The 114,849-nt window shown below is 71.6% G+C and carries 95 protein-coding genes and 1 riboswitch (2 of these 96 running past the window's edge); of the genes, 20 read left to right on the forward strand and 75 right to left on the reverse strand.

Annotated elements, in window-relative coordinates:
• On the reverse strand, nt 1–42 hold the start of the coding sequence (locus tag ACFVGW_RS21625; protein ID WP_385853157.1) for a hypothetical protein. Its footprint begins 1,080 nt before the window's first position; 42 of the gene's 1,122 nt are visible here — the first part of the coding sequence; the start codon lies at nt 40–42; its stop codon lies beyond the left edge, outside the window.
• A gap of 202 nt (nt 43–244) precedes the next feature.
• On the opposite strand from ACFVGW_RS21625, the gene ACFVGW_RS21630 reads away from it, so the two are divergent.
• Entirely contained in the window at nt 245–520 is a 276-nt protein-coding gene (locus tag ACFVGW_RS21630; RefSeq protein WP_383225829.1) for a hypothetical protein, read from the forward strand.
• Here ACFVGW_RS21630 and ACFVGW_RS21635 read toward each other — a convergent pair.
• The 3 genes from ACFVGW_RS21635 to ACFVGW_RS21645 all read right to left on the reverse strand — a co-directional run bounded on the left by ACFVGW_RS21635 (nt 483) and on the right by ACFVGW_RS21645 (nt 10,073).
• The gene (locus ACFVGW_RS21635; protein ID WP_385853158.1) at nt 483–1,655 is read right to left on the reverse strand and encodes an acyl-CoA dehydrogenase family protein; all 1,173 of its coding nucleotides are present in this window, start codon (nt 1,653–1,655) and stop codon (nt 483–485) included. The two genes, ACFVGW_RS21630 and ACFVGW_RS21635, sit on opposite strands and share 38 nt — an antisense overlap.
• Before the next feature lie 200 nt (nt 1,656–1,855).
• Nucleotides 1,856–2,002 carry an SCO1431 family membrane protein gene (locus ACFVGW_RS21640; protein WP_383225825.1) on the reverse strand — a complete coding sequence of 49 codons (147 nt, stop codon included), beginning with the start codon at nt 2,000–2,002 and terminating at the stop codon, nt 1,856–1,858.
• Between the two features lie 109 nt (nt 2,003–2,111).
• On the reverse strand, nt 2,112–10,073 hold the full coding sequence (locus ACFVGW_RS21645; protein ID WP_385853159.1) for a SpvB/TcaC N-terminal domain-containing protein: 7,962 nt from the start codon (nt 10,071–10,073) through the stop codon (nt 2,112–2,114).
• Between the two features lie 179 nt (nt 10,074–10,252).
• Between ACFVGW_RS21645 and ACFVGW_RS21650 the strand changes: the two genes are divergently transcribed.
• Together ACFVGW_RS21650 and ACFVGW_RS21655 are read left to right on the forward strand one after the other, a co-directional pair.
• Nucleotides 10,253–18,169: a neuraminidase-like domain-containing protein gene (locus tag ACFVGW_RS21650; protein WP_385853160.1), complete on the forward strand. Its 7,917-nt coding sequence runs from the start codon at nt 10,253–10,255 to the stop codon at nt 18,167–18,169.
• Between the two features lie 16 nt (nt 18,170–18,185).
• Nucleotides 18,186–21,491: a hypothetical protein gene (locus ACFVGW_RS21655; RefSeq protein WP_385853161.1), complete on the forward strand. Its 3,306-nt coding sequence runs from the start codon at nt 18,186–18,188 to the stop codon at nt 21,489–21,491.
• Between the two features lie 12 nt (nt 21,492–21,503).
• Here the strand turns inward: ACFVGW_RS21655 and ACFVGW_RS21660 are convergent, their stop codons facing one another.
• On the reverse strand, nt 21,504–22,862 hold the full coding sequence (locus ACFVGW_RS21660; protein WP_385853162.1) for a peptidase C39 family protein: 1,359 nt from the start codon (nt 22,860–22,862) through the stop codon (nt 21,504–21,506).
• Nucleotides 22,863–23,073: 211 nt separating this feature from the next.
• Here ACFVGW_RS21660 and ACFVGW_RS21665 point away from each other — a divergent pair, with 211 nt between their 5' ends.
• Nucleotides 23,074–23,727, forward strand: coding sequence for a uridine kinase (locus ACFVGW_RS21665; RefSeq protein WP_385853163.1), 654 nt, complete (start codon nt 23,074–23,076; stop codon nt 23,725–23,727).
• Nucleotides 23,728–24,091: 364 nt separating this feature from the next.
• On the forward strand, nt 24,092–26,011 hold the full coding sequence (locus ACFVGW_RS21670; protein ID WP_383225814.1) for an AAA family ATPase: 1,920 nt from the start codon (nt 24,092–24,094) through the stop codon (nt 26,009–26,011).
• A 54-nt stretch (nt 26,012–26,065) separates the two neighbouring features.
• Here the strand turns inward: ACFVGW_RS21670 and ACFVGW_RS21675 are convergent, their stop codons facing one another.
• The 10 genes from ACFVGW_RS21675 to ribD all read right to left on the reverse strand — a co-directional run bounded on the left by ACFVGW_RS21675 (nt 26,066) and on the right by ribD (nt 34,532).
• A complete protein-coding gene (locus tag ACFVGW_RS21675) occupies nt 26,066–27,163 on the reverse strand; it encodes a hemolysin family protein (protein WP_352186598.1) in 1,098 nt (365 codons plus the stop codon).
• On the reverse strand, nt 27,160–28,500 hold the full coding sequence (locus tag ACFVGW_RS21680) for a hemolysin family protein (RefSeq protein ID WP_383225810.1): 1,341 nt from the start codon (nt 28,498–28,500) through the stop codon (nt 27,160–27,162). Before ACFVGW_RS21680 ends, ACFVGW_RS21675 begins: the two co-directional genes overlap by 4 nt.
• A 211-nt stretch (nt 28,501–28,711) precedes the next feature.
• The gene (locus ACFVGW_RS21685) at nt 28,712–29,164 is read right to left on the reverse strand and encodes a PH domain-containing protein (protein ID WP_385853164.1); all 453 of its coding nucleotides are present in this window, start codon (nt 29,162–29,164) and stop codon (nt 28,712–28,714) included.
• A 31-nt stretch (nt 29,165–29,195) separates the two neighbouring features.
• Nucleotides 29,196–30,044 (reverse strand): ATP phosphoribosyltransferase, encoded by an 849-nt coding sequence (gene hisG / locus ACFVGW_RS21690; RefSeq protein ID WP_352186595.1) that lies wholly within the window; start codon nt 30,042–30,044, stop codon nt 29,196–29,198.
• Between the two features lie 86 nt (nt 30,045–30,130).
• Nucleotides 30,131–30,403, reverse strand: coding sequence for a phosphoribosyl-ATP diphosphatase (locus tag ACFVGW_RS21695; RefSeq protein ID WP_260231097.1), 273 nt, complete (start codon nt 30,401–30,403; stop codon nt 30,131–30,133).
• 34 nt (nt 30,404–30,437) lie between these two features.
• Nucleotides 30,438–30,923 (reverse strand): 6,7-dimethyl-8-ribityllumazine synthase, encoded by a 486-nt coding sequence (gene ribH / locus ACFVGW_RS21700; RefSeq protein WP_352186594.1) that lies wholly within the window; start codon nt 30,921–30,923, stop codon nt 30,438–30,440.
• Between the two features lie 30 nt (nt 30,924–30,953).
• Complete coding sequence (locus tag ACFVGW_RS21705) at nt 30,954–32,231, reverse strand: bifunctional 3,4-dihydroxy-2-butanone-4-phosphate synthase/GTP cyclohydrolase II (protein ID WP_352186593.1); 1,278 nt, start codon at nt 32,229–32,231, stop codon at nt 30,954–30,956.
• Nucleotides 32,228–32,815, reverse strand: a complete 588-nt coding sequence (locus ACFVGW_RS21710; protein ID WP_385853279.1) for a nicotinamide riboside transporter PnuC — start codon at nt 32,813–32,815, stop codon at nt 32,228–32,230. Before ACFVGW_RS21710 ends, ACFVGW_RS21705 begins: the two co-directional genes overlap by 4 nt.
• 44 nt (nt 32,816–32,859) lie before the next feature.
• Complete coding sequence (locus ACFVGW_RS21715; RefSeq protein WP_383225808.1) at nt 32,860–33,468, reverse strand: riboflavin synthase; 609 nt, start codon at nt 33,466–33,468, stop codon at nt 32,860–32,862.
• 2 nt (nt 33,469–33,470) lie between these two features.
• Entirely contained in the window at nt 33,471–34,532 is a 1,062-nt protein-coding gene (ribD, locus tag ACFVGW_RS21720; RefSeq protein ID WP_385853280.1) for a bifunctional diaminohydroxyphosphoribosylaminopyrimidine deaminase/5-amino-6-(5-phosphoribosylamino)uracil reductase RibD, read from the reverse strand.
• Nucleotides 34,533–34,720: 188 nt separating this feature from the next.
• Nucleotides 34,721–34,850, reverse strand: a riboswitch (FMN riboswitch).
• A gap of 241 nt (nt 34,851–35,091) precedes the next feature.
• Between ribD and ACFVGW_RS21725 the strand changes: the two genes are divergently transcribed.
• Nucleotides 35,092–37,473 (forward strand): chitinase C-terminal domain-containing protein, encoded by a 2,382-nt coding sequence (locus tag ACFVGW_RS21725; RefSeq protein WP_385853165.1) that lies wholly within the window; start codon nt 35,092–35,094, stop codon nt 37,471–37,473.
• Between the two features lie 132 nt (nt 37,474–37,605).
• On the forward strand, nt 37,606–38,352 hold the full coding sequence (locus ACFVGW_RS21730) for an SDR family oxidoreductase (RefSeq protein WP_385853166.1): 747 nt from the start codon (nt 37,606–37,608) through the stop codon (nt 38,350–38,352).
• Nucleotides 38,353–38,494: 142 nt separating this feature from the next.
• Here ACFVGW_RS21730 and ACFVGW_RS21735 read toward each other — a convergent pair whose 3' ends face one another.
• Nucleotides 38,495–39,619 carry an ROK family transcriptional regulator gene (locus ACFVGW_RS21735; protein ID WP_385853167.1) on the reverse strand — a complete coding sequence of 375 codons (1,125 nt, stop codon included), beginning with the start codon at nt 39,617–39,619 and terminating at the stop codon, nt 38,495–38,497.
• 103 nt (nt 39,620–39,722) lie between these two features.
• On the opposite strand from ACFVGW_RS21735, the gene ACFVGW_RS21740 reads away from it, so the two are divergent.
• From ACFVGW_RS21740 to ACFVGW_RS21750, 3 genes are all read left to right on the forward strand, one after another.
• Nucleotides 39,723–40,946 carry an MFS transporter gene (locus ACFVGW_RS21740; RefSeq protein ID WP_385853168.1) on the forward strand — a complete coding sequence of 408 codons (1,224 nt, stop codon included), beginning with the start codon at nt 39,723–39,725 and terminating at the stop codon, nt 40,944–40,946.
• A gap of 186 nt (nt 40,947–41,132) precedes the next feature.
• The gene (locus tag ACFVGW_RS21745) at nt 41,133–42,533 is read left to right on the forward strand and encodes a uracil-xanthine permease family protein (RefSeq protein ID WP_385853169.1); all 1,401 of its coding nucleotides are present in this window, start codon (nt 41,133–41,135) and stop codon (nt 42,531–42,533) included.
• A gap of 74 nt (nt 42,534–42,607) precedes the next feature.
• Entirely contained in the window at nt 42,608–43,306 is a 699-nt protein-coding gene (locus ACFVGW_RS21750; RefSeq protein ID WP_385853170.1) for a DUF5995 family protein, read from the forward strand.
• 6 nt (nt 43,307–43,312) lie between these two features.
• Here ACFVGW_RS21750 and ACFVGW_RS21755 read toward each other — a convergent pair whose 3' ends face one another.
• On the reverse strand, nt 43,313–45,010 hold the full coding sequence (locus ACFVGW_RS21755; RefSeq protein WP_383225791.1) for a flavin monoamine oxidase family protein: 1,698 nt from the start codon (nt 45,008–45,010) through the stop codon (nt 43,313–43,315).
• A gap of 55 nt (nt 45,011–45,065) precedes the next feature.
• The gene (locus ACFVGW_RS21760) at nt 45,066–45,872 is read right to left on the reverse strand and encodes a carbon-nitrogen hydrolase family protein (RefSeq protein WP_385853171.1); all 807 of its coding nucleotides are present in this window, start codon (nt 45,870–45,872) and stop codon (nt 45,066–45,068) included.
• A gap of 278 nt (nt 45,873–46,150) precedes the next feature.
• On the opposite strand from ACFVGW_RS21760, the gene ACFVGW_RS21765 reads away from it, so the two are divergent.
• Complete coding sequence (locus ACFVGW_RS21765) at nt 46,151–46,696, forward strand: Repetin (protein ID WP_385853172.1); 546 nt, start codon at nt 46,151–46,153, stop codon at nt 46,694–46,696.
• Between the two features lie 60 nt (nt 46,697–46,756).
• Here the strand turns inward: ACFVGW_RS21765 and ACFVGW_RS21770 are convergent, their stop codons facing one another.
• Nucleotides 46,757–47,212 carry an Lrp/AsnC family transcriptional regulator gene (locus ACFVGW_RS21770; protein ID WP_015032260.1) on the reverse strand — a complete coding sequence of 152 codons (456 nt, stop codon included), beginning with the start codon at nt 47,210–47,212 and terminating at the stop codon, nt 46,757–46,759.
• 10 nt (nt 47,213–47,222) lie between these two features.
• On the reverse strand, nt 47,223–48,704 hold the full coding sequence (locus tag ACFVGW_RS21775; RefSeq protein ID WP_383225789.1) for an amino acid permease: 1,482 nt from the start codon (nt 48,702–48,704) through the stop codon (nt 47,223–47,225).
• 355 nt (nt 48,705–49,059) lie between these two features.
• Between ACFVGW_RS21775 and ACFVGW_RS21780 the strand changes: the two genes are divergently transcribed.
• Entirely contained in the window at nt 49,060–50,064 is a 1,005-nt protein-coding gene (locus tag ACFVGW_RS21780) for a GDSL-type esterase/lipase family protein (RefSeq protein WP_385853173.1), read from the forward strand.
• 98 nt (nt 50,065–50,162) lie between these two features.
• Here ACFVGW_RS21780 and ACFVGW_RS21785 read toward each other — a convergent pair whose 3' ends face one another.
• The 7 genes from ACFVGW_RS21785 to fmt all read right to left on the reverse strand — a co-directional run bounded on the left by ACFVGW_RS21785 (nt 50,163) and on the right by fmt (nt 57,067).
• A complete protein-coding gene (locus tag ACFVGW_RS21785) occupies nt 50,163–51,605 on the reverse strand; it encodes a GuaB1 family IMP dehydrogenase-related protein (protein ID WP_352186580.1) in 1,443 nt (480 codons plus the stop codon).
• A 105-nt stretch (nt 51,606–51,710) separates the two neighbouring features.
• Nucleotides 51,711–52,031, reverse strand: a complete 321-nt coding sequence (locus tag ACFVGW_RS21790; RefSeq protein ID WP_352186579.1) for a barstar family protein — start codon at nt 52,029–52,031, stop codon at nt 51,711–51,713.
• Nucleotides 52,018–52,419 (reverse strand): ribonuclease domain-containing protein, encoded by a 402-nt coding sequence (locus ACFVGW_RS21795; protein WP_385853174.1) that lies wholly within the window; start codon nt 52,417–52,419, stop codon nt 52,018–52,020. Before ACFVGW_RS21795 ends, ACFVGW_RS21790 begins: the two co-directional genes overlap by 14 nt.
• Nucleotides 52,420–52,544: 125 nt before the next feature.
• Nucleotides 52,545–53,561 carry a sugar-binding domain-containing protein gene (locus tag ACFVGW_RS21800; RefSeq protein WP_352186625.1) on the reverse strand — a complete coding sequence of 339 codons (1,017 nt, stop codon included), beginning with the start codon at nt 53,559–53,561 and terminating at the stop codon, nt 52,545–52,547.
• 175 nt (nt 53,562–53,736) lie between these two features.
• On the reverse strand, nt 53,737–54,420 hold the full coding sequence (rpe, locus tag ACFVGW_RS21805) for a ribulose-phosphate 3-epimerase (RefSeq protein ID WP_352186577.1): 684 nt from the start codon (nt 54,418–54,420) through the stop codon (nt 53,737–53,739).
• Between the two features lie 153 nt (nt 54,421–54,573).
• On the reverse strand, nt 54,574–55,995 hold the full coding sequence (locus ACFVGW_RS21810; protein ID WP_385853175.1) for an RsmB/NOP family class I SAM-dependent RNA methyltransferase: 1,422 nt from the start codon (nt 55,993–55,995) through the stop codon (nt 54,574–54,576).
• A 139-nt stretch (nt 55,996–56,134) separates the two neighbouring features.
• Complete coding sequence (gene fmt / locus ACFVGW_RS21815) at nt 56,135–57,067, reverse strand: methionyl-tRNA formyltransferase (RefSeq protein WP_383225778.1); 933 nt, start codon at nt 57,065–57,067, stop codon at nt 56,135–56,137.
• A gap of 260 nt (nt 57,068–57,327) precedes the next feature.
• Here fmt and ACFVGW_RS21820 point away from each other — a divergent pair, with 260 nt between their 5' ends.
• From ACFVGW_RS21820 to ACFVGW_RS21830, 3 genes are all read left to right on the forward strand, one after another.
• Nucleotides 57,328–57,849, forward strand: a complete 522-nt coding sequence (locus ACFVGW_RS21820) for a hypothetical protein (RefSeq protein ID WP_383225776.1) — start codon at nt 57,328–57,330, stop codon at nt 57,847–57,849.
• Between the two features lie 126 nt (nt 57,850–57,975).
• Nucleotides 57,976–58,632: a class I SAM-dependent methyltransferase gene (locus ACFVGW_RS21825; protein WP_385853176.1), complete on the forward strand. Its 657-nt coding sequence runs from the start codon at nt 57,976–57,978 to the stop codon at nt 58,630–58,632.
• A 190-nt stretch (nt 58,633–58,822) separates the two neighbouring features.
• A complete protein-coding gene (locus ACFVGW_RS21830) occupies nt 58,823–59,293 on the forward strand; it encodes a hemerythrin domain-containing protein (protein WP_385853177.1) in 471 nt (156 codons plus the stop codon).
• A gap of 120 nt (nt 59,294–59,413) precedes the next feature.
• Here the strand turns inward: ACFVGW_RS21830 and ACFVGW_RS21835 are convergent, their stop codons facing one another.
• The 14 genes from ACFVGW_RS21835 to pyrR all read right to left on the reverse strand — a co-directional run bounded on the left by ACFVGW_RS21835 (nt 59,414) and on the right by pyrR (nt 75,993).
• A complete protein-coding gene (locus ACFVGW_RS21835) occupies nt 59,414–61,558 on the reverse strand; it encodes a primosomal protein N' (protein WP_383291277.1) in 2,145 nt (714 codons plus the stop codon).
• A gap of 110 nt (nt 61,559–61,668) precedes the next feature.
• Nucleotides 61,669–62,877 (reverse strand): methionine adenosyltransferase, encoded by a 1,209-nt coding sequence (metK, locus tag ACFVGW_RS21840; RefSeq protein WP_352186569.1) that lies wholly within the window; start codon nt 62,875–62,877, stop codon nt 61,669–61,671.
• A 269-nt stretch (nt 62,878–63,146) separates the two neighbouring features.
• A complete protein-coding gene (coaBC, locus tag ACFVGW_RS21845) occupies nt 63,147–64,358 on the reverse strand; it encodes a bifunctional phosphopantothenoylcysteine decarboxylase/phosphopantothenate--cysteine ligase CoaBC (RefSeq protein ID WP_385853178.1) in 1,212 nt (403 codons plus the stop codon).
• A 132-nt stretch (nt 64,359–64,490) separates the two neighbouring features.
• On the reverse strand, nt 64,491–64,763 hold the full coding sequence (rpoZ, locus tag ACFVGW_RS21850) for a DNA-directed RNA polymerase subunit omega (RefSeq protein WP_005319902.1): 273 nt from the start codon (nt 64,761–64,763) through the stop codon (nt 64,491–64,493).
• A gap of 68 nt (nt 64,764–64,831) precedes the next feature.
• The gene (gmk, locus tag ACFVGW_RS21855; protein WP_352186567.1) at nt 64,832–65,395 is read right to left on the reverse strand and encodes a guanylate kinase; all 564 of its coding nucleotides are present in this window, start codon (nt 65,393–65,395) and stop codon (nt 64,832–64,834) included.
• A 49-nt stretch (nt 65,396–65,444) separates the two neighbouring features.
• Nucleotides 65,445–65,768, reverse strand: coding sequence for an integration host factor (locus tag ACFVGW_RS21860; protein WP_026246651.1), 324 nt, complete (start codon nt 65,766–65,768; stop codon nt 65,445–65,447).
• 274 nt (nt 65,769–66,042) lie between these two features.
• Entirely contained in the window at nt 66,043–66,879 is an 837-nt protein-coding gene (pyrF, locus tag ACFVGW_RS21865) for an orotidine-5'-phosphate decarboxylase (protein WP_352186566.1), read from the reverse strand.
• On the reverse strand, nt 66,876–67,988 hold the full coding sequence (locus ACFVGW_RS21870) for a quinone-dependent dihydroorotate dehydrogenase (protein ID WP_385853179.1): 1,113 nt from the start codon (nt 67,986–67,988) through the stop codon (nt 66,876–66,878). Before ACFVGW_RS21870 ends, pyrF begins: the two co-directional genes overlap by 4 nt.
• 55 nt (nt 67,989–68,043) lie before the next feature.
• On the reverse strand, nt 68,044–71,352 hold the full coding sequence (carB, locus tag ACFVGW_RS21875; RefSeq protein ID WP_383225762.1) for a carbamoyl-phosphate synthase large subunit: 3,309 nt from the start codon (nt 71,350–71,352) through the stop codon (nt 68,044–68,046).
• Nucleotides 71,345–72,487 carry a glutamine-hydrolyzing carbamoyl-phosphate synthase small subunit gene (gene carA / locus ACFVGW_RS21880; RefSeq protein WP_352186563.1) on the reverse strand — a complete coding sequence of 381 codons (1,143 nt, stop codon included), beginning with the start codon at nt 72,485–72,487 and terminating at the stop codon, nt 71,345–71,347. Before carA ends, carB begins: the two co-directional genes overlap by 8 nt.
• On the reverse strand, nt 72,484–73,050 hold the full coding sequence (locus ACFVGW_RS21885) for a hypothetical protein (RefSeq protein ID WP_383225758.1): 567 nt from the start codon (nt 73,048–73,050) through the stop codon (nt 72,484–72,486). The genes carA and ACFVGW_RS21885 overlap by 4 nt, the downstream gene beginning before the upstream one ends.
• Entirely contained in the window at nt 73,047–74,333 is a 1,287-nt protein-coding gene (locus tag ACFVGW_RS21890; RefSeq protein ID WP_383225756.1) for a dihydroorotase, read from the reverse strand. The genes ACFVGW_RS21885 and ACFVGW_RS21890 overlap by 4 nt, the downstream gene beginning before the upstream one ends.
• A gap of 2 nt (nt 74,334–74,335) precedes the next feature.
• Entirely contained in the window at nt 74,336–75,316 is a 981-nt protein-coding gene (locus ACFVGW_RS21895) for an aspartate carbamoyltransferase catalytic subunit (protein ID WP_352186560.1), read from the reverse strand.
• A 113-nt stretch (nt 75,317–75,429) separates the two neighbouring features.
• A complete protein-coding gene (gene pyrR / locus ACFVGW_RS21900) occupies nt 75,430–75,993 on the reverse strand; it encodes a bifunctional pyr operon transcriptional regulator/uracil phosphoribosyltransferase PyrR (protein WP_383225754.1) in 564 nt (187 codons plus the stop codon).
• A 254-nt stretch (nt 75,994–76,247) separates the two neighbouring features.
• On the opposite strand from pyrR, the gene bldD reads away from it, so the two are divergent.
• Nucleotides 76,248–76,748, forward strand: coding sequence for a transcriptional regulator BldD (gene bldD, locus ACFVGW_RS21905; RefSeq protein ID WP_015032294.1), 501 nt, complete (start codon nt 76,248–76,250; stop codon nt 76,746–76,748).
• Nucleotides 76,749–77,022: 274 nt separating this feature from the next.
• On the opposite strand, the gene nusB is transcribed toward bldD, so the two are convergent.
• From nusB to ACFVGW_RS21980, 15 genes are all read right to left on the reverse strand, one after another.
• The gene (gene nusB, locus ACFVGW_RS21910) at nt 77,023–77,454 is read right to left on the reverse strand and encodes a transcription antitermination factor NusB (RefSeq protein ID WP_352186558.1); all 432 of its coding nucleotides are present in this window, start codon (nt 77,452–77,454) and stop codon (nt 77,023–77,025) included.
• A 2-nt stretch (nt 77,455–77,456) separates the two neighbouring features.
• Nucleotides 77,457–78,023 carry an elongation factor P gene (gene efp / locus ACFVGW_RS21915; RefSeq protein WP_352186557.1) on the reverse strand — a complete coding sequence of 189 codons (567 nt, stop codon included), beginning with the start codon at nt 78,021–78,023 and terminating at the stop codon, nt 77,457–77,459.
• 48 nt (nt 78,024–78,071) lie between these two features.
• On the reverse strand, nt 78,072–79,178 hold the full coding sequence (locus tag ACFVGW_RS21920) for a M24 family metallopeptidase (RefSeq protein WP_383225752.1): 1,107 nt from the start codon (nt 79,176–79,178) through the stop codon (nt 78,072–78,074).
• Between the two features lie 112 nt (nt 79,179–79,290).
• Entirely contained in the window at nt 79,291–80,211 is a 921-nt protein-coding gene (locus ACFVGW_RS21925) for an AAA family ATPase (RefSeq protein ID WP_385853180.1), read from the reverse strand.
• 124 nt (nt 80,212–80,335) lie between these two features.
• Nucleotides 80,336–80,782, reverse strand: coding sequence for a type II 3-dehydroquinate dehydratase (aroQ, locus tag ACFVGW_RS21930; RefSeq protein WP_352186554.1), 447 nt, complete (start codon nt 80,780–80,782; stop codon nt 80,336–80,338).
• Nucleotides 80,779–81,870 (reverse strand): 3-dehydroquinate synthase, encoded by a 1,092-nt coding sequence (aroB, locus tag ACFVGW_RS21935; protein WP_352186553.1) that lies wholly within the window; start codon nt 81,868–81,870, stop codon nt 80,779–80,781. Before aroB ends, aroQ begins: the two co-directional genes overlap by 4 nt.
• Complete coding sequence (locus tag ACFVGW_RS21940) at nt 81,867–82,385, reverse strand: shikimate kinase (RefSeq protein WP_385853181.1); 519 nt, start codon at nt 82,383–82,385, stop codon at nt 81,867–81,869. Before ACFVGW_RS21940 ends, aroB begins: the two co-directional genes overlap by 4 nt.
• Nucleotides 82,382–83,566: a chorismate synthase gene (gene aroC, locus ACFVGW_RS21945; protein ID WP_385853182.1), complete on the reverse strand. Its 1,185-nt coding sequence runs from the start codon at nt 83,564–83,566 to the stop codon at nt 82,382–82,384. The genes ACFVGW_RS21940 and aroC overlap by 4 nt, the downstream gene beginning before the upstream one ends.
• A gap of 154 nt (nt 83,567–83,720) precedes the next feature.
• Nucleotides 83,721–83,897, reverse strand: a complete 177-nt coding sequence (locus tag ACFVGW_RS21950) for a hypothetical protein (protein ID WP_385853183.1) — start codon at nt 83,895–83,897, stop codon at nt 83,721–83,723.
• Nucleotides 83,894–84,721, reverse strand: coding sequence for a shikimate dehydrogenase (locus ACFVGW_RS21955; protein WP_385853184.1), 828 nt, complete (start codon nt 84,719–84,721; stop codon nt 83,894–83,896). Before ACFVGW_RS21955 ends, ACFVGW_RS21950 begins: the two co-directional genes overlap by 4 nt.
• Nucleotides 84,721–86,445, reverse strand: a complete 1,725-nt coding sequence (mltG, locus tag ACFVGW_RS21960) for an endolytic transglycosylase MltG (RefSeq protein WP_385853185.1) — start codon at nt 86,443–86,445, stop codon at nt 84,721–84,723. The genes ACFVGW_RS21955 and mltG overlap by 1 nt, the downstream gene beginning before the upstream one ends.
• 100 nt (nt 86,446–86,545) lie before the next feature.
• The gene (gene ruvX, locus ACFVGW_RS21965; protein WP_383175798.1) at nt 86,546–87,010 is read right to left on the reverse strand and encodes a Holliday junction resolvase RuvX; all 465 of its coding nucleotides are present in this window, start codon (nt 87,008–87,010) and stop codon (nt 86,546–86,548) included.
• Between the two features lie 2 nt (nt 87,011–87,012).
• Nucleotides 87,013–89,682 (reverse strand): alanine--tRNA ligase, encoded by a 2,670-nt coding sequence (gene alaS, locus ACFVGW_RS21970; RefSeq protein WP_385853186.1) that lies wholly within the window; start codon nt 89,680–89,682, stop codon nt 87,013–87,015.
• Nucleotides 89,682–90,035: a DUF6167 family protein gene (locus ACFVGW_RS21975; protein ID WP_383225736.1), complete on the reverse strand. Its 354-nt coding sequence runs from the start codon at nt 90,033–90,035 to the stop codon at nt 89,682–89,684. Before ACFVGW_RS21975 ends, alaS begins: the two co-directional genes overlap by 1 nt.
• A gap of 6 nt (nt 90,036–90,041) precedes the next feature.
• Nucleotides 90,042–90,464: a DUF948 domain-containing protein gene (locus tag ACFVGW_RS21980; RefSeq protein ID WP_385853187.1), complete on the reverse strand. Its 423-nt coding sequence runs from the start codon at nt 90,462–90,464 to the stop codon at nt 90,042–90,044.
• Between the two features lie 170 nt (nt 90,465–90,634).
• Between ACFVGW_RS21980 and ACFVGW_RS21985 the strand changes: the two genes are divergently transcribed.
• Complete coding sequence (locus ACFVGW_RS21985; RefSeq protein ID WP_385853188.1) at nt 90,635–92,755, forward strand: ATP-binding protein; 2,121 nt, start codon at nt 90,635–90,637, stop codon at nt 92,753–92,755.
• Between the two features lie 53 nt (nt 92,756–92,808).
• Here ACFVGW_RS21985 and rpsD read toward each other — a convergent pair whose 3' ends face one another.
• The 5 genes from rpsD to ACFVGW_RS22010 form a co-directional block, all read right to left on the reverse strand.
• Complete coding sequence (gene rpsD / locus ACFVGW_RS21990; protein WP_158985446.1) at nt 92,809–93,423, reverse strand: 30S ribosomal protein S4; 615 nt, start codon at nt 93,421–93,423, stop codon at nt 92,809–92,811.
• A 355-nt stretch (nt 93,424–93,778) separates the two neighbouring features.
• Entirely contained in the window at nt 93,779–95,131 is a 1,353-nt protein-coding gene (locus ACFVGW_RS21995; protein ID WP_383225733.1) for a replication-associated recombination protein A, read from the reverse strand.
• Between the two features lie 75 nt (nt 95,132–95,206).
• Complete coding sequence (locus ACFVGW_RS22000) at nt 95,207–95,818, reverse strand: vitamin K epoxide reductase family protein (protein ID WP_352186542.1); 612 nt, start codon at nt 95,816–95,818, stop codon at nt 95,207–95,209.
• Nucleotides 95,819–95,987: 169 nt separating this feature from the next.
• Complete coding sequence (gene hisS / locus ACFVGW_RS22005; protein WP_352186541.1) at nt 95,988–97,250, reverse strand: histidine--tRNA ligase; 1,263 nt, start codon at nt 97,248–97,250, stop codon at nt 95,988–95,990.
• A 10-nt stretch (nt 97,251–97,260) separates the two neighbouring features.
• Entirely contained in the window at nt 97,261–97,968 is a 708-nt protein-coding gene (locus ACFVGW_RS22010; RefSeq protein ID WP_352186540.1) for an MBL fold metallo-hydrolase, read from the reverse strand.
• A gap of 153 nt (nt 97,969–98,121) precedes the next feature.
• Between ACFVGW_RS22010 and ACFVGW_RS22015 the strand changes: the two genes are divergently transcribed.
• Both ACFVGW_RS22015 and ACFVGW_RS22020 read left to right on the forward strand, forming a co-directional pair.
• The gene (locus ACFVGW_RS22015; protein ID WP_385853189.1) at nt 98,122–98,919 is read left to right on the forward strand and encodes a peptidylprolyl isomerase; all 798 of its coding nucleotides are present in this window, start codon (nt 98,122–98,124) and stop codon (nt 98,917–98,919) included.
• A 188-nt stretch (nt 98,920–99,107) separates the two neighbouring features.
• On the forward strand, nt 99,108–100,337 hold the full coding sequence (locus tag ACFVGW_RS22020; RefSeq protein ID WP_383225729.1) for a DUF349 domain-containing protein: 1,230 nt from the start codon (nt 99,108–99,110) through the stop codon (nt 100,335–100,337).
• Nucleotides 100,338–100,404: 67 nt separating this feature from the next.
• Here the strand turns inward: ACFVGW_RS22020 and ACFVGW_RS22025 are convergent, their stop codons facing one another.
• The 8 genes from ACFVGW_RS22025 to ruvC all read right to left on the reverse strand — a co-directional run bounded on the left by ACFVGW_RS22025 (nt 100,405) and on the right by ruvC (nt 109,690).
• Nucleotides 100,405–102,879 carry a RelA/SpoT family protein gene (locus tag ACFVGW_RS22025; RefSeq protein WP_383225727.1) on the reverse strand — a complete coding sequence of 825 codons (2,475 nt, stop codon included), beginning with the start codon at nt 102,877–102,879 and terminating at the stop codon, nt 100,405–100,407.
• A gap of 228 nt (nt 102,880–103,107) precedes the next feature.
• Nucleotides 103,108–103,659 (reverse strand): adenine phosphoribosyltransferase, encoded by a 552-nt coding sequence (locus ACFVGW_RS22030; RefSeq protein WP_385853190.1) that lies wholly within the window; start codon nt 103,657–103,659, stop codon nt 103,108–103,110.
• Entirely contained in the window at nt 103,656–104,747 is a 1,092-nt protein-coding gene (gene secF / locus ACFVGW_RS22035) for a protein translocase subunit SecF (RefSeq protein ID WP_352186535.1), read from the reverse strand. Before secF ends, ACFVGW_RS22030 begins: the two co-directional genes overlap by 4 nt.
• A 1-nt stretch (nt 104,748) precedes the next feature.
• Nucleotides 104,749–106,539 (reverse strand): protein translocase subunit SecD, encoded by a 1,791-nt coding sequence (gene secD, locus ACFVGW_RS22040; protein ID WP_383295789.1) that lies wholly within the window; start codon nt 106,537–106,539, stop codon nt 104,749–104,751.
• Nucleotides 106,540–106,685: 146 nt separating this feature from the next.
• On the reverse strand, nt 106,686–107,153 hold the full coding sequence (gene yajC, locus ACFVGW_RS22045; RefSeq protein WP_383224934.1) for a preprotein translocase subunit YajC: 468 nt from the start codon (nt 107,151–107,153) through the stop codon (nt 106,686–106,688).
• Nucleotides 107,154–107,329: 176 nt separating this feature from the next.
• Nucleotides 107,330–108,409 carry a Holliday junction branch migration DNA helicase RuvB gene (gene ruvB / locus ACFVGW_RS22050; protein WP_352186532.1) on the reverse strand — a complete coding sequence of 360 codons (1,080 nt, stop codon included), beginning with the start codon at nt 108,407–108,409 and terminating at the stop codon, nt 107,330–107,332.
• A 112-nt stretch (nt 108,410–108,521) separates the two neighbouring features.
• Entirely contained in the window at nt 108,522–109,151 is a 630-nt protein-coding gene (gene ruvA / locus ACFVGW_RS22055) for a Holliday junction branch migration protein RuvA (protein ID WP_385853191.1), read from the reverse strand.
• Nucleotides 109,148–109,690, reverse strand: coding sequence for a crossover junction endodeoxyribonuclease RuvC (gene ruvC / locus ACFVGW_RS22060; RefSeq protein WP_383224930.1), 543 nt, complete (start codon nt 109,688–109,690; stop codon nt 109,148–109,150). Before ruvC ends, ruvA begins: the two co-directional genes overlap by 4 nt.
• A 243-nt stretch (nt 109,691–109,933) precedes the next feature.
• Here ruvC and ACFVGW_RS22065 point away from each other — a divergent pair, with 243 nt between their 5' ends.
• Nucleotides 109,934–110,227 carry a hypothetical protein gene (locus tag ACFVGW_RS22065; RefSeq protein WP_352186529.1) on the forward strand — a complete coding sequence of 98 codons (294 nt, stop codon included), beginning with the start codon at nt 109,934–109,936 and terminating at the stop codon, nt 110,225–110,227.
• 106 nt (nt 110,228–110,333) lie between these two features.
• Here the strand turns inward: ACFVGW_RS22065 and ACFVGW_RS22070 are convergent, their stop codons facing one another.
• The 6 genes from ACFVGW_RS22070 to ACFVGW_RS22095 all read right to left on the reverse strand — a co-directional run.
• Complete coding sequence (locus ACFVGW_RS22070) at nt 110,334–111,086, reverse strand: YebC/PmpR family DNA-binding transcriptional regulator (RefSeq protein ID WP_158985482.1); 753 nt, start codon at nt 111,084–111,086, stop codon at nt 110,334–110,336.
• Between the two features lie 62 nt (nt 111,087–111,148).
• Nucleotides 111,149–111,739 carry a pyridoxal 5'-phosphate synthase glutaminase subunit PdxT gene (gene pdxT, locus ACFVGW_RS22075; protein WP_352186528.1) on the reverse strand — a complete coding sequence of 197 codons (591 nt, stop codon included), beginning with the start codon at nt 111,737–111,739 and terminating at the stop codon, nt 111,149–111,151.
• A gap of 6 nt (nt 111,740–111,745) precedes the next feature.
• Nucleotides 111,746–112,594: a pyridoxal 5'-phosphate synthase lyase subunit PdxS gene (gene pdxS / locus ACFVGW_RS22080; RefSeq protein ID WP_229861018.1), complete on the reverse strand. Its 849-nt coding sequence runs from the start codon at nt 112,592–112,594 to the stop codon at nt 111,746–111,748.
• A gap of 188 nt (nt 112,595–112,782) precedes the next feature.
• Entirely contained in the window at nt 112,783–113,325 is a 543-nt protein-coding gene (locus ACFVGW_RS22085; RefSeq protein ID WP_383224926.1) for a hypothetical protein, read from the reverse strand.
• 11 nt (nt 113,326–113,336) lie between these two features.
• Nucleotides 113,337–113,978: an MBL fold metallo-hydrolase gene (locus tag ACFVGW_RS22090; protein WP_385853192.1), complete on the reverse strand. Its 642-nt coding sequence runs from the start codon at nt 113,976–113,978 to the stop codon at nt 113,337–113,339.
• An 89-nt stretch (nt 113,979–114,067) separates the two neighbouring features.
• A protein-coding gene (locus ACFVGW_RS22095) for a glycosyltransferase family 4 protein (protein WP_383224922.1) crosses the window boundary here: on the reverse strand, nt 114,068–114,849 show its 3' portion. The gene runs 382 nt beyond the window's last position; 782 of the gene's 1,164 nt are visible here — the last part of the coding sequence; its start codon lies off the right edge, out of view; the stop codon is at nt 114,068–114,070.

Consider the following 114,849-nt stretch of genomic DNA (forward strand, 5'->3'; position numbering starts at 1 on the left):
CACGGGGTACTCGTCGAGCGCGACGGGCCGGTCTTCTGACACGTGTGACCTCCTGGACGGCAGCGGGATCTGACGGTAAGTCAGAAGAGCTGTCGGGGGCCAGAGTCGTGCGGTGACGGATCGGACGGCGCGAGCGCCTGGACGGCCGCCCGCCCCGCCCGGCACCGACCCCGGGTAACCCCCGAACGCCTCCTCGAATCCCCCCGGCGGTGACCCCGTCCCGGCGAGTCGCGTTGGGACAGTCATGACATCGCTGTACACCGCCCCCATCGGCAGCGGCCGTCGGCGCCTCGCCGAGCCGCGCTTTGAAGAATCGGTTCCGCAACCGACGCCGCCCGCCGTCGCCGACCCGCCCATCTACAAGGCGCTGATCAGCCAGTGGGCCAGCCACGGCCGGACGCTGCCGGGCCGCACCGACCAGGAGTGGAACCGGCTGACCGCCGCCCCGGTCTGGGCGGACCGGACCGTCCGCGTGAGCGGCGTCAGCGGGACTCTGGTCCGACAAGCCGGCGCGCGATGACCATCCGCTGGATCTGATTCGTGCCCTCGACGATCTGCAGCACCTTCGCCTCGCGCATGTACCGCTCGGCGGGGAAGTCCGCCGTGTAGCCGTAGCCGCCCAGCACCTGCACCGCGTCCGTCGTGATCCGCATGGCCGCGTCCGTGCAGAAGAGCTTCGCCATGGCCGCCTGACGCCCGAAGGGCCGGCCCTCGTCGCGCAGGCGGGCCGCCTCCAGGTACAGCGCACGGCCCGCCTCGATGCCGGTCGCCATGTCCGCGAGCAGGAAGCGGAGCCCCTGGAAGTCCGCGATGGGCCGGCCGAACTGCCGCCGCTCCCTGGCGTACGCGACGGCGACGTCGAGCGCGGCCTGCGCCACGCCCACGGCACAGGCGGCGATTCCGAGGCGTCCGGAGTCCAGGGCGGAGAGCGCGATCGCGAACCCCTGCCCCTCCTCGCCGATCCGGCGCGCGTCGGGGATCCGCACCCCGTCGAGGTGGAGCTGGGCGGTGGGCGAGCCCTTCATGCCCATCTTCCGCTCGGGCGCGGCCGCGCTCAGGCCCTCCGCGTCGCCGGGCACCAGGAACGCGGTGATCCCCGCCGGGCCCTCCACGCCCGTGCGCGCCATGACCGTGCAGAAGTCGGCGATCCCGCCGTGGGTGATCCACGCCTTGGTGCCGGTCAGGACCCAGTGGTCACCGTCCCGGACGGCCCGCGTCCGCAGCGAGGCCGCGTCCGATCCGGAGGCCGGCTCGGAGAGGCAGTACGCGCCGAGGAGACCGCCGCCCAGCATCGACGGCAGATGGGCGGCCCGCTGCTCCCCGGTCCCGAAGTTCGCCAGGGCGTGGCAGGAGAGCGAGTGCACGCTGACGCCGAGCCCGACGGTGAGGCGGGCGGCGGCCAGCTCTTCGAGGACCTGCAGGTAGACCGCGTAGGGCTGGTCACCGCCGCCGTACTCGGAGTCGTACGGGAGTCCGAGCAGTCCGGAGGAGGAGAGCAGCGAGAAGACCTCGCGCGGGAAGTGGCCCTCGGCCTCCTCCTCGGCGGCGCGGGGTGCGATCTCCCGCTCGGCGATCTCACGGACCAGGGCGAGCAGCTCCCGGGCCTCCTCGGTGGGCAGCCGGCGTTCCACGGTCTGCGGGGCGTGGTCGGGCATGGCGGCGCATCCTCCCTCTCGGGCGCTGCGGCGGTGCGCGCGGGTGACGCGGCGCCGCCGTCGGTCACTGCTGCGCCGATGCTGCCCCCGGCGGTTCGCGCGCGGGGGCGCCCGGCGCCCGTGGCGCAGGGAGTATGCCCGTTCGGCGGCCCGCGATCACACGGGGCGACGCCTCGGGGGCCGGCCCGGGGCCCGGGCGATCACATCAGGCCGGCCTGGGTGACGAACATGGCGAGGACGACGACGAGGGTCCAGCCGAGGACGTGCTCGAGGATCTTCGGCCCGTCGTCCTTGGGGCCCCCGGTGCGGGCACGGGCGCGGGCGGCGGAGTGGGTGGTGGCGGTCATGGCGCCACAGTGCCAGTCGCGGACGGCCCCGGAGTAGGACGCCGGTCACGGTCCCGGGGCGGGCCGGGCGGAATCCTCCGGCCGGTGGCCCGTACCGGCGCGGGCACCGTCAGTAGTTGTACGGATGGAGGGCGGGGGAAAGGTTGAGCTTGCCGTACGGCATGGTCTGGAGCAGCCTCCTCGCCGCCGGCCCGATCGGCAGGTAGGCGTCCTTGAAGGCTTCGCTGCCCTCGAAGGGAACCCCGCGTCCGAGGTTCACCGCCTCCTCGTGCGTCGCGCCCCGGAACTCGAACCATTCGTGCTGGAGTGCGGCCTCGATGCGGGTCGCCAGGCGCGCGGTGTTCCACTGCGTCCAGTTCTTCACCTGCTTCACGATGCCCGTCTCCAGCCCGATGCCGCCCTCCGCCACCGAGCCCGTCTGGTTGCGGCCGATGTCCTTGCCGTGCGGGTCCAGGACCTTGCGCTTCGGATCGCCAAGAGTGGCCGAGTTCCGCTGCAGGCCCACCCCGCGCTGCTGCTCGGCGACACCCACCCGGTCCAGGAACTCCGTGGCCATGGAGTTGACCTTCGCCTGGAGTTCGCCGGTCAGGCCCGGCGCCCTCAGACGGCCCGCGTTCGCCTTGCCCGACATCGTGCCCTTGGACGGCGACGCCGCCTTGAACGCGCCGGCCTCCGCGAGCATCGGGATCACCGCCTGCCCGAACTCCTCCATGGCCCCCTGCCCCTCCGCCAGGTGCTTGCCCGCCCCTCGGCCGTCGCCCCGGTCGAGGGCGTCCGAGGCCGCGACGGGGGCGCCCACCAGCGCCACACCCAGGTGGTAGAGCGGGTTCATCTCGGCCGTGTCCTCGCCCAGCTTCGCGATGCCCGCCTCCGCCACCTTCCACGGGCTCGCCCCGCGCTTGTGCGCCGCCACCATGGCGCCGCTCGCGTGCCAGGAGGTCGAACCGCTGAGCGCACGCAGGGTGGCCGCGGTCTTGCCCTCCTTGCGCGCCACCTCACGGACCTCCTTGACCTCGGTGGCGACCTTCTCCACCACCATCTCCGTCACCTTCAGCGGCGCGGTCACGGGATTGAGCAGCGCGGCCTTGTCCGCCAGCGCCGCGACACGTGTCTCGGCGTAGCCCATGAGCACGGCTCCTGCGGTCTTCGCCGCGCCCTTGGGGTCGCTCAGGAACTTGTCGACCATCGCGGGCCATCTGCCGGTGTCGTCCTTCATCCCGATCGGATCGCCGTCCGCGTAGGCGTACAGATCGGGTCCGCCGGTCACTCCCGAGGGGTCGCCGCTGATCCAGCGGGCCAGCCACGGCGCGTAGTACCGCGAGCCCAGGAGGCTCAGGCCCGTCTCCTCGTCGCGCTCCCCGCCCAGGTACCGGTAGCGCTTCGCCGTCGACCGGATCGCGCTGTTCTCGGCCTCGTAGGCGACCGTTCCGTAGGGGTGCCACTCCTCGTACGAGACGGTCCGCGCGCGCTCGTCCAGTTCGAGCGCGGCGGAGCCGAGGTGGTTCTCGTACTGGTAGCGGTACAGGGCGCCCACCGGGAGCCGGGGGTTGTCCGAACGCAGGACGTCGTCGACGAGCAGCAGCCGGCGTGCGCCGTCGGCCACGTGGATCGACTCGATCTCCTCCACCACCCGGCCGCCCGCGAAGCGGCGGTGGATGTCGAGGCCGCCGAGCTGGATCCGGCTCCACTCCAGCCGGGTCCCCGCCCCGTCCTCCGCGGCCTTGCGGGTCCGCTGATCGCCCGAGTCGTACTGGTAGTAGATCCGGCCGCCGCCGCCCCGGTCGCACAGGCGCACCAGGTCCCTGCGGTCCCAGCGCAGATGGAAGTCCGCGGGCGTGTTCTGGAAGTTGAGGAGGTTGCCGTGCGCGTCGTGCCGGTGCAGGACGGGGCGCGCCGCGCCCCCCGGGACCGTGGTGGCCAGCCGGTTGCCGTCCGGCACGTAGGTGTGCGCGCGTGTCCAGCTCCCCAGGGGCCCGGCCGCGTGCCGCACGCGTTCGATGTTTCCCACCGCGTCGTAGCCGTACGTCTCGGTGTATCCGCGCAGCGCGTCCGCCTCGAGGACCGGGAAGCCGGTCCGCCGGCGCGGGGCGGTCCCGGGCGCGGGCGGGCCGGTGGCCCGTGCGTTCTCGCGGCCGGTGGCCGAGACGAGCCGGTACACGGCGTCGTACACGAACCGTTGGACCGGATCCACACGCTGGTTGGCGAAGAACTCGGGCTCGAAGGCGTCGTCCCGGATCTCGGTGACGTTCCCCACCGGGTCGTGGGTCGAGGTGAGGTGCTGGAGGACGCGCGCGCCATGGGTCGTGCGGATCGACGTCAGCCGCATGCTGTCCCGGTCGTACGCGTACGTGGTCGTGGTGCCGTTCCCGTACCCCGCCGACCGCCGTCGGCCCTGGGCGTCGTACACCACGGCGGACACGACGGCCGTGCGCCGGGTGTCCGCGCCCGCGACGTGGCCGCCCGCCGCCTTCACCGCGCCCACGACCAGCTCATGGCTCGCGAGCAGACCCCGCTCTCCGTACGTCAGTTCGTGCACCGCCACGCGACTGCCGGTCCCCCGGTGCCAGTTGTACAGCCGCCGCCGGTTGCCCAGCGCGTCGTACTCCGCGACCTGCTCGTAGCGCTCGGTCTCCAGCCGCGCGTCCGGGTCGGCGCCCTGCCAGTCGGTCGCGGCGGCACGATGGTCCGCGACGAGCCGGCGGCTCACCTGGAGCACCTGGCCGCCGAAGTCGGCGCGTTCGGTGACCGTCAGGCCCGCGGAGTCGTAGTGCCGGTGGAGCCGCCCGCAGAGGTTGCGCTCCTTGGCCGAGGCCACCGCCGTTCCGTCGCCGCTCCCGGCGTCGAGATAGCCGTACCGGGCGATCATCTCCGGCGGCCCGTCGTCCACGGTCAGCCACTGCTCCACCGGCCGGCGCAGGACGTCGTACACGGTGCGCAGTCGCCTCTCCTCGGGGATCAGCTCTCCGCCGGTCTCGTCCTGCCGGTCGCCGGGGTCCCAGGCCAGCAGCGTCTCGCCGGCGCCGTCCGCGAGACGCCAGCGGTCCCCCGTGTCCGTGCCGTGTGCCGAGAGCAGGTTCCCGGCCAGGTCGTAGCAGGGAGCGCTGCCGGCCGGGAAGCTCTCGGGGTGTGCCGGGTCGGGTTCGTCGGCCCGGCGCGCGGGCTTCGGCGGCCGGATGTGCTGCACGATCAGGTTCCCGCGGGCGTCCCTGGTCCACAGGGGTTTGCCCTCGGCGTCCAGCTTCGTGTACGTCGCGTACCGCTCCTCCCGCTCCTCGCCCGCCTCGTCGCGCCACCGGTTGTGGGCGACGGCGAGCACCTCCCGGCCCAGGCTGTCCAGCACGGTGAGTGCCGGGGTGCCCGCGTGCGCGGCGGCCAGTTCGGCCGCCCGGCGCTGTGCTTCGGGCGCACCGGGGGCCGTGCGCGCGGCGAACCAGGCGTTGCCGGGGTCGCCGACCGTGTCGTTCGGGTCGTGGGCCACGACGTGCCAGGGCGAGAACTCCACCCGGCTGACGGTGCCGTCGGGCTGCTCGACGCGCACCGTGCGGCCCAGCGCGTCGTAGTACGTGACCGAGGTGACGCCCTCCTTGCGGGGTTCCTCGAACCGGTGCCCCACCTCCGGGTCGCTGAAGTACGGCTCGTAGGCCAGCACCGGCATCGCCTTGTTGTTCACGACCGTACGACCGCTCGCGAGCCAGCGCGTGGGCCCTCCCGGATTCTCCGGCTCGGCGAGGGACTTGGTCGACAGGACGGCGCCGAGCCCGTCCGAGTACGCGAAGGAGACGCTGAGGGGGCTCCGCTCGTCCGGCGACAGCCGGCGTACGTGTTCCGCTCGGAGCAGGGAGCAGACGCACGGCGGCTGCCGCTCCCAGACGGTGGTGCCCTCCGGCGTCGTGCGACGGCCGGCGTCGTGGACGTAGCGGGCCGTCGCGTTCCCGAGCCATTCGCGGGCCGCCGCCTCGTCGAGTGCGGAGGCGTCGAAGAAGGCGTCCAGCTCGTCCTGCGGGGGATCGGCGAGGGCCGGGGTCAGCAGGCCGAGGTCGTCGGCCTCCTCGCCCTTGCCGCGGGCCGCCACGGCGACGGTCCGGCCGAGGATGTCGAACGCGGCCTCCGACACGTTGTCGTTCGGGTCCAGGACGGCGGTCGGGGCCAGGACCCGGAAGTCGAACCGCAGCACGCGCGTGCGGTTGCCCGCGGCGTCGGTGCTGGTCTCGACGAACAGGTCGCGGGTGTCGCGGGTGAGGACGGCGACGTTCCCGAAGGGGTCGGTGTGGTTCACGGGCAGGTAGAAGTGCCGGGCCGCGTCCGGTGCGAACCCAGACCTCCCGGACCTCAGCCAGTACTGTCCGGTGTGCTCCTCGCCGGGGAACAGTTCGGCGAGCGGCGCGCCGCCGGCGTACCCGGTTTCCCTCCCGTCGGCCAGGAGATCCCGTACGTCCTCGGTGAAGCGGTCGCCGAGGACGGCGGCGAGCAGGTCGTCGGTGAGGGCGAGCCGGTACTCCTCGTACGGAAGCGCCAGGCGCGGCAGTGTGCCCAGGGGGGCGGGCCGTTCGAGCGCCGGGTCGGTGTCGTCGGTGAACAGGGTGCGCCGGTGCTCGACGAGCCGCTTGCGGGCCCCGTCGGCGGGAGCGGGCAGCAGGTGGTAGGGCTGGTCGGGTACGGCGGTCAGGCGCGGGTCCGGCGGCTGGTGCACGGAGCTGAGCGCGAGGCCGAGCAGCTCGGCGGCACCGAAGTAGGGGCCGTCGCGCGGGCTCACGCCCGTCACGTCGTGGACGAGGGTCTCGCAGGGCACGGGGATCCGGTGGTGATCCACGTCGTCGCCCTCGTCCTCCGCGCCGTCCGCATCGGCAGCCTCGGCGGTGAACCGCGTCTCGGTGTAGGCGAGATGGAGCTCGCTCTGGACCTCGCGCACCAGGCCGACCGCGCCGTCGTCGAGCGTGTCGTCCTCGAAGCGGCCTGTCCGGGGGTGAACGGCGGTGACGGACTGCAGGACGTGCCCCTGGGCGTCGAAGCGCAGCGGCAGGGTGTGACTCACGCGCGGATCGAGGGAGAGAGGGGAGGCACGGAGATCGGCTTCGTAGGCGAGGGACACGGATTCGCCGGGCGGCACGAGGAAGACGGCGTGCCGGTTCGTCCCCCGGCGCTGAAGGCAGTGGACCCTCGTCCCGTGGGACTGCGCGCTCAGCAGCCTCACCGGACGGTGGGTGCCGGATTCCAGCGCCTCCGGATCGAGTTCGTACGTCTCCTGTCGGACCATCAGTCCTTTCCGGGCCCGGGCGGCCTGGCGGAGTTCCTCGGGGTCGAGGTTCCCCGGCTCGATCCGCGAGGCGGGCTCCGGCTCCCGGAAGGGTCCGGCACGCGCCCCGGCGAAGAATTCGGCCGCGTACCGCGAAAGCCCCGTCGCCGGACCGTCGGCACCGGTGTCGTACCAGGTCACGGTCTTGACCGGTGGCTGGTAGAGGGTCCGGTCGGTGGTGGTGAACGGGCCGTCCGGCTGGGACGAGGCGAACGTGCCGAACGATTCGGTGTCCACCCGCTCGACCCGGCCGAAGCCTCTGAACTCCCTCTCGACACCGTCGAAATGCCCGTGGTGGTAGGAGTGGGCGGTGGTGAAGACCGTGCCACGCCACCGGTCGCTCACCGTGATGCGTGAGACGCAGTGCACGGGGAAGGGCAGCCGTGTCAGCCACAGGGCGCCCGCTCGCCGGTCTTCGAGGTAGTAGTGCGTCGAGGGGGTGTACGCGATGTCGGTGCGCGCCCCGAGGTTGTTGCGGAAGCCGGTCAGCAGGTGGGGTTTGCGGCCGCCCATGAGGTCCACGTACCGCAGGGGCGCGTGGGCGTCCGCCGGGTGCGGTGAGGCCCACACCAGGCAGGCGGTGCCGGCGCCGAGCAGATCGAGGACCGCGACGGTGACGGAGCTGTCGTAGCGCGGCACGTCACGCATCCACCGGGGGCCGCTCCACGCGTTTCCGGACTGGTTGAAGTACAGGGAGACGCCGTCACCGGTCAGATAGAGCAGGTCGGTGGTGCCGGAGCCGTCCACGTCGGCGAACCGGATCCGCGCGGCGTCGAACAGGTCCGGCGCGTCGAGGACGGGGGCTCCGTCCATCGTGACCTTCCTGCCGAACCGCCCGTGTCCGAGGTTCGGCCAGTAGCAGACCTCACCGTTCCGCACCTGTACGAGATCGCTGAGACCGTCGCCGGACAGGTCCACGAGTGCCACGGCCCGGCGCGGGTCGGCGAAGAGCAGCCGGGGCCCCCGCTCCTCGTCGAAGGGCAACGACGTCTGGCGCGCCGGGCCGAAGCCGTTCTCGCCCAAGGACTCGTACCAGGTCAGCGCGGAATCCTCGGCGGTCAGCAGGTCCGTCAGGCCGTCACCGGTCATGTCGGCGAAGCGGAGCCGGGGATCCGACCAGTCGAGTACGGGGAGGGAGGCGAAGGGCCGGAAGGGTTCCCACTCCCCGGGGACGGTGCGTTCGTAGAACCCGGGGACGGGGCCGGCGAAGGCGGCGAGGTCCAACTGCCCGTCGCCCGCGAGGTCCAGCAGCTGCCGGGTGCCGGTGGCCAGCCCCGGCTGGACCGGCGTGCGCGCCTCGGCGGCACCACCGGTGAAGGTCGGCCCGGCCGGCACGGTCGACTCGGTGTCGCCGCCCGCCGGTACGTCGCCGACCGGTACGTCGCCGGACGGTTCGGACAAGCCGGTGTTGCGACGGTAGAACCATGCCCCGCCGACCTCGGTCAGCAGGCCGGTGAGCCCCTCGCCGTCCAGATCCGCCCACTGGGTGCGGCGGCCGTCGACCGGTCCCGAAGGCGCGGCGTCGGCGGAGGCCGGGACCGTGTGGACGGTCTCGTCGATCCGGGGCGTGCTGTATTCGAGGTCGAGCGGGGGCAGGGAGCTCGACCGGTACCCGGAACCCGAACGGACGTAGCCGCGCTGCGTGATCCTGGTGAGGAAGGAGTACACCGGTCCGGGTGCGTTCTCGGTGCTCTCCGGCAGCTCGTAGGTGAAGTCGGTGGAGCCCACCAGGCAGTCGCGGCCGACCCCAGGCTCCTCGGGGAAGTGATGGAACATCAGGATCCGTCGGCACAGCCGGTAGGTGCGGACCTCGAATCCCGCACGGTACGAGGAGAAGGGGTCGGGTCGCGGGTCCCACACCCCCTCGGGTTCCCGCGGCAGCGGATTCGTCGCGTCGTGCTCGCCGTAGTCGAGGACGACCTCGAACATCCAGTCCGCCGCGGCGCGCGAGGCCGCCGACAGGAACCGGGGCCGCCGGCCCCGGTCGTCGAGCAGCGGCTCACGGTTGCCGTAACGGATCCGCTTGAGGTGGCGGGCTGCGCACCGCAGCGGGCTGTCGCGGTCGCCCCGGTTGCGCTCGTGGGCCCGGGAGAGATCCACCTCCCGGCCGTCCTCGCGCCCGTAGTCGAACAGCAGGGCCTGTCCCCGGTCGTCGCGCCGCTCGCAGATCAGCCAGCTGAAGACCCGGCCCGGGTCCTCGGGGTCGCTGACGCGTGAGTCCTCGTCCCCGCCGTAGACGGTGAGCACGTTGTCCGCGGACAGCACCCGCCAGTGCGCCTCGTGCGTCTCCTCGTGCGTCCAGCGCTCGATGCGCGCGAAGGCTCCCTCGACGCGCGGGCGGTACCGCTGCACGGTGAAGCCGTCGACCGGTGCGCGGTGCGGGGCGCCGTCGGGGCGCAGCTCGGGCACCAGGTCCTCGGCGCCGGGCAGCAGGAACACGTCCTCCTCGGCACCGCCCTCCGCGTACCGGGGAATCCCCTTGTCGGTCTTGCGGGTGATGGCCGGGACCGACAGGGACCAGCCGATGCCGAAGATGCCGTTTCCCGCGCCGGAGTCGTACGACAGGCCGAGTTGGGGGCCGAAACCCATGCGGCCAGGGGAGGTGGGGACGGGGACGCCGAACGACCCGGTGCCGGTCACCGGGTCGGCCCCGAACTTCTCCCCCATGCCCCGGACCGCCCCGCCGCCCTTCGGCAAGCTGATGTGGGGCGCCTCGGGCCGGAAACCCGGGTCGGCCGGTGAGCCTGCGGCGCCGGCACCCTGGGGTTCAGGTGCCATGACGCCTCCCGCCGATCGGAGAGTTCCGTTGCTCCATCCGGGTGCACTGACTCGAACGTACCTCCGCGCCGGGCCCCCTGCATGCGGAGTCCGCGGGCGGTGGCGGCCGATCCGCGCGCTGCACGGCAGACGGCCGAACATCGCTCGCGGCGGCAGTGGCCGTTCCGGATAGTGGCTGCATGCGAGCACTCACGCCGATCGCCCCTGGCAGCACGGGCGCGCCCGTCGCGGACCTCCATGCGGCGCTCGACAGGCTCGATCGCGGCTCGGGGGTTCCTCCCGAGGAGCGCGCGGAACAACGGTACGGGCACGGGACGGCCGCAGCGGTACGGGAGTTCCAGGAGGACATCCGGCTCGGCTCGGGCGCCGACGGTGAGGTCGACGCCGGAACCGCGACCGCCCTCAACGAACTTCTCTTCGCCTCCGCCCAGTTCGGTCTGGTGGACGGTACTCTGCGCACGCCGACGGGTACCACGGTGGCCGGGGCGGTGGTGGAGGCGGCGGACGCGGAGTTCCTCGATCCGGGCGAGTCGGGGCTGGGGCAGACGGTCAGCGACGCGGAGGGTTCGTACCGGCTCTTCTACGACCCCGCGCACTACGCGCGGCTGGGGCCGGGCATCGACCGGGTGAAGGCACGAGTCGACCTCGTCGTGCGTGTGCGCGACAGGGACGGCACCGTGCTGGCCCAGTCCATGCCCCGGGACGACCTGCACCGCGTGGAACACGTCGACCTGACGCTGCCCCATGCACCGGCACACGCGGCGCCGTCCGGCCCGGAGGCCGAAGCGGCCGCCCCCGCGCCCCCGCCTGTACCGGACCCCGCGGCCCGGCCGGACCTCGCGCCTCCGGTGGAAGCGGACCCCGCACCCCCACCGGCGCCCGCCCCTGCACCTCCGGCCCCGGCGCCCGACCCTGCCCCTCGGGCCCCGGACCTGACGCCGGCCCCGGCTCCCGCTCCCGCTCCGGCCCGGGCCCCGGCTCCGGCCCCGACCCAGGACCCGGCTCCCGCTCCAGCTCCGGCTCCCGCGGCTCCGCCACCCCCGGCGAACCCGGCGAACCCGGCGAACCCCGGCCGCGCGGCCGCCGCGCCCAGCCCCGCAGACGGCGTCGTCCCTCCTCCGCCCACGCCGTCCCCCGCCGCCCCTCCCCGGCGGCCGGGGCCGGACGCTCCCCTGCTGCCGTTCGCCCCGGACCCTCCCCACGAGAACGGCGGGCCGGTGTTCGCGGCCGTCGCGGCCACGCGCGTCACCGGGGCCGAGGTGCGCGGCCGGGTGTTCACCGACGCGCGCGTGCCCGTTCCCGGCCTGAAGGTCACCGCGGCCGACGTGTTCCTCGCGGACGAACTCCCGCTCGGCGAGGCCGTCACCGACGCCAGGGGCGGCTACCGCATCGTCTGCGACCTGTCCGCCTCCCGCGCCCGCGGTGCGACCGCCCCCGACCTCCTCGTACGCGTCCTCGACGAACAGGGCGCCGTGCTGGCCGCCGGCCCCGTGGCCTTCTCGGCCGGGCCCGACACCCAGGTCGATCTGGCGGTCCCGTCCGCGGCGTTCCGGCGCCCCGTCGAGTACGAGCAGCTCACCGCCTCGCTGCCCGGCTCTCTGGAGGGCTCGGGACTGCGGATGGCGGAGCTGACCGAGACGCCGGAGCGTCCTCAGATCACGTATCTGGCGAACAAGACCGGGTGGGACGCCCGGATGATCGCGATGGCCTCGCTCGCCGACCGGTTCGCGGAGGGCAGCGAGATCCCCGCTCCGCTGTACTACGCGCTGTTCCGGGCCGGGGTGGCCGCCCGCCCCGGCGTCCTCGGCCGGCTGGACCGCCCGACGGTCGAGGAGATCTGGCGTGGCGCCGTCACCGAGGGGATCGTGCCCGCCGCATTGGGAGACCGCCTTCCCGAGCTGGTGGAACGATTCGCCGCCGAGGGTTCACACCAGCTCCTCGACCAGCCGCTCGTCCCGGACCGGAGCGGTTCCGCCACCCTCGGCGACCTCTTGGCGGCCGCCGGTCTCGACGACGGTCAGAAGGAGCGGTTCGCCGCCGTCTACCACGCGCGACGCCACGACCTGCCCGCCATGTGGGAGGAGGCCGCGACCGCGCTGGCCGCCGTTTCGGACGAGGCGCCGGACGAGGCCCTGCGTACGGCACGGCTCCTGACCGAGGACATCCGGCTGACCGGCAAACTCGCCCTGCTCACCGGCAACGTGCCGCCACTCGTCTCCCGCCTCCGTGGCCGGGTCGAGGACCGGGACCCGGTCTCGCTGGTGGCCCAGGGGCTGCACCGCCCCGAGAACTGGGATCCGCTCCTCGCGGGTCTGGACGTGCCCGAGGGCATGCCGGGCGAGGGCGAGCCGGAGCGACGCGCCTCGTACGCGAAGGTGCTGGCCGGGCAGCTCGCCCTCAGTTACCCCACGGCGACCGTCGCCGCGATGGTCGCCGAAGGCGACCTGGCCCGGGAGGCCGAGGAACCGGTCCGTGACGAGCTGCGAGGCTTCCTGACGGACCACCAGGGAAGCTTCGAGCTGGGCGTGCACCCGGTCGACGGCTTCGTGCGCGAGCACGGCATCAGCCTCGGATCGGACGCCCTCGCCGAACTCCGCACCCTGCAAAGGCTGTACCAGATCAGTCCCTCCGACTCGGCGATGGCCGCCCTGGCCGCGCGGGGAATCGACTCGGCCTACGCGGCGGTACGCCATGGCGAGCGCGCGTTCGTCGCCCTCGTCGCGGAGGACCTCGGCGGCGAGGAACAGGCGCGGCTCACCTACGCCAAGGCACACCAGGTGCACCACGCCGTCCTGAACCTGGCCGCCGGATACCTCACGGCCCGCGCCGCGCCCGCGCTCCGCGCCGTGCCCGACCCGTTCTCCGGTGCCGTCGGCGTCCCCGGCCTCGCCGACGGCATCACGCCCGGCGCGGACGGTGCCGCGACGCCCGTCGCCGCCCCACCCGACAGCGCTGACCTGGAGTCGCTCTTCGGCGGCCTGGACTTCGTGGCCTGCGCGCACTGCCGCTCCGTACTCTCCCCGGCCGCGTACCTGGTCGACCTGCTGCTCTTCCTCGACCGCGCGCCGAGCGACACCGACGGCGCGGCGAACCCGCTGGACGTCCTCCTCGAACGCCGGCCCGACCTGGCACATACGGAACTGACCTGCGAGAACACCAACACCACCCTCCCCTACGTGGACCTCGTCAACGAGGTCCTCGAACACTTCGCGGTGCACAACTTCTCCCTGTCGGGTTTCGAGGGCTTCGACGTCCCGGCCGGTGCCGACCCCGAGGCGGAGTCCGCACGTCTCGCCGCGGCTCCCGACCACACCCAGAACGCCGCCTACACGGCCCTGCGGGACGCCCGCCATCCGCTCACCCTCCCCTTCCACCGCGATCTGGAGGAGGTCCGGGCCCACCTCGGCCTCGCCCGTCTCACCCTCGACAGCGCACTCGAGGTGCTGGGCCCGGGCGACGGCGCGCTGGATCCGCCGCCCGGCTCGCCGGAGACGGCCTACGCCCTGCGCGACGTGCTGACCGAGCGCCTGCGGCTCTCGCGCCAGGAGCGGCGCCTGCTCACCGACGGATCGATGCCCTGGCACGAACTGCTCGGGGCGGATGTCGCCGACACCACGGAGGCCGAGGCGATCACCGAGCTGAGTTCCGCCAGGACCCTCGCACGACGCCTGGGCGTCACGCCGACCGAGCTGACCGACCTGCTGCGCTGCCGCTTCGTCAATCCGGCGGTGGCCCTGCTGCCCAGGCTCGAACGGCTCGGCGTCGGCTTCGCCGACCTGAGGCGGCTGCACAGCGGCGAGCTCACCCCGTCCGCCTTCACCGAGCAGTTCCTCGCCGGCCAGGACCCGGAGGCCTTCGGCGGCGACATCCCCGGCTGGATCCTGGCCCAGCACGACCTGATCATGAGTCTGATCACGCTCACCGATCCCGCGTCCGAGGGCGCCGGCGGAAGGGACGCGGACGACGGATCGGCCTTCGACCGGCTCGAACTGCGGCGCGCCCTGCCCGACCCGGCGGCGAACCGCCTCACCCCGCCGGACTTCCGGCGGCTCACCCGGTTCGTGCGGCTGCGACGGGCCCTGGGCTGGACCGTGGAGCTGACCGACGCGGCCCTCGTGGCCCTGTTCCCCGCCTCTCCTCGGCAGCCGGCCGACCCCGCGAAGGATCCCGCGGTCGTCGAGCGCGACCGCTTCGACCGGGACTTCGCGGAGGTACTCCTGCGGCTGGCCCACGTCAAGACGGCCATGGAACTCCTCGGCGTGGAACCCGGAGAACTTCCCGCGCTCCTCGCCTGCTGGGCCCCGCTCGACACGGCCGGTCCCCGCTCGCTCTACCACCGGCTGTTCCTGGGCCCCGGCTGCCTGCCCGCCCCGGCCTTCGAGGACGACGGATACGGCAACGTGCCCGGCGCCCGGGACGCCCGCCTCACCGACCAGGCGGCTCAGCTCCAGGCCGCCACCGCACTCGACGCCGCCGGGCTCGCGGACACCTTCACGGCGCTCGGCGTCGACGAGGAGACCCCGTTGACGCTGGAGAACGTCAGCGCCGTCTTCCGCCACGGCTGGCTCTCGCGCAGGCTCGGCCTCGCTCCCGCCGATCTCGTGCTGCTGACCGATCTCTCGGGCATCGACCCCTTCGCGCCCCTCACCGACACCGCGGCCGAGCCGCCGCGGGCCGGCTCCCCTCCCCTGGTGCGCCTGACGGAGCTGGCCCGTCGGCTCGACGCGGCCGGCCTCGCTCCGGCTCGGCTGCGCCTGCTGCTGCGGCACGAGGACCGCTCCGGCCACGCGCTGCCGCCCGTCGCGGACATCCGTGCCCTGGCCGAGGAGCTGCACCAGGACCTCGTACGGATCGACGCCGAGATCACGGTCGCGGTGGAGGACCCGACGGGCGAACTGGGCCGGGCCCGCCTCGCGCTGCTGTACGGGACGGAGGCCGCCGACACCTTCTTCGGCCTGCTGGACAGCACCGTCATCTTCTCCACGCCCTACGCCCAGCCCCAGCCCCAGACCCAGACCCGGGAGGCCTCGGCCTCGTACGCCCCGGCCGACGCCGGACTTCCCCCGCAGCCGGACCTGCCGCCCGGGCTGTCGTACGACGCCTTCGCCGGGACGCTCAGCCACCGGGGCGCCGTCCCGACTCCGGTCCTCGACGCGGTGCGCGACGCGCACGGACGTTCCTCCGCCCTGGCGTCCGCCGTGGAGAAGCTGCACGGGCTGTCCCGTGCCGACGCCGAGGAGTTCTTCACCCGCTACCCGGACCTGCGGTCGGCGCACACCGTCTACGTCGACGCGCCCGGGCCCAGGGAGGACCGGATGCGCGGACTGCTCGACGGGATCCTGCCCGGGGTCCGTGACCGGCTCCAGCGCCGCCAGGTCCATCAGCGGCTGGCCGACGAGTGCGGGGTGACGTCCGCGGAGATCGCTCCGCTGCTCGACGACGCTGCACTGCTCGGCTCGTCCGCCGCCCCGGGCCGCCCCGCGGTCGAGGACGCCCTGGCCCTGGCTCGTACCGGACTGACGCTGACGGTCGGCGGGGAGCCGGCGACGGCCGGGGGCACGGAGCACCGTGCCGGGGACAAGGGTGAGGCGGCCAAGGGCTCCTCGTCCGGGAGCTACCACCAGGAGACGGTCGGCCATGTGGCCGGCAGCGAGCGGCACGGCTACCTGAACGTCCCCGACACCAGCCAGTTCACGTTCACCGTCAGCGCGGCCGCCGCGGCCGAGTACACCCTCGCCGTCGACGGCACCGACATCCCCCTCACACCCGGGCCCGGCGAGCCCGGGACCTCCTGGACGAGCGGCCCCGTCGCGCTGTCCGCCGGCCCGCTGGCCGAACTGCGGCTGACCGCGAGCCGCGAGGCCTCCCCCGTGCTCGGCTGGGAGGCCCGCGGCCGCGCCCGGGAGGCCGTTCCCGAGGCCGCCCTCCGTCCTGCCGCGGAGTTCGCGGCGTTCACCGCCACCTGGATCCGGCTGACCAAGGTCCTCGACCTGGCGAGGACGCTGGGCTTGTCCGCGCCGGAGCTCGCGTACTTCGCCGCGCACCCCGACCACACGATCGACGGCGCGAGCTGGCTCCAGGCCGTGCCCGTCGTCCCGCCCCACGCCACCCGGGATCCGGAAGGGACACGCGAGCGCGCCCTGTTCTTCGCCGCCGACACGCTGGCGCGGTACGTGGCGCTCCGCCGCGATCTCGCAGTGTCCGGGGACACCCTGCTGGCGGTGCTGCGGGACCCGGACGTCACCGGCCCGGACGGGCGCCCGTTGCGCTCGACGCTGCCCGGCTGGGACGAGTCCGCGCTGGACGGCGTGCTCCTGCGCACCGGCCTGAGCCCGGCGGACCTCGCCTCCGTGACCGGTCTGGGGCGTGTCACCGCGGTCTTCGGTCTCGCCGCGACCACCCGTGTGAGCACGGGTGTGCTGCTGGACACGCTCACCAACGAGCCCGGTCCGGAGGCCGCCGTGACCGTACGTCAGGCCGTGCGCGCCCACTACGACGAGGCGGGCTGGCTGGAACTGCTCCGCCCGCTGAACGACGGGCTGCGCCGCCGCCGCCGGGACGCGCTGACCGCGTACGCCCTCCACGGCCTGGCCCGGAACCCCGCCACGCGCGCCGTCGACACCCCCGACAAGCTCTTCGAGCACACGCTGATCGATGTCCAGATGGACCCCTGCATGCAGACGTCCCGCATCAAACAGGCCATCTCGACGGTCCAGTTGTTCGTCCAGCGCGTCCTGCTCAACCTGGAGCCGAGGGTCTCACCGGCCGCGGTCAAGGCGGGCCAGTGGGAGTGGATGAAGCGGTACCGGACCTGGGAGGCCAATCGCACGGTCTTCCTGTATCCCGAGAACTGGCTGGAACCGGAGCTGCGTGACGACAAGTCGCCGCAGTTCCGCGAGCTGGAGAGCAAACTCCTGGCGGGGGACATCACCGACGACGCGGCGGCCACCGCCATCGGGCACTATCTGGAGGACCTGGCCGCGGTGGCCAAGCTGGAGATCCTCTGCGTGTTCGTCGACGAGCGCGACACCGGGCCCTCCACCGGCGCCGCCGACGACGTCGTCCATGTGGTCGCTCGTGGCGGCGGCGGCCGGCGCGAGCACTACTACCGCCGGCGCGCCCAGGGAACCTGGTCCCCCTGGGAGCGGATCGGGCCCGACGTCACCGGCGACCACCTGACGATGACGGTCTGGAACGGGCGGCTGCTGCTGTTCTGGCTCGTCCTCCGGGAGGAGCCCGTCGCCGCGCGGCTGCAGGCCGACCAGCCGCTCAACGAGATGCGCGGGCGCGATGTGCCCACGCCTCCGATGGTGCGGATGACGACCACGCTCAACTGGAGCGAGTACTCCAACGGCCGATGGCAGTCCGCGCGCACGTCCGACCCGAACCGGCCGCTGCAGATCAGCGGCCTGGAACACCCGGGCGGCTTCGACCGGCAGAACCTCGCGCTGTTCCCCGCGATCGACGCCGACGACCGGCTGTGGATCAACCTCGCGCACGTGGCCTGGCACGGCGGATACGCCTTCGTCCTGGACAATCTTCACTCCGCGCCCGCCGGGGTCAACGAGACCAGATTCTTCGTGAACCCGGAGGAGCGCCGCCGGTACGTCTCCGTGTCGGGCGGGGTCTCGCTCCACTACGACGGGCCGCTGCAGCTCGACCACACCGTGCTCCACAGGTCCGAGGGCCTCACCCAGGTCTTCGGGTGGCACGCCCTGGACAACCCGTACGAGGCTCCCTTCTTCCTGCAGAACCGGCGCCGTGTCTTCTTCGTACGGCCCCAGGTCTCCCAGACCCCCATCGGGCTCTTCGACAACCTCCCCGTCCCCTTCGACCCGGTGTCCGCCGGCGGGCCGCTCTTCCCCGGCGCCCACCGCCTGCCGGAGGAGGACCTGGTCCTGCCGGAACGCGACCTGCCCCGCCCGCACCCGGACCTCGTGGCCGGACTCGTCGCCCCGGCACCGGTGGAGACCCTCCTGGGCTCCGACGGGCGCATCCGTACCGTCCTGGACGGCGGCGACGCCGTCCTCTTCGACGGGCTGCCCATCGGTCCGGCCGGCTCCCTCGACGGCACGCCCACCGCCGAACGCCCCTGACGAAAGGCCGACCAGCATGGACAGCGCACCGGTTCGTCCCGGCTTCCACCATGCGGCGCTGCGGCGCGAGCTCCTCGCCCGGCTGGGCTCCACCCTGCTGCTCACCCGCCCGGTGGTGACCTACACCTTCGACAACCACTACCACCCCTATGCCGGGGAGCTGCTGGCGCTGCTCAACGGGAACTCGCTGGACGGACTGCTCGACCCGGCCCGGCACGCCGCCCTGCGGAACGATTTCTTCGATTCCCTCTTCGAGCCGGTCACCGACGACCCCAGCGTCGGCGCGGTCCAGTCCCGTCCCGAGGAGATCGACCTCGGCGAGTTGGGCCCCTACGCCGGCTACAACTGGGAACTGCTCTTCCACATCCCCTTCACGATCGCCGTCCACCTCAGCAAGAACCAGCGCTTCGCGGAGGCCCAACGGTGGTTCCACCGCGTCTTCGACCCCACGTCCGACGAGACGGACCAGCCCGAACCGCAGCGCTACTGGAAGTTCCTGCGCTTCCGGCAGAGCGGACGCCCGCAGGGGATCGACGACCTGCTGGCCCTGATGGCCAAGCCCGAGGACACGTGCACCCCGGAGGAGCTGGCCACGCGGGAGCTGATCCTCTACGGGTACGAGGCGGTGCGCGCCCGCCCGTTCCAGCCGCACGCCGTGGCACGTACGCGCGTCTCGGCCTACCAGTACGCCGTCGTGATGAAGTACCTCGACAACCTCGTCGCATGGGGCGACAGCCTCTTCCAGCAGGACACCATCGAGTCCCTCAACGAGGCCACCCAGCTGTACGTCCTGGCCGCCGACCTGCTGGGACCCCGGCCGCAGGAGGTGCCCCGCGCGGGCGAGGTACGCCCCAGGACCTTCGCGCAGCTGCGCGAGCGCGGACTCGACCCGCTCGGCAACGCACTCGTCGATCTGGAGGTGCGCTTCCCCTTCAACCTCTACCGTCCGGCGCGCGACGGCGTGGACACCGACGCGAGCGCGCCCGTGCTGGGCCTGGGCCGCACGCTGTACTTCTGTGTGCCGCCCAACGACAAGCTGCTCGGCTACTGGGACCTCGTCGAGGACCGCCTGTTCAAGATCCGTCACTGCATGACCCTGGGCGGCGTGGTGCGGCAGCTCCCCCTCTTCGAACCGAGGCTGGATCCCGGTCTGCTCGTCAGGGCGGCGGCGGCCGGCATCGACGTGTCCAGCGCGGTGGGCGGGCTCCAGCAGCCGCAGTCGCCCGTGCGCGCCGCGCTGCTCCTCACCAAGGCCCAGGAGATCTGCGCGTCGGTCCGCGAGCTGGGCGGCGGCCTGCTCTCGGCCCTGGAGAAGCAGGACAACGAGCAGCTCGCGCTGTTGCGCCAGCAGCACGAGATCGGCGCACAGAAACGGGTCCAGGACGTACGGTTCCTGCAGTGGAAGGACGCCGAGGAGGCCACGGAGAACCTGCTGCGCGCCCGGGAGACGCTCTTCGACCGCTACCGCCACTTCCAGTTGCTGCTCGGCAAGAAGGACGCCGACATCGCCCGCCACCGGTCCCTCGCCCTGGCACGCAAGTCCCTCACCGAGGAGAACTTCGACGAGGTGCACCGTGACCTCGTCACGCGGTACGCGACCCCGATCGCACCCGAGCGGGACGAACCCGGCTCGCTCGCGAACGCCTCCGCCCCGGGCGCCCAGGCGGGCCTGACCTCTCTGAGCGACCTGCGGCTCATCCCCGGCGAGGACCGGGAGCTCAACCAGCACATGCCGGCGGCCCAGGAACGGCAGCGCGAGGCCGTCGAGATCGACACGCTGTACAGCGTCCTCGGCATGCTGCCCAACTTCGGCATCGACATCGAGCCCTTCGGCCTCGGCGGCCACATGGAGCTGGGCGGTCCCACGCTCTCCGCGATCGGCCGCATCCTGTCCGGCCGCGAGCGCGGCGAGGCGGAACGCGCCGTGGCCGAGGGGGGTCGTGCCGGGCGCGCCGCCGGATACGAGCGGCGCATGGAGGACTGGACCCACCAGAGCAACTCGGCGGCGTACGAACTGATGGCCAACGGGCGGCAGCTCATCTCCTCGTTGATCCGTGAACAGATCGCCAGGCGCGAGTACGACAATCTCCAGAAGGAGCTCGAACAGTCCCTCGCGATGGAGCGGTCGCTGCGCGAGAAGTTCACCGGCGCGGAGCTGTACGGCTGGATGCAGGGCGAACTGTCCAAGCAGTTCTACGCCTGTTACCGCATGGCCTTCGACGTCGCCCGTCGGGCCGAGCAGACCGTCAAGCGCGAACTGATGCGACCCGAGCTCGACCAGAGCGAGTTCATCAAGTTCACCTACTGGGACGGCGGCCGGCGCGGCCTGCTGGCCGGCGAGGCCCTCCAGCTCGACCTCCGGCGGCTGGAGCTGGCGTACCACGAGCACAACCGCCACGAGTTCGAGCTCACCAAGAACGTCTCGCTCGCCCAGCTCGACCCGCTCGCCCTGATGCGGCTGCGGGAGACGGGCACCTGCGAGTTCGGTCTGCCGGAATGGCTCTACGACCTCGACTGCCCGGGCCACTATCTGCGGCGCATCAAGAGCGTCGGGCTCACACTGGCCGCTGTGACGGGCCCCTACACCGGGGTGCACGCGACCCTGACGCAGCTGCGTTCCTCGGTGCGGCTGACCCCGCTGGCCAAGGAGGGCGAGGGAGGGCCGTACGCCCGGAAGGAGAGCGACGACCGCTTCGCCGACTACACCGGGTCCGCGCCGTCCGTCGTGACGAGCACGGGCAACAGCGACTTCGGCATGTTCGAGACGAACCCGCGCGAGGACCGGTACCTTCCGGCCGAGGGCACCGGCGCGGTGAGCCATTGGCGGGTGGAACTCCCCGGCCGTTTCAGGGGCTTCGACTACCGGACGATCAGCGACCTCGTCCTGCACGTCCGTTACACGGCGCGGCCGGGGGGCGCGAAGCTGCGCGACGAGGCCGAGGCGTTCGTCGCGGCCCAGGTGCGGGAGGCCGACCGGGCGGGTCTGTCCCGGCTGTTCAGTCTCCGCCACGACTTCTCTTCCGCCTGGCACGCCTTCGTCACGGGCGAGGAGGACTTCACCGCCGCCCTCACGGCGGAGCACTTCCCCTTCTTCGCGCAGTCCGAGCCGATCCGGATCACCGGAGTCGAACTGCATCGCACCGGTCCCGACGCCGTCCCTCCCCTGCGCCTGGCGGGCGAGCGGGTGGACACTCTGTCCACGGCCATGGAGACCTCCCGTACGGCAGCCCTCACCCTCTCCCCGGACGACCGTGTCCTCACCCGCGACGCGACGGCGGACGTGTTCCTGCTGGTGCGCTACGCACTCGGTGCGGCGCCCTGACGGCCGACCGGCTCACAGCAGGCCGAGCGACCTCAGCACGCGGTGCCGGGCCGATGCCGGCCCGGTCGGCCAGAAGACGTAGCAGACCCCGCCCGTACCGCTCCTGACCTTGCCGTTCGCGTCGTAGCGCTTGGTGCGGAGCCAGATGTTCTCCCACTCGCGCCGCCGGTAGATCCGGCGCACGGCCTCGTTGTTCGGTGAGGCGGGGTCGTTGGCGATCACGTCGCCGTCCTCCGTGAAGCCGATCACGGTCATCAGATGGCCGGAGGTGCCGTAGCCGGCGCCGGTCAGCTCCTCCTTGCGGAACGACTGTGACGTTATGACCGGGATGCCCGCGCGGATCAGCGACTCCAGCTCCGTCAGCGAGCGCAGCCGGGTCACGACCGCGTTCATGGCGGGGTACGTGGCGGCGTAGGCGGCGTTGAAGGGCCAGTTCCCGCAGCCTTCGTACTGGTGGTCGAAGGTGAAGCGGGCCGCGTGGCAGACCTGGGGGTCCTCGAACGCCGGGTTCACCCAGGCGAGGTCCTCGGCGCTCGGCCTGCGGTCCCAGAACTCGACGATCATCTGCGAGGACGTCGGGCTGCACCAGGCCTCGCCCCCGTTGTCGTACTCCGGGTACTGGCCGACATGGGTGTTCTGCGAATAGCGCGGGACGGCCAGTTCGCGGGCGACGCAGGGTGCCGAGGCGGGCACGGTGAAGCGGTCGGGGATGTCGGAGGCCATCGCGCCGAGCCGCCACACGAGCGGGGTGACGTCGGTGCCGGGAGCGCGGTACAGGGTCAGCCGCAGCTGGTACGCGTCCAGGCGGAGCCCGGTCGCGGGGTCGTCGACGGCGAAGGTGTCCGTCCAGATCGAGCTCCTGCCGTCGCTCTGGTCGTCGACCGAGGTCCGCCGGATGTCGCCGTCGCCCGCCGCCCAGCGGCCCATCACGTACCAGGGAGTGGCGCCGCCGTCGTTGTAGGTGCCGCGCAGCTCGATCCCGATCCAGGTGCCCGGCGGGGTGGCGGCGTTCCAGGAGGCGATGACCTCGGTGGCCGGGACGGTGGAGCGGTGGACGGGGGAGGTCCAGCTCGCGTACTCCCAGGGGGAGGTCGTACCGGTGTGCGGGTCGGTGTAGTCGGTGACCCCCGCGGGTGTCCCGATCACCAGGCCGGGACGGTGTCCGGCGACGGCGCGGGTTCCGGCGCGGTCCCCGCCGCGCCAGTCGGCGAAGGAGTCCCAGAAGCGGTTGTCGACGAGCGCGGGTTCCGGCGCGTGGGCGCGGTCGCCCGTGGGGGCGGCCACGGCCGGAGCGGTGGAGGCCACGGAGGTGCCGGCGACGGCGGCGAGGGCCGCGGCGAGGACGGTTCTGCGCGGAGTGGAGTTGGCCATGAGCGATGACCCCCGGTCGAGAGCGGCGGACGACGGCGAGGAGCGGACGGATGGCGGAGCGTGGATGGGGAGCGGGGACCACTATCGCGGCTCGCGGAGCCGTTCTGCCAGCGATTCGGCACGCGTCGCCGGACCAATATTGGTCTGCGCCACTGGCGCCGCCGAGCCCCTGACCTGCGGCGCCTCGTGCCGGGATCGTTAGGCTTTCCCCATGACCGAAGGGACCGACCGGACCGACCGGACCGACCTCGACCGTGCCGCCGACGCGCTGCGCGGCCTTCCGCCGTCCTGCGGGCCGGTCCGGCTGATCGCCGTCGACGGCCACGCGGGCTCCGGCAAGTCGACCCTCGCCGCGCACCTCGCGGCCCGGCTGGGCGCCCCCGTCCTCCACCTCGACGACCTCGCCAGCCACGAGGAGCTGTTCGCGTGGACGGAGCGGATGGAGGACCAGGTGATCACGCCGCTCTCCCGGGGCGAGGTCGCGCGCTATCACCCGTACGACTGGAATCTGCGGACCTTCGGCACACCCCGCGCGCTGCCACCCGCCCCGGTCGTCCTGGTCGAGGGCGTCGGCGCGGGGCGGCGGGCGCTGCGCCCGCATCTCGCCGCCCTTCTGTGGATGGAACGCGGTCCCGAGGAGTCCTGGGCACGCGGCCGGCACCGGGACGGACCTGCGCAGTCGGAGTTCTGGGACGGCTGGACGGTGGCGGAGACTCGCCATTTCTCCGCGGACCCTTCGCGCCCCTTCGCCGACACCCTGATACGGGAGCGTCCCGAGGGGTACGAATGGCTTCCCGGGCCGGCTGTGACAGCGGGCCCGAACCAGATCATCACGGAGAGTAAAGGCGAATCACCTCGTAAATGAGTAGGCGGAACCCCACTTCCGCAAGTGCCTCAACTGCGCTTGACCCAAGGGGCGTACAGGTCTTACGTTCTCAATGTGCGGCTTTCCGAAGCCGTCGCGGACGCGAAGCCCCCGGTTGTTCCCCCGTGATCGGGGGCTTCGTTCTGCCCTGATCATCCCTTTCTCCGGCCCGTCACGGACCCCGATGCTCACCCAGGGTCACGGCCACCGGATCATGCACTTCTCCTTCGTCGCGCCCCCTCTGCGCAGGTACGATGCCCTTCGGTGGGGTCAATTCCCGTCCACGAGAAGGCGGTTCTGTACGGCTTCCGGCGGGCACCCGCCCGCCGGGACAGCAACGGGGGCACGTTTTGTGGGGGACCCGATGGACATCGGCACGCAGGGCGGAACGGCCCCGGCCGAGCTCGCCTGGCTGCGCGGAGTCGACGCCTACACGATGGGCGCCTATCCGCAGGCGGAGGAAGAGTTCCGAACGGCGGTACGGATCGATCCCGGCATGGCGGACGCCTGGCTCGGGCTGCACGCGCTCCGGGTGGACACCACCACCGCGCTGCTGAGGATGTACCGCAACCGCGACCGGTTCGGCGAACAGCGCGCACGCCACCGCCGGACCCTGAACTCCTGGTACTGGCTGGGCTGGTGGGTCCAGCCCGTGCTGGAGAGCCCGCGCGATCTGCTTCTCGCGCACGCCTCGCACTGGCTCGACGGCCGCCATGTGCCCGAGCTGGACCGGGCGTTGGCCGGGCTGCCGCCGGTCGACACCGATCCGCAGGTCCGCTTCCTGCACGCCTGCCGGTCCTACCTCGTCAAGGACTGGGACCAGTTGGTCCGCCACACCGAGTCCCTGGTCGACGATCCGCTGCTCGGGATCGAGGCGGGGCTCTTCGCCGGGATGGCCCGGGTCCGCCTCGAGATGTACGGGCAGGCGGAGCCGCTGCTCTCGGCGTCCCTCATGCGCTGCCGCAGCGAACAGCCGCAGCGCAAGGAGCTGCGCTACTGGCTGGCCAGGGCCCACGAGGGCACCGGGCGGAGCGCGGCCGCCTTACCGCTCTACCGGGCGGTGCACCGGATCGACCCGGCGTTCATGGACACGGCGGCCCGGCTGGCGGCGATCACCGAGTACGACGGTTTCGAGGGACCGGACGACACGGCGGGGCTCGCCACGGTCGCCCTGGGCGGCGTCGGGCAGGACGCCTCCGCCGACGCGAAGCAGACCGACCTCGACGGCCCCGCCTCCGACGGACTGCGCCTCGGGAGCGAGGCGGGACTCGGCAGCGAGCCGGGGGCCACAACGCCGCCCGTGGGGCCTCCCGAGCCGCCGGACGTACGCCAGAAGACGTCCGTCCCCGCGCAGCCCGCGCCTCCCCGCTTCCCCGCCAGCCCCACCGATCCGGCCCTGCTGGCCGCGGCGCTGGCCGAGCTGGAGCGCATGGTCGGGATGGAGCCGGTGAAGCGGCAGGTCAAGGCGTTGTCGGCGCAGCTGGAGATGGCGCGGCTGCGGGCCGGACAGGGCCTTCCCGTCCAGCCGCCGAAACGTCACTTTGTCTTCTCAGGCCCCTCCGGCACCGGGAAGACCACCGTAGCCCGCATCCTCGGCCGGGTCTTCTACGCACTCGGTCTGCTCGGCGGCGACCATCTGGTGGAGGCCCAACGGGCGGATCTGGTGGGCGAGTTCCTCGGGCAGACCGCCGTCAAGGCGAACGAGCTGATCGACTCGGCGATCGGCGGGGTCCTCTTCGTGGACGAGGCGTACTCACTCTCCAACACCGGCTACAGCAAGGGCGACGCCTACGGCGACGAGGCGCTCCAGGTTCTCCTGAAGCGGGCGGAGGACAACCGGGACCATCTGGTGGTGATCCTGGCCGGCTACCCGGAGGGCATGGACCGGCTCCTCGCCACCAACCCGGGGCTCTCCTCCCGTTTCACGACCCGGGTCGACTTCCCCTCGTACCGCCCGCTCGAACTCACCGCCATCGGCGAGGTGCTCGCGGCGGCGAACGGGGACCGCTGGGACGAGGAGGCACTGGACGAGCTGCGCTCGATCAGCGGCCATGTCGTGGACCAGGGGTGGATCGACGAGCTGGGCAACGGACGCTTCCTGCGCACGCTGTACGAGAAGTCCTGCGCGTACCGTGACCTCCGCCTGGCGGGCTACCCGGGCACCCCCACGCGAGACGACCTGGCCACGCTTCGCCTGGCCGACCTGATGCAGGCCTACGGCGAGGTCCTCTCCGGCCGCGGCCCGTCCCCCCGGAGCCCGCGCCAGGACCCCGGGGGCATGTGACGGCCACCCGGGGCCCGTGTGCCGGCCCCGGGTCCCGGCCGGCCCGCCAGGACGTCAGGCCGTCAGGGCTTCGTCCGTGCGTTCCCCGCGGGAGTCCGCCAAGAGGCGCGGCGGGGGTGACGGTACGGGCAGGCGGTGGGCCGGGTCCCTGACCTCGCCCACCAGCATCTCCAGGACGTCCTCCAGGGCCACCAGTCCGAGCACCCGGCCGGCGCCGTCGGAGACCTGGGCGAGATGGGTCGCCGCGCGGCGCATCACGGTGAGCGCGTCGTCGAGCGGCAGCTCGGCCCGGAGCGTCGCCATGGGGCGCCAGACGTGCTGCGGCACGGCCCGCTCCCGCTCCTCCAGGTCCAGGACGTCCTTGACGTGGACGAACCCCATGTACGTCCCGCGTCCCTCGGCGCACACCGGGAAGCGCGAGTAGCCGGTGCGCACGGTGAGCTCCTCGATCTCCCGGGGCGTCACCGACGGCGTGACCGTCACCAGCGCCGACGGGGTGATGAGCACGTCCGTCACCGGGCGGCTGCCCAGCTCCAGGGCGTCCTCCAGGCGCTCCTGTTCGACCGGGTCGAGCAGGCCGGCCTGGCCCGCGTCCTCCACGAGACGGCCGAGCTGGGTGCTGGTGAAGACCGCCTCCACCTCGTCCTTCGGTTCGACGCGGAACGCCCGCAGCACCAGCCGGGCGCAGGCGCCCAGCGCCCGCGTGACCGGCCGGCAGAGCCGGGCGAAGCCGACGAGGGCGGGGCTGAGCCAGAGCGCGGTCCGTTCGGGAGCGGCCATCGCGAGGTTCTTCGGGACCATCTCGCCGATCACGAGATGGAGGAAGACGACCGCGGCCAGGGCCACGACGTATCCGAGCGGATGGATGAGCCCGTCCGGCACGCCGACGGCGTGGAAGACCGGTTCGAGGAGATGGGCCACGGTCGGCTCGGCGACCGCGCCGAGGGTCAGGGAGCAGACGGTGATGCCGAACTGGGCCGCCGCCATCATCTGCGGCAGGTTCTCCAGGCCGTACAGGACCTGCCGTGCCCGCGCGCCGCCGAGCGGTTCGATCTGGCTGCGGCGTACGGAGACGAGCGCGAACTCGGCACCGACGAAGAAGCCGTTGGCCACCACGAGCAGGACGGCGAACAGCAGTTGGAGCAGGCTCATCGGACCGCCTCCGCCGCCGCGGGCACCTCGGCCGTCCGCACGATCCGCACCCGCTCGGCGCGGTAGCGGTCGACCTGCCGCACCAGGAGCCGCCAGCCGGGGAGTTCCGCCCGGTCGCCGGGGGCCGGGATGCGGCCGAGCAGGTCGGCGACGAGACCCGCAACCGTCTCGTACGGCCCGTCGGGCACGTCGAGTCCTATCCGGTGCAGGGTGTGCACCCGGCAGGAGCCGTCGGCCTCCCAGGCGGGGTTGCCGTCCTCCGCGGCCACGGCGGCCAGTTCGGGCCGCTCGTCGGCGGCCCGGTCGTGCTCGTCGCGGACCTCGCCGACGAGCTCCTCGACGATGTCCTCCAGGGTGACGACCCCGGCCGTACCGCCGTACTCGTCGACGACCACGGCGATCGGCTGCTCGCGCCGCAGCCGCTCCAGGAGCGCCTGCGCCGGCAGGGTCTCGGGGACGAGCAGCGGCGGCACGGCGATGGTCCCGACCGGTGTGCGCATCCGCTCGTGCGGGCGTACGGCTAGCGCGTCCTTGAGGTGGACCATGCCGACGATCTCGTCGATGCGCTCGCGGTAGACGGGGAACCGGGAGAGTCCCGTCGCCCGGGTGAGGTTGAGGACGTCGGCGGCCGTGGCGTCCGACTGCAGGGCGCTCATCCGTACCCGCGGCGTCATGGCCTGCTGGGCGGTGAGGCCGCCGAGCGTCAGGGTCCGTACGAAGAGGTCTGCGGTGTCCTGTTCCAGCGCGCCCGCCCGGGCCGAGTGCCGGGCGAGCGAGACCAGCTCGCCGGGGGTGCGGACGGAGTCGAGCTCCTCAGTGGGCTCGACGCCCAGGAGCCGGACGAGCCGGTTGGCGACCCGGTTGAGCAGGGTGATGACGGGGCGGAAGAGGGAGGCGAAGAGGTGCTGCGGGCCCGCGACGAACCGCGCCACCTGGAGCGGCCTGGAGACCGCCCAGTTCTTCGGGACGAGTTCGCCGACCACCATCTGGACGGCGGAGGCGAGCAGCATGCCGATCGCCACCGCGACCCCGGACACGGCGCCCTCGGGGAGTCCGGTGGCGGTGAGGGGGCCGTCGAGGAGCTGGGCGAGCGCGGGCTCGGCGAGCATGCCGACGACGAGGGAGGTGATCGTGATGCCGAGCTGGGTGCCGGAGAGCTGGAAGGACAGCTCGCCGAGCGCCTTGACGACGGTGCGGGCGCGCCGGTCGCCGGCGGCCGCGGCCCGTTCGGCCTCGGGGCGTTCCACGGTGACGAGACCGAATTCGGCCGCCACGAAGAAGCCGTTGGCGAGGATCAGGAGGAAGGCTGCGGCGAGCAGCAGAAGCGGGATGATCATGCCGCCGCCTCCGTGGAGGGGGCGGCGCAGGTACTACCGGACGATCCGTCCATTGCCGGAGGGAGTCACTCCTCGGGTCGCAGGGAGGCCCCGCGGGCCGCGGCAGAGCGGCCCTGCACACGCGAGGCGGTGGTGCCGCTCGGCACCACCGCCTCCAGAGTAGTCACGCACCCGGTGCGTGGGGCAGGGGGTCGGCCCCCGTATGGGGGACTCAGCCGCCGTCCGGGCCGGTGCCGCGGCTGTCGGCCAGGGCGCGCAGCGCGCGGGCGTCGCGGATGGCCTGCTCCTTGGCGATGCCGGGCTGGATGCCCAGCGCGGGCATGCTGGTGCCGTCGCTCAGGTCGAGGAAGACCCAGGGGTCGCCGGGCCGCAGGTTGACCCGCAGGATTTCGGCCCACGCCAGTCGGCGTGTCCGGGTGATGTTGACGACCGTGACGCCCTCGTCGTCGGCGACCACCTTGGGGCGGCTGAGCAGCGTGAGGATGCCGAGGAAGAGCGCGGCCGTGAAGACGAAGCTCGCCCGTTCACCGGGGCCGAGCTTCTCCAGCATCAGCGCGATGGCGGTGATGACGACGAACATCACCGCACCCACGGTGAGCAGCACCGCGCGGGTGCGGCCCGGCCGGAACGTGACCGGGAGGGCGGGCGTCGGGGCCTCGGACATCGGTGTTCCTCGGTGGTTCGGTGCCGGGCCGTCAGAGCCGGCAGGCGTGGATGGCCGTCGTCAGGATGGCGCGGGCACCCAGCTCGTACAGGTCGTCCATGATCCGCTGGGCCTCCTTGGCCGGGACCATGGCCCGGACCGCGACCCAGCCCTCGTTGTGCAGGGGCGAGATGGTCGGCGACTCCAGGCCCGGGGTGAGGGCGACGGCCTGCTCCAGGTGCTCGGCCCGGCAGTCGTAGTCCATCATCACGTAGCTGCGGGCCACCAGGACGCCCTGGAGGCGGCGCAGGAACGTCTGGACGCGGGCGTCCTCGGTGTCGGCGCCGGCCTGCCGGATCACCACGGCCTCGGAGGTGAGGATCGGCTCGCCGATGACCTCCAGGCCCGCGTTGCGCAGGCTGGTGCCGGTCTCGACGACGTCCGCGATGATCTGGGCGACGCCCAGCTTGACGGCCGTCTCGACGGCGCCGTCGAGGTGGACGACGGAGGCGTCGATGCCCTGGTCGGCGAGGTGCTTGGCGACGATGCCCTCGTACGAGGTGGCGATCGTCATGCCGTGGAAGTCCTCGGGGCCCTTCGCGGTGCCGGGCCGGGTGGCGTAGCGGAAGGTCGACCGGCCGAAGTTCAGCGGGAGGATCTCCGCCGCGTCGGCGCCGGAGTCGAGCAGCAGGTCACGGCCGGTGATGCCGATGTCCAGCTTCCCGGAGGCGACGTAGATCGCGATGTCCTTCGGGCGCAGGTAGAAGAACTCGACCTCGTTCTCGGGGTCGATGACCACGAGCTCCTTGGACTCCTTGCGCTGGCGGTAGCCGGCCTCATGGAGCATCGCCGACGCAGGTCCGGACAGTGAACCCTTGTTGGGGACGGCGATGCGCAGCATGGGATGAGCTTCCTTTGCCTGGGAGTTTTCGGGGGAGGGTGTTCGGTCCCGCTCAGAGGTGTCGCGTGGGGAGCCGGGCGTACCGGTCAGAGATGGGCGTAGACGTCGTCGAGCGAGATCCCGCGCGCGACCATCATCACCTGGACGTGGTACAGCAGCTGCGAGATCTCCTCGGCGGCGGCTTCCTTGCCCTCGTACTCCGCGGCCATCCAGACCTCGGCGGCCTCCTCGACGACCTTCTTGCCGATGGCATGGACGCCCTTCTCCACCAGTTCCGCGGTGCGGGAGGTGGCCGGGTCGCCGTTCTCGGCCTTGAGCTTGAGCTCGGCGAAGAGCTCTTCGAAGGTTTTGTTCGCCATGATGGTCCTAAGAGTACGGGGTGAGGATCTCCACTCAGCGCCAGGGTTCGCTGACCGTGCGCAGCGTGGTCGCGGTGGCGACGGCGGCGGTGACGGCCTCGTGGCCCTTGTCCTCGCTGGAGCCTTCGAGGCCCGCCCGGTCGAGGGCCTGCTCCTCGTTGTCCACGGTCAGGACGCCGAAGCCGACGGGTACGCCGGTGTCGATCGAGACCTGGGTGAGGCCGTGGGTGACGCCCTGGCACACGTACTCGAAGTGCGGCGTTCCGCCGCGGATGACGACGCCGAGCGCCACGATGGCATCGTAGCCCCGCCCGGCGAGGACCTTCGCCACGACCGGCAGCTCGAAGCTGCCCGGGACGCGCAGAACGGTCGGCTCGTCGATGCCGAGCTCGTGCAGGGCCCGCAGGGCACCGTCGACGAGTCCGTCCATGATCTTCTCGTGCCACTGGGCCGCGATCACGGCCACCCGCAGGTCGCCGCAGTTCTTCACGCTGAGGACGGGTGCGCCCTTGCCGCTCATGTCTCTCCTAGCTCCGTACTGATCGCTGACTTACTGGTTGCCGCAGGTGGACGCGGCTTCCGCGTCCAGCCAGGGCAGGTCGTGACCCATCCGGTCCCGCTTGGTGCGCAGGTAACGGAGGTTGTGCTCGCCCGCCTGGACCGGCATGGGCTCGCGGCCCTCGACCCTCAGGCCGTGCTCGGTGAGGGCGGAGATCTTGTCGGGGTTGTTGGTCATCAGCCGCATGCTGCGGACCCCGAGGTCGCCGAGGATCTGCGCGCCCGCCGCGTAGTCGCGGGCGTCGGCGGGCAGCCCGAGCTCCAGGTTGGCGTCGAGGGTGTCGCGGCCGCGCTCCTGGAGTTCGTACGCGCGCAGCTTGGACAGCAGACCGATGCCCCGGCCCTCGTGGCCGCGGAGGTAGACCACGACGCCGCGGCCGGCCTCGGTGATGCGGTCCATGGAGGCCTGCAGCTGCGGGCCGCAGTCACAGCGCAGCGAGTGGAAGATGTCGCCGGTCAGGCACTCGGAGTGGACCCGGACGAGGACGTCCTCGCCGTCACCGATCTCACCGTGGACGAGGGCGACGTGCTCGACGCCGTCGACGGTGGAGCGGTAGCCGTACGCGGTGAAGTCGCCGTGGGCCGTGGGCAGCTGGACCTCGGCCTCGCGCCGGACGGTCGGCTCGGAGGAGCGGCGGTACGCGACGAGGTCCTCGATCGAGATGATCGTGAGGCCGTGCTTGCGGGCGAAGGGGACGAGCTCGGGCAGGCGCAGCATGACGCCGTCCTCGCCCGCGATCTCGACGATCGCGCCGGCCGGGCGCAGCCCCGCGAGGCGGGCGAGGTCGACCGCGGCCTCGGTGTGGCCGTTGCGGACGAGGACGCCGCCGGGCTTGGCGCGGAGCGGGAAGATGTGGCCGGGCCGGACGAAGTCGCCGGGCTCGTGGCGGCCGCTCGCCAGCATCCGCAGGGTGGTGGCGCGGTCGGCGGCGGAGATGCCCGTGGTGACGCCGTGGGCCGGGGCCGCGTCGACGGAGACGGTGAAGGCCGTGCGCATCGACTCGGTGTTGTGCTCGACCATCTGCGGGAGTTCGAGGCGTTCCAGCTCCTCGCTCTCCATGGGTGCGCAGATCAGGCCGCGGCACTCGCTCATCATGAAGGCGACGACCTCGGGGGTGGCCTTCTCCGCGGCGATGACGAGGTCGCCCTCGTTCTCGCGGTCCTCGTCGTCGACGACGACGACGGGGCGGCCCGCGGCGATGTCGCGGATGGCCTGCTCGACGGGGTCGAGGGAGAGGTCGGTGACGTCCCAGATCGGCAGCGCGCTCATGCCGTAGCTCCTTCCAGAGCGGTGGTGCGCGTCCGGAGCCACCAGTCGCGCATGCCCCAGATGACGAGGGCGAAGTAGATGACGTAGACCAGGCCGGAGAACGCCAGGCCGCTGTTGAAGGCGAGGGGGACGCCGACCAGGTCGACCAGGAGCCAGGCGAACCAGAACTCGACCAGGCCGCGAGCCTGGGCGACCATCGCGACGAGGGTGCCGACGAAGATGTAAGCGTCGGCCCACGGGGACCAGGACAGCGACGGGTAGAGCGTGAACAGGCCGCCGACCGCGAGGGTGCCGAGGACGGCGCCGCCGAGGAGGAGACCGCGCTCCTTCCAGCTCGCGAAACGGACGGCGATCGAGCCGTCCTGCGCCTGCTGCCGGCCGCGGTTCCACTGCCACCAGCCCCAGGCGGCGACGCCGATGACCAGGAGCTGCTTGCCGACGCCGCCGCTGAGGTGGGCGGAGGCGTAGGCGCCGACGAGGATGACGCCGGAGAGCAGCTGTGCGGGCCAGGTGAGGATGGAGCGCCGCCAGCCGAGCGCGAGGGCGATCAGACCGATCGTGTTGCCGATCATGTCGGACCACATGATGTGCTGGTCGAGGACGGTGAAGGCCTCGGAGTTGAGCCAGTTCACTTGACGTTCTCCCCGGCGTTCGGGCCGAGCAGCCGCTCGACGTACTTGGCGATGACGTCCACTTCGAGGTTGACCGGGTCGCCGCTCTGCTTGAGGCCGAGGGTGGTCAGCGCGAGGGTGGTGGGGATGAGGCTGATGGTGAACCAGTCCTCGGCGGCCTCGACGACGGTCAGGCTGACGCCGTCGACGGTGATGGAGCCCTTCTCGACGACGTAGCGCGAGAGCTGTGCGGGGAGGGCGACCTTGACGATCTCCCAGTTCTCGGACGGGGTCCGGTCCAGGATCGCGCCCGTACCGTCCACGTGGCCCTGGACGATGTGTCCGCCGAGCCGGTCGCCGACCGCCATCGGGCGCTCCAGGTTGACCCGGGAGCCGACCTCGAGGGCGCCGAGGGAGGAGCGCAGAAGCGTCTCCTCCATCACGTCGGCCGTGAACTCCCCGTCGCCGAACTCGACGACCGTGAGACAGACACCGTTGACGGCGATGGAGTCGCCGTGCTTGGCGCCTTCCGTGACCAGGGGGCCGCGCAGGCGGAAGCGGGACGCGTCGGCCAGCTTCTCGACGGCGGTGACCTCACCCAGTTCTTCGACGATTCCGGTGAACACGCTCAACGCTCCTTGGGAGTGGCAGTGATACGAAGATCGGGGCCGATGCGCACGGTCTCGGTGACGTCGAGCCGCAACGCGTCGGTGATGGTGGAGATTCCGGCCTCGGCGAGGGCGTTGGGGCCCGCGCCGAGGAGGACGGGGGCGAGGTAGCCGACGACCTGGTCGACGGCGCCCGCGGCGACGAAGGCACCGGCCAGGGTCGGCCCGCCTTCGAGGAGGACGGAACGGACGCCCTGCCCGTGGAGTGCCGCGAGGAGTCCCGGGATGTCGAGGCCGCCGCCGGGCGCGCGGGGCAGCCGCCACGTCTCGGGGAAGTGGGCGGTGTTCTCCGGGGGGACGTCGTCGGCCACGGCGATCACGGTGCGTGCCGCGTCGTCGAGGACCCGGGCCCCGGGCTTCACGGCGCTCGCCTCGGTGTCGACGACGACCCGCAGCGGCTGAACGGCCCCTTCGACGCCGCGTACGGCCAGGTGGGGGTCGTCGGTACGGGCCGTGCCGGACCCGACGACGACGGCGTCCGCCTCGGCGCGCAGCCGGTGGACGTCGGCGCGGGAGTCCGCGGAGGTGATCCAGCGGGAGGTCCCGTCGGCGGCGGCGATCCGGCCGTCGAGGGTGGCGGCGTACTTCCAGCGGACGAAGGGACGGCCGAGGCGTACGGAGGTGAGCCAGGCGATGTTGCCCGCCTCCGCCTCCTGGGCGAGGAGGCCCTGACCGACCTCGACGCCGGCCGCGCGAAGGGTGTCCGCGCCACCCGTGGCCTGCGGGTTCGGGTCGCCGACCGCATAGACCACACGGCGTACGCCGGCCTCGATCAGCGCCTGGGCGCAGGGGCCGGTGCGGCCGGTGTGGTTGCAGGGTTCGAGGGTGACGTAGGCGGTGCCGCCGCGGGCGCGCTCGCCGGCCGCGCGCAGGGCGTGGATCTCGGCGTGCGGTCCGCCGGCGCGCTGGTGGTAGCCCTCGCCGGCCGGCTCTCCGGAGGCGTCGAGGATGACGCTGCCGACGACCGGGTTGGGGCTGGTGGAGCCGAGACCACGGGCGGCGAGCGCGATGGCGCGTCGCATGGCGGTGATGTCGGTCGGCTCTGCCACCGGGTCCTCCTGCCTCTTCGGGCACGGACTCCGGGGCCTGTCGATGACGACAGAGAGCGGGTACGACACTACGCACGGGAATGCCACAACCGGACACACCGGTCGCCGACGAGGGCGACCAGCGACGATACGGCCGGCACGCCCCTGGAAAGGGTCGCCCGCCGCGCACTGCCTCCCATCCGGACTTTCACCGTCGGTCCAGGAATCTCACCTGGTCAACCGGCCGCTGGCTGCGGACGGGTCGCGGACTATACCGCCGGTTCGGAATTACACCGACCCCGGAGTGCGCTGCTGCTGATACAGGGCCAGTGTGCCACGGCGCGCCGTCGGCCATGCGGGCGAGGTCCTGTGGGCTGGCTCACAGGACCCTTTGAAGCCCTTCTTTGGTCCAGACCTATTGACGCACTGGTCTAGTCCTCTTAATCTCCGTGTCACCTCCGAGGTACGGCCCGCGGTGTGCGCACTCCACGGGCCCAACACGACCCACCCCTTTGTTCGTTGTGTTCTTACACCTCCCCAGGAGGAACCGATCGTGTTGTCCCCCACGAAGACGAGGGTCTCGCTGCTCGCATCCGGCGCGGCCGTCGCCGGTCTGCTGATCAGCTCCCTCGCGGGCGGTGTCTCGTACGCCGCCGACAACGAGAGCTGTCGGCCGGACGGGCTGTACAAGACTCCCGGTGTCGACGTCCCGTACTGCTCGGTCTACGACACCGAAGGCCGCGAGAAGATGGGCGCGGACCACCAGCGCCGGGTCATCGGCTACTTCACCGGCTGGCGCACCGGCAAGAACGGCGAGCCCGCCTACCTCGCCAACAACATCCCGTGGGACAAGATCACCCACATCAACTACGCCTTCGGGCACATCGGTTCCGACAACAAGCTCTCCGTCGGCACGGACGGGCCGAACAACGCGGCCACCGGGATGACCTGGCCGGGTGTCGCGGGCGCCGAGATGGACCCGGGCTTCGCCTACAAGGGCCACTTCAACCTGCTGAACAAGTTCAAGAAGCAGCACCCGGACGTCAAGACGCTGATCTCGGTCGGCGGCTGGGCGGAGACCGGCGGCTACTTCGACGACAACGGCACCCGGGTGAACTCCGGCGGCTTCTACTCGATGGCCACCAACGCCGACGGTTCGGTCAACCAGGCCGGGATCGACACCTTCGCGGACTCGGCCGTCGCCTTCATCAAGAAGTACGGGTTCAACGGCGTCGACATCGACTACGAGTACCCGACCACGATGAAGGACGCGGGCAACCCGCTCGACTGGCAGCTCTCCAACGCCCGCCGCGCGGGTCTGGTCAAGGGCTACGACGCCCTGATGAAGAGCCTGCGCGAGAAGCTCGACCGGGCCGGGGCCGCCGACGGCAAGCACTACCTGCTGACCGTCGCCGCACCCTCCTCCGGCTACCTGCTGCGCGGCATGGAGACGTACCAGAGCCAGAAGTACCTGGACTACGTCAACATCATGTCGTACGACCTGCACGGCGCCTGGAACGAGTACGTCGGCCCCAACGCCTCGCTCTTCGACGACGGCAAGGACGCCGAGCTGGCCGCCGCCAACGTCTACGGCTCCTCGCAGTACGGCGGCATCGGCTACCTCAACACCGACTGGGCGTACCACTACTTCCGCGGCTCGATGCCGGCCGGCCGGATCAACATCGGCCTGCCGTACTACACCCGCGGTCACAAGAACGTGCAGGGCGGCACGGACGGTCTGTGGGGCAAGGCCTCCGCGACCACCTGCCCGGCCGGCGCGGGTCTGACCAAGTGCGGTGACGGCGCCGTCGGCATCGACAACCTGTGGCACGACAAGGACACCAACGGTGCCGAGTCCCCTGCGGGCTCCAACCCGATGTGGCACGCCAAGAACCTGGAGAAGGGGATCGTCGGCGACTACGTCACCCGGTACGGCTTCCCGGCGAACACCACCCTGACCGGCACCTACGCCCGCAAGTACGACTCGACGCTCGTCGCGCCGTGGCTGTGGAACGCGCAGAAGAAGGTCTTCCTCTCCACCGAGGACGAGCAGTCGGTGGCCGCCAAGGCCGACTACGTGGTCAGCAAGGGCATCGGCGGCACGATGGTCTGGGAGATGGCCGGCGACTACGCCTGGAACGCCGGCAAGGGCCAGTACGAGATGGGCTCCACGCTCACCTCGCTGATGTACGACAAGTTCAAGGCGGCCGCCCCGTACGGCGCGAAGAAGTCGAACGCCGCGCTGCCGACGAAGGCCGTGAACGTGGGCGTGGAGTTCACCGAGTTCAAGCTGGGCGACTCCAACTACCCGATCACCCCGAAGATCAAGATCACCAACAACACGGCCACCGCGCTGCCGGGCGGCACGGAGTTCCAGTTCGACTACGCGACGGCTGCTCCGGGCAACGCCTCCGACCAGTCCGGCTTCGGCACGAAGGTGATCAGCAGCGACCACACCGGCACCAACGTGGGCGGTCTGAAGGGCGACTTCCACCGGGTGTCGCTGAAGCTTCCGGCCTGGCAGTCGCTGGCCCCGGGCGCGTCCGTGGACCTGGCCTTCAACTACTACCTGCCGGTCTCCACGCCGTCGAACTGGACGGTGAACATCAGCGGCACGACGTACGCGCTCGCCGGTGACCTGGCGCGCGGTACGACCGTGGTGGAGCCGGGCACGACCACCCCGCCCACGACCCCGCCGACCACGCCGCCCACCACTCCGCCCACGACTCCCCCGACCACTCCTCCGACCACTCCTCCGACGACGCCGCCGGGCGGCACCTGCACCGCCCCGGCGTACGTGGCCGGCACGGTCTACAACGGGGGCACCGAGGTCTCCCACAAGGGCCACAAGTGGAAGGCCCAGTGGTGGACGCAGAACGAGGAGCCGGGCACGACCGGCGACTGGGGCGTCTGGAAGGACCTGGGGGCCTGCTGACCCCTCCGACCGGTTCCCACCTCCGATGAACGCCCGGCGGCGGTCTTCACGGCCCTTGCCGCCGCCGGGTCCTCCCCGCCTTCGCCGCGGTCCGCATGTGCGGGCCGCGGCGAAGGCGTTCACGCTGGAACCATGACCACCATCCTGGTGACCGGGGGCACGGGCACGCTCGGGCGCCCGGTCTGTGAGCGGCTGAGGGCGGCGGGCCACGAGGTCCGCGTCCTGAGCCGCCACTCCCCGCCGTTCGCCGTCGATCTGCGCAAGGGCGGGCCGCTGCTGGACCGGGCGGTGCGGAACGTCGACGCGATCGTCCACTGCACGAACATCACGCGGGGCGACGAGCAGGCCGCCGGGGTGCTGATCCAGGCCGCGCAGCGGGCCGGGGTCCCGCATCTGCTGTACATCTCGATCGTCGGCGTGGACCGGGTCCCGCTGGGCTACTACCGCAGGAAGTACGCGGTGGAGCGGATGATCCAGCAGTCGGGCATCGGCTGGACACTGCTGCGGACGACGCAGTTCCACGATCTGATCCTGATGCTCCTGCAGGGCCTGGCGAAGCCACCGGTGATGTGCGTCCCGAAGGCCGTACGGGACCAGCCCCTGGAGGTCACCGAGGCCGCCGCGCGCCTCGCGGAACTGGCGGCGAGCGGTCCGGCGGGCCGGGTCGCGGACATGGGCGGCCCCAGGATCGAGACGTTCGCCGAGCTCGCGGACGCGTATCTGCGGGCGAGCGGAAGGCGCCGCCGTGTCGTGGAGGTCCCGCTCCCGGGCAAGGCCTACCGGGGCCTGCGCCACGGCGGCCACCTCGCCCCCGAGCAGGCGGTGGGCCGGAAGACCTTCGAGGATTTCCTGGCCGGCCGGTTCGGCGCCGAGGCCTAGAGCGGCCTGCGGCCGGGCGGCGACCGGCGACCGGCGGCCAGGAGGAGGGACCGGGCGGCGACCGGCGGCCAGGAGGAGGGACCGGGCGGCGGCCGGCGGTCAGGAGGAGGGGCCGGTGTGCGGCTGCGGGACGGGCGGACGGCTAGGGGAAGAGCACGTCCTGGGCCGCGTCGCGGGCGGCCAGGAGCGCGCCGCGCAGGACCGCCGTGTCACCGAGGGCCGTGGCGCGCACCTCCGTACGGAGCGGGGAGAGTCCGGCGAGCTCGGCCTCGACGCGGGCCGCGAGTGCCGGGCCGCCCCGGTGTCCGGTCTCCCCTCCGAGGACCACGCAGCCCGGGTCGAGGACGGAGGCCACGGCGGCCGCGCCGACCGCGAGGCGCCGGGCCAGGACGTCGAGGAAGGGACCGTGACCGGAGCCGAGGGCGGTCTCCGGGTCGAGGCCGTGCTCCACGGCGAGGGCCTCCACCGCGGCCGCGCACGCCAGCTCGTGGAAGCCGCCGTCGCAGCCTGTCGCCGAGGGCAGCCCGGACGTTCCGGGCACCGGCAGGAAGCCGAGCTCGCCCGCCCCGCCCGAGGCCCCTCGGCGCAGTCTTCCGTCCAGGACGACGGCCGCGCCGACGCCCTGGCCCAGCCAGAGGAGCACGAACGTCTCGTGGTCGCGGGCGGCGCCGACCCGCTGCTCCGCGACGGCCGCGAGGTTGGTCTCGTTCTCGACGAGCACCGTCGCGGGCAGCCGTTCCTGGAGCGCGGCCATCAGGCGCCGGTGCCACTCGGGCAGCCCCGTCGAGTTCCGCAGCTCACCGGTGGCCGGGTCGATCAGTCCGGGGGCGCCGACGACGACGCTGTGGAGCGTCTCCACGCCGGCCTCCTTGGCGGTCCGCTCCAGAAGGGCGACGGCCTTCTCGACGGCGGGTCCGGTGCCGTCCTCGCCGCCGATCGGGGCCGAGGCCTCGGCGAGCGTCGTGCCCAGGAGGTCGGCGACGGTGAGCGAGACCGAGGTGGTGCGGACGTCGAGCGCGGCAAGATGGGCGCGGTCGGCGGCGATCCCGTAGAGCTTGGCGTTGGGCCCACGGCGCTCCGCGCCGGACTCCCCCACGATCCGGACGAGTCCGGAGCCCTGCAGCCGTTCGACGAGGTCGGCGACCGTGGGGCGGGAGAGTCCGGTCAGTGTCTTCAGCTGCGTCGCGGTCAACGGCCCCTCGTCCTGGAGCAGTCGCAGTGCGAGCCGGTCGTTGAGGGCCCGGGCGGTACTCGGGGAAGCGGCCATGCCGGGATCCTCTCAGACGCGTGGAGACGGTCTCCGCCCCCGTACTATTTATCAGGCAAGGTTCCTGATAGTTTACCGCCCACCACACCGAGGGAGGGCACACATGGCGGGCGAGACCGTCTTCAGCACCGAGCGACTGCGGCAGGCCCGGTTCGCCGTCGCCGCCGTCTTCTGCGTCCACGGCGCGGTCACCGGCAGCTTCGCGACCCGCATCCCGTGGATCCAGGACCACGCGGACGTCAGCGCGGGCCAGCTCGGACTCGCCCTCGCCTTCCCGGCCATCGGCGCCTCGCTGGCGATGCCGCTGGCCGGCGCGATCAGCCACCGCTTCGGCGCCCGCACCGCGCTGCGCGGACTGCTCGCCCTGTGGACGCTGGCCCTGATCCTCCCGTCCCTCGCCCCGAACATCTACGGGCTCGGCGCGGCGCTCTTCGTCTACGGCGCCACCGCCGGCATGTCCGACGTGGCGATGAACGCCCTCGGCGTCGAGGTCGAGAACCGCATGGGCAAGTCGATCATGTCCAGCCTGCACGGCATGTGGAGCGTGGGCGCGCTCCTCGGCTCCGCCGCCGGCACCGTCGCCGCCCATGTCGGCACCGACGCACGCCTCCACCACCTCGTCGCGGCGCTCGTGCTGACCGCGCTGGGGCTCTTCTTCTGCCAGGGCGTGCTCGATCTGCAGAGCGCACCCGACGACGAGGCACCGCCGCGCTTCTCTCTGCCGCCGAAGTCCGCGCTGATCATCGGCGCCATCGGCTTCTGCGGGGTGTTCGCCGAGGGCGCGAGCCTGGACTGGTCCGCGGTCTACCTGAAGGACGAGCTCGGCTCCTCGGCGGGGGTCGCGGCCGCCTCCACCACCGCCTTCGCGCTGACGATGGCGATCGCGCGGCTGGTCGGCGACCGGGTGGTGGACCGGTTCGGCGCCGTCCGGACGGTACGGGTCGGCGGCGTCGCCGCGACCCTCGGCGGCCTGCTCGTGGTCCTCGCCCCGCACGCCGCCGTGGCGATGGCCGGTTTCGGACTCATCGGCCTCGGGGTCGCGGTGGTCGTCCCGCTGGCCTTCGCGGCGGCCGGGCGCAGCGGCCCGAACCCCAGCCAGGCCATCGCGGGCGTCGCCACCATCACGTACACCTCGGGACTCATCGCCCCCTCGGCGATCGGCGGCATCGCCGACGCCACCTCCCTGATGTTCTCCTTCGGCCTCGTCACGCTGCTGGCCTTCGGGCTGGTGCTGGGCGCGAGTGTGCTCCGCCAGGGCGACCGGACCACGCCCGCCACCACGCCCACCGCCCCGAGCGCCAGGGCGAACTCGGGCCAGGTCTCGTAGAGACCTCACGCCGCGACCCCGGTGATCTGATGCGCGTCGCGGCGCCCCTGACGACCTGGGGCGCGGCCCCGATGACACCTGCGGCGACCCCGGTGACCTGCGGCGGACTACCATGTGGCTGAACTTTTCCGGCTGAGGTTTCGCGCGGCGAACCGGCCGTCGTCATCGGAGAACTGGAGCGACCACATGAACCTCGGCGTGCGCTGGACCCTGCACGGCGACGGACGAACACCCGCTCCAGGAGCCGTCGTCCGCCCGGACGAGCGGCTCTCCTGGCCCCGTACGGCCGGCCTGGGCGCCCAGCATGTGGTGGCGATGTTCGGCGCGTCCTTCGTGGCCCCCGTCCTCATGGGGCTCGACCCCAACCTCGCGATCATGATGTCCGGCGTCGCGACCGTGATCTTCCTGCTCGCGACGCGGGGGACGGTCCCCAGCTATCTGGGCTGCTCGCTCTCCTTCGTCGGTGTCGCCGCTGCCATCCGGGCCTCCGGCGGCACCAGCGCGACCGTCACGGGCGCGGTGTTCGTCGTCGGCGGCGTGCTGTTCCTGGCGGGTCTCGCGGTACGCAGGTTCGGGGCGCGGATCATCCACGCGACGATGCCCCCGATCGTCACCGGCGCCGTCGTGATGCTGATCGGCTTCAACCTCGCCCCGGTCACGGCCGCCACGTACTGGCCGCAGGACCAGTGGACCGCGCTCCTCGTCATGCTGTTCACCGGTCTCGCCGTGGTCTGTCTGCGCGGGTTCTGGTCGCGTATCGCGATCTTCCTCGGCCTGATCTTCGGGTACGCCGTCTCCTGGTTCTTCGACCTGGTCTTCGGCAAGATCCACTCCATGTCCCCGGGCGGCCAGGTCACCGACCACTGGCGGCTCGACCTCTCGGGCGTCTCCCAGGCCGACTGGATCGGCCTCCCCACCTTCCACGGCCCCAGCTTCGAGTGGTCGGCCGTTCTGGTGGCGCTGCCCGTGGTGATCGCTCTGATCGCGGAGAACGCCGGGCACGTGAAGGCCGTCGGCGAGATGACCGGCGACAACCTCGACTCCAAGCTCGGCACCGCGATCGCGGCCGACGGCGCCGCCTCGATGCTGTCGACCGCCGTGGGCGGCCCGCCCAACACCACGTACTCCGAGAACATCGGCGTCATGGCGGCCACCCGCGTCTACTCGACCGCCGCCTACTGGGCCGCGGCCGGCTTCGCGCTGCTCTTCGGCCTCTGCCCCAAGTTCGGTGCGGTCGTCGCGGCGATCCCCGGCGGTGTGCTCGGCGGCATCACGGTGATCCTCTACGGCATGATCGGCCTGCTCGGCGCCCAGATCTGGATCAACGCCAAGGTGGACCTCCGCAACCCGCTCAACCTGGTGCCGGCCGCGGCGGGCATCATCATCGGCGTGGGCGGCGTGAAGCTGACCTTCACCGACACCTTCGAACTCGGCGGTATCGCGCTCGGCACGATCGTCGTGATCACCGGCTACCACGTGCTGCGGGCGTTCGCCCCGGCGCACCTGAAGCGACAGGAGCCGCTGCTCGACGCGGGCACCAGCTCGTACGAGAGCACGGAGGACAGCGGCTCGGCCGCCAAGTCGTAGGCATATTCGCCCGTTCTGGGGAAGCCGGGCCGAGGGAGTTCCCTCCCGGGCCCGGCTGCTGGGACGCTGCCCCCATGGCGCAGACCACGCAGATCGGGCAGTTCACCGCGGTCGACCCGGTGGTGGAGCGGATGCGGAGAATCCGCTCGGCCTGGCATCCGGCCGACGGCGTCGCCGTGTTCAACCGGGTCTATCTGACCGTGACGGAGGAGATCGGCCGGGCCATCGACTCCGGCACCTTCGCCGACCGGCGGGCCGCCTCGACCCTGGACGTCCGTTTCGCGGAGCGCTATCTCTCGGCCGTCGACGCCGTCGCGACCGGCTGCCCCGCCCCGGCCTGCTGGCGGCCGCTCTTCCACTACCGGCGCCACCCGGGCGTACGGCCGCTGCAGTTCGCGCTGGCCGGGATCAACGCGCACATCGGCCACGACCTGGCGCTCGCCGTGGTCGACACCTGCCGGACCCTCGACTGCGCGCCGCGCGACGTCGAGGACGAGTTCGACCGCGTCGGGGACATCCTCGTGCTCCTGGAGGAGCGGATCCGCGAGGAACTGATGCCGGGCCCGGACCTCCTGGAGGTCGCGGACCCGCTGACGCATCTGCTGGGCTGCTGGAGCCTCGACCGGGCCCGTGACGGGGCCTGGCTCGCCGCCCGCTCCCTCTGGGAGCTGGGCGAACTGCCCGACCTGGCCGAGGAGTTCAGGGAACGCCTCGACCGGTCGGTGGGTCTGGTGGGGCGGATGCTGCTCACCCCGCTGACCCTGCGCGGCTGAGGACGGTCAGTCCTCCGGAAGCTCCACCGGGGCGATCTCGTCGTACACGTCGCCCGGGCCCGGGTTCGTGGCGTCGGTCGAGCCGCCGAAGTGGTGCATCACGCCCCACACCGCGTTGAGCGCGGTCTGCACGGCGCCCTCGGCCCAGCCGGCCGTCCAGGAGATGTCGTCGCCCGCGAGGAAGATGCCCCGCTTGTCCTCGGGCAGCCGGTCCTGCATGAAGTGGGTGAACAGGCGGCGCTGGTAGCGGTAGTGGCCGGGCAGGTTCGCCTTGAAGGCGCCCATGAAATAGGGCTCGTTCTCCCAGGAGACCGTCACCGGGTTGCCGATGATGTGCTTCCGGATGTCGACCTTCGGGTAGATCTCGCCGAGCGACTTCAGCATGACCTCCATCCGCTCGCTCGCGGAGAGCGGCAGCCACTTCAGGCTGTCGTCGCACCACGTGTACGAGAGGCAGATGACGGCCGGCTTGTCCGGGCCGTCGTCCAGGAGGTACGTGCCGCGGGTCATCCGGTCGGTCAGCGTCATCGACATGACGTCCCGGCCGGTCTCCTCGTCCTTGTCCAGCCAGAACGGCCGGTCCACCGGCACGAAGAGCTTGGAGCTCTCCATGTAGTGGGTGCGCTCGATCGCGGTCCAGTGGTCGATCGGGAAGAGCGAGTCGTCACAGGCGATCTTGGAGAGCAGCATCCAGGACTGGGCGGTGAAGATCGCCGCCTTGTACGTGCGGATGTCGCCGGCGGCGTCGGTGACGGTGATCTTGTTGCCGGCGGTGCGGTTCAGCCGGGTGACGGCCGGCTTCGGGTCGCCCTCGTGCAGGGACCGCAGGGAGGTGCCCGGCGCCCAGTGGACGATCTTCTCCGGCTCGCGCTCCCACAGGCGCAGCGGCAGCTGCTGCGAGCCGCCCACGATGCCGCGGTGGTGGTCGTCGGCCTCGGTGTAGACGACGCGGAGGATCTCCAGGATCGAGTTGGGGAAGTCGGTGTCCCAGCCGCCGGTGCCGAAGCCGACCTGGCCGAAGATCTCCCGGTGGCGGAAGGACTTGAAGGACTCCGACTCGCACAGGAAGCCGTAGAAGGTCTGGTTGTCGAGCTTCTCGACGAGCTTGGACCAGATCTCGCGGATGCGCGGGACGTCGCGCTCACGCATGGCCTGGTTCATGTCGGAGAAGTCGGCGCCCTCGTCCAGGCAGGCGTTCCACGCGTTCATCACGTCGCGGTAGACCTGCGGGAGGTCGTCGACGGTCTGCGCGTAGTGCGACTCGCCCTTGAGGTCGACGACGGTCGACGGGGTGGACTCGGCGAGCGGGTTCGGGAACGGCTGCGTCTCCAGGCCCACCAGGTCGATGTAGTGCTGGAACGCGGTGGAGGAGGGCGGGAAGCGCATGGCGCCCATCTCCGCCGTCAGCCCCTCGGTGCCGGTGCCCTCGAAGCCGACGGTCCGCAGCCGACCGCCGATCTGGTCGGCCTCGTAGACGACGGGCTTGAGGCCCATCTTCATGAGTTCGTAGGCGGCGATGACGCCCGACAGTCCGCCACCGATGACGGCGACCTCGGTGCCGTGCTCGGTCGCGGGTATCTGGCCGAGCCCGGCCGGGTGGGCCAGGAAGTCGTCGTAGGCGTACGGGAAGTCCGGACCGAACATGGTGATCGGCGGCTGGCCGTCGCTGTGCGGGACGGCGGTCGTGGGCACCGTGGACGTCATGGGGTACGGACTCCTTGCACGGGAAGAACGGGAGAGGTTCGAAGGGGGTGACGGCTCAGACGAGGGAGCCGTAGAGGCCGGGGCGACGGTCGCGGAGGTAGGGGTTGTCCTTGCGCGAGGCGGCGAGGAGGGCCGGGTCGACATCGCCGAGGACCAGGTCCTCGCCCCGTCCGGCGCGGGCGCGGGAGGTGCCGTCGGGGGCCGCGAGCGTGGAGAGGCCGACGAACTCGAAGTCGCCCTCGGGGCCCGTCCGGTTCGCGTACGCCACGTACATCTGGTTCTCGAAGGCGCGCACGGGGACGACGGCCTCGGCGACGACCTCGGCGGGGTGCATGAGCGCGGTCGGCACGAGGAGGAGGTCCGTGCCGGCCAGCGCCTGCGCCCGCACGTTCTCGGGGAACTCGACGTCGTAGCAGATCATGAGGCCGACGGTGAGGCCGCCGAGCTCGGCCTGGACGACCCCGTCCTCGCCGGGCGTGAACCAGTGGTGCTCGAAGTCGCCGTAGAGGTGCGTCTTGCGGTAGTGCAGGAGCACCTCGCCGTCGGGGCCGAAGAGCTGCGCCGCGTTGTAGAGGACTCCGTGGCGCTCGACGTCCCGCTCCGGGTAGCCGTAGCCGACGGCCAGGCCGTGGCGGGCGGCGACGGCGGCGACGGCACGGGCGGAGGGTCCGTCGGCCGGCTCGGCCAGGCGCGCCATGTCGGCGCCGATCGCGTAGCCGGTCAGGAACAGCTCGGGGGCGAGCAGGAGCCCGGCTCCGGCCTCGGCCGCGCGGGCCGCGGCCTCGTCGAGGATCTTCAGATTCGCGGCCACGTCACCGAGCTCACCTGAGCTCTGGAGCAGGGCGGTGCGCAGCGCGGGCATCGGCGATCCTCGGGTGTCGGAAGGGGAGGGAGAGACCTCAGAAACGGTACGGTTTCGCGCTCGATCGGGACAAGGCGCGACCGTTGCGGACCGACCGTCGAACCGTTGCGCGATCTCCGACCGGGGCGGCGATTCGTTGCGCGGGGCTCGTACGTGGGTCGTACGTCTCCCCCACCGCGCGGCGGAGACGAGGACCGTCCTCCGGCGCGACGCCCTGCGGCGGGCCGCGCGGAAGAGTGGTGGTCGTCCGGTTGACCTGCCGAAAGGACCGACATCCCATGAACCGCCGTACGAAGATCGCCGCCCTCGCCGCCGCCCTGACGATCTCCGCGGGAGCCGCGGGCTCGGCCGTCGCCTCCGGGGACGGGAGGGGCGGCAGCCGGGAGGCCGCCGCGCTGACCGGCAGCGCGAAGATCTACCGGGTGGCGAGCGACGACATCACGTTCTCCTTCGACGCCCATCTCGCGGCGAAGGACAACATGAACCCGGAGGCGGCGACCGGTACCTTCCGCTTCAGCCACTACAAGAACGGCAAGGGCGGCTACGCCGTGGTGAAGGTGGACTGTCTGGTCACGGGCGGCAAGGTGGCCACCGTGACGGGCAAGGTCACCGAGACCGACCTGGGGGTGTTCCGGGACCGCCGCGTGGGTGTCTCCGTGCACGACCTGGGCAAGCACGACCGCCTGGGCTACAGCTGGGTGACCCAGGACCCCACGCAGGGCGACGTGCCTCCGTGTCACACCCCGGCGCCGTTCGAGAAGACGAAGGCCGGCACCGGCGACTTCAAGGTGCTGCCCTGGAAGCCGGAGTACCCGGCCGAGTAGCCCGAAGGGCGGTGCGGGAACCACGGCCCGCACCGCCCTTCGTCCCGCCGCCCGCCAGGGCTATGCGGGTGAGCCGGAGGAGAAACGCCGCAGCAGCGGCGAGAGCACCAGGACGGACTTGGTGCGTTCCACGAACGGCTCGCCCGCGATCCGTTCCAGGACGCGCTCGAAGTGGCGCATGTCGGAGGCGAAGACCTGGACGACGGCGTCCGCGTCGCCGGTGACGGTCGACGCGGACACCACCTCGGGGTACCGCTCCAGACCTCGCCGGATGTCGTCCGGCGAGGTGTTGTGGCGACAGTAGATCTCGACGAACCCCTCGGTCTCCCAGCCGAGCGCCGCCGGGTCCACCCGTACGGTGAAGCCGGTGATGGCGCCCTCGGCCCGCAGCCGGTCCACGCGCCGCTTGACGGCGGGCGCGGACAGGCCGACGAGCGAGCCGATGTCGGCGTACGAGCGGCGGGCGTCCTCCGCGAGGGCGTGGACGATGCGTTCGTCGAGGTCGTTGAGTCGCACTACGGGTGGATCACTTCTCTGCTTCGGTGGCCCCGGCGTCGGTGGCCAGACGGGAGCGGCGCATGCCGTACAGGAAGTAGAACACGAGGCCCGCGGCCATCCAGCAACCGAAGACCACCCAGGTGACCGAGTCCAGGCTGAACATGTTGTACACGCAGAAGCCGAAACCGAGGATCGGGAAGGTCCAGCCCAGCGGGACGCGGAAGGTGCGGTCCATCGTCGGGCGGGTGCGGCGCAGCACGATCACCGCGATGTTGACCAGGGCGAAGGCGAACAGGGTGCCGATGCTGGTCGCGTCGACGAGCTTGCCCAGCGGGATGACGGAGGCGAGGGCGCCGCAGAACAGCGAGACGATGACGGTGTTCACGCGCGGGGTGCCGGTCTTGCCGCTGACCTTGCCGAAGACCTTGGGCACGAGGCCGTCGCGGGACATCGCGAAGAGCACACGGGTCTGGCCGTAGAGGACGGTCAGGACGACGCTGGCGATGGAGATGACCGCACCGGCGGCGAGCAGGGTGCCCCAGAAGGCCTGGCCGCTGACGTCGTGCATGATCGCGGCGAGCGAGGCCTCGGAGCCCTCGAAGTCCTTCCAGTTCCACGCGCCGACGGCGACGGCGGCGACGAGGACGTAGAGGACGGTGACGATGAGCAGCGAGAGCATGATCGCGCGCGGCAGGTCGCGCTTCGGGTCCTTCGCCTCCTCACCGGCGGTGGAGGCGGCGTCGAAGCCGATGTACGAGAAGAAGAGGCTCGCACCGGCGGCGCTGACGCCGGCCATGCCGAGCGGCATGAAGTCGGCGTAGTTGCCGGACTTGAAGCCCATGAAGCCGATGGCGCAGAAGAGCACGAGCGCGGCGATCTTCACGAAGACCATGATGGTGTTCACGAGGGCCGACTCGCGGGCGCCGCCGAGCAGGAAGAGCATCGCCAGCAGGACGACGATCAGACCCGGCAGGTTGATGATGCCGCCCTCACCGGGGGCGGAGGAGAGCACGTCGGGGATGGTGACACCGATCGTGCCGTCGAGCAGCTCGTTGAGGTACTCGCCCCAGCCGACCGCCACGGCGGCGACGGAGACGCCGTACTCCAGGACCAGGCACCAGCCGCAGACCCACGCCACGAGTTCACCCATCGTTGCGTACGCATACGAGTAGGAGGAACCGGCGACCGGTATGGAGCCCGCCAGCTCGGCGTACGAGAGGGCGGAGAAGAGGGCCGTGAGACCGGCGATGACGAAGGCGATCGTGACCGCGGGGCCGGCCTTCGGCACGGCGTCGCCGAGGACGACGAAGATGCCGGTGCCGAGCGTGGCACCGATGCTGATCATGGTCAGCTGCCACATCGAGAGCGTGCGGCGGAGCGAGCCGCCCTCACCCTGGCCACCCTCGGCGACCAGGCGTTCTACCGGCTTGCGCCGGGTCAGGGCGGAGAGCCCGGAGGTCTTGGGGACGGTCGGCTCGGTGGCCGGTGAGGCTGTGCCTTGATCCAGCACTGCGGAGGCTCCTTGATCGCTGCCTGACGAAATGCGACGACCACGGCGGTGCGCGGGCATGCCGGACATGCCCGCGAGGGATGGGGGAACCGCCGAGCAGGCGGTCGCCGCCACTCCTGGTACGAGGCATGAGCCTAAGCCCCCGCCCTTCGCGCTCGTAATGCAGGGTTGTTGCGCACCCGCAGATGATCATTGCGCGCTTGGAGCCCAGGCGAGGAAACATTGCGCCCCCTCGCATGAATCGGCACATTGGGGCGATAAGCGGGGTGTGAAGCACACACCGCGTGCGCATTGACTCCTTGTGCTCGATGACCGACTCTGCGAGCCCGCTGCGTCACCTCGATCGGAGGCTTCGGTGGGTTGGCTGGATCCCACTCCCTACTTGCGCGGCACGGCCTGGCTGGACGGCGGCCGTGCGGTCCGCGCCGACCCCGCGGACCTCGCCCGGCTCCCCTGGGACACGGCCGAGCGGGCCGCGCTGCCCATCGGCGTACGGGTCGAGTTCGCGGCCGAGCCCGGCACCCGGGCGGTGGAGCTGCGCTATCGCGCCTCCGTTCCGGCCACGGGGGACGCCCTGCGGGCCCTGCGGCACTGCTTCGCGCTGTGGCGCGACGGCCGGTGCGTGGGCGAGAGCTTCACGGCCCCCGCCGAAGAGGCCACCATCACGCTCGAACTCCCGCCCGACGGGGGGACGTTCGCGATCCATCTGCCGGAGAGCCAGGCGCCGGTGGTGCTCGGGCTCCGGGCCTGCGACGGCTCCCTGTCCCCCGCCCCGCGGCGGCCACGCTGGCTCGTGCACGGCGACTCGATCACCGAGGGCTGGTGGTCGACACGCCCCGCCCACTCCTGGCCGGCGACGGCCGGGCGGACGCTCGGCCTGGACACGGTCAACCTCGGCTTCGCGGGCGGGGCGCGCGGCGAACTCCCTCTCGCCGAGCAGCTCGCGAGCCTCCCCGGCGAACTCGTCACGCTGGCCTTCGGCACCAACTGCTGGTCCAAGGCGCCCAGTTCGGCCGGCTGGCTCTACGAGACGGTACGGGCCTACGTGGGCCTGGTGCGCCGGGGCCACCCGGACGCCCCGCTGCTGATCCTCTCCCCCGTACTGCGCCCGGAGGCAGAGACCGCCCCCAACGCCCTGGGAGCCACCCTGGAGGACCTGCGCACTGCCATGGAGCACGCGGGGCGCGACCTGGCGGCGGAGGGCGACAGCCGGCTGTTCGTGCTCTCGGGCCGCCCCCTGCTCGACCCCGAGGACCTCGCCGACGGCCTGCACCCCAACGACCGCGGGCACGCCCGCATGGCGGCGGCGGTCGCGGACGCCCTGCGCCCCCACGTACCGAGTCCGAGCGCGACGGCATGACCCCGCGCGGGCGAGTGGACGGAAGCGGGCTGAGAACCGCCCACGGGTACGACGAAGGCCCCCGCGAGTCGCCTCGCGGGGGGCCTTCGTACGACGGACTAGTTCCAGCTGGCGTGCAGCGGCTTGCCCTCGGCGTAACCGGCGGCGCTCTGGATGCCGACGACGGCCTTCTCCTCGAACTCGGCCAGCGAGGCCGCGCCCGCGTAGGTGCAGGACGAGCGGACGCCCGCGATGATCGAGTCGATCAGGTCCTCGACGCCCGGGCGGGACGGGTCGAGGAACATCCGGGAGGTCGAGATGCCCTCCTCGAAGAGGCCCTTGCGGGCACGGTCGTAGGCCGACTCCTCGCTCGTGCGGTTCTGCACGGCACGCGCCGAGGCCATGCCGAAGGACTCCTTGTACGGACGCCCGTCGGCGGTGTGCTGGAGGTCGCCCGGGGACTCGTACGTCCCGGCGAACCACGAGCCGATCATGACGTTGGACGCACCGGCGGCGAGCGCCATGGCGACATCGCGCGGGTGCCGGACGCCACCGTCGGCCCAGACGTGCTTGCCGTACTTCTTCGCCTCGGCGGCGCACTCCAGGACGGCGGAGAACTGCGGCCGGCCGACACCGGTCATCATGCGCGTGGTGCACATGGCGCCGGGGCCCACGCCGACCTTGATGATGTCCGCGCCGGCCTCGATGAGGTCGCGCACGCCCTCGGCGGCGACGATGTTGCCGGCGACGATCGGGACCTGCGGGTCGAGGGCGCGCACGGCCTTGATCGCGGCGACCATCGACTCCTGGTGGCCGTGGGCCGTGTCGATGACGAGCGTGTCGACGCCCGCGTCGAGCAGCTGCTTGGCCTTGCCCACGAAGTCGCCGTTGATGCCGACGGCTGCCGCGATGCGCAGCTTGCCGTTCGCGTCGACGGCCGGGGTGTACAGGGTCGCGCGGAGCGCGCCCTTGCGGGTCAGGATGCCGGCCAGCCGGCCGTCCTTGTCCACGGCCGGGGCGTAGCGCCGGTTGGCGTGGTCGAGCGTGTTGAACGCGTCGCGCGGCTCGATGTCGGCGTCGAGGAGCAGCAGGTCCTTCGACATGACCTCGGAGAGCTGGGTGAAGCGGTCGACGCCGGACAGGTCCGCGTCGGTGACGACACCGACCGGACGGCGGTCCTCGTCGACGACGACGGCGGCGTCGTGCGACCGCTTGGGCAGCAGCGAGAGCGCGTCGGCGACGGTCTGGTGGGGCGCCAGGACGATGGGGGTGTCCAGGACGTGGTGGCGGCTCTTCACCCACGAGATGACGTCGGTGACGACCTCGATCGGAATGTCCTGGGGGATGACGACGAGGCCACCGCGGCGGGCGACGGTCTCGGCCATGCGGCGGCCGGCGATCGCGGTCATGTTGGCGACGACCAGCGGGATCGTCGTGCCGGTACCGTCCGGCGAGGCGAGGTCCACCGCCTGGCGGGAACCCACGGCCGAGCGGCTCGGCACCATGAAGACATCGTCGTACGTCAGGTCGTAGGGCGGCTTGACGTCATTGAGGAAACGCACGTGCTGACATCCCAGTCGTTCGGATCGGCCCCTAGGCATTTCAGCCAGGGGAAAAAGCACGTAGTTCATTGTCCCACGCCTGTACGAATACCAGGACCGGGCGTTTCATCCGAGGCTTGCGACATCGGTCTTGTCGTTTCCTCCAAGAGCGAGGAGGACGGTGAGGCCGGTGGGGCTGGTGTCGACGGCCGTGGCGAAGACGTCCTGGGCGGTCTCCCAGTCGCTCGGCCGGGCCTCCGCGTACGGCTTCCAGCCGGTGACGACGAGGGCCACCGGCTCGGGGAGGTCCGTCAGGGAGTCGGCGAGGGCGTCCCAGTTCCGGCCGAACCAGGCGGGAAGGCCGAGGGCGGTGGAGCAGCGGTCCATGAAACCGGCCTTGTCCACGATCCCGTTCAGGTCGAGGACGAGCGCGTCATCGAGCCTCATCGGTCACCACCTCACGGAAGGTCTCGTAGTGGTCGTCCGTGTAGTAGACCTCGCCGCCCCGCCCGGTGACGAGGCGCCGTGCGCCGCGGTCGCGTTCGCCGGGGGTGCGGACGGTGTACTCGCGGTAGTAGCCGCGCTCGTGGAGCGGCAGGATCCGCTCGAAGTCGGAGAAGGTCGCGCCGTCCTTCTCGTACGGGAAGGGCCCGCCCCGCTCGATGAGCTCCAGGGCCGCCCGCGCCTCGGCCGGCAGGTCGTCGGCCTGGACGGTCACGAGCCCGGAGGATCCGGTGGGGGCAGGGGCGCCGTCGCCGGCGGCGGTGGAACAGCCGACGAGTGCCGCGAGGCACAGCACGAGTGCGAGCAGCGCGCGGAGGATCCGGGGCAACATGCGCCGACGATACCGGCGTCAGGACCGCCGGTACGGGTCCCGCGCGGACGGCGACGGCCGCGGGTGCCGGAACTGTCCGGACCTCGGGCCGTCACGGCCCGCGGCCGCCCCTGGGGCCCGGGGCGTCAGACGCCGTCCGGGTCCTTCCGCTCCAGCGCGGGGCGCGAGCCGGGGGCGGATTCGGTGAGGAGGTAGTCGGCCGCGGCGCGGTCGGTGACGAGGCTGGTGACCAGCCCGGAACGGAGCACCGCCCCGATCGCCGCCGCCTTGCGCTGGCCGCCCGCGATCGCCACGACCTCGGGGATCCGGCGCAGCCGGTCCGCCTCGACCGTGATGCAGCGCTCGCCCAGGTCACGGCCCACCCGGCGCCCTTCGGTGTCGAAGAGGTGCGCGGACATCTCGGCGGCGACGCCCAGGGAGGCGTAGTGGGCGCGCTCCTCGTCCGTGAGCATGTCGTGCACCGTCGAGATGCCCGGCTCCCAGGAGCCGATGGACACACAGGCGACGGTGACCTTGTCGAAGTACTCGAAGGCCCGCGCGATGCCCGTCTGGTTGCGCAGCGCGGCCGCCGTGGCGGGATCGGGCAGCAGCATCGGCGCGTAGATGGGGTGCGCCTCGCCGCCGGAGACCTGGGCCGCACGCCGTACCGCCTCGACCGAGCCGCGCTCGGCGGTCCCGGCGTCGTACACGCCGGTGAGCTGGACGACGGTGCACGGGGGCAGTCTGTCGAGGGCGGCGGCCATGTGGATGGTCGAGCGGCCCCAGGCCAGGCCCAGGACGTCACCCTCGTTGACCAGCTCGCCGAGCAGGTCGGCCGCGACCTCGCCGAGGTTCTCCGGGTCGGGCGACTCGTCCTCGCCCTCCGCCGGGGACTCGACGACGACGGCGTGGCGGAGCCCGTACCGGGCGCGGAGCGCGTCCGAGCGCTCGGCGTCCAGCTCGGCCGGGACGCGGATCTCGATCCGTACGAGGTCGCGTTCGAGCGCGGTCTCCAGGACCCTGGCCACCTTGAAGCGGCTCACGCCGAACTCCTCGGCGATCTGGATCTTGGACTTGCCCTCGAGGTAGAAACGGCGCGCCATGGCCGCCGCCTGCACCAGCTCCGCGGGTCCCATCCGCAGGGCTGACCGTCCCGCCGAGATTCCCGCCACCGCGATCTCCTTAGCTCTGTTCACGTACCGCTGCCCACGTGCCGCGTCGTGCTGCTGTCGTCCTGCTGTCGTTCACACTCTGGACTCGCCGTTCATCCTGTCAGATCCGGCGGGTCCCGATCGGTCCTGTCGGTGCTCCGACGGACCGCGTTCATCTGCCGGAGGCTCAGTGGCCACACGCCCACGCCGCCGTGGCGGTCGCGGAGTCGGCCTTCGCGCGGAGGGAGCGGACGGCCTCGGCCGGGTCCTGGGCGCCGTAGACCGCCGACCCGGCGACGAAGACGTCGGCGCCGGCCTCGGCGCACCGCTCGATGGTGGATTCGGCCACCCCTCCGTCGACCTGCAGCCACAGCTCCAGTCCGTGCTTGGAGATGAGCTCACGGGTGCGACGGATCTTGGGCAGCATGATGTCGAGGAACGCCTGCCCGCCGAAGCCCGGCTCGACGGTCATGATCAGGAGCATGTCCAGCTCGGGGAGCAGGTCCTCGTACGGCTCGATGGGCGTGGCGGGCTTCAGCGCCATCGAGGCCCGCGCCCCCTTGGCGCGGATCTCGCGCGCCAGCCGCACGGGGGCGGCGGCCGCCTCGACATGGAAGGTGACGGACCCGGCGCCGGCCTCGACGTACTGCGGGGCCCAGCGGTCGGGGTCCTCGATCATGAGGTGGCAGTCCAGCGGGGTGTCCGTGGCTCGCGCGAGCGACTCGACGATCGGCACGCCGAGCGTCAGGTTGGGCACGAAGTGGTTGTCCATGACATCGACATGCAGCCAGTCGGCACCGTCGACGGCCCGTGCCTCATCGGCGAGGCGGGCGAAGTCTGCGGACAGGATGCTGGGGTTGATCTGCGCCATGAGCCAAGCCTGCCATGTTCTTGGGCACTTCTTTGCCGCTGAGCGGTTTCGAACCGGCATCCACACGGGTTCGGTGCGGATTCGACCCGGATTCGGACCTGATTCCGGATTCGCCCCCTGTCCACATGCCGGACGGGGGCGGATCCGCCTCCGTCAGGCCGTCCGCCGCAGGAGCGCGAGGTACATCGCGTCCGTGCCGTGGAGGTGCGGCCACAGCTGGACGTCCGGTCCCTCGCCGAGCGCGGGCACGCCGGGCATCAGGGGACGTACGTCGATCCACTCCGCCTCGACCGCCGGACCGCCGCGGCCCTTGAGGACGTCCTCGACGACCACACGGGTCTCGGCCAGGTGCGGGGAGCAGGTGGCGTACCCGACGACTCCCCCGACGCGAACCGCCGACAGCGCCTCGCGCAGCAGACCGCGCTGGAGCGGGGCGAAGCCGTCCAGGTCCTCCGGGCGGCGGCGCCAGCGGGCCTCGGGGCGGCGGCGCAGGGCGCCGAGACCCGAACACGGGACGTCCATCAGGACGCGGTCGAAGGAGCCGGGGCGCCACGGCGGGCGGGTGCCGTCGGCGGCGATGACCTGGTACGGGCCGGGGTTGCCGGCGAGCGCGCGCTCGACGAGACGGGCACGGTGCGGCTGCTTCTCCGAGGCGAGCAGGGCGGCGCCGCGTTCGGCGGCGAGGGCGCCCAGGAGGGCCGCCTTGCCACCGGGGCCCGCGCAGCCGTCGAGCCAGCGCTCGTCGCGGCCCTCCAGGGGCGCGTTGGCGAGCGCGATGGCGACGAGCTGGCTGCCCTCGTCCTGGACGCCCGCGCGCCCCTCCTTCACGGCCTCGATGGCTCCGGGCTCGCCGCCCTCGGCCAGCCGGACCGCGTACGGCGACCAGCGGCCGGGCAGCGTGTCCTCGCCGGTGAGCTCGTCGGTGGTGGCGCGGCCCGGGCGGGCGACGAGCGTGACCTCGGGGCGCTCGTTGTCGGCCTCCAGCAGGTCCTCGATGCCGGCCCTGCCGCCGCCGAGGGCGTCCCAGAGCGCGGAGACGACCCAGCGGGGGTGCGAGTGGACGACCGCGAGATGGTCCTCGGCGTCGTCCTCGTAGGGCGGTGCGACCTGCTCCACCCAGGTGTCGAGGTCCTGCTGCGAGATCTTCCGCAGAACGGCGTTCACGAACTTGGCCCGCCCGTCGCCGAGCACCACGCGCGCGAGCTCCACGCTGGCGGAGACGGCGGCGTGGGTCGGGATGCGCGTCCCGAGGAGCTGGTGGGCACCGAGCGACAGCACGTCGAGGACCGGCGGGTCGACCTCGCGGAGCGGCCGGTCGATGCAGGCGGAGACGATGGCGTCGTACGTCCCCTGGCGCCGCAGCGTGCCGTAGACCAGCTCGGTCGCGAGCGCGGCGTCGCGGCCGTCGAAGTCGCCCTTCTCCCGGGCCTTCTTCAGCAGCGGCGGCAGCACGAGATTCGCGTAGGCGTCCCGCTCGTCGACCGCCCTGAGCGCCTCGAAGGCCAGGATCCGCACGGGATCCTTCTTGGGACGGCGGTACGGCTTGGGGGGACGGCGACGTGCCTGCTCGCTCAAAGGTGCTCCGCGTGAGAAATGACGAGGTCGAACCCTCTCAGCCTACGTCGGAGGCCGCCGCCCGCGGAAAATACCCCGCGACGACCTCCACGTCCCCGACGGCGATCAGGCACGACACGAACCACGTCCCCACGCCGGGCTAGACGCCGACGCGCTCGCCCGGGGCGATGCGGACGCCGCGGGCCCAGTCGGCGGCCCTCATCGGCTTCTTGCCCTGCGGCTGGACCCAGAGCAGCTCGACGGCGTGCGAGCCCGTGCCCACGTACACGTTGTTCTTGCCCGCCGCGAGCTCGCCGGGCGCGAGCTCGCCACGGTCGGGCACCAGCGCCGCCTGGATCAGCTTGAGGCGCTCGCCGCGGAAGACGGTCCACGCGCCCGGGGCGGGCGTGCAGCCGCGCACGACGCGGTCCACGCGCAGCGCCGGGGTCTTCCAGTCCACATGCGCGTCCTCGACCTGGATCTTGGGCGCGAGGGTGATGCCGTCGGCCGGCTGCGGAACGGCCTTCAGGGTGCCGTCCTCGATGCCGTCCATCGTCGCGGAGAGAAGGCCCCCGCCCGCGAACGCGAGCCGGGTGAGGAGGTCACCGCTGGTGTCGGTGGGGCGGACGTCCTCGGTGATCACGCCGTAGACCGGACCGGAGTCGAGCCCCTCCTCGATCTGGAAGGTCGACGCGCCCGTCACCTCGTCGCCCGCCATGACGGCGTGCTGCACGGGCGCCGCACCGCGCCACGCGGGCAGCAGCGAGAAGTGCAGATTGACCCAGCCGTGGGCCGGGATGTCCAGCGCGACCTTGGGAAGCAGCGCGCCGTACGCGACGACCGGGCAGCAGTCCGGCGCGATCTCCCGCAGCCGCGCGAGGAACGCCTCGTCCCTGGGCCGTGCCGGCCTGAGGATCTCGATCCCGGCCTCCTCCGCCCGCTGGGCGACCGGGCTCGCCACCAGGCGCCGGCCGCGGCCGGCGGGGGCGTCGGGGCGGGTCACGACGGCGGCCACCTCGTGCCGGCCGGAGGCGAGCAGGGCATCCAGGGCGGGCACGGCGACCTCGGGGGTGCCTGCGAAGACCAGCTTCACTCGGAAAACCTCGCATCTCGGGGCGGTGGGGTACCTCCCTGCTCGAGCGCGGCCGAGAGCCTGGGGAGGGCAGCGCACCAGTCTAGAGGCCGTGGCGCGAGGGGGCGTACGTCACGACGAGCGCCCCGCGCATATGCGTGTACGCCCCCGATGCGTGACCCAACCCCGGGTAGCGCGTTGGTCAAGAGAGATTGACCGAAACGGGCCCGCCCCCTCGTCGTGGCCCGACCCTTTTCCACGCCGGTTCGAGAGGCTTTCACATGGCCGACCACGCAACCCACGACGCCCAAGCCCGGGCGAGTCTGCACCTGTTGGTGCGGGACATCGAGCGGGTCCGGCGCCAGGTCGACGCACTGCGCACGCTCACGGCCCAGTTGGGCAACGTCTACCGTCCGCGCCGCTCCGGTCCGTCGACCGGCTTCGTCGTCTACGGCCGGGCGCCCGCGCCGACCGTACGGCTCGCGCAGGAGCTGCGGGACAGCGTCGAGACGCTGGTGACAGCGGCGGTCGACTTCGACCGCTCGCTCGGGTTCTCGTGGGACGCGGTGGGCTCGGCGCTCGGAGTCACGAAGCAGGCGGTCCACCGCCGGTACGGTGCGCGGCGCGCGCCGCAGCCGGGTGTCGTGGTGGAGCAGGAGCGCGCCCCGGAGCCGGTGGCGACGCGGCCGCTCCCGGCGGTGCCGCCGGCCCGCACGATGCCGCCGCAGCCGGCGACGGCGCCGCCGTCGCCCCTCCGCGAGGACCCTCGCCCCCCGGCCTTCCCGGGCCCCCGCAACGGCTGACACCCGCCGCCGTCCGCCCCGTCGCCGCCTCGGCCCACCGTGCCGGGGCGGCGGGGTCGCGCCGATCGGCCGGCCTCTGTCCCGCAACAGGGTGTGCCGACCGCCCGGCCCTGGTGAACTGGGCGGATGAAGATCCTTCCCACCGGTGTCCTGCGAGCTCTTGACCGGTTCAACGCCGCCTACCCGTGGGATCACAACGCCCATCACCACCGCTGGATCCTCCGGCAGCTTCCGACACGCTTCGAGCGCGCCCTGGACGTCGGTTCCGGCAGCGGTGACCTGGCACGGCTCCTGGCCGAGCGGGCCGCCGTCGTGCAGGGCGTCGATTCCGATCCGGTGATCACCGCCCGGGCCCGGGAGCTGACCCCCACGGACCTGCCCGTGACGTTCACCGTCACGGACGCGACGTCCGGGTTCCCCGCCGGCCCCTACGACGTCATCACGTGCGTCGCGACGATCCATCACCTGCCGTACGCCCAGGCGCTCACCTGCTTCCGCCGCCATCTGGCACCGGGAGGGACCCTGGTGGTCGTCGGCCTGTCGCGCGCCCGGACCCCGGTCGACCATCTGCTCGGCGCGCTGGCCGTTCCGGCCAACGCGGCCATGGGCTGGCTCAAGAACAAGGGCCGCCCCTCGCGCCGGCCCGTCTCGATGACGGCTCCCACCCGCCCGGCGGACATGACCTTCGGCGAGATCGTGCGTGAGACCAGGGCTGTCCTCCCCGGCGCACGACTGCGGCGACGACTCTTCTGGCGCTACACGCTCGTATGGAGACTGGCCTGATCGACGACCTCCGTCACCGACGCCGACGAGGGCGAGGGCGACTTGGGCGCCGGGGACGACGGGGCGTCAGGTCATGCGCAGGCGTTGTAGTGTGTGGGCAGCGTCGCGTGCCGGTGGCAGACCGTGTCAGGCATGGAGGCGCCGAACCGAAGGAGATCGACGATGCGCTCGTCGCACCCTTCGTTCTCGCGTGACTGAGCGCGAGACGACCAGGCTCGTCGCCTGGAGCCAAGAACTTCGCCGGGTACACGGCCAACTGAGGGAAGCGCTGGCCCTGACCCGCGCCTCCCTTGCCGACGGCACCCCCGGTGAAGCGGCCACCCGTGAACTCCTGCTGTACTGCCATGGGTTCTGTACGGCACTCGACGGCCACCATCAGGGCGAGGACCGCACGCTGTTCCCGGCCATCGCAGCTGTCCATCCGGAACTCCGGCCGGTGCTGCGCTCGCTCCAGCAGGATCACTCGATGATCGCCCACCTGATCGGCGGCCTCCAGGCCGCGGTCGACAGGGCGGCGCCGCCCGAGGAGCTCGACCACCACCTCGAAGGCATCGCGGCGATCATGGAGAACCACTTCCGCTACGAGGAACGGCAACTGCTCACCGTGCTCGAAACCCTGGAGCTCGCGGCCGAACCCGGGGAGGTGCTGGGCCCGTTGTGACCGCACACGCCCCACACGGCTGACCTGCCGGCTCGACCGATGGGCCGGACCGACGGGCGCCGCACCGACGGGCCGGACTCGTGGGGCCGGGCGGCGCCCGCCGTCCGGCCCCACGACCCGTCAGCCGATGTCCGGTGGATCCACCCGCACCCGCACGGCCTCCCCGCCGCCCCGCGCCAGCCGCGCCGCCTGGGCCTTCTTCAACGCCGCCGCGAGCGCCGCTCCGTTGCCCGGGGGGACGCGGACGAGTGCGCGCTCCCACTGCTCGCCCGGCGGGGTGTCCCCCGGCCGCCGAGGGCCCCCGGGCCGCACGACGGGCAGCGGCACCGGTCCCAACACCTCCGCGTCGCCGGGCAGTCCGGCCGCCGACAGGAACGCCATGACCGCCTCGGGCGGGCCGGAGACCGCCGCCATCCGGGACACCGGCGGAAAGCCCAGCTCCGCCCGCTCGGCCAGCTCGCGCTGGGCATGGCCCACGGGGTCCCACCGCACCAGCGCCTGCACCGGCCGCAGTGTGGGCTCCGCGACCACCACCACCGTGCCGCCCTCGCCCTGCCCCCGTACCAGCGAGGCGGCGTCGATCCAGCGGCGCAGCGCCTCCTCGCCCGCCCGCAGGTCGGGGCGGCCGAGCATCGCCCAGCCGTCGAGGAGCAGCGCCGCCGCGTAGCCGCCCTCGGCGACCGGCTCCGCGCCCGGGGTGGACACCACGAGCGCGGGCCGTCCGGGCACGGTGTCCAGGACGTGGTCCCGGCCCGACGTCCGTACCGGTACCGCCGGGAACGCCCGGCCCAGCTCCTCCGCCGTCCGCCGCGCGCCCACGATCTGGGCCCGCAGCCGCGTCGCTCCGCACTCCACGCAGTGCCAGTCGGGCGCGCCACGCCCGCACCAGCCGCACCGCAGTTCCTGCTGTTCGGGGGCCTCCAGGGGCCCGGCGCAGTGCCGGCAGCGGGCGGGCGTCCGGCAGCGCTCGCACGCCAGCCTCGGTACGTAGCCCCGCCGCGGGACCTGGACCAGCACGGGGCCGGTCTTCAGTCCCTCCCGTACGGTCTCCCAGGCCAACGACGGCAGCCGCGCGGCGCGCGCCGCCTCGTCGCGGGCGAGCAGCTCGTCGCCTACGGTGCGGACGAGCGGGGCGGCGACGCGCACCTGGTCGCGGCCGGCGACGACGGGCGCGGCCCAGCCGGACTCCACGAGCTGTGCGGCCTCGACGGTGCAGCTGGTCGAGCCGAGCAGAAAGGCGCACTTGTCGTGGGCGGCGCGCAGCAGCAGGACGTCGCGCGCGTGGGGCTGGGGGGCGTGCGGCTCGCTGTGGCTGCCGTCGCCGTCGTCCCAGATGGCGACGAGCCCGAGGTCGCGGACGGGCGCGAACATCGCGGCGCGCGTACCGACGACCGCCCGCACGGCCCCTCGCCGTACGGCCAGCCACTGGGCGTACCGCTTCTCCGGCCCGGTCTCCGCCGTGAGCAGCGCGTGCCGCCCGGGCCCCAGGAGGGCCGCGAGCGCCGCGTCCACGCGCGCGGCGGCCCGTCCGTCGGGCACGACGACCAGCGCGCCGCGCCCGGAGGCGAGCGTGGCGCCCACGGCCCGGGCCAGCTCCTCGGCCCAGTACGGCCCCGGCAGCGCGTTCCACACGGCGCGCGGGGCGCCCCCGCGGGCCAGGGCGTCCAGGAACGCCGGACCGCGCTCGTACCGCCCCCAGCTGCCCGCCTCGGGCGCGGCGGGCGGGGGCAGCGGCTCGGGGGACGCCTTTCCCTCGGCTCGCGCGCTGCGGGGCGGAATCGCGAGCTGGAGCACGTCGGCCAGGCTCCCCGCGTACCGGTCGGCGACGGCCCGCGCGAGCCCCAGGAGCTCGGCGCTCAGCACCGGCTCGGGCGACACGACGTCGGCGAGCGCGGCCAGCGCGCCCTTGTAGTCCGACTCGGCGCGCCGCTCGACGAGGAACCCGTCGATCAGCCGCCCGCCCTCGCGCCGACCGTCCCTGACCTGATGCGCCCCGGCCCCGAACCGCACCCGCACCCGCACCCCGGGCTGCGCGACGGCGTCCAGCTCCTCGGGTACGGCGTAGTCGAAGAACTGGTCGAGATGGAGCACCCCCTTGTTCACCACCACCCGCGCGACGGGCAGCTCCTTGGCCAGCGCGGCCCCCCGCCACGTCCGCGGCTTGGCCCGCGGCACCTTCGCCTTCCGCACGGACTCCCGAATGAGCGCGAGCTGCTCGTGCGACTCACCGGCCGCACCCTCGGGCGTCTCGTTCTCGCTGCTCACAGCCCCATACCTACCAGACCGCACCGACAGCCGGGGCGGGCCGGACGCGAGGAAGCCCGGCTCCCCCAAGGGGGAGCCGGGCTTCTTCCGTCGTCCGTGGCGGGCGCGGGTTACAGGCCCGCGGCCTTCTTCAGGGCGTCCACGCGGTCCGTGCGCTCCCAGGTGAAGTCGGGGAGCTCGCGGCCGAAGTGGCCGTACGCCGCGGTCTGGGCGTAGATCGGGCGGAGCAGGTCGAGGTCGCGGATGATCGCGGCCGGGCGGAGGTCGAAGACCTCACCGATGGCGTTCTCGATCTTCTCGGTGTCGATCGTGTTCGTGCCGAAGGTCTCGACGAAGAGACCGACGGGCTCCGCCTTGCCGATCGCGTACGCGACCTGGACCTCGCAGCGCGAGGCGAGGCCCGCGGCCACGACGTTCTTGGCGACCCAGCGCATGGCGTAGGCGGCCGAGCGGTCGACCTTGGACGGGTCCTTGCCGGAGAAGGCACCGCCGCCGTGGCGGGCCATGCCGCCGTACGTGTCGATGATGATCTTACGGCCGGTGAGGCCGGCGTCGCCCATCGGGCCGCCGATCTCGAAGCGGCCGGTCGGGTTGACCAGGAGGCGGTAGCCGTCGACGTCCAGCTTGATGCCGTCCTCGACGAGCTGCTTCAGGACGTGCTCGACGACGAACTCACGGATGTCGGGCGCGAGCAGCGACTCGAGGTCGATGTCCGAGGCGTGCTGCGAGGAGACCACGACCGTGTCGAGGCGGACGGCCTTGTCGCCGTCGTACTCGATGGTGACCTGGGTCTTGCCGTCGGGGCGCAGGTACGGGATCGTCCCGTTCTTGCGGACCTCGGTCAGGCGGCGGGAGAGCCGGTGCGCGAGGTAGATCGGGAGCGGCATCAGCTCCGGGGTCTCGTCCGACGCGTAGCCGAACATCAGGCCCTGGTCGCCGGCGCCCTGCTTGTCCAGCTCGTCCTCGTCACCCTCGACGCGCTTCTCGTACGCCGTGTCGACGCCCTGCGCGATGTCCGGGGACTGCGACCCGATGGAGACCGAGACGCCGCAGGACGCGCCGTCGAAGCCCTTCTTCGAGGAGTCGTACCCGATCTCGAGGATCTTGTTCCGAACGAGGGTGGGGATGTCGGCCCACGCCTTCGTGGTGACCTCACCGGCGACGTGCACGAGGCCGGTGGTGATCAGCGTCTCGACGGCGACGCGGGACGTGGGGTCCTCGCGGAGGAGCGCGTCGAGGATGGTGTCGCTGATCTGGTCAGCGATCTTGTCGGGGTGACCTTCGGTCACGGACTCCGAAGTGAACAGACGACGGGACACAATGCTCCCTGGGGTTGCAGCGGCTGCTGGCTGAACAATGTCGGACGGCAGGGGGCTGCGCCCCGCGTCGTACCAAGAACAGTCTATCGGGCGTCATCAGGCATTGGGCCAGGTGTCTCGGAAGATGGGAGCGTCGCGCTCGCCGGTTCCGGTCCGGCCCGCGCCTCCCTCACCGGCTCGGATCGCCCGCTTGGACCGGTTTCCCGGGGAATTCGCTCGGCCGGGACGGTGAAATCCGGCCGCCGCGAGTGAGATTTCCCCGAATTCTCTCAGGGAAGGGACCGCAGGCGGGGCGCGACCAGGTCCCAGACCTTCTCGGCGAGCGCCTCCTTCGGCCCGTACGGCACGGGCGTGTCGGATCCGTCGGAGGCGAGGATCACGGCCTCGTTCTCCTCGGAGCCGAAGGTCTTGCGCTCCCCCACCTCGTTGACCACGAGCAGGTCGCAGCCCTTGCGGCGGAGCTTCTCGCGCCCGTTGGCCAGGACGTCGTCCGTCTCGGCCGCGAAGCCGACGATCACCTGGTCCGGCAGGGCACGGTCGGCGGAGATCTCGGCGAGGATGTCGGGGTTGCGGACGAGCTCGACGACCGGCGCCTCGACGTCGTCCCGCTTCTTGATCTTGCCGGGGGCGTAGACGGCCGGGCGGAAGTCGGCGACGGCGGCGGCCATGACCACGGCGTCGGCGTCGGCCGTGGCCTTGAGGACGGCCTCGCGCAGCTGGACCGCGGTGCCGACGTGGACGACGTCGACCCCGGCCGGGTCGGGGATGCCGGTGTTGGCCTCGACGAGCGTGACCCGGGCGCCCCGGGCGGCGGCGGCCCTGGCCAGGGCGTAGCCCTGCTTGCCGGAGGAACGGTTGCCCAGGTAGCGGACCGGGTCCAGGGGCTCGCGGGTGCCGCCCGCGCTGACCACGACGTGACGGCCGGCGAGGTCGGGGGCGGCCGTGCCGCGCGCGAGGATCCGCCGGCAGACCTCGAAGATCTCGCCGGGGTCCGGCAGCCGGCCCTTTCCGGTGTCGACGCCGGTGAGACGGCCGACCGCGGGCTCGATGACGACGGCGCCGCGCCGGCGGAGCGTGGCCACGTTCTCCTGGGTGGCGGGGTGCTCCCACATCTCGGTGTGCATCGCGGGGGCGAAGACGACCGGACAGCGGGCGGTGAGCAGCGTGTTCGTCAGGAGGTCGTCGGCGAGGCCGTGGGCGGCCTTGGCGAGCATGTCGGCGGTGGCGGGGGCCACGACGACGAGGTCGGCGGCCTGCCCGATCCGTACGTGCGGGACCTCGTGGACGGACTCCCACACCTCGGTGGAGACGGGGTTGCCGGAGAGGGCGGACCAGGTGGCCGCGCCGACGAAGTTCAGGGCGGAGTCGGTCGGCACGACACGGACGTCGTGACCCGACTCGGTCAGCCGCCGGAGCAGCTCACAGGCCTTGTACGCGGCGATGCCGCCGCTGACGCCCAGAACGACCTTCGGCTTCGTCACCACTGCCACTCCCCGCACTCGGACTGCGTACCTCGGATGCGTACGACTCCATGCGTACGACTCCATGAGACACCACAGGCCCGGCGGATGGTCCGCCGGGCCTGGGGTGACGAACGCGACGTTCGTACGTGCTTACTGCGCCGGGCCCTCGATGGCCTCGGAGGTCAGCAGACCCGCGTTGATCTCGCGCAGGGCGATCGAGAGCGGCTTCTCGTGGACGTGGGTGTCGACGAGCGGACCGACGTACTCGAGCAGGCCCTCGCCGAGCTGCGAGTAGTACGCGTTGATCTGACGAGCGCGCTTGGCCGCGTAGATCACGAGGCTGTACTTCGAGTCGGTGGCCTCGAGCAGCTCGTCGATCGGCGGGTTGATGATGCCCTCGGGCGCGGTGATGGAAGAGGACACGCTCTAGCCTTCCGAAGAAACTTCTGTGAGCTGATCGGGATGATCAGATCCAGGTGATCAGAAAAAGATCAAACAACGTTCATCAAGGCTAGCAGCTCGCGCGCCACGTCCTCGACGGAGGTGTTGACCAGGGTGGTGTCGAACTCCGGCTCGGCGGCCAGTTCGATCTTCGCGGCCTCCAGCCGGCGCTCGATGACCTCGGGCGACTCGGTGCCGCGGCCGGTGAGCCGGCGGACCAGCTCGTCCCAGCTCGGCGGGGCGAGGAAGACCAGCTGCGAGTCCGTCATGGACTCCTTGACCTGCCGGGCGCCCTGGAGGTCGATCTCCAGGAGCACCGGCTCGCCGGCCTCCAGGCGCTCCAGCACCGCCTGGCGCGGCGTGCCGTAGCGGTTGCCCGCGAACTCGGCCCATTCGAGGAGTTCCCCGTTGGCGACCAGCTTGTCGAATTCGTCGTCCGTGACGAAGAAGTACTGGACGCCGTGCTTCTCGCCGGGGCGGGGCTTTCGTGTCGTGGCCGACACCGAGAGCCAGACCTCGGGGTGGACCTTGCGCATATGAGCGACGACCGTGCTCTTACCCACCCCGGAGGGGCCGGAGAGCACGGTCAGCCGCGGACGTACCTCTGCTGCCATGCAGCGATTATTCCAGCTTTACGGGGGTGCCTGGGACGGCAGTCCCGTCTCAGGCGCCGGTGCTGCCGAACTCGCGCTCCAGGGAGGCGATCTGGTTGGAACCGAGCCCGCGGACACGGCGGCTCTCGGAGATCCCGAGTCGCTCCATGATCTGCTTGGCGCGGACCTTGCCCACGCCGGGGAGGGACTCGAGCAGAGCGGAGACCTTCATCTTGCCGATGACGTCGTTCTCCTGGCCCTGCTTGATGACCTCGTGGAGGGAGGCGCCGGAGTGCTTGAGTCGATTCTTGACCTCGGCCCGCTCCCGGCGAGCCGCGGCGGCCTTTTCGAGCGCGGCTGCGCGCTGTTCAGGGGTAAGGGGCGGAAGAGCCACGCCTACGTCACCTCGGATGTCGAACTGTCGGATACGGACCGGTGAGGAACCTGATCGCCCCACACCAGTGGAGCAGCGACCAACGCATGTGACGTTGAACGCCGACTCTGCCCCGGAGACTAGCGGCCAATGTCTCTCCAGTCAGCGAGAACAAGCGAAAAGTCCTGGTCAGCATCGACCGACCAGGACTTTTCCGGCATAACAACCGGGTTTTGCGTAAGGATCTTGTCAAGGAGTGAGACGGCCCTCACCTGCGGATTGGTCCGAAGGACGCTCAGCCGGCGACGGCCTCGCGGATTTCGGTCGCGTAGCGCTCCGCCGAGGCGCGCAGCGCGGAGGCGTCCGGACCGTGCTTGAGGACGCCGCGGCTGACGTTGGGGACCACGTTGCGGACGGCCGCGCCGAAGACCGCGGGGAGGTCCGCAGGGGTCGCGCCCTGGGCACCGAGGCCGGGGGCCAGGAGCGGGCCGTTGATGTCCAGGTCGAACGAGGACAGGTCGCCGAGCGTCGCGCCGACGACCGCGCCGAAGGAGCCCATGGGGGTCTCCCCCGCGTTCTCCTCGGCGAGGTGGGCCAGCATCGTGGCGCCGATGGTGCGCCCGTCCTCGCGGACCGCCCGCTGGACCTCGGCGCCCTCCGGGTTGGAGGTGAGGGCCAGGACGAAGAGGCCGGCACCGGACTCCCGCGCCAGGTCGACGGCCGGCTTCAGCGAGCCGTAGCCGAGGTACGGCGAGACCGTGAGCGCGTCCGAGAAGAGCGGGGAGTCCTTCCGGAGGAAGGCCTCGGCGTACGCGGCCATGGTGGAGCCGATGTCGCCGCGCTTGGCGTCCATGACGACCAGGCCGCCCGCGGCCCGCAGATCGGCCACGGCGCGCTCCAGGACGGCGACGCCCCGCGAGCCGAAGCGCTCGAAGAACGCGGCCTGCGGCTTGAAGACGGCGACGGTCTCGGCGAGCGCCTCGACGACCGTGAAGGTGAACCGCTCCAGGCCCGCGATGTCGTCGGTCAGGCCCCAGGAGTCCAGGAGAGCCGCGTGCGGGTCGATGCCGACGCAGAGCGGGCCGCGCTCGTCCATGGCGGAGCGAAGGCGGGTGCCGAAGGAGAGAGTCACGTGGTTGCGGCCTTTCGGTTGTCGGCGCCGACGGCTTCGGCGAGGGTGGCGTACGGGGAGGCGGCGAGGCGCGCGGCGAGGCCCTTGTGGATCGCGCGGGAGTAGAACGGCCCCTCGTAGATGAAGGCGCTGTAGCCCTGGATCAGGGTGGCGCCGGCCAGGATGCGCTGCCAGGCGTCCTCGGCGCTCTCGATGCCGCCGACGCCCACGAGGACCAGCCGGTCGCCCACGCGCGCGTGGAGGCGCCTGAGGACCGCGAGGGAGCGCTCCTTGACCGGGGCGCCGGAGAGCCCGCCGGTCTCCTTGACCAGGGCCGGGTCGGACTTCAGGCCGAGACCTTCGCGGGCGATGGTGGTGTTGGTGGCGATGATGCCGTCGAGACCGAGCTCCAGGGCGAGGTCGGCGACGGCGTCGACGTCCTCGTCGGCCAGGTCGGGGGCGATCTTGACCAGGAGCGGGACGCGGCGGTCGGTGACCGTGCGGTCGGCCGCCTCGCGTACGGCGGTGAGCAGCGGGCGCAGGGACTCGGTGGCCTGGAGGTTGCGCAGCCCCGGGGTGTTCGGGGAGGAGACGTTGACGACCAGGTAGTCGGCGTACCGGGCGAGGCGCTCGGTGGACTTCACGTAGTCGGCGGCGGCCTCGGCCTCGGGGACGACCTTGGTCTTGCCGATGTTGACGCCCACGACGGTCCTGAAGACCGCCGCGCGCGCGTGGAGGCGTTCGGCGACGGCGGCGGAGCCCTCGTTGTTGAAGCCCATGCGGTTGATGAGCGCGCGGTCCGGGACCAGCCGGAAGAGCCGCTTCCTGGGGTTGCCGGGCTGGGCCTCGCCGGTGACGGTGCCGATCTCGACGTGGTCGAAGCCGAGCATCGACATGCCGTCGATGGCGACGGCGTTCTTGTCGAAGCCGGCGGCGAGACCGAAGGGGCCGTGCATGCGCAGGCCGAGGGCCTCGGTGCGCAGTTCCTTGTACCGGGGCGCGAGCACGGCGGCCACGAAGGTGCGGAGCACCGGGACGCGGGCGGTCAGGCGGATCCAGCGGAAGGCCAGGTGGTGGGCCTGCTCCGGGTCCATCCGCTTGAAGACGAGGTCGAAGAAGAACTTGTACATGTGGGGTGTCCTCAGCAAGAGGGGGACACCGTTTCCGGTGTCCCCCTCGTGGGTGCTAGTCGCGGGCCGCGGTCAGGTGTTCCGCGTGTTCCTGGAGCGAGCGGACGCCGACGTCGCCGTGGCCCAGCGCCTCGATGCCCTGGACGGCGGCGGCGAGCGCCTGGACCGTGGTGAGGCACGGGACGGAGCGGGCGACCGCCGCCGTACGGATGTCGTAGCCGTCGAGGCGGCCACCGGTGCCGTACGGGGTGTTGACGATCAGGTCGACCTGGCCGTCGTGGATCAGCTGGACGATCGTCTTCTCGCCGTTCGGGCCCTCGCCCTCGGACTGCTTGCGCACGATCGTGGCGTTGATGCCGTTGCGCTTGAGCACCTCCGCCGTGCCCGAGGTGGCCATCAGCTCGAAGCCGTGGGCGACCAGCTCACGCGCCGGGAAGATCATCGAGCGCTTGTCGCGGTTGGCGACGGAGATGAAGGCGCGGCCCTTGGTGGGCAGCGGGCCGTAGGCGCCGGCCTGCGACTTGGCGTACGCCGTGCCGAAGACGGTGTCGATGCCCATGACCTCGCCGGTGGAGCGCATCTCCGGGCCGAGGACGGTGTCCACGCCGCGGCCCTGGATGTCGCGGAAGCGGGTCCACGGCATCACGGCCTCCTTGACGGAGATCGGCGCGTCGAGCGGCAGGGTGCCGCCGTCGCCGGTCTTCGGGAGCAGGCCCTCCTCGCGCAGTTCGGCGACGGTGGCGCCGAGCGAGATGCGGGCGGCGGCCTTGGCCAGCGGGACGGCGGTCGCCTTCGAGGTGAAGGGGACGGTCCGGGAGGCGCGCGGGTTGGCCTCCAGGACGTACAGGATGTCGCCGGCCATCGCGAACTGGATGTTGATCAGGCCGCGGACGCCGACGCCCTTGGCGATGGCCTCCGTGGAGGCGCGCAGGCGCTTGATGTCGAAGCCGCCGAGGGTGATCGGGGGCAGGGCGCAGGCCGAGTCGCCGGAGTGGATGCCGGCCTCCTCGATGTGCTCCATGACGCCGCCGAGGTAGAGCTCGTGGCCGTCGTAGAGGGCGTCGACGTCGATCTCGATGGCGTCGTCGAGGAAGCGGTCGACCAGGACCGGCCGGGTGGGGCTGATCTCGGTGGACTCGGCGATGTACGACTCCAGGCGGGTCTCGTCGTAGACGATCTCCATGCCGCGGCCGCCGAGCACGTACGAGGGGCGTACGAGGACGGGGTAGCCGATCTCGTCGGCGATGGCCTTGGCGCCGGCGAAGGTGGTCGCGGTGCCGTGCTTGGGGGCCGGGAGGCCCGCGTCGGCGAGGACCTGGCCGAAGGCGCCGCGGTCCTCGGCGGCGTGGATCGCCTCCGGGGAGGTGCCGACGACGGGCACGCCGTTGTCCTTGAGGGCCTGGGAGAGGCCCAGCGGGGTCTGGCCGCCGAGCTGGACGACGACACCGGCGACGGGGCCGGCCAGCGTCTCGGCGTGGACGATCTCCAGCACGTCCTCGAGCGTCAGCGGCTCGAAGTACAGGCGGTCGGAGGTGTCGTAGTCCGTGGAGACGGTCTCCGGGTTGCAGTTGACCATCACGGTCTCGTAGCCGGCGTCGCTGAGGGCGAAGGAGGCGTGGACGCAGGAGTAGTCGAACTCGATGCCCTGGCCGATGCGGTTCGGGCCGGAGCCCAGGATGATCACGGCGGGCTTGGTGCGGGGCGCGACCTCGCTCTCCTCGTCGTACGAGGAGTAGAAGTACGGGGTCTTGGCGGCGAACTCGGCGGCGCAGGTGTCGACCGTCTTGTAGACCGGGCGGACGCCGAGCGCGTGCCGGACCTCGCGGACGACGTCTTCGCGCAGGCCGCGGATCTCGGCGATCTGGGCGTCGGAGAAGCCGTGGCGCTTGGCCTCGGCGAGCAGCTCGGGCTCGAGCTTCTCGGCCTCGGCGAGCTCGTCGGCGATCTCCTTGATGAGGAAGAGCTGGTCGACGAACCAGGGGTCGATCTTCGTGGACTCGAAGACCTCCTCGGGGGTGGCCCCGGCGCGGATGGCCTGCATGACGGTGTTGATGCGGCCGTCGGTCGGGCGGACCGCCTCGTCCAGCAGCTCGGCCTTGTCGCCGGGCTCGCCGACGAAGGTGAACTGCGAGCCCTTCTTCTCCAGGGAGCGCAGGGCCTTCTGCAGCGCCTCGGTGAAGTTGCGGCCGATGGCCATGGCCTCGCCGACGGACTTCATGGTCGTGGTCAGCGTGGAGTCGGCCTGCGGGAACTTCTCGAAGGCGAATCGCGGGGCCTTGACGACGACGTAGTCGAGCGTGGGCTCGAAGGACGCCGGGGTCTTCTCCGTGATGTCGTTGGGGATCTCGTCCAGCGTGTAGCCGACGGCGAGACGCGCCGCGATCTTCGCGATCGGGAAGCCGGTGGCCTTGGAGGCGAGTGCGGAGGAGCGGGAGACGCGCGGGTTCATCTCGATGACGATGATCCGGCCGTCGTCCGGGTTGACCGCGAACTGGATGTTGCAGCCGCCGGTGTCGACGCCGACCTCGCGGATGATCGCGATGCCGATGTCCCGCAGCCGCTGGTACTCGCGGTCGGTGAGGGTCATCGCCGGGGCGACGGTGATCGAGTCACCGGTGTGGACGCCCATCGGGTCGAAGTTCTCGATGGAGCAGACGACCACGACGTTGTCGTTCTTGTCGCGCATCAGCTCCAGCTCGTATTCCTTCCAGCCGAGGATGGACTCCTCCAGGAGCACCTCGGTGGTGGGAGAGAGCGTCAGGCCCTGGCCGGCGATGCGGCGCAGCTCGTCCTCGTCGTGGGCGAAGCCGGAGCCGGCGCCGCCCATGGTGAAGGAGGGGCGGACGACGACGGGGTAGCCGCCGAGCGTCTCGACGCCCTGGAGGACGTCGTCCATGGAGTGGCAGATGACCGAGCGGGCGGACTCGCCGTAGCCGATCTTGGTCTTGACGGCCTCGACGACGCCCTTGAACAGGTCGCGGTCCTCGCCCTTGTGGATGGCCTCCACGTTGGCGCCGATGAGCTCGACGCCGTACTTCTCCAGGACGCCCTGCTCGTGCATGGAGATCGCGGTGTTGAGCGCGGTCTGTCCGCCGAGCGTGGGCAGGAGGGCGTCGGGGCGCTCCTTGGCGATGATCTTCTCGACGAACTCGGGGGTGATCGGCTCGACGTACGTGGCGTCGGCGATCTCCGGGTCGGTCATGATCGTGGCCGGGTTGGAGTTGACCAGGATCACCCGCAGGCCCTCGGCCTTGAGGATGCGGCAGGCCTGGGTGCCGGAGTAGTCGAACTCGGCGGCCTGGCCGATGACGATCGGGCCGGAGCCGATGACCAGGACGGACTGGATATCGGTGCGCTTAGGCACGCTCGGCCTCCATCAGGGATACGAAACGGTCGAAGAGGTACGCGGCGTCGTGCGGGCCCGCGGCCGCCTCGGGGTGGTACTGGACGGAGAAGGCCGGCTGGTCGAGCAGCTGGAGGCCTTCCACGACGTTGTCGTTCAGGCAGACGTGCGAGACCTCGGCACGCCCGAAGGGGGTCTCGGAGACCTTGTCGAGGGGCGCGTCGACGGCGAAGCCGTGGTTGTGCGCGGTGACCTCGACCTTGCCGGTCGTACGGTCCTGCACCGGCTGGTTGATGCCCCGGTGGCCGTACTTCAGCTTGTAGGTGCCGAAGCCGAGCGCGCGGCCGAGGATCTGGTTGCCGAAGCAGATGCCGAAGAGCGGGGTCCTGCGCTCCAGGACGGCCTGCATCACGGCGACGGGGCCGTCGGCCGTGGCCGGGTCGCCGGGGCCGTTGGAGAAGAACACACCGTCGGGGTTGACGGCGTAGACGTCCTCGGCGGTCGCGGTGGCGGGCAGGACGTGGACCTCGATGCCGCGCTCGGCCATGCGGTGCGGGGTCATGCCCTTGATGCCGAGGTCGACGGCGGCGACGGTGAACTTCTTGGTGCCGATCGCGGGGACGACGTACGTCTCCTTGGTGGCGACCTCGGCGGAGAGGTTCGCGCCCGTCATCTCGGGGGCCTGGCGGACCTCGGCGAGCATGGTGCCCTCGTCGGGCAGCGCGTGGCCGGAGAAGATGCCGACGCGCATGGCGCCGCTCTCGCGCAGGTGGCGGGTGAGGGCGCGGGTGTCGATGCCGGAGATGCCGACGACGCCCTGGGCGGCGAGCTCCTCGTCCAGCGAGCGCTTGGCGCGCCAGTTGGAGGAGACGCGCGCGGGGTCGCGGACGACGTAGCCGGAGACCCAGATGCGGGAGGACTCGGGGTCCTCGTCGTTGACGCCGGTGTTGCCCACGTGCGGGGCGGTCATCACGACGACCTGGCGGTGGTAGGACGGGTCGGTCAGGGTCTCCTGGTAGCCGGTCATGCCGGTGGAGAACACGGCCTCGCCGAAGGTCTCCCCCACGGCCCCGTAGGCACGGCCGCGGAAGATGCGGCCGTCCTCCAGGACGAGTACGGCGGGAACTTTGCCGGTTCCCCGGGTGGAGGTCGTCATCGTGCGGTGCCTTCCGTCGTCTTGATCATGCTGTTGAGGGTCTCGACCCAGGTGGCGTGTTCCGCCGCCCGGTCGGACCGGAAGCCGGAGTCGAGCAGCTTCTCGCCGTGCGCCCACGTGACGATCAGCAGCCCGCCCTCGGCGAGGACCTTGCCCGCGATGCCCTTGTCGAGCCGGGCCTCGCGCAGGGCCGCGGCCGGGATGAGGAAGTCGTTCGCCCCGGGGCGCACGACCTCGATCCCCGCGTCGGTGAGGGTGAGCTCGACGCGGCTGCGGATGCCGAGGCCGTGGGCGACGATCCGGTCGAGCCACTGCCCGGCCGTGGTCGAGCCGTGGTACCGGCCGCTGAGCTTCAGTGTCGCCTCACCGGCGGTCTCGGGCATTCCCGGCAGTTCGGGGAGGTCCGACTGGAGGCTGCCGCGCCACTTCCATCCCTGGCGCATCAGCCAGTAGACGAAGGCGATGAAGAGCAGGAGTCCCGCGACCCAGCCGATCCGTCCGGCCCAGTCGGTCACCTCCGCCGACTTCTTCTCGGCCTCGGCGGCCAGTTCGATGAGTGTCACGCCAGCTTCCCGTCGACGAGCGTTGCCCGGCCCCGCAGGAAGGTGTGGGTGACGCGTCCCGGCAGCTCGCGGCCCTCGTAGGGGGTGTTGCGGCTGCGGGAGGCGAAGCCCGCGGGGTCCACGAGACCACGGTATGCCGGATCGACCAGGGTCAGGTTGGCGGGCTCACCTGCCGAGACGGGGCGTCCGTGGCCCTTGGCCTGCCCGATCGCGGCGGGCTTGACGGACATCCGGTCGGCGACGCCGGCCCAGTCGAGCAGTCCGGTCTCGACCATCGTCTGCTGGACGACGGAGAGCGCGGTCTCCAGGCCCACCATGCCCATGGCGGCCGCGGCCCACTCGCAGTCCTTGTCCTCGTGCGGGTGCGGGGCGTGGTCGGTGGCGACGATGTCGATCGTGCCGTCGGCCAGGGCCTCGCGCAGTGCCATCACGTCACGCTCGGTGCGCAGCGGCGGGTTGACCTTGTAGACCGGGTTGTAGCTCCGTACCAGCTCGTCGGTGAGGAGGAGGTGGTGCGGGGTGACCTCGGCGGTGACGTCGATGCCGCGGGACTTGGCCCAGCGGACGATCTCCACCGAGCCGGCGGTGGAGAGGTGGCAGATGTGGACCCGGGAGCCGACGTGCTCGGCGAGGAGCACGTCACGGGCGATGATCGACTCCTCGGCGACGGCCGGCCAGCCGCCGAGACCGAGCTCGGCGGAGACGATGCCCTCGTTCATCTGGGCGCCCTCGGTGAGGCGGGGCTCCTGGGCGTGCTGGGCGACGACGCCGCCGAAGGCCTTCACGTACTCCAGGGCGCGGCGCATGATCACGGCGTCGTCGACGCACTTGCCGTCGTCGGAGAAGACCGTGACGCCGGCGGCGGAGTCGTGCATGGCGCCGAGCTCGGCGAGCTTCTTGCCCTCCAGGCCGACGGTGACGGCGCCGATGGGCTGCACGTCGCAGTAGCCGGACTCCTTGCCGAGCCGGTAGACCTGCTCGACGACACCGGCGGTGTCGGCGACCGGGAAGGTGTTGGCCATCGCGAAGACGGCGGTGAAGCCGCCGGAGGCGGCGGCGCGGGTACCGGTGAGGACGGTCTCGGAGTCCTCACGGCCGGGCTCGCGCAGATGGGTGTGGAGGTCGACCAGGCCGGGCAGCAGGATCTGCCCGCCGGCCTCGATCACCGTCGCACCCTCGGCGGACAGTCCCGTACCGACCTCGGCGATGGTCTCGCCGTCGATCAGGACGTCCTGCGCCTCGCCGCCCAGCACCTTGGCACCGCGGATAAGAATCTTGCTCATGGTTACTTGCTCTCCTCGGTACGCATGTGGCTGACGGCGGGCTCGTTGCCGCCCAGAAGCAGGTAGAGCACGGCCATCCGGATGGAGACACCGTTGGCGACCTGCTCGATGACCGTGCAGCGGTCGGAGTCGGCGACCTCGGCGGTGATCTCCATGCCGCGGACCATCGGGCCGGGGTGCATGACGATGGCGTGCTCGGGCATCCTCGCCATCCTGTCGCCGTCGAGCCCGTACCGCCGGGAGTACTCGCGCTCGGTCGGGAAGAAGGCCGCGTTCATCCGCTCGCGCTGCACGCGCAGCATCATGACCGCGTCGGACTTCGGCAGCACGCTGTCGAGGTCGTAGCTGATGTCGCACGGCCAGGTCTCGACGCCGACGGGGACGAGGGTGGGCGGGGCCACCAGGGTGACCTCGGCGCCGAGGGTGTGCAGCAGGTCGACGTTGGAGCGGGCGACCCGGCTGTGCAGGACGTCTCCGACGATCGTGATGCGCTTGCCGGCGAGGTCCTGGCCGAGGCCGGCGTCGCGGCCGACGAGGCGGCGGCGCATGGTGAAGGCGTCCAGCAGGGCCTGGGTGGGGTGCTGGTGGGTGCCGTCGCCCGCGTTGACGACGGGGGCGTCGATCCAGCCGGAGGTGGCGAGCCGGTACGGGGCTCCGGAGGCGCCGTGGCGGATGACGACGGCGTCGACGCCCATCGCCTCCAGGGTCTGCGCGGTGTCCTTGAGGGACTCGCCCTTGGAGACGCTGGAGCCCTTCGCCGCGAAGTTGATCACGTCGGCGGAGAGGCGCTTCTCGGCGGCCTCGAAGGAGATCCGGGTACGGGTGGAGTCCTCGAAGAAGAGGTTGCAGATGGTCCGGCCGCGCAGCGTGGGCAGCTTCTTGATCGGCCGGTCGGCGACCCGTGCCATCTCCTCGGCGGTGTCGAGGATGAGGACGGCGTCGTCGCGCGTGAGGTCGGCGGCCGAGATGAGGTGACGCATCATCGGGGTGTTCTCCGTGGTCGGGAGGTGGGGGGTCCTGGAATGGCCAGGAGCACCCCGTCGGGGGCGCGGGCGCGCAGGGGTGTGCCCTGGACCCGTCGGGAAGCCGGGACCGGCTAGGCGGTGGTCTTGCTGCCGAGCAGCACGGTGTCGCGACCGTCCTCCTCGGCGAGCTGGACCTTGACCGTCTCGCGCAGCGACGTGGGGAGGTTCTTGCCGACGTAGTCGGCACGGATGGGAAGTTCGCGGTGGCCGCGGTCGACGAGGACCGCGAGCTGGACGGCCCTGGGGCGGCCGATGTCGCCGAGCGCGTCGAGCGCGGCGCGGATCGTACGGCCGGAGAAGAGCACGTCGTCGACGAGGACGACCAGCCGGCCGTCGATGCCGTCACCGGGGATCTCGGTGCGGCCGATGGCGCGGGCGGGCTTCATCCGCAGGTCGTCGCGGTACATGGTGATGTCGAGCGAGCCGACCGGGATCTTGCGTCCGGTGATCTCGTCGAGCTTGTCGGCCAGCCGACGGGCGAGGAAGACGCCACGCGTCGGAATGCCGAGGAGGACCACGTCGTCGGCGCCCTTGGCGCGCTCGACGATCTCGTGGGCGATGCGGGTCAGGACCCGCGCGATGTCGGGGCCCTCGAGAACCGGGCGTGCCGCATCGGTGTGCTGCTGTGCGTCCATATGAAACGGACCTCCTTCTCCGCCTCACGGGACGGACCTTAAAGGACGTCGGAATTGCGCCCTCGACTCTACCAGGGGCGGGTGACCGCCCTGCTCACCACCCTGCCGCCACTCCGGGCGCCGTCCCCCGGGAGGGGGCGGTATGGACCATTCGGCTTGACGGAGGAGAGTAACGCTGCGTAACCTCACAGTGAGTTACCAGCCAGGCGGCGGAGCCGCACGTTGTCTACAGCGTCCAGCGTCCGGGGAGCTATATGTCCAGCGAATACGCAAAGCAGCTCGGGGCCAAGCTCCGTGCCATCCGCACCCAGCAGGGCCTTTCCCTCCACGGTGTGGAAGAGAAGTCCCAGGGCCGCTGGAAGGCCGTCGTGGTCGGCTCGTACGAGCGTGGTGACCGTGCCGTGACGGTGCAGCGCCTCGCCGAGCTGGCGGACTTCTACGGCGTCCCCGTGCAGGAGCTCCTGCCGGGCACGACCCCGGGCGGGGCCGCCGAGCCGCCGCCGAAGCTCGTGCTCGACCTGGAGCGTCTTGCCCACGTCCCGCAGGAGAAGGCCGGCCCGCTGCAGCGCTACGCGGCGACGATCCAGTCGCAGCGCGGTGACTACAACGGCAAGGTGCTGTCGATCCGCCAGGACGACCTGCGCACGCTCGCGGTCATCTACGACCAGTCGCCCTCGGTTCTGACCGAGCAGCTGATCAGCTGGGGCGTCCTGGACGCGGATGCGCGCCGTGCGGTCGCCCACGAGGAGAACTGAGCAGAAACGTTGCCGCCGGGGCGCGGAGGGCCTGAGGGCCTTCCGCGCCCCGGCGGTTTCTGCGTGCCCGGAGAGGGTTCCGGAGGCCCGGGAGGGGTCTGGTCGTCCGGGAGGGTTCCGGAGGCCCGGGAGGGAGGGTCTGGACGTCCGGAGCGGGTCCGGACGTCCGGAGCCGGGCGCGGACGTCCGGAGCCGGACGCGGAGGACCCGGATACGTCGAAGGGGCCCGCAGCACGATGTGCTGCGGGCCCCTTCGACTGCCGGAGGCCGTCTCTCAGGCGTCCCGGCGAAGGCGCGGCTTCAGGTCCTTGAAGCGCGCGAGAAGGCCGTTGACGAAGGTCGGCGACTCGTCCGTGGAGAACTCCTTGGCGAGCTGCACCGCCTCGTCGATCGCCACGGCGTCCGGGGTCTCGTCCAGCCAGATCAGCTCGTACGCGCCGAGGCGCACGATGTTCCGGTCGGCGACCGGCATCCGGTCCAGGTCCCAGTCCACCGCGTAGGTGGCGATGAGCTCGTCGATCCGGTTCGCGTGGTCCGCGTACCCCTCGACCAGCACCATCGTGAACTCGTTGACCGGCGGCTGACGGTCGTCGGACCGTGCGTGCCGGACCCAGTCCGCGAGGACCTGCTGCACGGACGCACCGCGCTGGTCGGCCTCGAAGAGGATCTGGAAGGCGCGCTTACGGGCCTTGCTGCGGGCAGCCACGGTTAGTCGTTCACCCGGCCGAGGTAGTCGCTGCTGCGGGTGTCGACCTTGATCTTCTCACCGGTGGTGATGAAGAGGGGGACCTGGATCTCGTGGCCGGTCTCCAGGGTGGCGGGCTTGGTGCCACCGGTGGAGCGGTCACCCTGGACGCCCGGGTCCGTGTGCTGGATGGTCAGCACGACGGCGGCGGGGAGCTCGACGTAGAGCACCGAGCCCTCGTGCTGGGCGACCGAGGCGGTGAAGCCCTCGATCAGGAAGTTGGCGGCGTCACCGACGGACTTGCGGTCGACGTGCAGCTGGTCGTAGGTCTCCATGTCCATGAAGACGAAGTAGTCGCCGTCCATGTAGGAGAACTGCATGTCGCGGCGGTCGATGGTGGCCGTGTCGACCTTCACGCCCGCGTTGAAGGTCTTGTCGACGACCTTGCCGGACAGCACGTTCTTGAGCTTGGTGCGCACGAAGGCCGGGCCCTTGCCGGGCTTGACGTGCTGGAACTCGACGACGGACCAGAGCTGGCCGCCTTCGAGCTTGAGCACCATGCCGTTCTTGAGGTCGTTCGTGGAAGCCACGGTTGCGGAATCTCCTGGACTGACGTGGACCGGGGAGGCGTACGCGCCCTACAGCGCGAGCAGCTCCTTGGTCGTAATGGTGAGTAGCTCGGGTCCGCCGTCCGCCTCCTGGCGCACGACGAGCGTGTCATCGATCCGGACTCCGCCCCGGCCCGGGAGGTGGACCCCCGGTTCGACGGTGACCGGCACACAAGCGTCCAGTTTACCCATGGCCGCGGGTGCGAGCTGCGGGTCCTCGTCGATTTCGAGCCCGACGCCGTGTCCGGTGACCGGCGGAACGGCCTCACCGTGCCCCGCCGCGTCCAGGATCTGGCGCGCCGCGCGGTCCACGTCGCGGAACTCGGTCCCGGGGGCGAGGGACTCCCGCCCGGCCCGCTGAGCGGCGAAGACGAGCTCGTACAGCTCGATCTGCCAGTCCGCGGGGGTGGTGCCGATGACGAAGGTACGGCCGATCTCGCAACGGTAGCCGCGGTAGTTGGCGCCGAGGCAGACGGAGAGGAAATCTCCCTCCTCGACCCGGCGGTCTGAGGGCTTGTGCCCGCCCCGCCCGGAGTTCGGGCCGGTGCCCACGGAGGTCGGGAAGGCGGCGCCGTCCGCGCCGTGGTCGACGAGCCGACGCTCCAGCTCCAGGGCGAGATGCCGCTCGGTCCGCCCCACGAGGATGGATTCGAGCAGCTCGCCCAGCGCCTGGTCGGCGATCTCGGCGGCGATCCGCAGACAGGCGATCTCGTCCTCGTCCTTCACGATCCTCAGCTGCTCCACGGCTCCGCCGAGGTCGGCGAGCCGGAGCTGCGGCGCGACCGAGCCCATCGCCCTGTGGCGGGCCACGGTCAGATGGTGCTCCTCGACGGCGAGGGCGTCCGCGTGCGCCTTTGCCGCGATACCGACGGCCGCGACCGCCGGATCCCCGCCGGCGGCGGGCAGCACCGTCTGGCGGAGCAGCTCGTCGAGCCGCCCGTCGGCCGGATCGGTACCCGGTGCGGTCGGGCAGAGCAGCAGGTCCTCACCGGGGCCGAGCAGGAGTACGGCGCCGGGGGGCGAACCGCCCGCGAGATAGCGGACGTTGGCGGGGCGGGAGACCAGGGCCGCCGGGCTGCCCGTTGCCGCGCACCGGTCGCGCAGCCGCGCACGGCGGTCCGCATACACCTCTGACATGCTCCGAGCCTACGAGGAGCCGGGCGTCCCGGCCCGCTCAGCGCGGCCGACCGGGCCACCGGCGGCCGCAGCGGGCCGTCACCGGGCGGGCCGGGTCACCAGACGGGCCGGGTCACCAGGCGGGTGGGCTCGCGATGGAGCGGGCCAGGACCTCGTCGAGGACACGGGCGGTGGTCTCGACGTCGTACGTGGAGTTGTCGATGATCGGCAGGCCGGAGCCGTACCAGCCCGCCATCCGGCCGTGTATGGACGCGACCTCCTCGTCCGACAGGCGGCGGTTGCCACTGCGCTCGGCGTTCCGCTCCAGGACGATCTCGAGACCGGGCAGCAGGACGACCGGAAGCAGTCCGGGACCGACGTGCCGCTTCCAGCCTCCGAGGCCCACGACGGGACGGTCCGGGAAGACGGCGTCGTCGAGGATGCAGGAGATGCCGTTGGCCAGGAAGTTCCGGGCGGCGAAGCCGCAGGTGCGCCGGGCCAGGCGGTACTGGGCCTCGGAGTGCTCGTTCCAGCCCGACTGCGGGTCGGCGAAACCGGAGCAGACCCATTCGCGGACGTCGTCGAGGCTGATGTGCGCGGTCGGTACGCGCCGGCTCTGTGCCCAGTGACGGGCGACGGTCGTCTTGCCGGCGCCTGCGGGGCCGATCAGCAGCACCGCGAGGGTCGCCGTTCCCGTCCCGGGTTCGGCGGGCGGCGCGGCGGGCACGGGGACGGGCGGCAGGGGCACCTGTCCGGTGACGTCATGCGGCGGGGATCCCGGCTGTCCGGGATGCACCGGCACGCCTCCGGGGCCCCAGCCGGGGGCATGCGGCGGCGAGTACGGGGCGGCCGCGCCGGGAGCCTGCGGGACCGGCGGCGGTATGGACGGTCCGGGCGGGGGTGCCGGCGGCCCGGCGTGCGGCTGTGCGGGGGGCTGGGGTGCCTGATGGCCGCCCTGCGGCATGGGCGGCACGGGCGGTACGGGGGGTCGGCCCGCGCCGGGCGTCCACCCCGAGGGGTCGGGCGGCAACGGAGCCCCCACGTCGTGCTGCATCCGGTGCCACTCCGTCTCGTACGGCCGATACTTCCGGGTACGTTACCGCCCCCGGCCCCCACAGGGGGAACGGCCGGGGGCGGAAAAGGGTGCCCTGCCTGCCACTTCGGCCGGGCGGGTGCCGTCAGTCGGCCAACTCCTCGGCCAGCGCCCGCAGGGCCAGCCGGTAGGAGCCGATGCCGAACCCGGCGACGGTCCCGGTCGCCACCGCGGCGACGACCGACGTGTGCCGGAACTCCTCGCGGGTGTACGGGTTGGAGATGTGCACCTCGATCAGCGGCGCGGTCCGCTGGGCGGCCGCGTCGCGCATTCCGTACGAGTAGTGCGTGAACGCGCCCGGGTTGAGGACGACCGGGATCGAACGGTCCGCCGCGTCGTGGAGCCAGCGGATCATCTCGCCCTCGTCGTTGGTCTCCCGGACCTCCACGTCGAAGCCGAGCTGCTCGCCGAGGGCCCGGCAGGACTCCACCAGGCCCTTGTACGACGTGGCGCCGTAGATGTCGGGTTCGCGGGAGCCCAGCCGGCCGAGGTTCGGGCCGTTCAGGACCAGCACCTGCCGGGGGTCGCTCACGCGGACACCTCGCCGTAGGCGGCGACGAGGACGGCGGGGTCGGGGCCTTCGAGGACGGTGGGCTTGGCCAGGCCGTCGAGGACGATGAACCGGAGCAGGTCGCCCCGGGACTTCTTGTCGACCTTCATCGTCTCCAGGAGCTTGGGCCACTGGTCGCCGCGGTAGGTGAGCGGCAGGCCGACGGACTCCAGGACGGTGCGGTGCCGGTCGGCGGTCGCGTCGTCCAGGCGCCCGGCCAGACGCCCCAGCTCGGCGGCGAACATCATGCCGACCGAGACGGCGGCGCCGTGACGCCACTTGTAGCGCTCGTTCTTCTCGATCGCGTGGGCCAGGGTGTGACCGTAGTTGAGGATCTCCCGGCGGCCGGACTCCTTCAGGTCACCGGAGACGACCTCGGCCTTCACCTCGATCGAGCGGACGATCAGCTCGGCGGTGTGCGGGCCGGCGGGCGTACGGGCGGCCTGGGGGTCGGCCTCGACCAGGTCGAGGATCACCGGGTCGGCGATGAAACCGGCCTTGATGATCTCCGCGAGGCCGCTGACGTAGTCGTTGACCGGCAGCGACTCCAGCGCGGCCAGGTCGCAGAGGACCCCGGCCGGCGGGTGGAAGGCGCCGACGAGGTTCTTGCCCTCGGCCGTGTTGATGCCGGTCTTCCCGCCGACGGCCGCGTCCACCATCGCGAGCACGGTCGTCGGCACCGCGATCCAGCGGACCCCGCGCAGCCACGTCGCGGCGACGAAGCCCGCGAGGTCGGTGGTGGCTCCCCCGCCGACACCGACGACGACGTCGGTGCGGGTGAAGTGGGACTGGCCCAGCGCCTTCCAGCAGTACGCGGCCACCTCGGCCGTCTTGGCCTCCTCGGCGTTCGGCACCTGGATGGCGATCGCCTCGTAGCCCTGCTCGGCGAGGTCCTCGCGCAGCGCCTCACCGGTCCCGGCGAGCGCCTCGGGGTGGATCACCGCGACCCGCTTCGCCTTCGTCCCGATCAGGGAGCCCAGCTCACCCAGCAGCTGCCGCCCGACCAGCACCTCGTACGCGTCGTGTCCGGCGCTCGCGCCGACCTGGATCCGCGTCACCTGGTCTGTCATACGTCCTTCAACTCCAGAGCGTCGAGGACCGCCTGGGCGACCTCTTCGGGTGTGCGGTCGTCGGTGGCCACGACGACCCGCGCGACTTCGGTGTACAGGGGGCGCCTGGCCTCCATCAGCTCGCGCCACTGGCGGCGCGGGTTGACGGCGAGCAGCGGGCGGGCGACGCCGAGGCCCACGCGCCGTACGGCTTCCTCCACGTCCATCGACAGGTACGCGACGGGGAGGCCGGCCAGGAGCGTGCGGGTGTCCGCGTCGAGGACGGCGCCGCCGCCGAGGGCGAGGACTCCCGCGTGCTCGGCGACGGCGGTGGCGACCGCCTGCCGCTCCAGCTCACGGAAGCGGGGCTCGCCCTCGTCGACGAAGATGTCGGAGATCTCCCGGCCCTGCGCCGCGACGATGTCCGCGTCGGTGTCCCGGTAGGGGACGCCGAGCCGCTCGGCGAGCAGCGCGCCCACCGTGGACTTGCCGGATCCCATGGGGCCGACGAGGACGACCAGCGGGCGGCCCGTCACCGGATCTGGAGGTTGTCGAGGTACGACCGCACGTTGCGGCGGGTCTCGGGCACGCTGTCGCCGCCGAACTTCTCGACGACCGCGTCCGCCAGGACCAGCGCCACCATCGCCTCGGCCACGATCCCCGCGGCCGGCACCGCACACACGTCGGACCGCTGGTGATGCGCGACCGCGGCCTCACCGGTGGCCGTGTCGACCGTCGCCAGCGCACGCGGCACCGTCGCGATCGGCTTCATCGCCGCCCGCACCCGCAGCAGCTCACCCGTCGTCAGCCCACCCTCCGTACCACCCGAACGACCCGACGCACGCCGGATACCGTCCTCGGTGTTCACGATCTCGTCATGGGCCTGCGAACCCGGCACCCGCGCCAGCTCGAAACCGTCACCGACCTCCACACCCTTGATCGCCTGAATGCCCATGAGCGCGGCGGCGAGCCGTGCGTCCAGACGCCGGTCCCAGTGCACGTGCGAACCCAGCCCGACCGGCACTCCGTAGGCGAGGACCTCGACCACACCACCCAGAGTGTCGCCGTCCTTGTGGGCCTGGTCGATCTCCGCGACCATCGCCTTCGAGGCGTCCGCGTCCAGGCAGCGCACCGGATCGGCATCCAGCTTCTCGACATCGGCGGGGGTCGGGTAGACACCGTACGGAGCCTTCGCCGCCGCCAGCTCCACCACATGCGAGACGATCTCGATCCCCGCCGCCTCCTTCAGGAACGACCGAGCCACCGCCCCCAGCGCCACCCGCGCCGCGGTCTCACGCGCCGAAGCACGCTCCAGGATCGGACGGGCCTCGTCAAAGCCGTACTTCTGCATCCCCGCCAGGTCGGCGTGACCCGGACGCGGCCGGGTCAACGGGGCGTTGCGGCCGGTCTCCTTGAGCTCGGAGGGGTCGACCGGATCGGCCGACATCACCTTCTCCCACTTCGGCCACTCCGTGTTCCCCACCATCACCGCGACCGGCGAACCCAGGGAGAGACCGTGCCGGACACCGCCCAGGAACGTGACCTCGTCCTGCTCGAACTTCATCCGCGCGCCACGCCCATAGCCGAGACGCCGCCGCGCGAGGTGGTCCGCCACCAGCTCCGTGGTGACCGGGACACCGGCGGGAAGACCCTCCAGCGTCGCGACCAGCGCGGGACCGTGCGACTCTCCGGCTGTCAGCCAGCGCAACCTGCTCAACGATGCTCCTCATGCTCGCGCCTGGAACTGCTGTGGCGCGACCGGGTGCGCGGCCCTGGCCCGCCACCCCCGATCCTCCCACGTCCGGGGGCCGAACCCGGCCGTCGGTCCAGCCATCGGACGCGAAGAACGTCAGATCGCCCGGGTCGCGGGTTCAGGCGGGGGAGCGCGAGGCCCGGACGGCGCGCCACAGCCGGCGCCCGCCCGCCGCCGCGAGGAAGGTCAGGCCGAGGGCGGCGAGGGTGTGCTCCGCCCACTCGGGCAGCAGGTTGACGATCAGCCTGAACAGGGAACCGGCCCAGTCCGCGGCGAGGGTCTCCTGAGCGTTCACTCGGTGGCCAGGGCCCTCTCACCGGCGTCGCGCATGGCGGACAGCGGGGCCTCGGGGACGCCCGTCATCTGCTCGACCTGGAGGACGGCCTGGTGGACGAGGAGGTCGAGGCCACCGAGGACCGCCCCGCCGCGCTTCGACCACGCGGCGGCGAGCGGTGTCGGCCACGGGTGGTACAGCACGTCGAAGAGGGTGCCGGGCGCGCCGGGGACCTCGCCCGCGAGCGCGTCGGTGGTGCCGGCCGGGGTGGTGGCGATGACGAGCGGGGCGGCGAACGCCCGGTCCGCGTTCGCCCAGTCGGCGGTACGCACGTCCACGCCGAGCCGCTCGCCCCAGCCGCGCATCTCCTCGGCCCGCGCCTCGCTCCGTACGTACGCGGTGACCGGGCCCGTGCAGATCCGCGCGAGTGCGGCGAGCGCGGAGGAGGCAGTGGCACCGGCCCCGAGGACCGCCGCGGACTCGACCTTGTCGACGCCCCGCTCCCGCAGGGCGGCGATCAGGCCGGGGATGTCGGTGTTGTCGCCGACCCGACGGCCGTCCTCGGTGAAGACGACCGTGTTGACGGCCTCGACCGAGGCGGCCGTGTCGCTGATCTCGTCGAGCAGCGGGATGATCGCCCGCTTCAGCGGCATGGTCAGGGACAGCCCGGCCCAGGACTCGTCCAGTCCGGCGACGAAGCCGGGAAGCCCGGCCTCGTCTATCTCGAACCGGTCGTACGACCAGGCGTCGAGGCCGAGCGCGGCATAGGCCGCCCGGTGCAGCACCGGGGAGAGCGAGTGCGCGATCGGCGAGCCCAGGACGGCCGCACGCCGCGGTGACGGCATCAGTTCTTCCTCGACTTGTTGAACTCGTTGACGAGCTTCTGGTGGTCCGCGTTCGTCTTGGTGAACTGGGACGTCTTGCCGTCGAGGGAGATGAAGTAGTACCAGCCCTCGTCCGTCGGGTTCACCACACCCTTCAGCGCCTCGTTGCCCGGGTTTCCGATCGGACCGGGCGGCAGACCCTTGTAGAAGTACGTGTTGTAGACGTTGTCGTACTTTCGCAGCTCTTCGAGGCTGAGGTCGATCTTGCTCTGGTTCTTGATGTAGTTGTACGTCGAGTCGAACTCGAGCTTGCCGTAGGTCTGCGGGTTGCTGGGCTTGAGCCGGTTGTAGACGACCTCGGCCATCTTGCGGAAGTCGTCGTGCGACGTGCCCTCGGCCTGGACGAGGCTCGCGATGGTGATGAGCTGCCAGGGGCTGTCGACCCCGAGCTGCTTCGCCTTGGCCTCCAGGTCGTACTTCGCGTACTCCGCGTTGGAGCGGGCGACCATCTTGCGCAGCACGTCCTCGGGCTTGTTGCCCTTGGCCACCGGGTAGCTCGCCGGGAAGAGGAAGCCTTCCAGCGGATCCTTCAGGTCCTCGTGGTTCTTCGCCCACTCCGGAAGGCCCAGGTCGTCCGCCTTCGCCTTGGCGACGCCCTGCGTGGTGCCCGCCTTGAGTTCGAGCTTCTTGTCGATCTGCTCGTAGACCCAGACGTTCCGCCGGCCTTCGGGGATCACGAAGTTCGCCTGGCTCGCCGGGTCGAGCATCATCGTGACGGCGCTCTCCGCCGACATCTCCTTCTTCAGCGTGTAGACACCCGCCTGGATGGAGAGGCCCTTGGGGTTCTTCCCCTGCGCGGCGACGAAGGCGTCCACGCTCTTGACGACGCCGGCCTTCTTGAGGATGTTGCCGATCTCGTAGCCGCCGGAGTCCTTGGGGATCTCGACCTGGACCGAGCCGCTGCCCGCACCCGTGAAGTCCGGTGCCTCGCCGAACTGGCCCTGCCAGAACTGGTAGCCGAAGTAGCCGATGCCGCCGACGCCGCCCACGAGCACGAGCGCGACGACCAGGCAGGCGACGCCGTTCCTGCTCTTCTTGCCCTTGCCGCCCCTGCGGTCGCGCCCGCCCCGCGACGACCGCCTGTCGCCGGGCTCGTCGTCGTACTCGTCGTCGTCGGTGCCGTCCTCACCGGTGAAGAAGGGGTGCCGCTCCTCTTCCTCGGCCTCGGCGGCCGCCTCCGCCTCCCATTCAGTGACGGGCTCCGGCGGGGCCTGCCGCCGGCCCGGGGGCTGCGGCGGCGGGTACGCCTCGGGGGTGCCGTAGAGGTCCGGGTTCTGACCGCCGTAGGGGTCGGCGGGCGTCGCGCCGTACGGCATGGCCGCCTGGCCCGTCTCCCAGGTCGGGTCGTACTGCTGTACGGGATATCCGGACGTGTCGTAGCCCTGGGCGGCCTGCTGGCCCTGGTATCCCCCGTACGTCGCGGGATCGACGTACTGCTGGGGGTGGTGCTGCGCCGTCTGGTGGTACTGCCCCTGCTGCTGCGGGTGCTGCTGCGGGTGCTGCTGCGGCTGCTGCTGGTAGTGGGGGTCGTAGCCCTGCGGCTGGCCCTGGCCGTACGGGTCCTGGTGACCGTACTGCTGCGCCTGCTGCGGGTACTGCGGCTGACCTCCCCATCCCTGGTCCCCGTACAACGGGTCCTCGGGATGCCACGGTTCGGAGCCGGGGCCCCGGCCATACTCAGTCATCGATCCCCAAACAGCCGCGAGGCTTCCGGACGGTCCGCCTCTACGTAGTGCGGCAGCAATTCGAACACGCCGCATCGCGCGGAACGTTACCGTATCGCGATCAGATGACCACTTCGACGCCCTCGCCGGGAGGATTACCCGATACCCGTTCGGACTCAAGAGCATTCTGAAGGATGATCACAGCGGCGGCCTGATCGATGACGGACCGCCCCTTCTTCGACTTCACCCCCGAGGCCCGGAGCCCCTGGGTCGCCGTCACGGTCGTCATCCGCTCGTCGACCAGGCGGACCGGGACCGGGGCGATGCCCTTCGCCAGCTCACCCGCGAACCGGCGGACCTTGGCCGCGGCCGGGCCCTCGCCCCCGGAGAGGGAGCGAGGGAGCCCGACCACGACCTCGATGGGCTCGTACTCCTCGACGATCTGCCGGAGCCGCCGGTGGGCGGCCGGGACGTCACGTCCCGGCACGGTCTCCACCGGTGTGGCGAGGACCCCGTCGGGGTCGCACGAGGCGACCCCGATCCGGGCGTCCCCGACGTCGATCGCGAGACGACGACCGCGGCGCATCGTCACGCGGTCTCCACCACGAGACGCTCGACGGCGTCGATGGCCTCGGCGACGGCCTCCGGGTTCTGACCGCCGCCCTGGGCGACGTCCGGCTTGCCGCCACCGCCGCCGCCGAGGGTCTTGGCGGCGGTACGGACCAGCTCACCGGCCTTGAGACCGCGCTCGCGGGCGGCCTCGTTGGTGGCGATGACGGTCAGCGGGCGGCCGTTGGCCGTGGTGAACAGGGCCACGACGGCCGGGCGGTCCGACGGGATGCGACCACGGACGTCGAGGACCAGCTTGCGCAGGTCGTCGGCGGACGTGCCGTCCTGGACCTGGCCGGTGACGAGCGCGACACCGCGGACGTCCTTGGCCGTCTCGACGAGACCGGCGGCGGCCTGGAGGACCTTCTCGGCGCGGAACTTCTCGATCTCCTTCTCGGCGTCCTTCAGCTTGCCGAGCATGGCGGAGATCTTCTCCGGAAGCTCCTCGGAGCGGCCCTTGACCAGGTCCTGGAGCTGGGCAACGACCAGGTGCTCACGGGCGAGGAAGTTGTACGCGTCGACGCCGACGAGGGCCTCGACCCGGCGCACGCCACTGCCGATCGACGACTCGCCGAGCAGCTTGACCAGGCCGAGCGCGGCGGTGTTCTTGACGTGCGTACCGCCGCACAGCTCCTTGGAGAAGTCGCCGATGGTGACGACGCGCACCTTCTCGCCGTACTTCTCGCCGAACTCGGCGATGGCGCCCTGGCGCTTGGCCTCGTCGATCGGCATGACCTCGGCGTGGACGTCGAGCTCGCGGGAGAGGACCTCGTTGATCTTCTGCTCGACGTCCATGAGGACCGTGCCGGGAACGGCGTTCGGCGAACCGAAGTCGAAGCGGAAGCGGCCGGGCGAGTTCTCGGAACCGGCCTGGGCGGCGGTCGGGCCGAGGGCGTCACGCAGGGCCTGGTGCGTCAGGTGCGTGGCGGAGTGGGCACGGGCGATCGACTGGCGGCGGCGGACGTCGATGGCGGCGTAGGCGGTGGAGCCGACCGTCACCTCGCCGACCTGGACCGAGCCCTTGTGCACGGAGACACCGGGGACCGGCTGCTGGACGTCACGGATCTCGATGACGGCGCCGCTGTGGAGACGGATCCGGCCCTGGTCGGCGAGCTGGCCGCCGCCCTCGGCGTAGAACGGGGTCCGGTCGAGGACGACCTCGACCTCGTCGCCCTCGGAGGCGGCCGGCGACGGGACGCCGTTGACCAGCAGACCGACGACCGTGGACTCGCCCTCGGTGTTGGTGTAGCCGGTGAACTCGGTGGCGCCGTTGCCGTCGGCGATCTCGCGGTAGGCGGCGACGTCGGCGTGGCCGGTCTTCTTGGCCTTGGCGTCGGCCTTGGCCTTGTCCCGCTGCTCCTGCATGAGGCGGCGGAAGCCGGCCTCGTCCACGGAGAGCCCCTGCTCGGCGGCGATCTCCAGGGTGAGGTCGATCGGGAAGCCCCAGGTGTCGTGGAGCAGGAAGGCCTTGTCGCCGGAGAGGACGGTGCCGCCGGCGGCCCTGGTCTCGGTCACGGCGCCGTCGAGGACGTTCGAGCCGGCGTTGAGCGTCTTGAGGAAGCGGGCCTCCTCGGCGAGGGCCACGGTCTCGACCCGCTTGCGGTCGGTGATCAGCTCGGGGTACTGCTCGCCCATGGTGTCGATGACCACGTCGACGAGGTCCTGGACGACCACGCCCGTGGCACCGAGCAGACGCATGTTGCGGATGGCGCGGCGCATGATGCGGCGCAGCACGTAGCCGCGGCCCTCGTTGCCCGGGGTGACACCGTCGCCGATGAGCATCACGGAGGTGCGCATGTGGTCGGCGACGACGCGGAGCGAGACGTCGCTCTCGTGGGCCTTGCCGTAGGCGACGCCGGTGAGCTCGGTGGCCTTGTCGATGACGACCTGGAGGGTGTCGGTCTCGTACATGTTCTGTACGCCCTGCAGGATCATCGCGAGGCGCTCCAGCCCGAGGCCCGTGTCGATGTTCTTCGACGGCAGCTCGCCGAGGATCGGGAAGTCCTCCTTGCCGGAGCCCTCACCGCGCTCGTACTGCATGAAGACCAGGTTCCAGATCTCCACGTACCGCTCGTCGTTCACGGCGGGGCCGCCCTCGACGCCGAACTCGGGGCCTCGGTCGTAGTTGATCTCGGAGCACGGGCCGCAGGGGCCGGGGACGCCCATCGACCAGTAGTTGTCCTTCTTGCCGAGGCGCTGGATGCGCTCGGCGGGGACGCCGACGACGTCGCGCCAGATCTGCTCGGCCTCGTCGTCCTCCTGGTAGACGGTGATCCAGAGCTTCTCCGGCTCCAGCCCGTAGCCGCCGTGCTCCACCGAGGAGGTCAGCAGCTCCCAGGCGAGCTTGATGGCGCCTTCCTTGAAGTAGTCGCCGAAGGAGAAGTTGCCGCACATCTGGAAGAACGTGCCGTGGCGGGTGGTCTTGCCGACCTCTTCGATGTCGGGCGTACGCACGCACTTCTGCACGCTGGAGGCGCGCGAGAACGGCGGCTTGACCTCACCGAGGAAGTACGGCTTGAAGGGAACCATGCCGGCGGGGACCAGAAGCAGAGTCGGGTCGTCCGCGATGAGCGACGCCGAAGGCACGACGGTGTGCCCGCGCTCCTCGAAGAAGCTCAGCCAGCGGCGGCGGATTTCAGCCGACTCCATCAGTGGTCCTCATTCCGGTTGTACGAAATCGTTCGGTACGAATGCGTGGTGGTCGTGTTCGGGGTGGCATCGAGCGGTGCCCTGCGGCGCGGCCCGGGGAGCTCGCGCTCGGCCGGTGCGTCCGGGGAGGCCTCGATGCCGAGCGCCTCGCCCAGTTCGGCTTCGCGCTGGACCATGCCCGCCCTGACGTCGAGGGCGAAGTCCTTGAGCCGGTGACCGGTCTCGATCGCCTTGTTCGCCGCCTGCGCGGCGAGGCTCTCCGGGGTCAGCTGCTTGAGCTTGCGGTTGACCTTGGTGGTGGCCCACACACCGGCGGCTGCGCCTGCGGTGAACCAGAACGTACGGCGGAACATCGCGGGTCAGCCTTTCTGCTTCCGGCGCCGCGCGGAGGGCACGGTGCGACCGACGACGGTGCGCGGGGCGGGCGCGGGCGGTGCCTGGTCCCGGCCGAGGGCCCTGCGCACTCCGTAGCCGAAGGCCGCGACCTTGACGAGCGGTCCCCCGAAGGTGGAGGCGACGGTCGTGGAGAGCGCCGAGGCGTTGGAGGTGACCTCCTGGACGTCCGAGGCGATGGCGTCCACGCGGTCGAGCTGGGTCTGTGCCGACCGCACGGTGGCGGAGGCGTCGCTGAGCAGCGGGACCGCCTGTTCGGTCACGTCCGCCACGAGCTTGGTGGTCGCCTTGAGCGTCTGCGCCAGCCTCACCAGAACCACGGCGAGGAAGGAGACGAGAATCGCCCAGAACACGGCCACCAGGATCCCGGCAACCTCTCCACCGGTCACTCCGCACCGCTCTCTGCTGTCGTTGGGCCCTTGCGAAAAGTCGTCCTCCGACCCTATCGCGCCCGGGGTCTTTCCCCGTACCGCATTACGGGCGGTACGGGGGCTCCCGGGAAGGGAATCGGCCGACCCGATTGTACGGAGTGCGCGTGGATGAGTACGCTCCGTGTCCCATGCGAAGGACCAACCTCCCGGCGGAGCTGAACGTCTTCGTCGGACGGGCCGCAGAACAGGACCGAGTGACCCGGCTCCTGGAGGCGTCGCGCCTGGTCACCGTCGTCGGAGTGGGGGGCGTCGGCAAGACCCGGCTCGCCCTGAGGGCCGCCGGGGCGGTGGAGAAACGCTACGCCGACGGCGTGTGGCTGGCCGACCTCTCGGTGCTGCCCGACCCGGAGCTCGTCGCCTTCGCCCTCGTCGAGGCGCTGGGGCTGACCGATCACACGATGCGCACCCCGGCGGAGACGCTGACCGACCATCTCGCGGAGCGCCGGCTGCTGCTGGTGGTGGACGGTTTCGAGCACCTCGTCGAGGAGTGCGCCCCCCTGGTACGGCAGCTTCTCGCGCACGCCCCGGGTCTCACCGTCCTCGCGGTGGGCCGCCGTCCGCTGCGCGTCGACGGGGAGGCCGTGTTCACCCTGGCGCCGATGGACGAGCACGACGCGGAGGCGCTGTTCGTGCAGCGGGCGGAGGCCTCGGCCGGGCCCGGCCCGGCGGTCGGGTCCGTGCGCGAGCTGTGCCGGCGGCTCGACGGGATTCCGCTGGCGCTGGAGCTGGCCGCCGCGCGGATGCCGCTCCTCACGGTGGAGCAGATGCTGCGGCGGCTCGGCGACCGGTTCCGGCTGCTCACGGACGGGGCGCGGGGCGCCCTCCCCCGGCACCAGACGCTGCGTACGGCGATCGGCTGGAGTCACGAGCTGTGCACACCGGAGGAGCGGCTGCTGTGGGCGCGCCTCTCGGTCTTCGCCGGGCCGTTCGACCTGGAGGCGGTGGAGTACGTCTGCGCCGGCCGGGAGCTTCCGCCGGAGCGGGTGATGGATGTGCTCGGCGGTCTGCTCGCGCAGTCGCTGGTCGCCCGCGAGGACACGGTCGCCGGTCCGAGATATCGGATATTGGATACGGTCTCGGATTACGGGGCGGAGTGGCTGGCGGCGCTCGGCGACACCGAGCGCATGCGCCGTCGGCACCGCGACTGGTACATGGGCCTGGCCACCTGGTGCGAGCTGGAGTGGTTCAGCCCGCGTCAGGCCGAGGTGGCGGCCTGCCTGGAGGCCTCGCTCCCCAATCTCCGGGCCGCCCTCGAACTCTGTCTGGAGCAGCCGGACGAGGCGCATCTGGCGCAGCACCTCGCGGGGACGCTCTGGTTCGCCTGGGTCGGGTGCGGGCGCCTGGCCGAGGGCCGGCACTGGCTGGACCGGGCGCTCGCGCTCGACTCGGAGCACGACGACGCCCGGCTGAAAGCCCTGTGGGTGGTGGGGTACGTGACGATTCTGCAAGGCGACGCGACGGCGGCGGTGGCTGCGCTGCACGAGTGCCGGGAGCGGGCCCGCTCCGTCGGCAACCCGCTGGCGGAGGCGTACGCGACGCACCGGATGGGCTGTCTGGCGCTGCTCTCGGACGACATGCCCCGGGCGGAGGAGCTGATCGGCCGGGCCCTGGCCACGTACCGGGAGCTGGGCGAGCTCAACAGCAACGTGCTGATGGGTCAGGTCGAGCTGGCGATGGCCCGGGTCTTCCAGGGCGATCTGGCGGGCGGGGTCGCGCTCTGCGTGGAGGTGCGCGAGATCTGCGAGGAGCGCGGCGAGCGCTGGACCAAGGCGTACGCGCTCTATGTCCTGGCGTACGCGGCGTGGGCCGGGGGCGATCACCGCGAGGCGCGGACGCTGCTCACGGAGTGCGTCGGCATCAACCACATGTTCCACGACCTGGTGGGGCTGGTGCTGGCGATCGAGCTGCTCGCGCTGGTGACGGCGAGCGAGGGCGACCCGACGGAGGCGGCCGTGCTGCAGGGCGCCGCGCTGCCGGTGTGGGACTCGGTGGGTCTGCAGCTCTTCGGCTCGGGCCATTTCAACGGCGCGCGGGCGCTCTGCGCGGCCGAGGCCGGGGAGCTGCTGGGCGCGGAGCGCTACCGGGCGTCGGTGCGGGAGGGCCAGGGGCTCTCGCTGGACGCGGCGGTGGACCGGGCGCTCAGCGTGCGCCGGAACAGGGCCGCGCGCGGGGCGGGCCCGCGGGCGCCGCGCCCGTTCCGTACGGCGTACCCGGAGAACGCGGAAGCCCGCCGGCTCCCCCACTGGTGAGAGCGGGGAAGCGGCGGGCTGAACACCGCGAGGGTGGTACTACGGCCCCTTGATCAGCGGGCGTAGTACTCGACGACCAGCTGCTCGTCGCAGATGACCGGGATTTCCTTGCGGTTCGGGTCGCGGTCGAGGCGGAAGGCCAGGGCCTTCAGGTTGACCTGCAGGTAGCGCGGGGTCTCGCCGTCGGCGGCGAAGCCACCCTCACGGGCCACCTGGAACAGGGGCTTCTCGCGGGAGCGCTCGCGGACCATCACGACGTCGTCGGGACGGACGCGGAACGACGGCTTGTCGACCTTGCCACCGTTGACCTGGATGTGACCGTGCACGACCATCTGGCGGGCCTGGTAGATGGTGCGGGCGATGCCCGAACGCAGGACCAGGGCGTCGAGGCGACGCTCGAGCTCGACGACCAGCGCCTCGCCCGTCTTGCCTTCGGCCTTCTTGGCGCGGTCGTAGGCGCGCGCCATCTGGCGCTCGCTGATGTCGTACTGCGCACGCAGACGCTGCTTCTCGAGCAGACGGACCTTGTAGTCCGAGTTCTGCTTGCGGCCACGGCCGTGCTCGCCCGGCGGGTAGGGGCGGGCCTCGAAGTACTTGACGGCCTTGGGGGTCAGCGCGATGCCGAGGGCACGCGACTTCTTGACCTTGGGACGGGACTGGTTCGGCATGAACCAACCTCTCTATCTGTACGAATACGGCTTCACCAGGGTTAGAGGAGGTCGCATCCGCAGCCGGGGAAACCCGTACGGTCGTCGAGGACCTGACGGGCAGCCGCTCCCTGGTCTGGGCACATACGTGCAGCACGCGAACGGCCCATCGCCTGGTCCCGGGGGTCCGGGGAGGTGATGGGTTGCCCGCGACACCTTCGAAGGTGCGCGACGCTCCTGGAGATTCCGCGCGAGGCGGGTCTCCGGCTGCCTGTCCCGTTCTGGTGGCGCCGGCCGAAGCCGGACACGGGACGCAGCACTCCGCACGAGTGTACCGGGTCGGCCGGGGCCTCGTGCACGCGCCCGGGTGCTGCCCTCAGCCGTCGCCGCGCAGCCGTTCCCGCACCTTCTCCACCACGTCCGCGTACCGCGCCTCCGCCCCGTAGCGCGTCGGCTCGTAGTAGCGCCTGCCGTGGACCTCGTCCGGCGCGTACTGCTGCGCCGCGATGCCGCCCGGGACGTCGTGCGGGTACACGTACCCCTGGGCGTGGCCCAGCTTGGCCGCGCCCTTGTAGTGCCCGTCGCGCAGGTGCGGCGGGACCGCGCCCGCGAGGCCGTTCCGCACGTCCGCCTGGGCCGCGAAGATCGCGGTGGTCGCCGCGTTCGACTTGGGGGCCAGGGCCAGCGCGATCGTGGCGTGGCTCAGGGTCAGCGCCGCCTCGGGGAAGCCGATCATGGCGACGGCCTGGGCGGCCGCCACGGCCGTCGGCAGAGCGGTCGGGTCGGCCAGGCCGATGTCCTCGCTGGCCGAGATCATCAGCCGGCGGGCGATGAACCGTGGGTCCTCCCCCGCCTCGATCATCCGGGCCAGATAGTGCAGCGCCGCGTCCACGTCCGAGCCGCGGATCGACTTGATGAGGGCGCTGGCCACGTCGTAGTGCTGGTCGCCGTCCCGGTCGTACGTCACCGCCGCCCGGTCGACGGTCTCCTCGACCGTCTGGAGGGTGATCTCCGGCTCGCCCTTGGCGAGTGCCGAGCCCGCGGCCGCCTCCAGGGCGGTCAGCGCGCGCCGCGCGTCGCCGCCGGCGATCCGCAGCAGATGGGCCTCGGCGTCCTCGGGCAGGGTGACCGCGCCGCCGAGACCCCGGTCCTCGGTGAGGGCCCGCTTGAGCAGATCGCGCAGGTCGTCGTCGGTGAGCGGTTCGAGCGTGAGCAGCAGGGAGCGGGAGAGCAGCGGCGAGATGACAGAGAAGTACGGGTTCTCGGTCGTCGCGGCGATGAGCGTCACCCAGCGGTTCTCCACCGCCGGGAGCAGCGAGTCCTGCTGGGCCTTGGAGAAGCGATGGATCTCGTCGAGGAAGAGGACGGTCTCCTTGCCGAAGCCGCCGGCGGCGCGCCGCGCGCCCTCGATGACGGCCCGGACCTCCTTGACGCCCGCCGTGATCGCGGAGAGCTCCACGAAGCGCTTGTTGGTCGCCTTCGAGACCACGTACGCCAGGGTCGTCTTCCCGATGCCCGGCGGACCCCAGAGGATCACGGACGAGGCGCCAGCCGGGCCTCCGTCGCCCTCGCCGACGAGCCGCCGCAGCGGCGAGCCGCGCTTGAGCAGATGCTGCTGGCCGAGGACCTCGTCCAGGGTGCGCGGACGCATCCGTACGGCCAGGGGGCTGCTGGACGGGTCCTTCTCCTGGCGTTCTTCGGCGGCTGCGGTAAAGAGGTCGGGCTCCACGCCATGAAGCCTAAGTCAGAGCACTGACAGCGCGGCCCGCGCCCCGAGCTCGCGGCCCGTCAGCCCGTCAGCTCGTCAGCTCGTCCAGAAGTCCCACCAGCGCGTGAGGATCAGCATGCCGATGATCCCGATGTGCAGGACGGGGAGCACCCAGGTGAACTCGTCGAAGAAGTTCCGCAGGCCCTGGGGCGCCGGGATGACGCCCTTGCGGACGTTGTGCGAGGTCACGTACCAGAACATGATGATCGTGGCGGCCCAGGCGAGGCAGCACCAGAGGCAGAGCGCGTTGATCTCGTAGAGCGACTGCTGCATGAGCCAGGTGCAGAACCCGACGCCGAACAGCGTGCCCGCGTTCAGTCCGAGCCAGTACCAGCGGCGGTAGCGGGCGCCGGCGAGGAGGCCGACGCCGATGGCGATCACCATGGCGTACGTGACGAGGCCGAGCATCGGGTTCGGGAAGCCGAAGACCGAGGCCTGGTCGCTCTTCATGATGTTGCCGCACGAGACGATCGGGTTGAGGCTGCAGCCGGGGGTGAAGTTCGGGTCCTCGAGGAGCTTGAACTTGTCGATCGTGATGACCCACGCGGCGAGCAGACCGGCGGCACCGGTGATCACCAGCAGCCAGGCCAGGGCACGGCTCGCGCCGATCGTGCCGCGTGCCGACTCGTCAACCGCCGTGTCTGTCATATCCCCGATCCATCACTCGCGGGCTTGTGGCCACGGTCATTCTGCCGTACGGGGCCCGCTCTCCACCGTTCGGTGGACATAAGGACGACCGGGGACCGTCCGCGCGAAGCGGTCCGGTCCCCGGTCGTCCGTGTGCCTTGTGCCGTGGGCCGTGCGTCTGCCGCCCTCGTCAGGCGAGCTTCGCCCGGACGGTGTCGACCAGGGCGTCCAGGGCCACCGGCTCCTGCTCTCCGGACTCCATGTCCTTGAGCTGGACCACGCCCTCGGCCAGGTCCCGCTCGCCAGCGACGACGGCGAACCGGGCGCCCGAGCGGTTGGCGTCCTTCATGGCGCCCTTGAGGCCCTTGCCGCCGAACGCGAAGTCGGCCGCGACACCCGCCTTGCGCAGTTCGGTGACCTTGCCGAACAGGACGCGGCGCGCCTCGTCGCCGAGCGCGACAGCGAAGACGCTGGTCGCCGCCGGGATGTCCAGCTCGACGCCCTCGGCCTCCAGGGCCAGCACCGTACGGTCCACGCCGAGCGCCCAGCCGACCGACGGGAGCACCGGTCCGCCGATCATCTCGGAGAGGCCGTCGTACCGGCCGCCGCCGCCGACCGCGGACTGCGAGCCCAGACCGTCGTGGACGAACTCGAAGGTCGTCCGGGTGTAGTAGTCCAGGCCGCGCACCAGCTTGGCGTCGTCCTCGAAGGCGACGCCCGCCGCGGTGATCAGGGCGCGCACCTCCTCGTGGTACGCCTTGCACGCGTCGCACAGGTAGTCGCGGAGCAGCGGTGCCCCGACGAGCTGCTTCTGCACGGACTCGCGCTTGTCGTCGAGGACCCGCAGCGGGTTGATCTCGGCCCGGCGGAGCGTCTCCTCGTCGAGGTCGAGGCCGCGCAGGAAGGTCTGCAGCGCCTCCCGGTAGACGGGACGGCACTCCTTGTCGCCGAGCGAGTTCAGCAGGATGCGGAAGTTCCGCAGGCCCAGCGAGCGGTACGCGTCGTCGGCCAGGATGATCAGCTCGGCGTCGAGTGCCGGGTCCTCGGCACCGATCGCCTCGGCGCCGACCTGGGAGAAGTGCCGGTAGCGGCCCTTCTGCGGGCGCTCGTAGCGGTAGTACGAGCCGGAGTACCAGAGCTTGACGGGCAGGTTGCCCTGCTTGTGCAGGCTGGCCTCAAGGGCCGCGCGCAGCACGGAGGCGGTGCCTTCGGGGCGCAGGGCCAGCTCGGAGCCGCCCTTGGTCGTGAGGGTGTACATCTCCTTGGTGACGATGTCGGTGGACTCGCCGACACCGCGCGCGAAGAGGTTGACGTCCTCGAAGCCGGGCGTCTCGATGTAGCCGTAGCCGGACTTGCGCAGGGGTCCGGAGATGGCGTCCCGGACCGCCAGGTACTTCGCGGAGTACGGCGGAATCAGGTCGTACGTGCCCTTGGGGGCCTTGAAGGTGCTCAACGTCGTCTCGTCACATTCCTCGTCGGGGAGCCTTCGCGCTCCCGAGGCCGGCGGCCACGTCCCGCAGGTACGGGTTCGTGGCGCGCTCCTGGCCGATGGTCGTCTGGGGACCGTGTCCCGACAGCACCACGGTCGAGTTGTCGAGCGGCAGGCACACGCGGGCCAGCGATTCGAGCATCTCGTCCATGTCACCGCCGGGAAGGTCGGTGCGTCCGATGGAGCCGGCGAAGAGCAGATCGCCCGAGAAGAACACGGAGGGGATCTCCGTGGTCTGCGGCATCTGGAAGGTCACCGACCCCTTGGTATGACCGGGCGCATGGGCGACGGAGAACTCCATCCCGGCGAGGTCCAGCGTGGCGCCGTCGGTGAGCTCGTGCACGTCGTCCGGCTCGCCCACGGTCAGCTCGCCCATGAGGGGCATCCCGATGGAGCGGCCGAGGGCCTTCTCCGGGTCGCTCATCATGTACCGGTCGGCGGGGTGGATCCACGCGGGTACGTCATGGGCGCCGCAGACCGGGACGACCGAGGCGACGTGGTCGATGTGTCCATGGGTGAGGACCACGGCGACGGGCTTGAGCCGATGCTTCTTCAGCGTCTCCTCGACACCCTGGGCGGCCTGGTGGCCCGGGTCGATGATGACGCACTCCTCGCCTGCGGCGGGGGCGACCAGGTAGCAGTTGGTCCCCCAGGCCCCGGCGGGGAACCCGGCAATCAGCACGATCGTCCTTAAATGTCGTCCGGCACGGGGTGCGGCGGAGCGGAAGCGGCAGATCAGAGCCTACCGGCGCTGCGTATTCCACAGCCAACCCGTATACGGTACGGGCACACCCGGCCAGGACAGGAACAGTCGAACGACTAAGGAGCAGACCCGGTGGTCAGCAGCGATCAGCGGCGGCGGCAGCTCGCCAGGGAGAAGTACGAGCGTCAGCAGCAGCGGCGGCAGGAGGCGCGGCACAAGGCCAAGCGCCGGAACACCGTGATCGCGGCCTCGCTCGCCGTCGTGCTGGCCGCGGGCGGAGCGGTGTACGCGTCCGTCGCGCTGACCGGCGAGGGCAGCACCGCCGCGGCCGATGACGCGACGCCGAGCGACGCCGCGACGCCGACTCCCACGGCGACCGAGTCGAAGGCGCCGGAGCCGGCGATGGCCGTCGACAAGAAGGCCACGTACGCGATGTCCCTGAAGACGAACCGGGGCGACATCGGGATCACCATGGACGCGGCGAAGACCCCGCACACGGTGAACTCCTTCAAGCATCTGGCGGACAAGAAGTACTTCGACGGGACGAAGTGCCACCGGCTCACCACCGAGGGCATCTTCGTCCTCCAGTGCGGTGACCCGAAGGGCGACGGCACGGGCGGTCCCGGCTACACCATCCCGGACGAGAACCTGGACGCACTGGGCAAGGCCGGCGCGGACGGCTCGGTGACCTTCCCCGCCGGGACGGTCGCGATGGCCAACACGATGCAGCCGAACACCGGCGGCAGCCAGTTCTTCCTCGTCTACAAGGACACGAAGCTGCCGCCCCAGTTCACCCCCTTCGGGAAGATCGACGCGGCCGGTCTGAAGGTCGTCGAGGAGGTCGCCGAGGGCGGGGTCGAGGGCGGCGCCAAGGACGGCGCGCCCAAGACGGCCGTGACGATCGAGAAGGCCACGGTCGCCAAGAAGTGACACACGGCGTGACCGTTGAATTTCGGTCGCGCGGAGAGCGGACAGCCGGGCGGCCGGTCGCCTAGATTGGCGTTGTGGCAGCGCGGTCCTGTATCCGCGTTGTTGAGGGCGGGCGAGGCCCGCCGGGAACCTGTGGACGATGCCCAGGGGGCACAACCCCCTCGTCGGCATCATGTGGAGGAGGCGCTGTGAGCAGCGACCCGTGGGGCCGCGTCGACGAGACGGGCACCGTGTACGTGCGTACAGCCGAGGGCGAGAAGGTCGTCGGATCGTGGCAGGCCGGCACTCCCGAGGAGGCTCTGGCCTACTTCGAGCGCAAGTACGAGGGCCTGGTTGTCGAGATCGGCCTCCTCGAGAAGAGGGTGAAGACCACCGACCTCTCGGCGAAGGACGCCACGGTCGCGATCGACCACATCCGGCAGCAGGTCGACGAGCATCACGCCGTGGGTGACCTCGCCGCGCTGACCGCCCGGCTCGACAAGCTGGTCGAGACGGTCGAGTCGCGCCGTGAGGAGCGCAAGGTCCAGAAGGCCAAGCAGGCCGACGAGGCGCGCGGCGCCAAGGAGGCTCTGGTCAAGGAGGCCGAGGAGCTGGCGCAGAGCGAGCAGTGGCGGGCGGCCGGCGAACGGCTGCGCGCGCTCGTGGACACCTGGAAGGGCCTGCCGCGGCTCGACCGGAAGTCCGACGACGAGCTGTGGCACCGCTTCTCGCACGCCCGCTCGGCGTTCTCCAAGCGCCGCAAGGCGCACTTCGCCTCGCTGGACGCGCAGCGCGAGGAGGCCCGCAAGGCCAAGGAGAAGCTGGTCGCCGAGGCCGAGTCGCTGTCGAACTCCACGGACTGGGGTGGCACGGCCGCCCGCTACCGCGAGCTGATGGCGGAGTGGAAGGCCGTGGGCCGTGCGCAGCGCGAGCACGAGGACGACCTGTGGAACCGCTTCCGCGGCGCCCAGGACGTCTTCTTCGCGGCGCGCGGTGAGGTCTTCGCCGAGCGGGACGCGGAGCAGACCGAGAACCTCAAGCTGAAGGAGGAGCTCGCGACCGAGGCCGAGAAGCTGGTGCCGGTGACGGATCTGAAGGCGGCTCGCGCGGCCTTCCGCTCCATCAACGAGCGCTGGGAGGCCATCGGCCATGTGCCGCGCGACGCCCGGCCGAAGGTCGAGGGCCGGATGCACGCGGTGGAGCGGGCGATCCAGGAGTCCGAGGAGTCGGAGTGGCGCCGTACGAACCCGGAGGCACGCGCGCGTGCCGCGGGTCTGACGGGCCAGCTGCAGGACGCCGTCGACAAGCTGCAGAAGCAGATCGACGCGGCCCGCGCGGCGGGCAACGACTCCAAGGCCGACAAGCTGGCGCGTGAGCTGGAGGGCCGCCAGGCGCTCCTCGACCAGGCCCTGAAGGGTCTGCAGGAGTTCGGCGGCTGATCCCGCGTACGTACGAGAAGGGCCCCGGTACCTCGCACAGGTACCGGGGCCCTTCTCGTACGCGCTGTTACGGACGCCGCGCCGAGGTGACGCGGTAGACGTCGTAGACGCCCTCCACGCCGCGGACGGCCTTCAGGACGTGCCCGAGGTGCTTCGGGTCGCCCATCTCGAAGGTGAAGCGCGAGGTGGCCACCCGGTCGCGGGAGGTCTGGACGGCCGCCGACAGGATGTTGACGTGCTGGTCCGACAGGACGCGGGTGACGTCCGAGAGCAGCCGGGAGCGGTCGAGGGCCTCGACCTGGATGGCGACCAGGAAGACCGAGGACTGCGTGGGCGCCCACTCGACCTCGAGGATGCGCTCCGGCTCGCGCGACAGCGAGTCCACGTTGACGCAGTCGCTGCGGTGGACCGAGACGCCGCTGCCGCGGGTGACGAAGCCGATGATCGGGTCGCCTGGTACGGGCGTGCAGCAGCGGGCCAGCTTGACCCAGACGTCCTCGACGCCCTTGACGACGACACCGGGGTCGGCGCTGGAGCGCCGCTTGGCGCGACCGCGGGTGGGCGGGGCGGTCTCGGCGATGTCCTCGGTGGCGGCCTCCTCGCCGCCGAGGGCCTGCACGAGCTTCTGGACGATGGACTGGGCCGTGACATGACCCTCGCCGATCGCCGCGTACAGCGAGGAGATGTCGCTGTAGCGCATCTCGTGGGCGAGCGTGACGAGCGAGTCGCCGGTCAGGATCCGCTGGATGGGCAGGTTCTGCTTGCGCATGGCGCGCGCGATGGCGTCCTTGCCCTGCTCGATCGCCTCGTCGCGGCGCTCCTTGGAGAACCAGGCGCGGATCTTGTTGCGGGCGCGCGGGGACTTGACGAAGCCCAGCCAGTCGCGGGACGGGCCCGCGCCGGCGGCCTTGGAGGTGAAGACCTCCACCAGGTCGCCGTTGTCGAGGGTCGATTCGAGCGGGACGAGCCGCCCGTTGACCCGCGCCCCTATGGTGCGGTGGCCGACCTCGGTGTGGACGGCGTAGGAGAAGTCGACGGGGGTGGCCCCGGCGGGCAGCGCTATGACGTCGCCCTTGGGGGTGAAGACGAAGACCTCGTTGCGCGACAGGTCGAAGCGGAGGGACTCCAGGAACTCGCCGGGGTCCTCGGTCTCCTTCTGCCAGTCGAGCAGCTGGCGCAGCCACGCCATGTCGTTGAGGTGGTCGTCCTTGCCGGAGCTCTTCGGCACGTCGGTGCGCACCTTGGAGGCCCCGGCGGAGGGGTCCTGCTTGTACTTCCAGTGCGCGGCGATGCCGTACTCGGCCCGGCGGTGCATGTCGAACGTACGGATCTGCAGCTCGACGGGCTTGCCGTTGGGTCCGATGACCGTCGTGTGCAGCGACTGGTACATGTTGAACTTCGGCATCGCGATGTAGTCCTTGAACCGGCCGGGGACCGGGTTCCATCGCGCGTGGACGGTGCCGAGGGCCGCGTAGCAGTCGCGGACGGTGTCCACGAGGACGCGGATGCCGACCAGGTCGTAGATCTCCGCGAAGTCACGGCCGCGGACGATCATCTTCTGGTAGACGCTGTAGTAGTGCTTCGGCCGGCCGGTGACGGTGGCCTTGATGCGGGCGGCGCGCAGGTCGGACTGGACCTCGTCGGTCACTATGGCGAGGTACTCGTCGCGCTTGGGGGCGCGCTCGGCGACGAGCCGGACGATCTCGTCGTACATCTTGGGATAGAGGATCGCGAAGGCGAGGTCCTCCAGCTCCCACTTGATGGTGTTCATGCCCAGGCGGTGGGCCAGGGGCGCGTAGATCTCGAGGGTCTCGCGGGCCTTCTTCTCCTGCTTCTCCCGCTTGAGGTAGCGCATGGTGCGCATGTTGTGCAGCCGGTCGGCGAGCTTGATGACCAGGACACGCGGGTCCTTGGCCATGGCGACGACCATCTTGCGGACGGTCTCGGCCTGCGCGGCCTCGCCGAACTTGACCTTGTCGAGCTTGGTGACGCCGTCGACGAGGAGGGCGACCTGGTCGCCGAAGTCGCGGCGCAGGGTGTCCAGGCCGTACTCGGTGTCCTCGACGGTGTCGTGGAGCAGACCGGCCATGAGCGTGGCCGGGTCCATGCCGAGCTCGGCGAGGATGGTGGTGACGGCGAGCGGGTGCGTGATGTACGGGTCGCCGCTCTTGCGCTTCTGGCCGCGGTGCCAGCGCTCGGCGACCTGGTACGCCCGCTCGACCTGGCGGAGAGTCGCCGTCTCGATCTTCGGGTCGTTGGAGCGGACGATCCGGAGCAGCGGTTCGAGGACCGGGTTGTACGGGGAGGAGCGCTGGACGCCGAGGCGGGCGAGCCGTGCGCGCACCCGGTTGGACGAGCCGCCGGAGCGTGTCACGGGGGCGGGTGCGGGCTTGGGCGTGGAGGCCGGTGCCGGGGCGGGTGCCACGGGCGTGGGCCTGCTCTCCGCGGGCTTGTTCTTGGGCGTCGCGGGCTCCGCCGCAAGGGCCTTGTCGGCCTGCGGGTCGGGCTGCGCGGCGGAGAGTGGCTGGGCCTCGTCTGGCAAGAGCGCTCCTATGGGGTCCCCCCGGACGAAGTCTGGGGGAGGTACCGGGTCCCCCGGTCAGGCCCGGAAAGGCCATCGTATCGAGCCGGGGGCCGCCGTGCTCCCGCGTGCGGAGGGTGAGACGGGCACCACGCGCGCGAAGGTCCCGTTCCGGGGCATACACCGGAGAACGGACGGGGCGCCCCGGGGATTCCCCGGGGCGCCCCTCACCACACGCGCGGTGCGGTGTCAGACCGTGATCAGCGCCTCCAGCGGAGCACCGCGCAGGGCGGGCTCCAGGCGGGCGCGGCCCGGCAGGAAGCCGAGCTCCATGAGGACCGCGACGCCCGCGACCTCGGCCCCGGCGCGCCGGACGAGCTCGATGGAGGCCTCGGCGGTGCCGCCGGTGGCGAGGACGTCGTCGATGACCATGACGCGGTCGCCGCCGGCCAGGTCCTCGGCGTGCACCTCGATCTCGGCGGTGCCGTACTCCAGCTCGTACGCCTGCTTCAGCGTCGCACCGGGCAGCTTGCCGGCCTTGCGGACCGGGACGAATCCCAGGCCCGCGCGGACGGCGACCGGTGCGGCGAGGATGAAGCCGCGCGCCTCGAGGCCGACGATCTTCGTCGCGCCGTGCGTGACGCACAGCGCGGCGAGGCTGTCGGTCAGCGCCGTGAACGCCGCCGGGTCCGCGAGCAGCGGGGTGATGTCCTTGAACAGCACGCCCGGCTTCGGGTAGTCGGGGACGTCCCGGATCCGGCTGAGGAGCAGGGCCGTGGTGTCCTGTGCCTCCGCGGTCATCCTCGGTTCTCCGACGGGCGGCCGCGACGGCCGCGCTGGCCGACGACCGTGGTCTCGGCCTCGTCGTGGAAGCCGTCCGCGTCCTCGTCGGCGCCGTCCAGGGGCTCGCCCTTGGCGGCGGCGGAGGCGCGCTTGGCGAGCACCCGCTTCCTGAGCGCCTTCATCGCCGGCTCGCGCTCCTTGAGGTCGGCGACGAGCGGGGTGGCGATGAAGATCGAGGAGTACGCGCCGGCGGCGAGGCCGACGAACAGCGACAGCGAGATGTCGTTCAGCATGCCGGCGCCGAGGACACCGCCACCGATGAAGAGCAGGCCGGCGACCGGGAGCAGGGCCACAACGGTGGTGTTGATCGAACGGATCAGAGTGCCGTTGATCGACCGGTTGGCCAGATCGCTGTAGGTGTAGCGGGTCTGCTTGGTGATGTCCTTCGTTCCCTCCTTGAGGGAGTCGAAGACCACGACCGTGTCGTACAGCGAGTAGCCGAGGATCGTCAGCAGACCGATGACCGTACCGACCGTGACCTCGAACCCGACGAGCGAGTAGATGCCGACGGTGATGGTCAGGTCGTGGATCAGGGCGATGAGCGCCGCTACCGCCATTCTCCATTCGAAGGCGATGGCCAGGTAGATCACCACGAGGATCATGAAGACCGCGAGACCGGTCCATGCCTTGTTGGCGATCTGCTCACCCCAGCTGGGGCCGACCAGCTCCGCCGCGATCTTGTTCTCGGCGATGTTGAGGTCCTTGGCGAGCTCGGAGCGGACCTGGTCGGACTTCGCGGTGTCGAGGCCGCCGACCTGGATGCGCAGCGCGCCGCTGCCGAGCTTCTGGACGACGGCGGGGTGGCCGGAGGCCTCCTCGGCGTACTCCTGGGCCTGGGAGACCGAGACCTCGGACTTCGGGGTGGTGAAGACGGCACCGCCCTGGAACTCGATGCCCATGTTCAGACCGCGGACGGCCAGGGCCACGATCGCCGTGATGGTGATCAGGATGGACAGGCCGTACCAGAGCTTGCGGTTGCCGATGAAGTCGTAGGCGACCTCACCGCGGTTGAGCCGGGCGCCGAGACTGTCGCGCTTCTTCGCCATCTCACGCCTCCTTCGGGGAGTCGACGGTGGCGGAGACACGACGGGAGCGGCGCAGCGGCGGCTTGGCGCCGAGGCGCTTGGGGTCCAGTCCGGACCAGGCGTGGCCCTCGCCGTAGAACTTGGTGCGCGCGAGCAGCGTCATCAGCGGCTTGGTGAAGAGGAACACCACGACCACGTCGAGCAGGGTGGTCAGGCCGAGGGTGAACGCGAAGCCCTGCACCTTGCCGACGGTGACGACGAAGAGCACCGCGGCGGCGAGGAACGACACGAAGTCGGAGACGAGGATCGTACGGCGGGCGCGCGGCCAGGCACGCTCGACGGCCGGGCGCAGGGTCCGGCCCTCGCGGACCTCGTCGCGGATGCGTTCGAAGTAGACGATGAACGAGTCCGCGGTGATACCGATGGCCACGATGGCGCCACAGACGGCCGGCAGGTTCAGCGCGAAGCCGATGGCCGGGCCGAGCAGCGACATGATCACGTACGTGAGGAGAGCCGAGACGCCGAGGCTGAGCAGGGCGATCAGCGACAGGCCGCGGTAGTAGACGATCAGGTACAGCACGACGAGAGCGAGGCCGATGGCGCCGGCGATCAGACCGGCCTCCAGCTGCTCACCACCGAGCGCGGCGGTGACGGTGTCGACGCTCTGGGTGTCGAAGGAGAGCGGCAGGGCGCCGTAGGACAGGATGTTGCCGAGGTCCTGGGCCGACTGCTGGTTGAAGCTGCCGGAGATCTCCGCGTTGGCGCTCAGCGTGGTCCGCACCGACGGGGCCGAGACGACCGAGCCGTCCAGGACGATCGCGAACTGGTTCTGCGGCTCCTGCTGCTGCGAGAGCTTGCCGGTGATCTGCGAGAACTTCTTGGCACCCGCGTCCGTGAACTCCATGTTCACGATCCACATGCCGCGCTGCTGGTCGAAGACGCCCTTGGCGTCGTCGACGTCACGGCCGTCCACCTCGGCCGGGCCGAGGAGGTACTTGGCGTCGCCCTCGGTACCGCACGCGAGGGTGGGCTGCTCCGCGGGAACGCCCTGGGCCGGGTTCGGCACGACCTTCTTGTCGCCGGACTTCGGAGCCTTCGGCGTGCAGTCGAGCGCGGCGAACTGCTGCTGCAGCTTCGCCGCGTCGTCGGAGGGCGGCGTGGTGCCGGGTGACTTCGAGGCGTCCGGGGACTTCGAGGCGTCCGGCGAGGGGGTGCCCGAGGCGCTCGGGGTGGGCGCCTTCTTCAGGGCCTCGCTGACGGCGCGGCCCTGCGTGGTGGCACTCGCGGAGGGAGAGGCCTTGCCGTCCGAGGCCGAGGCCGACGGGCTCGCGGAGGAGCCGGCGGACGGCTTCGTGGACGCGGACGGCGTGGGGCTGCCGGACGGCGTCGGGGTCGCCGGACCGCTCGGGGCCCAGGCCAGCACCGGCCGGAAGTGCAGCTGAGCGGTCGTACCGACCTGCTCACGCGCCTGCTTCTCGTCCACACCCCGCGGGATGTTGACGATGATGTTCTCGCGGCCCTGCGTCTGGACCTCGGCCTCGGAGACACCCAGACCATTGACACGGCGGTCGATGATGCCGACCGCGGTGTTCATGTTGGTCTCGTTGACGGCGTCTTCCTTGCCCGGCTCGGCCTTCGCCTTGAGCGTGATCGAGGTACCGCCGGCGAGGTCGATGCCCAGCCGCGGTGTGGTGTGCCCCGACCAGAACATCGCGCCCGTGAGCGCGACCATGGCGATCAGGATCAGAGCCAGGGCACGCCCCGGCCTGCTCTGGCCCCCCGCCGGCCTTCGGCCCTTCTTCGGTGCTGCCACCTTGTCGTTTCTCCCTGTCCAACCGCCCGGCGCCGGGTGTGCGCGGTGCGGCCACGAAAGTGTGTGTGGGGACCTGCCCCCGCAGACGTGGAACCGTGCCGGGGACCGCGGACGCCGGTGGGCGTTTCCGCGGTCCCCGGTCGCGACTACTTCGCCTCGGTCCCGCTGTCGCCCTTGCCGTCCTTGGTGACCTCGGCGTCGGCCTCGACGGCCTCGGCCTTCTTGGTCAGGTCGGGCTTGGTGTCCTCGGCGGCCTCGTCCGCCTCGACGGCGTCGGCCGTCTCGGTCAGGGAGGAGGCGTCGTCCGGGACGACGGTCTCGGCGTCCGGCTCGTCACCGTGGACGATGCGGTTGTACTCGTCGTCCGAGAGGACCGCGCCGATGGCGTTCTTCGCGTAGACGGCGTGCACGCCGGGAGCGACCTCGAGGAGGACGGTCTCGTCGCCGATTTCCTTGACGGTGGCGTACATCCCCCCGATCGTCCGTACGCCGGTGCCGGGCTGCATCTCGTCGCGCATCTGCGCGGCCGCCTGCTGCTTCTTCTTCGCAGAGCGGGTCATCAGGAACATGGCCCCGATGAGGACGATGAAGGGGAGGAGGGTCACGATACTCACGGGACGGGTTTCCTTCGCACGGACGCGGAGAACCCGCGGCCTGATCTTCGGGGGTGGGCGTGCCGGCCAGAAAGGTCGGCATCGGCGGAGTCTAGGCGAGTCCGCATCGTTGGAACAACGTCCAGCATCGCACCCTGGTTCCTCGTCCGACGAGTCTCCGCGCCGTCACCGGGCCGTCACGCCCCGAAGAGCCCCTGTTGTCCGCTTCCTGGCGCGCCCGGGGCCGCTGCCTGCGGCGGAACGAGCCCGAGGTGGGCCCATGCCGCCGGAGTGGCGACGCGGCCACGCGGTGTGCGCGCCAGGAGTCCTTCTCGTACGAGGAAGGGTTCGGCGACCTCTTCGACGGTCTCCCGCTCCTCCCCCACCGCCACCGCGAGGGTCGACAGACCGACCGGGCCGCCGCCGAAGAGCTTGAGCAGGGCCTCGAGGACGGCGCGGTCGAGCCGGTCGAGGCCGCGGGCGTCCACCTCGTACACGCCGAGCGCGGCGGAGGCGATCTCGCGGGTGATCACGCCGTCGGCCCTGACCTGGGCGTAGTCGCGGACGCGGCGCAGGAGGCGGTTGGCGATGCGGGGGGTGCCGCGGGAGCGGCCGGCGATCTCGGCGGCTCCGGCGGTGTCGATCTCGACGTCGAGGAGCCCGGCGGAGCGGTGGATGACGCGCTCCAGCTCGGCGGGGTCGTAGAACTCCATGTGGCCGGTGAAGCCGAAGCGGTCGCGGAGCGGGGGCGGCAGGAGACCGGCCCGGGTGGTGGCTCCGACCAGGGTGAAGGGCGGCAGCTCCAGGGGGATGGCGGTGGCTCCGGGGCCCTTGCCGACGATGACGTCGACGCGGAAGTCCTCCATCGCCATGTAGAGCATCTCCTCGGCGGGCCGGGACATGCGGTGGATCTCGTCGAGGAAGAGGATCTCTCCCTCCTGGAGGGAGGAGAGGATCGCGGCGAGATCGCCGGCGTGCTGGATGGCGGGGCCGGAGGTGATCCGGATCGGGGCCTTCATCTCGGCGGCGATGATCATCGAGAGGGTGGTCTTGCCGAGACCCGGGGCGCCGGAGAGCAGGACGTGGTCCGCGGTGGCGCCGCGCTGGCGGGCGGCCTTGAGGACCAGGTCGAGCTGCTGACGGACCTTCTCCTGGCCGACGAACTCGTCGAGGTCCTTGGGACGCAGCGCCGCCTCGACGGCCTGGTCGTCGCCGTCGGCGGAGGCGCCGACGAGGCGGTCCTCGGCTGCGGGTGCGGTGTCGTCGTCCCAGTTCACGGTCTCTGCCTTCGTGGTGTGGTGCGGTGCGTGTCTGTGCGGGCGTAGGGGCGTGGCCGGGGCCGCCGCGCGGGGCTCCTTCCCGGCCGCTCCCCCGCCCGATGAGGCATCGTCAGCGGGCCCGGTTCAGGGTTTGGAGGGCCGCGCGGAGAAGCTGGGGGACCGGCGCCGCTCCGCCCGCGGCGATCGCGGCTTCGGCCTGCGGGGTCACCATCGCGACCGCCTCCTCCGCCTCACGGGACGCGTAGCCGAGGCCGATGAGGGCGGCGGAGAGCTGCTCCGTCCACGGCGCGGGACCGGTCGCCGCGCGCTGGGCGCCGACGAGGCCGCCGGTGCCGAGCGGCTGCCCCAGCTTGTCCTTCAGTTCGAGGAGGAGTTTCTGCGCCCCCTTCTTGCCGATGCCGGGGACGGCGGTCAGAGCCTTCTCGTCTCCGGTGGCGAAGGCCAGGCGGAGCGCGTCGGGGCTGTGCACGCCGAGCATCGCCTGGGCGAGGCGGGGTCCGACGCCGCTGGCGGTCTGGAGCAGTTCGAAGACCTGACGCTCGTCGTCGTCGGCGAAGCCGTACAGCGTCAGGGAGTCCTCACGGACCACCAGCGACGTGGCCAGCCGGGCCTCCTGACCGATCCTCAGGCCGGCGATGGTGTTCGGCGTGCACTGGACGGCCATGCCGATGCCGCCGACCTCGACGACCGCGGTGGTGGGAGCGAGCGCGGCGACCGGGCCGCTGACGAAGGCGATCATGCGGGTCGGCCTTTCGGGGCGTGGGTTGCGTGATGGGCGGCGACGGCCTGCTGGAGACGGTTCTGGGCCGGGGCGCGCCAGATGTGACAGATGGCCAGGGCGAGGGCGTCCGCCGCGTCGGCCGGCTTGGGCGGGGCCGAGAGCCGGAGCAGCCGGGTCACCATGGCTCCGACCTGGGCCTTGTCGGCGCGACCGCTGCCGGTGACCGCCGCCTTGACCTCGCTGGGGGTGTGCAGGGCGACGGGGATGCCGCGCCGGGACGCGCAGAGCATGGCGACGGCGCTGGCCTGGGCGGTGCCCATCACCGTACGCACGTTGTGCTGGCTGAAGACGCGCTCCACGGCGACCATGTCGGGCTGGTACTCCTCGATCCAGGCCTCGATGCCCTGTTCGATGAGGACGAGTCGCGGGCCGATCTGATCGTCCGCGGGGGTGCGCACGACGCCGACGCCGAGCATGGTCAGAGGGCGCCCGGCCACGCCGTCGACGACCCCCACGCCGCACCGCGTCAGCCCGGGGTCGACACCCAAGACACGCACTCGTCCTCCATCCCTCGGTAACCGCCTGAAGGCTACCGGCTGCCTCTGACACCGCGGCCGACCACGGGGGTCCCGGCGGGCCGACGGCCTGACGGGGCGGCGCCGGGGTGCCCCGAATTCACCTTGCCGTCATGATCGTTCCTCATTATGATCACTGACATTCGCACGTTTGACCGACGTGCGAACGTTCGAGTGGTCGAGGGTTTTCGACCGCACAACCCAATAGGGGGAAACATGCGTCGCATGTCCAAGATCGGCGTCACGGGCGCCGCGATCGCGCTCGCCACGGTCGGTCTCAGCTCGCCCGCCCAGGCGGCGTCCTCGGAGATCCACCGCGGCAAGACCGGCTGCTTCAGCTGGTCCTGGGCCGAGGGCTGGACCACCACCACGGTGTACTACCGGAACACCTGCACCTACGAGGCGTCGATGAACGTCTGGTGGCAGGACGGCCGGACCAGCCGGATGAAGAAGGTCACCGCCGCGGGCGGCGCCTCGGGGAGCGTCAAGAACTCGGGCGACTTCAAGCGGATCGACTGAAGGTGATCCCGTACCCGGCTGATTCCTGACACCCGGCCGGGATGTCGAAAAAGCGGCCCGCCGGTTCTCCGGCGGGCCGCTCTCCGTGTGCGAGGACGAGGCCTGATCAGGCGTCGACCTTCTCCATGACCTCGTCGCTGACGTCGAAGTTGGCGAAGACGTTCTGCACGTCGTCGCTGTCCTCCAGCGCGTCGATCAGCTTGAAGATCTTGCGCGCGCCCTCCTCGTCCAGCTCGACCTGCATGGTCGGGACGAAGTTGGAGTCGGCGGAGTCGTAGTCGATACCGGCCTCCTGGAGGGCGGTACGGACGGCGACCATGTCGGTGGCCTCGCTGATGACCTCGAAGCTCTCACCGAGGTCGTTGACCTCTTCGGCGCCCGCGTCGAGGACGGCGCCGAGGACGTCGTCCTCGGTCAGCTCACCCTTGGGCAGCACGATGACGCCCTTGCGGTTGAACAGGTACGAGACCGAGCCCGGGTCGGCCATCGAACCGCCGTTGCGGGTCATGGCGACGCGGACGTCGGAGGCGGCACGGTTGCGGTTGTCGGTGAGGCACTCGATGAGCACCGCGACACCGTTCGGACCGTAGCCCTCGTACATGATCGTCTCGTAGTCGACGCCGCCGGCCTCGAGGCCGCCGCCGCGCTTGATCGCCGAGTCGATGTTCTTGTTCGGGACCGAGCTCTTCTTCGCCTTCTGCACGGCGTCGAACAGCGTCGGGTTGCCGTCCAGGTCGGCGCCGCCGGTCCGGGCCGCGACCTCGATGTTCTTGATCAGCTTCGCGAAGAGCTTGCCGCGCTTGGCGTCGATCACGGCCTTCTTGTGCTTCGTCGTAGCCCATTTAGAGTGGCCGGACATCTGCCTGTCTCCTTCGCGTAACCCATTTCTGAACGAACCCCAGAGATCTTACCGGGACCTCGTCACCGAGCGGCGCGCACCATGTCGACGAACAGGGCGTGAATGCGGTGATCGCCGGTGAGTTCGGGGTGGAACGAGGTCGCCAGGACCTGCCCCTGCCGTACGGCCACGATGTGGCCCTCGTGCTCGGCGAGGACCTCGACCTCCGCGCCGACCGACTCGACCCACGGGGCGCGGATGAAGACGCCCTCGACGGGGCCGTCCTCGATGCCGGTGACGGTGACGCCGGCCTCGAAGGACTCGTTCTGACGGCCAAAGGCGTTGCGGCGGACGATCATGTCGATGCCGCCGAAGGTCTCCTGACCCGAGCGCGGGTCGAGGATCTTGTCGGCGAGCATGATCAGACCGGCGCAGGTGCCGTAGACGGGCAGGCCGGCGGCGATGCGCTCACGCAGCGGCTCCATCAGACCGAAGAGCACGGCCAGCTTGGAGATGGTGGTGGACTCGCCGCCCGGTATGACGAGGCCGTCGACCTCGGCGAGCTCCTCGGGGCGCCGGACCGGCCTGGCCACGGCGTCAGCCGCGGCCAGGGCGATCAGGTGCTCCCGTACGTCGCCCTGGAGTGCCAGGACACCGATGACGGGTGTGGTCATGGGTGCTTACCAGCCGCGGTTGGCGTAGCGCTCGGACTCGGGGAGGGTGTCGCAGTTGATGCCGACCATGGCCTCGCCCAGGTTGCGGGAGGCGTCCGCGATGACCTTCGGGTCGTCGTAGAAGGTGGTGGCCTTCACGATGGCGGCGGCGCGCTTGGCCGGGTCGCCCGACTTGAAGATGCCGGAGCCGACGAAGACGCCCTCGGCACCGAGCTGGCGCATGAGCGCGGCGTCGGCGGGGGTGGCGACACCACCGGCGGAGAACAGCACGACCGGCAGCTTGCCGAGCTCGGCGACCTCCTTGACGAGCTCGTACGGGGCGCGCAGCTCCTTGGCGGCGGCGAACAGCTCGTTGTTGTCGAAGCCGCGCAGCTTGGCGATCTCGTTCTTGATCTGGCGCAGGTGGCGGACGGCCTCGACGACGTTGCCGGTGCCGGCCTCGCCCTTGGAGCGGATCATGGCCGCGCCCTCGGCGATACGGCGGAGGGCCTCGCCCAGGTTGGTGGCGCCACAGACGAAGGGGGTGGTGAAGGCCCACTTGTCGGAGTGGTTGATCTCGTCGGCCGGGGTGAGGACCTCGGACTCGTCGATGTAGTCGACACCGAGGGACTGCAGGACCTGGGCCTCGACGAAGTGGCCGATGCGGGACTTGGCCATGACCGGGATCGAGACCGCGCCGATGATCTCCTCGATCATGTTCGGGTCGGACATCCGGGCGACGCCGCCGTCCTTGCGGATGTCGGCGGGGACCCGCTCCAGGGCCATGACGGCCACGGCGCCCGCGTCCTCCGCGATCTTCGCCTGCTCGGCGTTGACCACGTCCATGATCACGCCGCCCTTGAGCTGCTCGGCCATGCCGCGCTTGACGCGCGCGGTGCCGGTCTCGGGAGACTGGGTGCTGTTGGGAAGCGTGGTGGACACGGGGACCTCACTCGTGAAAGCGGTGTTGAGACAAGAATGAGGAAACAGGCCGACAGCAGTCCACATCAAGGGCCAATGTTCAGCCGGTGGATCGTTTTGATTGATTTCGCAGGCCGGAAGGGTCAGGACGGTCGATCAGCAAGGGCCACGGGCGGTTCGTCGTCCATTTCGAAGGCCAGCGGGAACGGTGCGTGGCCTGCGAGCCGGAAGAAGCGCACCGTACGGTGGCGGCGCAGCGCACGTGCGGCGCGGACGGCGTCGTTGTGGAACCTGCGGGCCATCGGTACACGGCGGACGGCCGCCGCGAGTTCGCCCGCGGCCTCCTCGCCGCCGGGGGCCTCCCGTACCGCCTCGACCTGCTCGGTCTCGCCGAACACCGCGCGCAGTGCCTGGCTCAGTTCGCTCTCGGCGACCTCGCGCTGGTCCTCCTCGGCCTGCCGGGCGGCGTGCGCGGCCTCGTAGAGCACGATCGAGGCGGCCGGGTCGAGCACTCCGGAGGTGGCCAGCTCCTGGGCGACCGAGGCGCGGCGCAGCAGCTGGGCGTCGAGGGCGGCGCGGGCCGCGTCGATCCGCGAGTGCAGCCGGTCGAGCCGGCCGGCGGTCCAGCTGAGGTACAGGCCGATCGCGATCAGCGCGACGACGGTCCAGATCAGGGTTTGGGTCACGGGCGCACAGGCTACCGTCGCGGTGGCAGCGGCCCTTCCCACAGGTCACGGTCGTGGGCGAAGCGGACCTTGGCAGTCCGCCCGTCCGCGAGTTCGGCGAGCCGGTCGAGCCACGGGCGGTACGGGTCGCCGAACCCGGACGCGACGTCGTACGCCTGCCCGGCGAGGACGGTGATGTGGTCGCCCTGGTCGAGGACGAGGGACTGGTGCCCCTCGGTGTGCCCGGGTGTGGGGACGACCGTGACGCCGGGCGCGATCGCGTGCTCGCCGTCGATCTCCTGGTAGAGCACGCCGTCGAGTAGGTGGCCGAGGGTGTAGCCGCCGGCCCGTGCGGTGGCGAGTTCCTTGCGCTGGACGAGGACCGGGGTGTCGGGAAAGAGCGGGTTCCCGCCGATGTGGTCGAAGTGGAGGTGGCAGTTCACGACGAGGTCGACGTCCCGCGCGGCGGCGGGGAGGGGATGGCGGGTGGGCCGGTAGTGCGCGTCCGTCTCCGGGGAGCCCTCCCCCATGCCGGTGTCGAAGAGCAGGGTGCCGTGCTCATGGCGTACGAGATACGCCAGCGCGGGCTCCACGCGGTCGTGGGGGCCGCCCCACTCGACGGCGGGGCGGACGAAGTGACCAAGGTCCAGGATCTGAACGGTCGTTGAGGTCATACGCCCAGCCTGCCCGAAAGGGCGCCGCCCCCGTGGACGGTGCCCGTCCGTTCCGCCGCGGGCGGAACGGACGGCACCACGGCAGGGGCTCAGTCGCGCGAGGCCAGGCCGAACCGCGCCCGCAGGCCCACGCGTTCGTCCGTCGCGACCGATGCCGCGCCGTCCGTCACCGTCTCGTAGACCGCGAGGATGTCCGCGCCGACCGTCGACCAGTCGAAGCGCCGCACGTGCGCGCTGCCGCGCCTGCTCAGCTCCTTGCGCCGCACCTCGTCCCCGAGGAGGCGGATCGCCGCGTCCGCCAGCGCGTCCGCGTCCTCGTTGGCGAAGAGCTCGCCCGCCGCCCCCTGGTCGAGGACCTGGGCGAAGGCGTCCAGGTCGGAGGCGAGGACCGGCGCGCCCGCCGACAGCGCCTCGACCAGGATGATGCCGAAGCTCTCGCCGCCCGTGTTCGGCGCGACGTAGACGTCGACGCTGCGCAGCAGCCGCGCCTTGTCCTCGTCGCTGACCATCCCGAGGAACTCCACGCGCTCCCGCATCTCGCGCGGCAGCGAGGCGACCGCCTCCTCCTCGTCGCCGCGCCCGGCGACGAGGAGCCGCGTCTCGGGCCGCTCCGTGAGGATCTTCGGCAGCGCCTTCATCAGGACCGGCAGGCCCTTTCGCGGCTCGTCGATGCGCCCGATGAAGCCGAGGGTCTGCCCCTGCCACTCCGTTCTGGGCTCGGCCCGCGCGAAGAAGTCGACGTCGACGCCGTTGGGGATGACGACCGCGTCGCCGCCGAGGTGCTCGACCAGTGTGCGCCGGGCGTACTCGCTCACCGCGATCCGCGCGCTGATCTTCTCCAGCGCGGGCTGCAGGATCGGGTACGCGGCGA

This window comes from Streptomyces sp. NPDC127129 (genome assembly GCF_042671585.1).
Lineage (GTDB): Bacteria > Actinomycetota > Actinomycetes > Streptomycetales > Streptomycetaceae > Streptomyces.

What these genes read in the sequence shown, in the direction of transcription:
- ACFVGW_RS21630 (WP_383225829.1), top strand. Translation starts at nt 245, where the DNA reads ATGACATCGCTGTACACCGCCCCCATCGGCAGCGGCCGTCGGCGCCTC.
- ACFVGW_RS21635 (WP_385853158.1), bottom strand. Translation starts at nt 1,655, where the DNA reads ATGCCCGACCACGCCCCGCAGACCGTGGAACGCCGGCTGCCCACCGAG.
- ACFVGW_RS21640 (WP_383225825.1), bottom strand. Translation starts at nt 2,002, where the DNA reads ATGACCGCCACCACCCACTCCGCCGCCCGCGCCCGTGCCCGCACCGGG.
- ACFVGW_RS21645 (WP_385853159.1), bottom strand. Translation starts at nt 10,073, where the DNA reads ATGGCACCTGAACCCCAGGGTGCCGGCGCCGCAGGCTCACCGGCCGAC.
- ACFVGW_RS21650 (WP_385853160.1), top strand. Translation starts at nt 10,253, where the DNA reads ATGCGAGCACTCACGCCGATCGCCCCTGGCAGCACGGGCGCGCCCGTC.
- ACFVGW_RS21655 (WP_385853161.1), top strand. Translation starts at nt 18,186, where the DNA reads ATGGACAGCGCACCGGTTCGTCCCGGCTTCCACCATGCGGCGCTGCGG.
- ACFVGW_RS21660 (WP_385853162.1), bottom strand. Translation starts at nt 22,862, where the DNA reads ATGGCCAACTCCACTCCGCGCAGAACCGTCCTCGCCGCGGCCCTCGCC.
- ACFVGW_RS21665 (WP_385853163.1), top strand. Translation starts at nt 23,074, where the DNA reads ATGACCGAAGGGACCGACCGGACCGACCGGACCGACCTCGACCGTGCC.
- ACFVGW_RS21670 (WP_383225814.1), top strand. Translation starts at nt 24,092, where the DNA reads ATGGACATCGGCACGCAGGGCGGAACGGCCCCGGCCGAGCTCGCCTGG.
- ACFVGW_RS21675 (WP_352186598.1), bottom strand. Translation starts at nt 27,163, where the DNA reads ATGAGCCTGCTCCAACTGCTGTTCGCCGTCCTGCTCGTGGTGGCCAAC.
- ACFVGW_RS21680 (WP_383225810.1), bottom strand. Translation starts at nt 28,500, where the DNA reads ATGATCATCCCGCTTCTGCTGCTCGCCGCAGCCTTCCTCCTGATCCTC.
- ACFVGW_RS21685 (WP_385853164.1), bottom strand. Translation starts at nt 29,164, where the DNA reads ATGTCCGAGGCCCCGACGCCCGCCCTCCCGGTCACGTTCCGGCCGGGC.
- hisG (WP_352186595.1), bottom strand. Translation starts at nt 30,044, where the DNA reads ATGCTGCGCATCGCCGTCCCCAACAAGGGTTCACTGTCCGGACCTGCG.
- ACFVGW_RS21695 (WP_260231097.1), bottom strand. Translation starts at nt 30,403, where the DNA reads ATGGCGAACAAAACCTTCGAAGAGCTCTTCGCCGAGCTCAAGCTCAAG.
- ribH (WP_352186594.1), bottom strand. Translation starts at nt 30,923, where the DNA reads ATGAGCGGCAAGGGCGCACCCGTCCTCAGCGTGAAGAACTGCGGCGAC.
- ACFVGW_RS21705 (WP_352186593.1), bottom strand. Translation starts at nt 32,231, where the DNA reads ATGAGCGCGCTGCCGATCTGGGACGTCACCGACCTCTCCCTCGACCCC.
- ACFVGW_RS21710 (WP_385853279.1), bottom strand. Translation starts at nt 32,815, where the DNA reads ATGTGGTCCGACATGATCGGCAACACGATCGGTCTGATCGCCCTCGCG.
- ribD (WP_385853280.1), bottom strand. Translation starts at nt 34,532, where the DNA reads ATGCGACGCGCCATCGCGCTCGCCGCCCGTGGTCTCGGCTCCACCAGC.
- ACFVGW_RS21730 (WP_385853166.1), top strand. Translation starts at nt 37,606, where the DNA reads ATGACCACCATCCTGGTGACCGGGGGCACGGGCACGCTCGGGCGCCCG.
- ACFVGW_RS21735 (WP_385853167.1), bottom strand. Translation starts at nt 39,619, where the DNA reads ATGGCCGCTTCCCCGAGTACCGCCCGGGCCCTCAACGACCGGCTCGCA.
- ACFVGW_RS21740 (WP_385853168.1), top strand. Translation starts at nt 39,723, where the DNA reads ATGGCGGGCGAGACCGTCTTCAGCACCGAGCGACTGCGGCAGGCCCGG.
- ACFVGW_RS21745 (WP_385853169.1), top strand. Translation starts at nt 41,133, where the DNA reads ATGAACCTCGGCGTGCGCTGGACCCTGCACGGCGACGGACGAACACCC.
- ACFVGW_RS21750 (WP_385853170.1), top strand. Translation starts at nt 42,608, where the DNA reads ATGGCGCAGACCACGCAGATCGGGCAGTTCACCGCGGTCGACCCGGTG.
- ACFVGW_RS21755 (WP_383225791.1), bottom strand. Translation starts at nt 45,010, where the DNA reads ATGACGTCCACGGTGCCCACGACCGCCGTCCCGCACAGCGACGGCCAG.
- ACFVGW_RS21760 (WP_385853171.1), bottom strand. Translation starts at nt 45,872, where the DNA reads ATGCCCGCGCTGCGCACCGCCCTGCTCCAGAGCTCAGGTGAGCTCGGT.
- ACFVGW_RS21765 (WP_385853172.1), top strand. Translation starts at nt 46,151, where the DNA reads ATGAACCGCCGTACGAAGATCGCCGCCCTCGCCGCCGCCCTGACGATC.
- ACFVGW_RS21790 (WP_352186579.1), bottom strand. Translation starts at nt 52,031, where the DNA reads ATGAGGCTCGATGACGCGCTCGTCCTCGACCTGAACGGGATCGTGGAC.
- ACFVGW_RS21795 (WP_385853174.1), bottom strand. Translation starts at nt 52,419, where the DNA reads ATGTTGCCCCGGATCCTCCGCGCGCTGCTCGCACTCGTGCTGTGCCTC.
- rpe (WP_352186577.1), bottom strand. Translation starts at nt 54,420, where the DNA reads ATGGCGCAGATCAACCCCAGCATCCTGTCCGCAGACTTCGCCCGCCTC.
- ACFVGW_RS21820 (WP_383225776.1), top strand. Translation starts at nt 57,328, where the DNA reads ATGGCCGACCACGCAACCCACGACGCCCAAGCCCGGGCGAGTCTGCAC.
- ACFVGW_RS21825 (WP_385853176.1), top strand. Translation starts at nt 57,976, where the DNA reads ATGAAGATCCTTCCCACCGGTGTCCTGCGAGCTCTTGACCGGTTCAAC.
- gmk (WP_352186567.1), bottom strand. Translation starts at nt 65,395, where the DNA reads ATGGCAGCAGAGGTACGTCCGCGGCTGACCGTGCTCTCCGGCCCCTCC.
- ACFVGW_RS21870 (WP_385853179.1), bottom strand. Translation starts at nt 67,988, where the DNA reads ATGTACAAGTTCTTCTTCGACCTCGTCTTCAAGCGGATGGACCCGGAG.
- carA (WP_352186563.1), bottom strand. Translation starts at nt 72,487, where the DNA reads ATGACGACCTCCACCCGGGGAACCGGCAAAGTTCCCGCCGTACTCGTC.
- ACFVGW_RS21890 (WP_383225756.1), bottom strand. Translation starts at nt 74,333, where the DNA reads ATGAGCAAGATTCTTATCCGCGGTGCCAAGGTGCTGGGCGGCGAGGCG.
- ACFVGW_RS21895 (WP_352186560.1), bottom strand. Translation starts at nt 75,316, where the DNA reads ATGATGCGTCACCTCATCTCGGCCGCCGACCTCACGCGCGACGACGCC.
- pyrR (WP_383225754.1), bottom strand. Translation starts at nt 75,993, where the DNA reads ATGGACGCACAGCAGCACACCGATGCGGCACGCCCGGTTCTCGAGGGC.
- bldD (WP_015032294.1), top strand. Translation starts at nt 76,248, where the DNA reads ATGTCCAGCGAATACGCAAAGCAGCTCGGGGCCAAGCTCCGTGCCATC.
- ACFVGW_RS21920 (WP_383225752.1), bottom strand. Translation starts at nt 79,178, where the DNA reads ATGTCAGAGGTGTATGCGGACCGCCGTGCGCGGCTGCGCGACCGGTGC.
- ACFVGW_RS21925 (WP_385853180.1), bottom strand. Translation starts at nt 80,211, where the DNA reads ATGCAGCACGACGTGGGGGCTCCGTTGCCGCCCGACCCCTCGGGGTGG.
- aroB (WP_352186553.1), bottom strand. Translation starts at nt 81,870, where the DNA reads ATGACAGACCAGGTGACGCGGATCCAGGTCGGCGCGAGCGCCGGACAC.
- ACFVGW_RS21955 (WP_385853184.1), bottom strand. Translation starts at nt 84,721, where the DNA reads ATGCCGTCACCGCGGCGTGCGGCCGTCCTGGGCTCGCCGATCGCGCAC.
- mltG (WP_385853185.1), bottom strand. Translation starts at nt 86,445, where the DNA reads ATGACTGAGTATGGCCGGGGCCCCGGCTCCGAACCGTGGCATCCCGAG.
- ruvX (WP_383175798.1), bottom strand. Translation starts at nt 87,010, where the DNA reads ATGCGCCGCGGTCGTCGTCTCGCGATCGACGTCGGGGACGCCCGGATC.
- alaS (WP_385853186.1), bottom strand. Translation starts at nt 89,682, where the DNA reads ATGGAGTCGGCTGAAATCCGCCGCCGCTGGCTGAGCTTCTTCGAGGAG.
- ACFVGW_RS21975 (WP_383225736.1), bottom strand. Translation starts at nt 90,035, where the DNA reads ATGTTCCGCCGTACGTTCTGGTTCACCGCAGGCGCAGCCGCCGGTGTG.
- ACFVGW_RS21985 (WP_385853188.1), top strand. Translation starts at nt 90,635, where the DNA reads ATGCGAAGGACCAACCTCCCGGCGGAGCTGAACGTCTTCGTCGGACGG.
- rpsD (WP_158985446.1), bottom strand. Translation starts at nt 93,423, where the DNA reads ATGCCGAACCAGTCCCGTCCCAAGGTCAAGAAGTCGCGTGCCCTCGGC.
- ACFVGW_RS22000 (WP_352186542.1), bottom strand. Translation starts at nt 95,818, where the DNA reads ATGACAGACACGGCGGTTGACGAGTCGGCACGCGGCACGATCGGCGCG.
- ACFVGW_RS22030 (WP_385853190.1), bottom strand. Translation starts at nt 103,659, where the DNA reads ATGACCGCGGAGGCACAGGACACCACGGCCCTGCTCCTCAGCCGGATC.
- secF (WP_352186535.1), bottom strand. Translation starts at nt 104,747, where the DNA reads ATGGCGAAGAAGCGCGACAGTCTCGGCGCCCGGCTCAACCGCGGTGAG.
- ruvA (WP_385853191.1), bottom strand. Translation starts at nt 109,151, where the DNA reads ATGATCGCCTTCGTCAGCGGCCCGGTCGCCGCGCTCGCTCCCACCACC.
- ACFVGW_RS22065 (WP_352186529.1), top strand. Translation starts at nt 109,934, where the DNA reads ATGTCCAAGATCGGCGTCACGGGCGCCGCGATCGCGCTCGCCACGGTC.
- ACFVGW_RS22070 (WP_158985482.1), bottom strand. Translation starts at nt 111,086, where the DNA reads ATGTCCGGCCACTCTAAATGGGCTACGACGAAGCACAAGAAGGCCGTG.
- pdxT (WP_352186528.1), bottom strand. Translation starts at nt 111,739, where the DNA reads ATGACCACACCCGTCATCGGTGTCCTGGCACTCCAGGGCGACGTACGG.
- pdxS (WP_229861018.1), bottom strand. Translation starts at nt 112,594, where the DNA reads ATGGCCGAGCAGCTCAAGGGCGGCGTGATCATGGACGTGGTCAACGCC.
- ACFVGW_RS22090 (WP_385853192.1), bottom strand. Translation starts at nt 113,978, where the DNA reads ATGACCTCAACGACCGTTCAGATCCTGGACCTTGGTCACTTCGTCCGC.